This window comes from Advenella sp. EE-W14 (assembly GCF_012923605.1).
In the GTDB taxonomy this organism is placed as follows: domain Bacteria; phylum Pseudomonadota; class Gammaproteobacteria; order Burkholderiales; family Burkholderiaceae_B; genus Advenella; species Advenella alkanexedens.
Genome location: NZ_JAAVNG010000017.1, coordinates 1 through 81,137, shown reverse-complemented (window position 1 = coordinate 81,137; position 81,137 = coordinate 1). Strand labels below are relative to the sequence as shown.

General features: G+C 50.3%; 78 protein-coding genes, 1 tRNA gene and 3 pseudogenes. 48 read left to right on the top strand and 34 right to left on the bottom strand.

Going from position 1 to position 81,137, the window contains the following annotated elements; genetic code table 11:
• The 11 genes and pseudogenes from HCX92_RS14510 to serA all read left to right on the top strand — a co-directional run.
• Positions 1–80, top strand: a pseudogene (locus tag HCX92_RS14510) (elongation factor Tu); the annotation flags it as partial.
• A 74-nt stretch (positions 81–154) separates the two neighbouring features.
• A tRNA-Trp gene (locus tag HCX92_RS14505) sits at positions 155–230 on the top strand.
• 39 nt (positions 231–269) lie between these two features.
• On the top strand, positions 270–650 hold the full coding sequence (secE, locus tag HCX92_RS14500; RefSeq protein WP_169295675.1) for a preprotein translocase subunit SecE: 381 nt from the start codon (positions 270–272) through the stop codon (positions 648–650).
• A 10-nt stretch (positions 651–660) separates the two neighbouring features.
• Complete coding sequence (nusG, locus tag HCX92_RS14495) at positions 661–1,194, top strand: transcription termination/antitermination protein NusG (protein ID WP_169295674.1); 534 nt, start codon at positions 661–663, stop codon at positions 1,192–1,194.
• Between the two features lie 57 nt (positions 1,195–1,251).
• Positions 1,252–1,686 (top strand): 50S ribosomal protein L11, encoded by a 435-nt coding sequence (gene rplK, locus HCX92_RS14490; RefSeq protein ID WP_014752666.1) that lies wholly within the window; start codon positions 1,252–1,254, stop codon positions 1,684–1,686.
• The gene (gene rplA, locus HCX92_RS14485; protein WP_169295673.1) at positions 1,686–2,381 is read left to right on the top strand and encodes a 50S ribosomal protein L1; all 696 of its coding nucleotides are present in this window, start codon (positions 1,686–1,688) and stop codon (positions 2,379–2,381) included. Before rplK ends, rplA begins: the two co-directional genes overlap by 1 nt.
• Positions 2,382–2,610: 229 nt before the next feature.
• Entirely contained in the window at positions 2,611–3,135 is a 525-nt protein-coding gene (gene rplJ / locus HCX92_RS14480) for a 50S ribosomal protein L10 (RefSeq protein WP_169295672.1), read from the top strand.
• Positions 3,136–3,215: 80 nt separating this feature from the next.
• Positions 3,216–3,599 carry a 50S ribosomal protein L7/L12 gene (gene rplL / locus HCX92_RS14475; RefSeq protein ID WP_169295671.1) on the top strand — a complete coding sequence of 128 codons (384 nt, stop codon included), beginning with the start codon at positions 3,216–3,218 and terminating at the stop codon, positions 3,597–3,599.
• Between the two features lie 183 nt (positions 3,600–3,782).
• Entirely contained in the window at positions 3,783–7,898 is a 4,116-nt protein-coding gene (rpoB, locus tag HCX92_RS14470; RefSeq protein ID WP_169295670.1) for a DNA-directed RNA polymerase subunit beta, read from the top strand.
• A complete protein-coding gene (gene rpoC / locus HCX92_RS14465) occupies positions 7,895–12,151 on the top strand; it encodes a DNA-directed RNA polymerase subunit beta' (protein WP_169295669.1) in 4,257 nt (1,418 codons plus the stop codon). The genes rpoB and rpoC overlap by 4 nt, the downstream gene beginning before the upstream one ends.
• 146 nt (positions 12,152–12,297) lie before the next feature.
• Positions 12,298–13,527 (top strand): phosphoglycerate dehydrogenase, encoded by a 1,230-nt coding sequence (gene serA / locus HCX92_RS14460; protein WP_169295668.1) that lies wholly within the window; start codon positions 12,298–12,300, stop codon positions 13,525–13,527.
• Between the two features lie 127 nt (positions 13,528–13,654).
• Here the strand turns inward: serA and HCX92_RS14455 are convergent, their stop codons facing one another.
• A complete protein-coding gene (locus HCX92_RS14455; protein WP_169295667.1) occupies positions 13,655–14,788 on the bottom strand; it encodes a PQQ-dependent sugar dehydrogenase in 1,134 nt (377 codons plus the stop codon).
• A gap of 114 nt (positions 14,789–14,902) precedes the next feature.
• Between HCX92_RS14455 and HCX92_RS14450 the strand changes: the two genes are divergently transcribed.
• From HCX92_RS14450 to HCX92_RS14440, 3 genes are all read left to right on the top strand, one after another.
• Complete coding sequence (locus HCX92_RS14450) at positions 14,903–15,460, top strand: hypothetical protein (protein ID WP_169295666.1); 558 nt, start codon at positions 14,903–14,905, stop codon at positions 15,458–15,460.
• Between the two features lie 192 nt (positions 15,461–15,652).
• Positions 15,653–15,871, top strand: a complete 219-nt coding sequence (locus HCX92_RS14445; RefSeq protein WP_169295665.1) for a hypothetical protein — start codon at positions 15,653–15,655, stop codon at positions 15,869–15,871.
• A gap of 77 nt (positions 15,872–15,948) precedes the next feature.
• A complete protein-coding gene (locus HCX92_RS14440; protein WP_169295664.1) occupies positions 15,949–17,337 on the top strand; it encodes an amidase in 1,389 nt (462 codons plus the stop codon).
• A 45-nt stretch (positions 17,338–17,382) separates the two neighbouring features.
• Here HCX92_RS14440 and HCX92_RS14435 read toward each other — a convergent pair whose 3' ends face one another.
• On the bottom strand, positions 17,383–18,168 hold the full coding sequence (locus tag HCX92_RS14435; RefSeq protein WP_169295663.1) for an enoyl-CoA hydratase: 786 nt from the start codon (positions 18,166–18,168) through the stop codon (positions 17,383–17,385).
• 127 nt (positions 18,169–18,295) lie between these two features.
• Between HCX92_RS14435 and HCX92_RS14430 the strand changes: the two genes are divergently transcribed.
• Positions 18,296–19,504 carry an ion channel gene (locus HCX92_RS14430; protein WP_169295662.1) on the top strand — a complete coding sequence of 403 codons (1,209 nt, stop codon included), beginning with the start codon at positions 18,296–18,298 and terminating at the stop codon, positions 19,502–19,504.
• Between the two features lie 114 nt (positions 19,505–19,618).
• Here HCX92_RS14430 and HCX92_RS14425 read toward each other — a convergent pair whose 3' ends face one another.
• Complete coding sequence (locus HCX92_RS14425) at positions 19,619–20,038, bottom strand: Lrp/AsnC family transcriptional regulator (RefSeq protein ID WP_169295681.1); 420 nt, start codon at positions 20,036–20,038, stop codon at positions 19,619–19,621.
• 143 nt (positions 20,039–20,181) lie between these two features.
• On the opposite strand from HCX92_RS14425, the gene HCX92_RS14420 reads away from it, so the two are divergent.
• Complete coding sequence (locus HCX92_RS14420) at positions 20,182–21,276, top strand: ornithine cyclodeaminase (RefSeq protein ID WP_169295661.1); 1,095 nt, start codon at positions 20,182–20,184, stop codon at positions 21,274–21,276.
• A 43-nt stretch (positions 21,277–21,319) separates the two neighbouring features.
• On the opposite strand, the gene hcaD is transcribed toward HCX92_RS14420, so the two are convergent.
• The 6 genes from hcaD to hcaE form a co-directional block, all read right to left on the bottom strand.
• Positions 21,320–22,552, bottom strand: coding sequence for a 3-phenylpropionate/cinnamic acid dioxygenase ferredoxin--NAD(+) reductase subunit (gene hcaD, locus HCX92_RS14415; protein WP_169295660.1), 1,233 nt, complete (start codon positions 22,550–22,552; stop codon positions 21,320–21,322).
• A gap of 20 nt (positions 22,553–22,572) precedes the next feature.
• Entirely contained in the window at positions 22,573–23,511 is a 939-nt protein-coding gene (locus HCX92_RS14410; RefSeq protein ID WP_169295659.1) for a 3-carboxyethylcatechol 2,3-dioxygenase, read from the bottom strand.
• 67 nt (positions 23,512–23,578) lie between these two features.
• On the bottom strand, positions 23,579–24,391 hold the full coding sequence (hcaB, locus tag HCX92_RS14405) for a 3-phenylpropionate-dihydrodiol/cinnamic acid-dihydrodiol dehydrogenase (protein WP_169295658.1): 813 nt from the start codon (positions 24,389–24,391) through the stop codon (positions 23,579–23,581).
• On the bottom strand, positions 24,388–24,711 hold the full coding sequence (gene hcaC / locus HCX92_RS14400; RefSeq protein WP_169295657.1) for a 3-phenylpropionate/cinnamic acid dioxygenase ferredoxin subunit: 324 nt from the start codon (positions 24,709–24,711) through the stop codon (positions 24,388–24,390). Before hcaC ends, hcaB begins: the two co-directional genes overlap by 4 nt.
• A gap of 2 nt (positions 24,712–24,713) precedes the next feature.
• Positions 24,714–25,247 carry a 3-phenylpropionate/cinnamic acid dioxygenase subunit beta gene (hcaF, locus tag HCX92_RS14395; protein WP_169295656.1) on the bottom strand — a complete coding sequence of 178 codons (534 nt, stop codon included), beginning with the start codon at positions 25,245–25,247 and terminating at the stop codon, positions 24,714–24,716.
• Positions 25,247–26,620 (bottom strand): 3-phenylpropionate/cinnamic acid dioxygenase subunit alpha, encoded by a 1,374-nt coding sequence (gene hcaE, locus HCX92_RS14390; RefSeq protein ID WP_169295655.1) that lies wholly within the window; start codon positions 26,618–26,620, stop codon positions 25,247–25,249. The genes hcaF and hcaE overlap by 1 nt, the downstream gene beginning before the upstream one ends.
• A 136-nt stretch (positions 26,621–26,756) precedes the next feature.
• Between hcaE and HCX92_RS14385 the strand changes: the two genes are divergently transcribed.
• The 6 genes from HCX92_RS14385 (at position 26,757) to HCX92_RS14360 (ending at position 31,768) form a co-directional block, all read left to right on the top strand.
• Positions 26,757–27,656 carry a LysR substrate-binding domain-containing protein gene (locus tag HCX92_RS14385; protein ID WP_169295654.1) on the top strand — a complete coding sequence of 300 codons (900 nt, stop codon included), beginning with the start codon at positions 26,757–26,759 and terminating at the stop codon, positions 27,654–27,656.
• 121 nt (positions 27,657–27,777) lie between these two features.
• Complete coding sequence (locus HCX92_RS14380; RefSeq protein WP_211182414.1) at positions 27,778–28,695, top strand: alpha/beta fold hydrolase; 918 nt, start codon at positions 27,778–27,780, stop codon at positions 28,693–28,695.
• A gap of 15 nt (positions 28,696–28,710) precedes the next feature.
• Complete coding sequence (locus HCX92_RS14375; protein WP_169295653.1) at positions 28,711–29,499, top strand: 2-keto-4-pentenoate hydratase; 789 nt, start codon at positions 28,711–28,713, stop codon at positions 29,497–29,499.
• Positions 29,500–29,524: 25 nt separating this feature from the next.
• The gene (locus HCX92_RS14370; protein ID WP_169295652.1) at positions 29,525–30,424 is read left to right on the top strand and encodes an acetaldehyde dehydrogenase (acetylating); all 900 of its coding nucleotides are present in this window, start codon (positions 29,525–29,527) and stop codon (positions 30,422–30,424) included.
• Between the two features lie 17 nt (positions 30,425–30,441).
• Complete coding sequence (gene dmpG / locus HCX92_RS14365; protein ID WP_169295651.1) at positions 30,442–31,464, top strand: 4-hydroxy-2-oxovalerate aldolase; 1,023 nt, start codon at positions 30,442–30,444, stop codon at positions 31,462–31,464.
• Between the two features lie 175 nt (positions 31,465–31,639).
• Positions 31,640–31,768, top strand: coding sequence for a helix-turn-helix domain-containing protein (locus HCX92_RS14360; RefSeq protein ID WP_329610620.1), 129 nt, complete (start codon positions 31,640–31,642; stop codon positions 31,766–31,768).
• Between the two features lie 35 nt (positions 31,769–31,803).
• Here HCX92_RS14360 and HCX92_RS14355 read toward each other — a convergent pair whose 3' ends face one another.
• Genes HCX92_RS14355 through HCX92_RS14340 form a run of 4 tightly spaced genes read right to left on the bottom strand, consistent with a single transcriptional unit; the run spans position 31,804 to position 35,672 of the window.
• A complete protein-coding gene (locus HCX92_RS14355; RefSeq protein WP_169295650.1) occupies positions 31,804–32,556 on the bottom strand; it encodes an SDR family NAD(P)-dependent oxidoreductase in 753 nt (250 codons plus the stop codon).
• Between the two features lie 12 nt (positions 32,557–32,568).
• A complete protein-coding gene (locus tag HCX92_RS14350; RefSeq protein ID WP_169295649.1) occupies positions 32,569–33,495 on the bottom strand; it encodes a 3-keto-5-aminohexanoate cleavage protein in 927 nt (308 codons plus the stop codon).
• Positions 33,496–33,522: 27 nt separating this feature from the next.
• Positions 33,523–34,452: a 3-hydroxyacyl-CoA dehydrogenase gene (locus HCX92_RS14345; RefSeq protein ID WP_169295648.1), complete on the bottom strand. Its 930-nt coding sequence runs from the start codon at positions 34,450–34,452 to the stop codon at positions 33,523–33,525.
• Positions 34,453–34,463: 11 nt separating this feature from the next.
• A complete protein-coding gene (locus HCX92_RS14340) occupies positions 34,464–35,672 on the bottom strand; it encodes an ABC transporter substrate-binding protein (RefSeq protein ID WP_169295647.1) in 1,209 nt (402 codons plus the stop codon).
• A gap of 142 nt (positions 35,673–35,814) precedes the next feature.
• On the opposite strand from HCX92_RS14340, the gene HCX92_RS14335 reads away from it, so the two are divergent.
• Positions 35,815–36,489, top strand: a complete 675-nt coding sequence (locus tag HCX92_RS14335) for a GntR family transcriptional regulator (protein ID WP_248290078.1) — start codon at positions 35,815–35,817, stop codon at positions 36,487–36,489.
• On the opposite strand, the gene HCX92_RS14330 is transcribed toward HCX92_RS14335, so the two are convergent.
• Positions 36,486–37,256 (bottom strand): SDR family oxidoreductase, encoded by a 771-nt coding sequence (locus HCX92_RS14330; protein ID WP_169295645.1) that lies wholly within the window; start codon positions 37,254–37,256, stop codon positions 36,486–36,488. The two genes, HCX92_RS14335 and HCX92_RS14330, sit on opposite strands and share 4 nt — an antisense overlap.
• Positions 37,257–37,400: 144 nt before the next feature.
• On the opposite strand from HCX92_RS14330, the gene rocF reads away from it, so the two are divergent.
• The 3 genes from rocF to HCX92_RS14315 are packed head-to-tail and all read left to right on the top strand — an operon-like array spanning position 37,401 to position 39,412.
• Entirely contained in the window at positions 37,401–38,336 is a 936-nt protein-coding gene (gene rocF / locus HCX92_RS14325) for an arginase (protein ID WP_287812187.1), read from the top strand.
• Positions 38,337–38,348: 12 nt separating this feature from the next.
• Positions 38,349–38,789 carry a multidrug/biocide efflux PACE transporter gene (locus HCX92_RS14320; RefSeq protein WP_302891426.1) on the top strand — a complete coding sequence of 147 codons (441 nt, stop codon included), beginning with the start codon at positions 38,349–38,351 and terminating at the stop codon, positions 38,787–38,789.
• 2 nt (positions 38,790–38,791) lie between these two features.
• Positions 38,792–39,412: an NAD(P)H-hydrate epimerase gene (locus tag HCX92_RS14315; protein ID WP_169295644.1), complete on the top strand. Its 621-nt coding sequence runs from the start codon at positions 38,792–38,794 to the stop codon at positions 39,410–39,412.
• A 56-nt stretch (positions 39,413–39,468) separates the two neighbouring features.
• On the opposite strand, the gene HCX92_RS14310 is transcribed toward HCX92_RS14315, so the two are convergent.
• Complete coding sequence (locus HCX92_RS14310) at positions 39,469–40,038, bottom strand: DNA-3-methyladenine glycosylase I (RefSeq protein ID WP_169295643.1); 570 nt, start codon at positions 40,036–40,038, stop codon at positions 39,469–39,471.
• A gap of 123 nt (positions 40,039–40,161) precedes the next feature.
• Here HCX92_RS14310 and HCX92_RS14305 point away from each other — a divergent pair, with 123 nt between their 5' ends.
• Entirely contained in the window at positions 40,162–41,076 is a 915-nt protein-coding gene (locus HCX92_RS14305; protein WP_371808430.1) for a DMT family transporter, read from the top strand.
• A 304-nt stretch (positions 41,077–41,380) separates the two neighbouring features.
• Here the strand turns inward: HCX92_RS14305 and HCX92_RS14810 are convergent.
• The 7 genes and pseudogenes from HCX92_RS14810 to HCX92_RS14270 form a co-directional block, all read right to left on the bottom strand.
• Positions 41,381–41,519, bottom strand: a pseudogene (locus HCX92_RS14810) (LysR family transcriptional regulator); the annotation flags it as partial.
• Positions 41,520–41,533: 14 nt separating this feature from the next.
• Positions 41,534–42,805, bottom strand: coding sequence for a serine hydroxymethyltransferase (gene glyA / locus HCX92_RS14295; protein ID WP_169295641.1), 1,272 nt, complete (start codon positions 42,803–42,805; stop codon positions 41,534–41,536).
• A 23-nt stretch (positions 42,806–42,828) separates the two neighbouring features.
• Positions 42,829–43,686, bottom strand: coding sequence for a tryptophan synthase subunit alpha (trpA, locus tag HCX92_RS14290; RefSeq protein WP_169295640.1), 858 nt, complete (start codon positions 43,684–43,686; stop codon positions 42,829–42,831).
• On the bottom strand, positions 43,683–44,918 hold the full coding sequence (gene trpB / locus HCX92_RS14285; RefSeq protein ID WP_169295639.1) for a tryptophan synthase subunit beta: 1,236 nt from the start codon (positions 44,916–44,918) through the stop codon (positions 43,683–43,685). The genes trpA and trpB overlap by 4 nt, the downstream gene beginning before the upstream one ends.
• Before the next feature lie 65 nt (positions 44,919–44,983).
• A pseudogene (locus tag HCX92_RS14280) lies at positions 44,984–45,565 on the bottom strand (aminotransferase class III-fold pyridoxal phosphate-dependent enzyme); the annotation flags it as partial.
• A 2-nt stretch (positions 45,566–45,567) separates the two neighbouring features.
• Positions 45,568–46,377: a YggS family pyridoxal phosphate-dependent enzyme gene (locus HCX92_RS14275; RefSeq protein WP_169295638.1), complete on the bottom strand. Its 810-nt coding sequence runs from the start codon at positions 46,375–46,377 to the stop codon at positions 45,568–45,570.
• Positions 46,377–47,618, bottom strand: a complete 1,242-nt coding sequence (locus HCX92_RS14270) for a benzoate/H(+) symporter BenE family transporter (protein WP_169295637.1) — start codon at positions 47,616–47,618, stop codon at positions 46,377–46,379. Before HCX92_RS14270 ends, HCX92_RS14275 begins: the two co-directional genes overlap by 1 nt.
• A gap of 110 nt (positions 47,619–47,728) precedes the next feature.
• On the opposite strand from HCX92_RS14270, the gene HCX92_RS14265 reads away from it, so the two are divergent.
• Complete coding sequence (locus tag HCX92_RS14265; protein WP_169295636.1) at positions 47,729–49,225, top strand: PLP-dependent aminotransferase family protein; 1,497 nt, start codon at positions 47,729–47,731, stop codon at positions 49,223–49,225.
• Positions 49,226–49,301: 76 nt separating this feature from the next.
• Here HCX92_RS14265 and HCX92_RS14260 read toward each other — a convergent pair whose 3' ends face one another.
• The 3 genes from HCX92_RS14260 to HCX92_RS14250 all read right to left on the bottom strand — a co-directional run bounded on the left by HCX92_RS14260 (position 49,302) and on the right by HCX92_RS14250 (position 50,668).
• On the bottom strand, positions 49,302–49,760 hold the full coding sequence (locus HCX92_RS14260) for a hypothetical protein (RefSeq protein ID WP_248290077.1): 459 nt from the start codon (positions 49,758–49,760) through the stop codon (positions 49,302–49,304).
• Positions 49,761–50,016: 256 nt separating this feature from the next.
• Positions 50,017–50,337, bottom strand: a complete 321-nt coding sequence (locus HCX92_RS14255) for a DsbA family protein (RefSeq protein ID WP_248290076.1) — start codon at positions 50,335–50,337, stop codon at positions 50,017–50,019.
• Positions 50,303–50,668 (bottom strand): hypothetical protein, encoded by a 366-nt coding sequence (locus HCX92_RS14250; RefSeq protein ID WP_169295634.1) that lies wholly within the window; start codon positions 50,666–50,668, stop codon positions 50,303–50,305. Before HCX92_RS14250 ends, HCX92_RS14255 begins: the two co-directional genes overlap by 35 nt.
• A 200-nt stretch (positions 50,669–50,868) precedes the next feature.
• Here HCX92_RS14250 and HCX92_RS14245 point away from each other — a divergent pair, with 200 nt between their 5' ends.
• The 4 genes from HCX92_RS14245 to HCX92_RS14230 are packed head-to-tail and all read left to right on the top strand — an operon-like array spanning position 50,869 to position 53,833.
• A complete protein-coding gene (locus HCX92_RS14245) occupies positions 50,869–51,462 on the top strand; it encodes a uracil-DNA glycosylase family protein (protein ID WP_169295633.1) in 594 nt (197 codons plus the stop codon).
• A gap of 46 nt (positions 51,463–51,508) precedes the next feature.
• Positions 51,509–52,885 carry a lyase family protein gene (locus tag HCX92_RS14240; protein ID WP_169295632.1) on the top strand — a complete coding sequence of 459 codons (1,377 nt, stop codon included), beginning with the start codon at positions 51,509–51,511 and terminating at the stop codon, positions 52,883–52,885.
• Positions 52,886–52,890: 5 nt separating this feature from the next.
• Positions 52,891–53,121, top strand: a complete 231-nt coding sequence (locus tag HCX92_RS14235; RefSeq protein WP_169295631.1) for a DUF1289 domain-containing protein — start codon at positions 52,891–52,893, stop codon at positions 53,119–53,121.
• Positions 53,122–53,167: 46 nt separating this feature from the next.
• Positions 53,168–53,833, top strand: a complete 666-nt coding sequence (locus HCX92_RS14230; protein WP_169295630.1) for a thermonuclease family protein — start codon at positions 53,168–53,170, stop codon at positions 53,831–53,833.
• An 18-nt stretch (positions 53,834–53,851) separates the two neighbouring features.
• Here HCX92_RS14230 and HCX92_RS14225 read toward each other — a convergent pair whose 3' ends face one another.
• Entirely contained in the window at positions 53,852–55,213 is a 1,362-nt protein-coding gene (locus tag HCX92_RS14225; protein ID WP_169295629.1) for a Fic family protein, read from the bottom strand.
• 401 nt (positions 55,214–55,614) lie between these two features.
• Between HCX92_RS14225 and HCX92_RS14220 the strand changes: the two genes are divergently transcribed.
• Genes HCX92_RS14220 through HCX92_RS14205 form a run of 4 tightly spaced genes read left to right on the top strand, consistent with a single transcriptional unit; the run spans position 55,615 to position 59,383 of the window.
• The gene (locus HCX92_RS14220) at positions 55,615–56,520 is read left to right on the top strand and encodes a TauD/TfdA family dioxygenase (protein ID WP_169295628.1); all 906 of its coding nucleotides are present in this window, start codon (positions 55,615–55,617) and stop codon (positions 56,518–56,520) included.
• Between the two features lie 43 nt (positions 56,521–56,563).
• Complete coding sequence (locus HCX92_RS14215) at positions 56,564–57,580, top strand: ABC transporter substrate-binding protein (protein ID WP_169295627.1); 1,017 nt, start codon at positions 56,564–56,566, stop codon at positions 57,578–57,580.
• 5 nt (positions 57,581–57,585) lie between these two features.
• Positions 57,586–58,464: an ABC transporter ATP-binding protein gene (locus HCX92_RS14210; RefSeq protein WP_169295626.1), complete on the top strand. Its 879-nt coding sequence runs from the start codon at positions 57,586–57,588 to the stop codon at positions 58,462–58,464.
• A 4-nt stretch (positions 58,465–58,468) separates the two neighbouring features.
• The gene (locus tag HCX92_RS14205) at positions 58,469–59,383 is read left to right on the top strand and encodes an ABC transporter permease (protein WP_169295625.1); all 915 of its coding nucleotides are present in this window, start codon (positions 58,469–58,471) and stop codon (positions 59,381–59,383) included.
• Between the two features lie 41 nt (positions 59,384–59,424).
• Here the strand turns inward: HCX92_RS14205 and HCX92_RS14200 are convergent, their stop codons facing one another.
• Both HCX92_RS14200 and HCX92_RS14195 read right to left on the bottom strand, forming a co-directional pair.
• Positions 59,425–59,796: a type II toxin-antitoxin system HigA family antitoxin gene (locus HCX92_RS14200; RefSeq protein WP_169295624.1), complete on the bottom strand. Its 372-nt coding sequence runs from the start codon at positions 59,794–59,796 to the stop codon at positions 59,425–59,427.
• A gap of 4 nt (positions 59,797–59,800) precedes the next feature.
• Positions 59,801–60,103, bottom strand: a complete 303-nt coding sequence (locus HCX92_RS14195; protein WP_169295623.1) for a type II toxin-antitoxin system HigB family toxin — start codon at positions 60,101–60,103, stop codon at positions 59,801–59,803.
• Between the two features lie 283 nt (positions 60,104–60,386).
• On the opposite strand from HCX92_RS14195, the gene HCX92_RS14190 reads away from it, so the two are divergent.
• The 4 genes from HCX92_RS14190 to HCX92_RS14175 are packed head-to-tail and all read left to right on the top strand — an operon-like array spanning position 60,387 to position 64,859.
• Positions 60,387–61,505 (top strand): porin, encoded by a 1,119-nt coding sequence (locus tag HCX92_RS14190; RefSeq protein WP_169295622.1) that lies wholly within the window; start codon positions 60,387–60,389, stop codon positions 61,503–61,505.
• A complete protein-coding gene (locus HCX92_RS14185) occupies positions 61,505–62,212 on the top strand; it encodes an ABC transporter ATP-binding protein (RefSeq protein WP_169295621.1) in 708 nt (235 codons plus the stop codon). The genes HCX92_RS14190 and HCX92_RS14185 overlap by 1 nt, the downstream gene beginning before the upstream one ends.
• Before the next feature lies 1 nt (position 62,213).
• Positions 62,214–63,200: an ABC transporter substrate-binding protein gene (locus HCX92_RS14180; RefSeq protein WP_169295620.1), complete on the top strand. Its 987-nt coding sequence runs from the start codon at positions 62,214–62,216 to the stop codon at positions 63,198–63,200.
• Positions 63,201–63,206: 6 nt separating this feature from the next.
• Complete coding sequence (locus HCX92_RS14175; RefSeq protein ID WP_169295619.1) at positions 63,207–64,859, top strand: iron ABC transporter permease; 1,653 nt, start codon at positions 63,207–63,209, stop codon at positions 64,857–64,859.
• A gap of 178 nt (positions 64,860–65,037) precedes the next feature.
• Here HCX92_RS14175 and HCX92_RS14170 read toward each other — a convergent pair whose 3' ends face one another.
• From HCX92_RS14170 to HCX92_RS14160, 3 genes are all read right to left on the bottom strand, one after another.
• Complete coding sequence (locus tag HCX92_RS14170) at positions 65,038–65,694, bottom strand: peroxiredoxin (RefSeq protein WP_169295618.1); 657 nt, start codon at positions 65,692–65,694, stop codon at positions 65,038–65,040.
• Positions 65,695–66,176: 482 nt separating this feature from the next.
• Positions 66,177–67,526: an MmgE/PrpD family protein gene (locus tag HCX92_RS14165; protein WP_169295617.1), complete on the bottom strand. Its 1,350-nt coding sequence runs from the start codon at positions 67,524–67,526 to the stop codon at positions 66,177–66,179.
• Positions 67,527–67,600: 74 nt separating this feature from the next.
• The gene (locus tag HCX92_RS14160; protein ID WP_169295616.1) at positions 67,601–68,761 is read right to left on the bottom strand and encodes an acyl-CoA dehydrogenase family protein; all 1,161 of its coding nucleotides are present in this window, start codon (positions 68,759–68,761) and stop codon (positions 67,601–67,603) included.
• A gap of 134 nt (positions 68,762–68,895) precedes the next feature.
• On the opposite strand from HCX92_RS14160, the gene HCX92_RS14155 reads away from it, so the two are divergent.
• From HCX92_RS14155 to HCX92_RS14140, 4 genes are all read left to right on the top strand, one after another.
• Positions 68,896–69,840 carry a LysR substrate-binding domain-containing protein gene (locus HCX92_RS14155; protein ID WP_169295615.1) on the top strand — a complete coding sequence of 315 codons (945 nt, stop codon included), beginning with the start codon at positions 68,896–68,898 and terminating at the stop codon, positions 69,838–69,840.
• Between the two features lie 119 nt (positions 69,841–69,959).
• The gene (locus HCX92_RS14150; RefSeq protein ID WP_211182412.1) at positions 69,960–70,799 is read left to right on the top strand and encodes a MaoC family dehydratase N-terminal domain-containing protein; all 840 of its coding nucleotides are present in this window, start codon (positions 69,960–69,962) and stop codon (positions 70,797–70,799) included.
• A gap of 17 nt (positions 70,800–70,816) precedes the next feature.
• Positions 70,817–72,010, top strand: coding sequence for a CaiB/BaiF CoA-transferase family protein (locus HCX92_RS14145; RefSeq protein ID WP_169295614.1), 1,194 nt, complete (start codon positions 70,817–70,819; stop codon positions 72,008–72,010).
• Positions 72,010–72,831, top strand: a complete 822-nt coding sequence (locus tag HCX92_RS14140; protein ID WP_169295613.1) for a CoA ester lyase — start codon at positions 72,010–72,012, stop codon at positions 72,829–72,831. The genes HCX92_RS14145 and HCX92_RS14140 overlap by 1 nt, the downstream gene beginning before the upstream one ends.
• Here HCX92_RS14140 and HCX92_RS14135 read toward each other — a convergent pair.
• Genes HCX92_RS14135 through HCX92_RS14125 form a run of 3 tightly spaced genes read right to left on the bottom strand, consistent with a single transcriptional unit; the run spans position 72,794 to position 77,001 of the window.
• Entirely contained in the window at positions 72,794–75,112 is a 2,319-nt protein-coding gene (locus HCX92_RS14135; protein ID WP_169295612.1) for a CHASE2 domain-containing protein, read from the bottom strand. The two genes, HCX92_RS14140 and HCX92_RS14135, sit on opposite strands and share 38 nt — an antisense overlap.
• Positions 75,113–75,138: 26 nt before the next feature.
• Positions 75,139–76,239 carry a FecR domain-containing protein gene (locus HCX92_RS14130; protein ID WP_169295611.1) on the bottom strand — a complete coding sequence of 367 codons (1,101 nt, stop codon included), beginning with the start codon at positions 76,237–76,239 and terminating at the stop codon, positions 75,139–75,141.
• Positions 76,240–76,281: 42 nt separating this feature from the next.
• Entirely contained in the window at positions 76,282–77,001 is a 720-nt protein-coding gene (locus HCX92_RS14125) for a response regulator transcription factor (RefSeq protein ID WP_169295610.1), read from the bottom strand.
• Between the two features lie 634 nt (positions 77,002–77,635).
• Here HCX92_RS14125 and rpsL point away from each other — a divergent pair.
• The 4 genes from rpsL to HCX92_RS14105 form a co-directional block, all read left to right on the top strand.
• On the top strand, positions 77,636–78,013 hold the full coding sequence (gene rpsL / locus HCX92_RS14120; protein ID WP_169295609.1) for a 30S ribosomal protein S12: 378 nt from the start codon (positions 77,636–77,638) through the stop codon (positions 78,011–78,013).
• 155 nt (positions 78,014–78,168) lie between these two features.
• Positions 78,169–78,639, top strand: coding sequence for a 30S ribosomal protein S7 (rpsG, locus tag HCX92_RS14115; RefSeq protein WP_169295608.1), 471 nt, complete (start codon positions 78,169–78,171; stop codon positions 78,637–78,639).
• Between the two features lie 15 nt (positions 78,640–78,654).
• Positions 78,655–80,760, top strand: a complete 2,106-nt coding sequence (gene fusA, locus HCX92_RS14110) for an elongation factor G (RefSeq protein ID WP_169295607.1) — start codon at positions 78,655–78,657, stop codon at positions 80,758–80,760.
• 87 nt (positions 80,761–80,847) lie between these two features.
• A partial coding sequence (locus HCX92_RS14105; protein WP_248289956.1) for a GTP-binding protein occupies positions 80,848–81,137 on the top strand: 290 nt, incomplete at its 3' end.

Sequence of the window (81,137 nt, the reverse complement as noted above, 5' to 3'; positions counted from 1 at the left end):
TGGAAGAAGGTCTGCGTTTCGCGATCCGTGAAGGCGGCCGTACTGTTGGCGCCGGTGTTGTTGCTAAAATCGCTGCTTAACAGTTAATATGGCAGTATGGGTAGTACGGTGTACTACCCAGATTTCCGTGAGTCATTACGGAAATTAAAACATTAGGGGTATAGCTCAATTGGCAGAGCGTCGGTCTCCAAAACCGAAGGTTGTAGGTTCGATTCCTACTGCCCCTGCCACCTTATTATGGCGCCGCGAAAAAAAGGCTGCTCAAGCAAATGTCAAACAGTAGTGTAGAAACCATCACCCAACCTGCAGATAAAGCCAAAATTGTTATGGCAATAATTGTTGTTGCTGCGGGTATATTTGCGTATTCGTTTTTCAGTGATTTAAATGCGTATGCGCGAGTCGGTATTTTTGTTGGCAGCTTGGTCATTGCGGCTCTGCTGGTATGGTTCAGTGAGCCTGGCAAGCGCATCATCAGTTTTGCCACCGGCTCTTACAATGAATTAAAACGCGTAATATGGCCAACCAGAAAAGAAACCATTCAAATGACGGGTATTGTATTTGCCTTCGTCAGTGTCATGGCTCTTTTCCTGTGGATTGTAGATAAGGTTTTAGGTTGGCTTATCTATGGCGTGGTATTAGGCTGGAACTAAGGACAAGCAAATGAGTAAACGTTGGTACGTTGTGCATGTCTATTCTGGCATGGAAAAAAGTGTTCACAAAGCTTTGCTCGAAAGAATCGAGCGTGCTGGCTTGCAAACTTCATTTGGTCGCATTTTGGTACCCTCAGAAGAGGTCATTGAAGTCAAGGGCGGTCAAAAATCCATCACAGAACGTCGTATTTTCCCGGGTTATGTCCTGGTTGAAATGGATCTTACCGATGAGACATGGCATCTTGTAAAAAATACAAACCGTGTTACCGGGTTTTTGGGTGGATCAGGCAATAGGCCAACCCCTATTTCCGAAAAAGAAGTTGAGAAGATCCTGTCTCAAATTGAAGAGGGTGGTGAAAAACCCCGTCCGAAAATATTGTTCGAAGTTGGTGAGACACTGCGCGTTAAAGAAGGTCCTTTTGCCGACTTTAACGGTAATGTTGAAGAAGTCAACTACGAGAAAAGTAAAGTGCGTGTCAGTGTTACGATTTTTGGTCGTGCCACTCCCGTGGAACTGGATTTCAGTCAGGTCGAAAAGGTCTGATTTTATTAACCCGGGGAGCAATGTTTTTATTGCGCTATTACCCGTTAGGAGCTAAAAATGGCGAAAAAAATCGTCGGCTTCATCAAGCTGCAAGTGCCAGCTGGTAAAGCTAATCCATCACCTCCGATTGGTCCTGCATTGGGTCAACGTGGTCTGAATATTATGGAATTCTGCAAAGCGTTCAATGCCAAAACACAAGGCATGGAACCTGGCTTGCCAATTCCAGTGGTGATTACTGCTTTTGCAGACAAATCATTCACTTTCATCATGAAAACCCCACCAGCTACCATTCTGATCAAGAAAGCAGCTGGTATCCAGAAAGGTTCAGCACGTCCGCATACCGACAAAGTTGGTACATTGACACGTGCACAGGCTGAAGAAATTGCCAAAACCAAAGAGCCAGATCTGACTGCTGCGGATTTGGACGCAGCTGTTCGCACGATCGCTGGTAGCGCACGTAGCATGGGTATCACAGTTGAGGGTGTAAACTAATGGCTAAGTTATCTAAACGCGCTGCAGCAATTGCAGAAAAAATTGATCGCACCAAACTGTATCCTGTTACAGAAGCCCTGACCCTGGTCAAGGAAACTGCAACTGCCAAATTCGATGAGTCCATCGACGTGGCTGTTCAACTGGGTATTGATCCCAAGAAATCAGACCAGTTGGTTCGTGGTTCAGTTGTATTGCCTGCGGGTACCGGTAAAACCGTACGTGTAGCAGTATTCGCACAAGGTGAAAAAGCTGAAGCCGCTAAAGAAGCAGGTGCTGATATCGTGGGTATGGAAGATCTGGCTGACCAGATCAAGTCTGGTCAATTTGACTTCGATATCGTGATTGCCTCACCCGATACAATGCGTATTGTTGGTGCTCTGGGTCAGATCTTGGGTCCTCGTGGCCTGATGCCAAACCCTAAAGTAGGTACTGTAACCCCTGACGTGGCCACTGCTGTTAAAAACGCAAAAGCCGGTCAGATCCAGTATCGTACTGACAAGGCTGGTATCATTCATGCAACAATTGGCCGTGCTTCTTTTGGTACAGAACAATTGCAGGAAAACCTGGCAGCCCTGATTGATGCTTTGAACAAAGCACGTCCTGCTAGCTCTAAAGGTGTTTACCTGCGTAAAGTGGCTGTGTCATCCACAATGGGTGGCGGAGCCAAGGTCGAGATTGCCTCTTTGGCAGTCTGATTATAAAGAACTTTGGGCTGTGTCTGGTCGTGCACCAGACACTGCTGTCAAAGACCGTTGGAGTCGGATAAGCGGTTTATATCTGACTTAATCCCGGGAAGTTTCCGGATCCAACGTAGACGGCGTCCCATGGAAGAATTCTATTCAGAGCTCTACCAGAGGTACGCCGCATATGGTTGACGCAATTGGGAACCGTTCCCACCGCGTCTTTAGATGGAGTGTTCAAACCGTGAGTCTCAATCGTAATGAGAAAGCGGCAGTAATTGAAGAAGTATCGGCACAGGTTGCCAATGCTCAATCTATTATTGTTGCTGAGTACCGTGGTATTGACGTCGCTTCTGTCACCGTATTGCGCAAAACTGCACGTGAATCTGGTGTGTATCTGCGTGTTCTTAAAAACACGCTTGTACGTCGCTCAATTGCCGGCACGCCTTTTGAAGGTTTGACCGATAAATTGACAGGTCCCCTGATCTATGCGGTCAGTGCTGATCCTGTAGCGGCTGCAAAAGTACTCTCTACATTCGCCAAAACCAATGACAAAATCGTTCTGAAAGTTGGCTCATTGCCAAACAATCTTTTAGACGAAAATGGCATTAAAGCATTGGCAACAATGCCTTCTCGTGAAGAGTTGCTGGCGAAACTGTTGGGTACCATGCAAGCACCTGTTGCACAATTTGTGCGTACGCTTAATGAAGTTCCAACCAAGTTCGTTCGTGGCCTTGCTGCCGTGCGCGATCAAAAAGAAGCGGCATAAGGCAAGCTTCATTGGATCTTTTTTAAAGACTAAGCGATACAAAACCCTGGCATTAAATTTATTTATTTGGAGTTCTTAAAATGGCTTTAAGCAAAGCAGAAATTCTGGACGCAATCGCTAGCATGACAGTGCTGGAATTGTCCGAACTGATCACAGAAATGGAAGAGAAATTTGGCGTTTCTGCAGCAGCAGCTGCAGTAGCTGTAGCAGCACCTGCTGCTGGTGGCGACGCTGGTGCAGCAGCAGCTGAGCAAACTGAATTTACAGTTTTCCTGGCTGAAGCAGGCGCACAAAAAGTTAACGTTATTAAAGCAGTTCGCGAACTGACAGGTCTGGGCCTGAAAGAAGCAAAAGAACTGGTTGACGGTGCTCCTAAAGCTGTTAAAGAAGGCTTGTCTAAAGCTGAAGCTGAAGAAGCCCAGAAAAAGCTTCAAGAAGCTGGCGCTAAAGTCGAACTTAAGTAATCTTTACTTAATGTTACCCGGAGTGGCTTTTGCTACCTCCGGGTTTTTGCGCTTTCAGGAAAGACGTGCTTTATTGCATTAAAATTAGTGCTACATTAATAAAAAGCCGTTTTTCGTGGAGTCGTAAAACCCTAACGGTTATGGAGTCCCATAGTCCGTGCAACCTCTCGAGTCGGAGTGCTCATGCCTTACTCGTACACAGAAAGAAAGCGTATCCGTAAAAGCTTCGCAAAACGTGAAGACGTTCAGGATGTTCCCTACTTACTAGCAACGCAATTACATTCTTACCGTACATTCTTACAATCTGACGCTCGTTCGTCGGCACGCAAAGACGAAGGTCTGCAAGCTGCGTTCAATTCAATATTTCCTATTATCAGCCATAACGGCATGGCTCGTCTAGAGTTTGTTAGTTATGTGTTGGGCGAACCCGTATTTGATGTTAAAGAATGTCAACTGCGTGGTTTGACCTATGCTTCACCCCTGCGTGCCAAAGTACGCTTGGTGCTTCTTGACCGCGAAGTAAGCAAACCAACTATTAAAGAAGTGAAGGAACAGGAAGTCTATATGGGTGAAATTCCCCTGATGACTGACACCGGTTCTTTCGTGATCAATGGTACAGAACGTGTCATTGTTTCACAGTTACACCGTTCTCCAGGCGTTTTCTTTGAACATGACCGTGGTAAAACCCACAGTTCAGGCAAATTGCTGTTTTCAGCCCGTGTGATTCCTTACCGCGGTTCTTGGCTAGACTTCGAATTCGATCCAAAAGATATTCTGTTTTTCCGCATCGACCGCCGTCGTAAAATGCCGGTTACCATTCTGCTCAAAGCCATCGGCATGCAGCCTGAAACCATCCTGGCGCATTTCTTCGATTTCGATCATTATGAATTGAAATCAACCGGTGCTGTCATGGAATTCGTTCCTGAGCGCTGGAAAGGCGAAGTCCTTGGGTTTGACTTGAAAGATAAAGACGGTAACGTCATTGTTGAAAAAGACAAGCGCATTAATACCCGTCATTTGCGTGATTTGGCTGCTGCCAAAATCGAGCGTATTTCCGTACCGGAAGATTTCCTGATTGGCGAAGTGTTGGCAAAAAACATCATTAGTGAAGAAACCGGTGAAATCATTGCTCATGCCAATGATGAAATCACCGAGACTTTGCTTGAGAAAATGCGTGATGCCAATATTCGTGAATTCCAGACTATCTACACGAACGAGCTGGATCGCGGGTCCTATATTTCACAAACGCTGCGTACTGACGATACCGTTGACCAGAATGCTGCGCGTATCGCTATTTACCGCATGATGCGTCCAGGCGAGCCTCCAACTGAAGAAGCTGTCGAGGCCCTGTTCCAGCGTCTGTTTTATAGCGAAGACACCTACGATCTGTCACGCGTTGGTCGTATGAAAGTGAACCGTCGCCTTGGTCGTGGTGATGAAATTACCGGCCCAATGACGCTTACCGATGAAGATATTCTTGAAACCATCAAGGTATTGGTTGCGCTGCGTAACGGCCAGGGTGTGATTGATGATATCGATCACCTGGGTAACCGCCGTGTCCGTTGTGTTGGTGAATTGGCCGAAAACCAGTTCCGTGCCGGTCTGGTTCGTGTTGAACGCGCCGTGAAAGAGCGTCTGGGTCAGGCTGAAGCCGATAACCTGATGCCGCATGACCTGATCAACTCCAAGCCTATTTCTGCCGCTATCAAGGAATTCTTCGGTTCAAGCCAGCTTTCCCAGTTTATGGACCAAACCAACCCATTGTCAGAAATTACGCACAAACGCCGTGTTTCTGCACTTGGCCCTGGCGGTCTGACCCGTGAACGTGCCGGCTTTGAAGTTCGTGACGTACACCCGACTCACTATGGTCGGGTATGTCCCATTGAGACTCCTGAGGGTCCAAACATTGGTTTGATCAACTCCATGGCGTTGTATGCACGCCTGAATGAGTATGGTTTCCTTGAAACCCCTTACCGCAAAATCATCGATGGAAAAGTCAGTGATCAAATTGATTACCTGTCAGCCATTGAAGAAAGCCGTTATGTGATTGCCCAGGCTAACGCCGAGCTTAATGAGGATGGCAGTTTTGCCGGTGATCTGATTGCTTGTCGTGAAGCCGGTGAGACCATGTTGACAGCACCTGAAAATGTGCATTACATGGACGTTGCGCCGTCACAGATCGTATCGGTTGCCGCTTCCCTGATTCCATTCCTTGAGCATGATGACGCGAACCGGGCCCTGATGGGTGCCAACATGCAACGTCAGGCCGTTCCTTGTTTGCGTCCGGAAAAACCACTGGTTGGTACCGGTATCGAACGTACCGTTGCGGTTGACTCCGGTACAACCGTACAGGCCAGACGTGGTGGTATTGTTGATCACGTTGATGCCGAGCGTGTGGTTATTCGTGTTAATGACGAAGAAAACCAGGCGGGTGAAGTAGGTGTGGATATCTACAACATGATCAAATACACCCGTTCCAACCAGAACACCAATATCAACCAGCGTCCTGTTGTAAAACGCGGTGATATCGTTGCCCGTGGTGACGTTCTGGCTGACGGTGCTTCTACCGACTTGGGTGAACTGGCACTGGGTCAGAACATGTTGATCGCTTTCATGCCATGGAACGGTTATAACTACGAGGACTCGATCCTTATTTCTGAAAAAGTGGTTGCGGATGATCGCTATACCTCAATTCATATTGAAGAATTGACCGTTGTTGCCCGTGACACCAAACTGGGTAACGAAGAAATCACCCGGGATATCAGTAACCTACCTGAAGCACAGTTAAACCGTCTTGACGAATCCGGCATTGTTTACATTGGTGCCGAAGTGCGTGCCGATGACGTGCTGGTTGGCAAGGTGACACCAAAAGGTGAAACCCAGCTGACACCGGAAGAAAAACTGCTGCGTGCGATTTTTGGTGAAAAAGCATCTGACGTTAAAGACACGTCCCTGCGCGTGCCATCTGGCATGGTGGGCACCGTTATTGACGTTCAGGTATTTACCCGTGAAGGCGTACAGCGTGACAAGCGTGCCGAATCCATCATTAATGATGAACTCAGCCGCTATCGCCAGGATCTGAATGACCAGTTGCGAATTGTTGAAAACGATACGTTTGACCGTATCCGCAAATTGCTGATTGGAAAAACCGTTAATGGTGGCCCTAATCGTCTGCCTAAAGGCACGGCCATTACCGCCGAATACCTTGAGGGTGTTGACCGCTGGCAGTGGTTTGACATCCGTCTTGCCGATGAAGACCATGCGGTTGCCCTGGAACAGATCAAAGAATCTGTTGAGCAGAAACGTCATGAGTTTGACCTGGCCTTCGAGGAAAAACGCAAGAAACTGACACAGGGTGATGAATTGCCACCGGGTGTCCTGAAAATGATCAAGGTTTACCTGGCTGTTAAGCGTCGCCTGCAACCTGGCGATAAGATGGCCGGTCGTCACGGTAACAAGGGTGTGGTATCCCGTATTACTCCGGTTGAGGATATGCCACACATGGCTGACGGTACCCCTGCCGATATCGTGTTGAACCCTCTGGGCGTTCCTTCACGGATGAACGTGGGACAGGTTCTTGAAGTTCACCTGGGTTGGGCTGCCAAAGGTATTGGTCATCGTATTGCCGACATGCTTCGTGATGAGCGCGAAGTTCAGGTTGCGCAATTGCGTGAGTTCCTGAATACCGTTTACAACACAACCGGCAGCAAAGCTCACCTTGAAGAACTGACTGATGAGCAGATCATCGAGATGGCCCATAATCTGAAAAATGGCGTTCCTTTGGCAACACCGGTATTTGACGGTGCCACCGAAGAAGAAATCGACACCATGTTGAAGATTGCTTATCCTGAAGAGATTAAAGAACAGCTGCAACTGACAGACTCACGGACTCAGGCTTATCTGTTCGATGGCCGTACCGGAGATCGTTTCGAGCGTCCTGTCACGATTGGGTATATGCACTATTTGAAACTGCATCACCTGGTTGACGATAAGATGCATGCCCGTTCTACGGGTCCTTACTCACTGGTTACCCAGCAGCCGTTGGGCGGTAAAGCCCAGTTTGGTGGCCAGCGCTTTGGTGAGATGGAAGTTTGGGCGCTTGAGGCATATGGTGCTTCATACACCTTGCAGGAAATGCTGACGGTCAAGTCGGATGACATTACCGGCCGTACCAAAGTGTATGAAAATATCGTCAAAGGCGATCATGTAATTGATGCAGGTATGCCAGAATCGTTTAACGTGTTGGTCAAGGAAATTCGATCACTGTCACTCGATATGGATTTGGAGCGTAAAGAATGAAGGGATTACTAGGTTTATTCAAACAAATCTCGCAAGATGAACAATTTGATGTCATCAAGATCGGGATTGCTTCTCCAGAAAAAATCCGTTCGTGGTCTTATGGTGAAGTGCGCAAACCCGAAACCATCAACTATCGTACGTTCAAACCCGAACGTGATGGTTTGTTTTGTGCCAAAATTTTTGGCCCAATCAAAGATTATGAATGTCTTTGCGGCAAATACAAACGTCTGAAACACCGTGGTGTCATTTGTGAAAAATGCGGTGTTGAAGTTACTGTTACCAAGGTTCGTCGCGAACGTATGGGTCATATTGAACTGGCCAGCCCGGTTGCGCATATCTGGTTCCTGAAGAGTTTGCCATCCCGTTTGGGTATGGTGCTTGACATGACCTTGCGCGATATCGAGCGGGTTCTGTACTTCGAGGCATGGTGCGTGATCGAGCCAGGCATGACACCGCTAAAACGCGGTCAGATCATGTCTGACGATGACTTCCTGGCCAAAACGGAAGAGTACGGTGATGATTTCACCGCCCTGATGGGTGCTGAAGCGATTCGTGAACTGCTGCGCACGATTGATATCGATCGTGAAGCAGAAGCCTTGCGTGCCGAACTGAAAGCCACCTCTTCCGATGCCAAGATCAAGAAAATCTCCAAGCGCCTGAAGGTGATTGAGGGCTTCCAGAAATCAGGTATCAAGCCCGACTGGATGATCCTGGAAGTGCTGCCTGTGTTGCCACCGGATTTGCGTCCGTTGGTACCGCTGGATGGTGGCCGCTTTGCCACTTCAGACCTGAACGATCTGTATCGCCGTGTTATTAACCGTAATAACCGTCTGAAACGCCTGATCGAACTGAAAGCACCCGATATCATTCTGCGTAATGAAAAACGGATGTTGCAGGAAGCGGTAGACTCGCTGCTGGATAACGGCCGTCGCGGTAAAGCCATGACGGGTGCCAATAAACGTCAGCTCAAATCCTTGTCAGACATGATCAAGGGTAAAAGTGGTCGCTTCCGTCAGAACCTGTTGGGTAAACGTGTTGACTACTCTGGCCGTTCGGTGATTGTGGTCGGTCCGCAACTGCTTTTGCATCAATGCGGTCTGCCTAAATTAATGGCGCTTGAACTGTTCAAACCGTTCATTTTCAACCGTCTTGAAACCATGGGTCTGGCGACCACCATCAAGGCAGCCAAGAAACTGGTTGAAGCCCAGGAACCTGTGGTATGGGATATTCTTGAGGAAGTCATTCGCCAGCATCCGGTAATGCTTAACCGTGCGCCAACGCTGCACCGTTTGGGTATTCAGGCTTTTGAACCGGTCCTGATCGAAGGTAAGGCGATTCAGCTGCACCCACTGGTTTGTGCCGCTTTTAACGCTGACTTTGACGGTGACCAGATGGCGGTACACGTACCATTGTCACTGGAGGCACAGCTGGAAGCACGTACATTGATGCTGGCTTCCAACAACGTGTTGTTCCCTGCCAGTGGCGAGCCTTCCATTGTTCCTTCACAGGATATCGTGCTGGGCTTGTACTACACAACCCGTGAGCGTATCAATGGCAAGGGTGAAGGTCTGTTCTTTGCCGACCTGGCCGAAGTGCATCGTGCCTATGGCAACGGTGTGGTTGAACTGCAATCACGCATTACCGTACGTCTGAATGAATATGTCAAAGACGAAAATGATGAATGGCAACCTGTGCTGCGCCGTTTTGAAACAACGGTTGGCCGTGCCATGTTGTCTGAAATTTTGCCTAAAGGCCTGCCGTTCTCAGTACTGAACCGGGCGCTGAAGAAAAAAGAACTTTCACGTTTGATTAACCAGTCTTTCCGTCGTTGCGGCTTGCGTGATACCGTTATTTTTGCTGACAAGTTAATGCAGAATGGTTTCCGTCTGGCTACCCGGGCAGGTATTTCCATTGCCATGGGCGATATGGTTATTCCAACCAACAAGGAAGAAATCCTTGCCCAGGCCAGTGGCGAAGTCAAGGAAATTGACAAGCAGTATTCATCAGGTCTGGTCACTGCCCAGGAACGTTACAACAACGTGGTTGATATTTGGGGTAAGGCCGGCGATAAAATCGGTAAGGCCATGATGGAACAACTGGCAACCGAACCTGTCGTGGATCGTTTTGGTGAAACCGTTCGTCAGGAATCGTTCAACTCCATCTATATGATGGCGGACTCCGGTGCCCGGGGTTCTGCAGCACAGATTCGTCAGTTGGCCGGTATGCGTGGTCTGATGGCCAAGCCTGACGGTTCAATTATTGAAACCCCAATTACCGCGAACTTCCGTGAAGGTCTGAACGTTCTTCAGTACTTTATTTCAACCCACGGTGCCCGTAAAGGTCTGGCCGATACCGCGCTGAAAACGGCGAACTCGGGTTACCTGACACGCCGTCTCGTTGACGTGACCCAGGACCTGGTGATTACCGAAACCGATTGCGGTACCACCCAGGGTTATGTGATGAAAGCGTTGCTGGAAGGCGGTGAGGTTATCGAACCGTTGCGCGATCGTATTCTGGGTCGTGTAACCGCGGTGGATATCGTTAATCCCGATACCCAGGAAACCGTGATTACCGCCGGTACCATGCTTGATGAAGATATCGTTGAGCTGATCGACAAACTGGGCGTGGACGAAGTCAAGATCCGCACACCGCTGACATGTGAAACACGTCATGGATTGTGTGCCCACTGTTATGGTCGTGACCTGGGTCGTGGTTATCTGGTTAACACCGGTGAAGCCGTGGGGGTTATTGCCGCCCAGTCAATTGGTGAACCAGGTACCCAGCTGACGATGCGTACCTTCCACATTGGTGGTGCAGCCTCTCGTGCAGCCATGGCCTCTGCGGTTGAAACCAAATCAGCCGGTACGGTTGGCTTTACCAGCTCCATGCGTTATGTCACCAATGCCAAGAACGAACGCATTGCCATTTCCCGTTCAGGTGAAATTGTTATTTTTGATGACAACAATCGTGAACGTGAACGCCACAAAATTCCATATGGCGCCACCATCATGGTGGGCGATAATGAAGTGGTCAAGGCTGGTGCACGCCTGGCAACATGGGATCCTCTGACCCGTCCGATTGTTTCCGAATACACCGGAACTGTCCGCTTCGAGAATATTGAAGAGGGTGTAACCGTTGCCAAACAGGTTGATGAGATCACTGGCCTGTCCACACTGGTTGTGATTACACCGAAGACGCGTGGTGGCAAGATCATGATGCGTCCGCAAATCAAGCTTCTGAATGAAACAGGTGACGAAGTCAAGATTGCCGGTACCGACCATTCCGTGAATATTTCATTCCCGGTGGGTGCCTTGATCACGGTTCGTGATGGACAGCAGGTTGCAGTGGGTGAGGTTCTGGCGCGTATTCCGCAGGAATCACAGAAAACCCGCGATATTACCGGGGGTCTGCCACGTGTGGCCGAACTGTTTGAAGCCCGTTCACCCAAAGATGCCGGTATTCTGGCTGATGTGACCGGAACCGTTTCTTTTGGTAAGGACACCAAGGGTAAACAGCGTCTGGTATTGACCGACATTGACGGTATTGCCCATGAATTCCTGATTCCCAAAGAGAAACAGGTCATGGTTCACGACGGTCAGGTGGTAAACCAGGGCGAGCTGATTGTTGACGGCCCAGCCGATCCGCACGATATCCTGCGTCTGAAAGGGATCGAGCAACTGGCCACCTATGTGGTTAACGAGGTTCAGGACGTTTACCGTTTGCAAGGCGTGAAAATTAACGACAAGCACATTGAAGTGATTGTTCGTCAGATGCTGCGTCGCGTAAACATTGTTGACGCGGGTGATACATCATTCATCCCGGGTGAGCAGGTTGAGCGTTCAGAACTGCTGAATGAAAACGATCGCATGATTGCCGAAAACAAAATTCCGGCCACTTATGAGAACGTTCTGTTGGGTATCACGAAAGCTTCGCTTTCTACCGATTCCTTCATTTCAGCGGCTTCGTTCCAGGAAACAACCCGTGTTCTTACCGAAGCAGCCATCATGGGCAAACGTGATGAACTGCGCGGCCTGAAAGAAAACGTGATCGTTGGACGCCTGATTCCTGCCGGTACCGGTCTTGCCTATCACCATGCACGTAAAGCGAAAGAAGAAGCGGAACGCGCAGAACGGATGGCAGCCCGTGCCCAGGAAAATCCTTTCGAAGAACCGACTTCAGCACCGGTTTCCCTGGAAAGTATTTTCGCACCGTTCAACAATACATCTTTGGATGAACCCCCTGCAGCAGAATAACAACTGCTGTAGTTTAAGCTGATAAATCGCCTGATCTTACGGTCAGGCGATTTTTTTTATGGATTTCGGGATTATCAATGGGAGAATACCCGAGTAAAATACTATACAATGGTCAGACGAATTGTTATTTTCTTATGGAAAGTGGTATGGAAAAGTTCTCATTAGACAAAAGCAAAATCAAATTCCTGTTACTGGAAGGTGTTCACCAGAACGCGATTGATGTTTTGCATGCTTCCGGCTATACACAAATTGATTATCAGAAAAAAGCACTGGATAGCGATCAATTGAAGGAAGCCATTGCGGATGCACATTTTGTGGGTATCCGTTCCCGCACCCAATTGACGGAAGACATTTTTGCGGCTGCCAAGAAACTGATTGCAGTGGGATGTTTTTGTATTGGTACCAACCAGGTAGACCTGGATGCCGCCAAGAAACGGGGTATCCCCGTGTTTAACGCGCCTTTTTCCAATACCCGTTCCGTGGCCGAATTGGTACTGGCTGAAATGATCTTGCTGATGCGCCGGATCCCGGCCGCCAATGCCGAGGTGCACCGTGGCCAGTGGCAAAAGTCGGCGGTTGGCAGCCATGAAGTTCGGGGCAAGAAACTGGGTATTATTGGTTATGGCCATATTGGTTCACAGCTAAGCGTGCTGGCCGAAGCCCTGGGCATGGAAATTTATTATTACGATATTGAAGCCAAGCTGCCACTGGGTAACGCCAAACCTGTTAAAACCCTGACCGAATTACTCAATATGAGTGATATTGTGACGCTGCATGTGCCCGAAAATGCCTCGACCAAAAACCTGATGAGTGCCGAAAGGATTGCCCAGATGAAGAAAGGGGCCCATCTGATTAATGCCTCACGCGGTACGGTGGTGGATATTGATGCCCTGGCTGAGGCACTGGAAGAAGAACGTCTTGCAGGTGCGGCGATTGACGTCTTCCCGGTAGAGCCCAAGTCCAACAATGAAGAATTTGTTTCACCCTTGCGCAAATTCGACAACGTGATACTGACGCCCCATATTGGTGGTTCAACCAGCGAAGCGCAGGAAAATATCGGGATTGAGGTGGCCAGCAAACTGGTTAAATATTCAGATAACGGTTCTACCCTTTCTGCAGTTAACTTCCCCGAAGTGTCTTTGCCGGAAAACAAAAATGCCCGCCGTTTCCTGCATATTCACGCCAACCGTCCAGGGGTGTTGACAGCGATTAACAAACTCTTCATGAAAGATGGGGTGAACATTGTAGGCCAGTACCTGCAGACCGATCCTGAAATTGGTTATGTGGTACTGGATGTGGAAAATGTGGATGCTGACAAGGCTATTGCCAAGCTCAAGGAAATCGAGGGAACTATTAAAACCCGGGTCCTTTATTGATTCGTGGCTATGATTGTCTTGTTGTAATTAATGAAAACTGCCTGTATAACAGGCAGTTTTCATGATGGGGTGTGTGGTGGGTATAAAAACTCGCGTTTGCAAGGGACAAGGCCTGGATATGGCCCTCTTATGGGGAAATTTTCAGGAGTGCTCCCCTGTTTGAATCAGTCAATACATAAACATAATCATCAGGGCCAACACGAACATCCCGAATCCGCTCATTGCGATCTTCCAGCAAATTTTCTTCTGCGGTAATTTTGTTCCCGTCCACAACTAAACGGATTAACCGCTGGCCAACCAAAGCGCCAATAAAAAGAGAGTGTTTCCATTCAGGAAACCGGTTACTGTCATAAAATGCCATGCCGCTGATGGCGGGGGAGACTTTCCAGTAATAAACGGGCTGTTCCATACCCTGGGCATGGGTGCCTGCCGCTTCAGGAATCGGTGTGCCAGAGTAGTTGATTCCATGGGTAATGACCGGCCAGCCGTAGTTTTTGCCAGGTTCGGGAATGTTGATTTCATCACCGCCGCGTGGGCCATGTTCGTGAGTCCATAATTGGCGAGTCCAGGGATTAAGGGCAGCGCCTTGCTGGTTACGATGCCCGTATGACCAGATTTCAGGGCGAACACCGGGCACATTGAAGAAGGGGTTGTCCTTGGGAATGCGTCCATCGGGAAGCAGGCGCACGATTTTTCCCTGTAATTTATCCAGTTCCTGGGCAGTATGGCGCTGGTTGTTTTCACCAAGGGCGATGAACAGATAGCCATTATCGTCAAACACCAGTCTTGAGCCAAAATGAATGCCGGTGGAAAGCCTGGGTTCCTGACGGAAAATCACCTGGAAGTTTTCCAGTTTTTTCATGTCTTCGGAAAGTCGGCCATAGCCTACGCTGGTGCCAGCCTTGCCGGTATTGTCTTCTTCTGCAAATGAAAGATACACATGCCGCGATGTGGCAAAGTCGGGAGCCAGGGTGACATCCAGTAAACCACCCTGACCTCTGTTAAAAATTTTGGGTACACCACTGACAGGGGCTGAAAGACCGGATTGGGCCGTCCACAGGCGCAGTCTACCAGGTCTTTCAGTAATGAGAATACCCTGGTTGTTGGGTAAAAAAGCCATTCCCCAGGGATATTCCAGGCGATTTTCAAGCTCTTGTATCGAAACCTTGGACGAGGAGGGGTGTTGGGCCAGAGCAGGGCAGGCCAGAAATGTGCTTGCAAGGCAGAGGGCCAGGCCAGTTTTTTTGAGTAAATGTAACATAATGCCTCCTTGACGATCCATAAAAATAATACATCAAAATTATTATGGGTCTGTGCTACAGTTAGGCTGTCACGTTTTGTATTATTTTCAAAGGGGGATGTTATGAGAAAATCAATGCTTGCAGTCTGCCTGGCGGGGGTTTTGACAACCGTGGGTAATGTGTCTCATGCCGATGAAGTGGAAGAGGCCATTAAGGAAGCGCTGGCTGCTTATGAGCAGAAAGATTATGTCATGGCCAAACAGTCATTGGGTATGGCAACGCAATTGATCAATCAGCTTAATGCAAAAACATTGGCTGAACTGTTGCCAGAGCCATTGGCGGGCTGGGAGGCCCAGGCCGTTTCTGATGAATCACAGGGAGGAGCCATGTTTGGGGGGGGTATAGCCGTATCCCGCAGTTACTCCAGGGAAGGCAAGAAGCTTAAAATCTCGATTATGGGTGATTCTCCCATGCTGTCACAAATGATGGGGATATTTCAAAACCCGATGATTGCCGGTTCCATGGGGAAAATGACCCGCATTGGTAAACAAATGGCCATGGAAGGCAAAGATGGTCAACTGACAATGGTGGTGGCCAACCGTTTCATGGTGACCATTGACGGTTCTGCCAGCATGGACGACAAGAAAGAATATGCCAAGGCGATTGATCTGGAGAAATTGAAAGACATGTAAGTTTTCCAGGAATAGTTGAATTCGGAACGATCCGTTTTGAGTTAAATGAGTACATGGCAGATGCTTCAATTTGGGGCATCTGCCATTTTTTGTGCGCTGCGCAAGCCATTTCGGTGCGATATAGGTAAAAACACTTAGGCACGGTTCTTGCTTAATATTTTATGAGTTTATTAACTGACATGGAAGTGCATCATGAGTAGCGTATCAGGCAGATCGGATTTGAAAATGAACAGGCGGATATTGGCAGGCGTGCTTGCTGTCAGCTTTGCGTTGCCAATCCCTGGCGTCAGTGCTGGCAGTGGATTGAATATTACCGGAGCAACGGATATTCAGTCACCTTTCGGGAGGACCTTGGTAAAGAAGGGCCTTGCCTCGGTAAAGGACTCGCTGGAAATAGCCCGTTATGCGTGAAATGCCTTTGCCGGGGACGCTTCAGGAACCGGCCTATTTAATAAGCCGGAACCATTACCTGAAGAAGGAGTATGAAAATGGATAATTATGCATTCTGTTCAATCATCGAATTGGCGGCTCACCTTGAGTTGAAAAATATTTCAGCAGAAGCTTTGACACGGATTTTTTTGAGCAGGATAGACAAACACAATAAGTCGTTTAATGCTTATATCAACGTTTTTCCGGAGCAAGCCCTTGAACAGGCGAGAGAGTCGGATGCGCGTCGCAAGGCAGGGGCATCATTGGGCTGGCTGGATGGTATCCCCATGGGTATCAAGGATCTTTGTGAGATAGAAGGATCTATTACAACCGGGGGCTCAAAGGAATGGATAAACCGTATCAGCACTGAAACGGCTGAGGTTATTGAAAAACTGCGGGCACATGGTGTTGTAATCCTGGGGAAAACACATACCGTTGAATGGGCTTTCGGTGGTTGGGGAACCAATGCATTGCTGGGTACGCCACGTAATCCCTGGGATCGTTGGCAGCATCGCATTCCGGGGGGCTCGTCCAGCGGTTCTGCCGTTGCCGTGGCTGCCGGATTGGCGGCTGCTGCCATTGGCACCGATACGGGTGGCTCTGTACGTATTCCGGCTGCCTTGAATAGTGTGACTGGCTTGAAGACAACGGTGGGACGCATTGCCACCCAAGGTGTTTTGCCATTATCGCATTCCCTGGACAGTGTGGGTGTCTTTACGCGTTGTGCTGACGATGCCGCTATTGTTTTTGATGCCATGATGAATGCACCTGCACAGTCGCGTTTGCAGGAAAATTATCGGATTCATGGCCTTGAAGGCGCTGATCTGGGTGGAAAGGTGATTTGTGTTCTACCTGATGAGCAGTATGAAACGCAAGTCCAGCGCAGTGTACGGTTGGGTGTGCGAGATATGGTCCGTATGGCGGAAATGGCGGGGGCGAAATTGGTACGCAAAGCCTTGCCGTTTAGCATGGAAACCGCCATGAATAATTGTGGCAGGCTGATTGCCGCCGAGGGATGGCGTGTGCATAAGAAGCATATTGCCGACCCGGAAAAACAAATTGATCCCAATGTCCGTCAGCGTGTTCTGGCCGGCCAGAACATTGATGACAGGAATTATGCGGAATTATTGGCGCAACATGCGGCCATGAAAACGATATGGCAGGAATGGATGGACGGGGTCGATGCCTTGCTGATTCCTGCCACACCCTTTACGGCATTACCGTTAAACCAGGTCGATGAAAACAGTACATCAATCGGTTTCTTTACCCGGTTTGTGAATTGGACCGGTGCATGTGCCTTGTCCATCCAGGCCGGGTTTGATCCGCAGAATTTGCCCGTTGGTGCGCAGCTCGTGGGCAAGGCCAATCACGAATATACGCTGTTGCAGATTGCCAGCGTAATACAGCGCATGACGGCCTGGCATGCTTATCATCCGATGGTGGGGTGAAGGCGCACGGTATAGCAGGTCGACGGGTGTCCTGGATAGGTCATTTCAGTCTTTCCAGATCGCCACCCGTTTTTCCAGAAACGCATCAATCCCTTCCATCGCGTCTTCTTCCATCATGTTGCGCGCCATGACATCGGCCGCATAATCATAAGCATCGGCAAGCGCCATTTGTTTCTGCTTATAGAACATGTGTTTGCCGTAGCGAATGGCGGTTGGGCTTTTGCTTAAAATATCAGCCAGTAATGCCGCAACCCGCTCATCAAGCTGTGCTTCCGGTACGGCATCATTCACCAGTCCCCAATCCCGTGCCGTGGCGGCGTCGATGAAACGGGCGGTGACCAGCATTTCAAAGGCCCTTTTGGAAGATATATTCCGGCTTAAGGCCACAGCAGGTGTGGAGCAGAAAAGGCCGACATTAATACCCGAAACCGCAAATTTGGCCGAATCGGTGCAGATGGCCAGATCGCAGGCAGCGACCAGCTGACATCCTGCTGCCGTGGCAATGCCGTGAACTTTGGCAATGACCGGCACTGGCAGGGACTGAATACCCTGCATGACTTTGCCGCATTTGGCAAACAGGTAACGGTAATAGGTCAGAGAGGGCTGGCTGCGCATTTCCTTTAGGTCATGTCCTGCGCAAAAGGCTTTGCCGGTGGATTCAATAATCACGCAACGCAGGGAGTGATCTTGCTGGAGTATTTCAAATTGATCCAGCAAAGCTTGCAGCATGGCTTCTGAAAGTGCATTGAACTGGGCAGGACGGTTCAGACGCAGGGTTACAACCCCTTGGTTGTAAATGGTTTCCAGAATGGACGTGGTATTGGTATTCATATTGCCTCCTCATTGATATTATTGGATGATGTTATATATATTACAGGATCGTGGCGCCTCAGGAAGTATGCCCAGGACTGGGGTGCCTGCTTTAACGGCTTGGTACAATAAATGCATGGCATGTGCCATGATCAAAATACTGGCAGACAACCAGCGCTTATGGATTCTTATGAACGCAACAAAATATATTGGCTCGTTTTTCCAATCAATTTTAAATTTACGAGTTTTATTATCACTGCTGAGTATGATTAATGGGCTTTGGTTGACGTTGCCGGTTTTATATAAATATTCCCATCACTTTGGCAAGGATACCGGTGAGTTTGTACATTGGATGCAAACCTTGGGATTCTTTCATTTACTTGAACTGCCCCGTTTTGCATTAGGTACTTGCCTGGTTTTATTTGGTTTTTTCCTGTTTAAAGGAGCCCGGCTAGCCTGGTTTTTTAGTGTTATTGCCTTGGTCTTATTGCTTGTTCTGGATATAACACTGGGTAGTGCTTATTTGATTCATGGTGCTTATTCTTCAGTTTTATTGGTTCTGCTAATACATTTTTGGAAACATTTTCCGAATCAGAGCATCAGCAACACAGCAGGAGTGGCTGTTTTCAGTATTGCCATCCTTAATGTGTATTCAGTATTGGGTTCTTTATATCTGGGTTCACACTTCAATCCAAAAATTACCGATGTTTTTCAGGCATTTTATTTTTCCATGGTAAGCATGGCAACGGTGGGCTATGGAGATATCGTTCCGGTAACGATAGAATCACGTCTTTTTACGGTTAGTGTCGTTTTTTTTGGTATTACTATTTTTACCACTTCAGTGGTGTACTTGGCAGGTATTGCGGCAACTGATACACGCAAAATCGTGCATAAAAGGTTGTTAAAAATGAAAGATCATTATGTTATTGTTGGCGCTTCCCAATTGGCGGTTTTTGTTTATAACGGCTTGAAAAAACGGGGTTTGCAGACTGTTATTGTATGCGATGAAAAAAACCGGGATTTATTCCCTGCAGATGCGATTGTGGTTTCAGGAGAAGTTGCCGAGATCGCGACCCTGGACAAGGCTTCTGTAAAAGATGCGTATTGTGTGATGGCATTGGAAAAGAGCGATGTGGAAAATACCTATATTTTATTGGCGGTGAAAGAAATTGCGGGTGATAAAGTTAAAACAATTACCATGATTAATGAAGAACGTAATCGCCGGAAATTGCAACTTTTGCACGTTGATTATATATTTTCATTGCCTGAAATGGGCAGTGAGGTTTTAATGAAGTATTTAAGCGGTGAGACCATTGACAATAATACGATTGCTGATTTGCTCATAAATCATAGTTAACTTTAATATCGTTAATATAAAGTAAAGCAATAAACAACGGTTGAACTGGCCACGATGGGGGCGACCTTGGTATCGGGTGGCATTAATCCATTAATTAAAACCAAGGTACCGTGATTATTTATAACTCTTCAAATGAATGCTGGTTTCTGAGTTATTGATATGTTTTATCAGCCTGATCCGCTCCAGTGCCTGCCCCAGTTCATCCAGGGTTTGCGCCTGCAGTTCGGCCAGCAAGTCCCAGCGGCCATTGGTGTCATGCAGGGCAACCACGCAGGGTTCACCCAGCAAGCTGGCCACTGCCTGCCGGGTGGCGTTGCCTTCAATGGCAATACTCATCCAGGCGGTAATGGGCCGGTTCTGGCTGGTGGGGCGCAGCTGCACCGAATAACCGGTAATCACGCCTTCATCTTCCAGTTTCAGCATGCGGTTGCGTACCGTGCCGCGTGAGACCTGCAGTTTCTGGGCCAGATCGGCCACGGTATAGCGGGCATTCTGGCGTAAAAGGGCAATCAGAGCCTGGTCGATCGTATCCATCATTGTCATTCCGGTAATGTGTTCTGTCATTATGATAGAAAATTGCTCAAATGTATGCAAAATGCGGACTGCCAATTGATGGCGTCATGCCTCAGACTATAGCTAACAGCTTGAATGATAAATATAAATACAGGAGGCTTCGCATGAATCACTTATTACAGAATCAGTTAATGACCGAATTGATCCGTCCACAGGATATTGCTGCCATTGTCCAGAAAAAAGGCATGAAAGCCTGCCTTGAAGGGGTTGCAAGCTATATTCTGACGGATTATTTGCGTTGGGATGAATTTGATAAATCCAAACGGGTCGCCAAATATGTGGAAGATGGCGTGATGGAGCTGATGCCGATTGCCGATAAAAAGCATTATGCGTTTAAATATGTGAATTGCCATCCGCATAATCCGGTCAAGGGTTTGTCTACCGTGATTGCATTTGGTGCTCTGGTGGATGTGGCCACAGGCATGCCAATGGCCATTTCAGAGCTGACCCTGACAACGGCTTTCCGGACAGCGGCCACATCTGCTTTGGTGGCCAAATACCTGGCCCGCAAAAACAGCCGTACCATGGCCTTGATTGGCAATGGCTCCCAGGCAGAATTCCAGGCCCTGGCCTTTCATTACCTGCTGGGTATTGAAGAAATCCATTTGTATGATAAAGATCCCAAGGCTTCTGAGAAACTGGCGGGTAATCTGGCTCATACCGGCATGAAGTTTGTGATTGCCAGCGATGTGGCCAGTGCAGTCAAGGGGATGGATATCATCACCACGGTCACGGCCGAATACGCCAAAGCGCATATTATTACCCCGGATATGATAGAGCCGGGCATGCATATTAATGCCGTGGGGGGTGACTCACCCGGTAAAACGGAATTACATCCCGAGATTCTGTCAATGGGACCGGTCTTTGTTGAGTTTGAGGAGCAGACCAGGATCGAAGGTGAGTTGCAGAATGTAGCGGCAGATTTTCCGGTGGTGCATTTATGGGAAGTGTTTGGTCAAACAAAGCCGGGCCGCAGTGATCATAAGCAGGTTACCCTGTTTGATTCGGTCGGATTTGCCCTGGAGGATTATTCTGCCATGCTGTTCATGCGTGACGCGGCAAAAGAACTGGGCTTTATGCAGTCGATTTCACTGGTGCCCGAGCTGGCCGATCCGAAAGACCTGTTTTCTTATTTGGGGGTAGGGCCTGCCATTCCGGTTTTGACGGATAAGGTCAAAGATGCGGCCGTGACAGGTTAAACGTTAATGCTTGGGTGCTACCCTTTTAACGACAAGGAAGCGATTAAACCGTAACAGAATTACTTAATTGACGTAAATTCGTTTCCTTGTTTTCAAGGGTTGCCTTGCAAAAAGGATGTTGCAGGGCGATCATTTTTTTCAGATTACGCATTTCCCTGCCTTGGTTGACCGTAATGGCACCCACCAGAATATCTTGCGAGAAGCCGAAAAGAATAAATCCTTCGGGAGCGTTCATGTCACCGCGACAAATCCATTGGTCTGCGTTCATTTGACCGCAAAGCTGGATATTTAACCCGCATTGGTCGGTCCAGAACCAAGGAGCTGAAAACTCGGGGGGATTTTGTGCCAGAATGGCTTTGGCGACTGTGATGGCCTGGTTTTGGGCATTTTCCCATGTTTCAGTGCGGGTAAATGTTTGTGTTTGACCTTGCCAGCATGCAGTGACGTCTCCGGCTGCGTAAATATCCGGGTCGGAGGTTTGTCCGTGACTGTTGATCACAATGCCATTGTTAACCCGGATGCCGGCCTGGATGGCTAGATTGACATTGGGTTCAACGCCAATCCCGTAAACAATGGCATCTGCCTGCAGGCAAGTGCCGTTTTCCAGAGTCAGGGTAAAACTGTTGTCCTGGTTCCGGCTGGCAGTGCGCAAACCGGTATTCATATGGAATTGAACACCGTTTTTTTGATGCCGTTCAAACAGGAACTGACTGAGAATGGGGGGAACGCTTCTGCGCATGACACGGTTTCCAGTATCCACCAGATTGACCTGGCAACCCAGGTCAATGGCCGTGGATGCCAGCTCCAGGCCGATCACACCACCGCCAATAATGGCAATGCGCTTTCCTGGCGATAGGGAAAGCCTGAGCATATCGGCATCATCAATGGTTCTGAGTGTATGAACCTTCTCCCCAAGCTCATCAAGCATGGAAATATGTTTAACACTTGCGCCAGTTGTTATTACCAGCTTGAAATAGTCCAGCTTTTCACCATTGGCTAACAAAATCTGACGGGTTTGTGTATTGATGCTGGTGACTTTTTCATTGTTTCTGACTTCGATTTGTTTTTCAGCATAAAAGTCAGCACTGAAAATCTGGCAATTGGTTGTATCGGGTGTTAACAGCCTTTCTTTTGAAAGAGGGGGCCTTTCATAGGGCAAATGAGGTTCGTCTCCTACCAGGATGATGCGACCTGTGAAACCATCCTGGCGTAATTGTATCGCCACGGTTGCACCTGCCTGGCCAGCTCCAATGATGATAATAGTTTCTTTATTCATTGAATTTTTCCAGGATTAATTTAAATGGGTTGTGCTTTCATCATGCCCATGCCGGCAATCCATTCCTTGATGGGGTAATAATAGACAATCTCGGCATCGTAAGGACCAAATTCAGACAGGGCCGCGAATGCGGACATCCAGGCACGGACTTCCTGTCCACCTTTACCACCATCCCGCTGGATTTCTTCATTGGTGTAGGCGGCAATGCGCTTGAAATCGGCCTTTTTGAATTGCTCCATCAAGGCCATGTCCCATTCAGGGTTCAGGGGAATGGAGGGGCCTTCACCTTTGGCCAGTGCCTGACCAGTGGCAATAACATTGGCCTGGCGCTTGTTCCTGGCTTCAGGGGTGGGGTTGCGCCCTGCTATCAGGAACTCTTCAACTTCTGGGGGAACCGCACCCATTTGAGGAGTTGGAGGATCATGTGACAAGCCACCGGACCCGATAATTAAAATACGTTGATCGGATTTGGATAAATGTTTTCCAACGGCTTTGCCAAGATCAACAGCACGTTTGCAGCTTGGCAGGGGTTTTGCCGCACCGTTAACAAAGATCGGGATAACAGGGTATTTGGTAAGGCTATTGCACAGAAGCATCAGGGGTTGGGTAAAGCCATGGTCTGCCTGCATGCGATAGGAATAGGCCACATCAATGCCCTGATCCAGCACGTCCCGGGTTAGAGCCAGCGCCTTGTCTTCAGGAATGTTAAGCGGACCCTTGCCAATATCCCAGTCACCGGCGGCCGATGCACGAATGCCAATATTGAAAGCTGGCATTAAATCATAGAAAAAACCGTTGAAATGATCGGGAGCGAAAACGACGATCAGATCCGGATTGTATGCATCGACCTCGGCCGCAAGTTTGGCAAAAGCGGCACGTGCTTCCTTTTCGATCTTGTCACCCGGTGAACAATGGTCCATCATTGGCGTGTGTGCCACACATATTAATTTTACGGTCATAAGGTATGTCCTTGAATGGCCATTTTAATAATAGCCATTCTTTAATTATTATTAAAACTTGAACTGTTTACAGGTTCATGCCACCGGCAGTATTACGGATGCCTCTGATGCCCAGGCCGGCATCGGCATTAATCATGACACCGCTTAATGTACGGTTGTTTTCACGGGATGCCAATAAAACAAAAGGCCCGGTGAATTCACTTGCATCGGGGAAAAACTGCAGTGGCAAAATGCTGGCAATGGCTTCGGGTGTGCGTGAATCCATGATTCGCAACTGGTCTTGTCCCAGAGAAGCAGGACCGCGCAAATCACTGGCCATGCCACATGGGCCAACGCCATTGACCCGTACTTTGGGCGCCAGTTCAAAAGCCAGCTGACGTATTAGTCCAACAGCGGCATGTTTGCTGGATGTGTACAAGGGGCCTCCACCTTCGGGGTAGAAGGAGGAATTGGATAGACTGAAAATAATCGAACCTTCTGATTTGATCAGTTCCTGGCTGGCTGCTTTGGCACCCAGCAGATAGCCTTTTACATTAATTGAAAAAAGTTCATCGAAGCCGGTATCCAGCTGTTCGGCTGACAGGCTCATCAGGCTGGCGCCATGATCCCAAACGGCAGCATTGCCAATAAAACAATCCAGTTTTCCAAATTTCTTGACGGTTTCCTGAACGGCAAGCTGGTTGTCTTCGTAATTGGCCACGTCTCCTTGCACCACAACGATGTCATTGCCGTAACGTTCTTTCAGTAACTCGACTTTTGACGCGGAGCGTTGCAAGACACCGATATTGGCACCTTCATTCAGGAAGCGTTCCACCAGGGCCAGGCCCAGGCCCGATCCGCCACCGGTAATCAGAACCGTTTGGTCTTGTAACCAGCTCATTGTTGCTGCTCCTTAAGAAGGACATAGATGGAATCATTTTCAACCACAACCGGATGGGTGGCGATAGGATCGGTTGCCGGCAGGCATAAAGGCTTGCCGGTTTTGACGCAAAACAGGGCGGAATGCAGGGGGCATTCCACCGTGCCATCCTCTTCAATATAGCCTTCGGACATGGACGCGTTGCCATGACTGCATTTGTCATTCATGGCATGAAATGAGCCGCCAATATTAAATACGGCGATCGCTTCGGGCTGGCAGTCCACCTTGATAGCTTCACCTTCGGGCAAGTCATTTTTTGAGCAAACAAAAATCTTTTCCATGACTAGAACAGTATGCTTAGGTTATGAGAGGTAATAACAACCTGGTCCAGGATAATTTCCCGATGGGCAATTTCCCAACCCATTTCATTGTTTCCGGTTCGACGAAGACGATCTTTGCGCATGCCGACATAGAAGGTTTCATCTTTTTCTTTTTGTGAACGATAAAGCAGGTAGTTCACACGAATATCGTATTCATCTTCCTGTTCAGTGGGAGATATTTGGATATTGTTGACGAAGTGACGGGTACGGGAAGGAGGTTCTTCGGCCCAGGCCATACCAGTTTCAAGTCGGGCGATCCGTTTCTCAAGCTGGAATTTGCTATCGTTGAAAATCCAGGTGGTAGGCGGTTGTACACAGCGGCGGCGATCCCTGGTTTGGGCGTTTACTGCCGTGCGCATGGTGTAGTGGATATCTTCTGCGATCAGGGTGAGCCAATCACGGAATTGCCAGTCATCCAGCTTTTGAGCCTCATAAAACAGGAATTGGCTGATTTCATGATGTAATTCCATGGAAACGGGCGTGATAACTTGTGTCATTATGCGACCTCCTTGCTGTTCTCAACCAAGGTGTTCTGATAAGCATCGGTTTTGGCTTTGGCTTCCTGCCAGGTTTTACTGCTTAATAAATTTGCCCAATGCTGATAGAAGCCACGAGCGGCCGTTTCCGAGAAAATGTAGTTGGTGATACCAGGGACGCCATCATCACGGATTTTTTCATTGCCCATACCCATTTCCATGCACAGTTGACTGTTGCGTGCACGGTAGCCACGCAGGATTTTCTGGATTTCAACCCAGTTTTCAGAGTCATCCTGTTCCAGAAAACCGGCAGGACCGAATGCACGGGTAGCGCTGCGTTCAAAGGCGGCTTTGACTTCTTCAGGAGCATTTTTATCGGTAATACAGAATGCCCAGACTTCAACCTGGTTGGGGCCACGGGGATGCCAGACACGCAGCGTGGCAGTACCGTTTAACCATGACAGGGTGGGGAACAGGGTGTTGTGACCCGCCAGGCGAAGTGCCCGGATTTCGCCAAGGCGTTCAAGGGCTTCGGGATAAGTTTCGCGATAATAATCGGATACTTCACCATCGACCCAAACGTTGGCATCAGGTTTTTCGGTAAAGAAAAAACCGCTACCGTGACCATCCTGTCCAAATTGCAGGGCGTCTTTTGCCGTTTCCCATACAGGGCGGGCTGTTTGGCCCGAGCCCAGTGCTTTTTGCTCGTCTTCGGGTTTAGCACCAAGCACTTGTACCGCTGAGGCATGGGAGAACAGGGCATGGTACTGGTCACTGGCGAATTGTTCGGCTGCAAATTTCCAGTTGCAATCAATGGTCCATTTATGAATGCCACCAACAATTTCGGTGCCGCCTTCACGACGGTCGAGAACACCGTCAAGATACCAGGCCATGTCACCCATATACTCCTCAAGGCTGACTGCATTTTCGTCCCAGGTGCCGAAGATGAGGCCTTTATAAGAGGCAACTTTAGTGACTTCTTGCAGGCCCCATTTAGATTTGCATAGACCTTGCGGGTAGGCACGGGGTTCAAGCGGAACCTCGATCAGTTCTCCGTTGGTGGCATAAGACCAGCCATGATAGGGACAGGTGAACGCCTTGGTATTGCCTGAGTCGGCATAGCTGACCCGCATGGAACGGTGACGGCATTGATTTAAGAATGCTTTCACGGTACCATCTTTTTGACGGACAACAACAATGGGGTCTTCACCCATGTAAGTATTGAAAAAATCCCCTGCTTTTGGAATTTGGCTTTCATGCGCAAGAAACAGCCAGCAGCGCCCGAAAATTCTTTCTAGTTCAAGTTCATATATTTCAGGGTCAGTATAAATTGAAGGAGTCACTTGCCCATTCTTGGAATCTATTAAAGCTTGAATGTCTATGGTTTTATTCATTAACTAAGCCTCCAGTAGTCGTATTTAAGATCATTCTTTTGTGTGGTAACAACCGATATGATCGTTGCAGTTGTAACAACTGTGAAATACTTTTTTTATTTGAATTAATATTTAAAAAAGATTACTGGAGGGTGACTTGGAACTTAGACACATACGATATTTCATTGCTGTTGCGGAAGAATTGAATTTCACCAGAGCAGCTGAAAAGCTGTTTACTGCCCAGCCCTCATTGAGTCAGCAGATTCGTGATTTAGAGAGTGAAATAGGCGTCAAACTGTTTAGCAGAACGAAACGGAAAGTAGAACTGACCAAAGCGGGAGAGGTCTTTCTCAAGGAGGCTCGGCTGGTATTGCAGCAGGCTAACCTTGCCATTCAGGTAACCCGTGATTCGGTCAGGAAATCCAACAGAAAAATAACAATGGGGTTCGTGCCTTCGGCTGAGGTGAAAATTTTCCCGAAAATTATGCCTTTTATCAGGGAGAAAATGCCTTCCCTGAATATTGAATTGAAAAGTCTTAATACAATTGAGCAGGAAAAGGCATTACTGAAGGGGAATCTGGATGTTGCTTTTTTGAGACAAACAGTGGAGGGATTTAAAAATAATCTTATTTATCAGGAAGAGTTGATATTGGTGATGTCAGTTGAACATCCCCTGGCCCTGGAAAATGAAATCCCCGTAAACTTGCTGCAGGATCAAAATATTATTGTTACCGATCCTAATTTTTCGGGGGCGCTTGGCATATTGACCAATCAATACCTTAAAGAAAACAATGTCAAATATAAAAAAATCCAGAATGCATCCAATATACTGTTTACCCTGAATCTGGTTTCTATGGGAATGGGCGTTGCCATATTGCCAGATTATGTTATTTCGCTACTGAATCCTTCAATTTGTTTCAAGAGAATGGTGAATCCAACCCCGCCAACAATCAATTTATACATGTCATGGCATGATCATTGTGCGATGGAAGAGTTTCAGTATTTTCTGTCTTTGATGGAACAGAATTTCAATATTTCGTGTTGCGGTAATGAATAAAAAAAATTGAATTAGATTTTTATCCTATCAATAACTACAAAATAAATATTGGATTAAATCAATGTTTTTTAACATGCTTAATGCTTAAGGTATTGTTAATCACATATTGGAGATAGAGTAAGTGAGTCGTTCATCCAGCACTTTGGAAAATAATCATAAGAATAATGCCCAGCCCGAACTGCGTTCTTTATGGTCTGCCGTTGCGGATGGCAGTGTCCGTTTGCATTATATCGACGTAAAAGGGGTAAAAACCCGTGTCCTGGAAGCCGGTGAGGGGCCCGAAACATTATTTTTACTGCATGGTATTTCAGGTCACTTGGAAGCTTATATGCGTAATATTCTGCCGCACGCAAAGCATTTTCGCGTGCTGGCCATTGATATGCTGGGACACGGTTTTACCGACAAGCCCAAATCCAATTATGAGGTCATCGATTATGTAGAACATCTGCGTGATTTGATGGATGTATTGGGACTGGAAAAAATTCATCTTTCCGGTGAATCATTGGGCGGATGGGTCAGTGCCCGTTTTGCGGCCAAATACCCCGAACGGGTTAAGCGTCTGGTGCTTAATACCTGCGGTGGCATGATTGCAGACCCCAAAGTGATGGAACGTTTACGTACCCTTAGTCTGAACGCGGTCAGAAACCCAGACCGGGAAGCAACCCGTAAACGCCTTGAATTCCTGATGGCGGATCCTTCAATTGTTACCGAAGATCTGGTTGAAGCCAGATATGCCACCTATCGTTCTCCGGGCATGCTTGAAGCCATTGAAAGCATCATGTGCCTGCAGGATATGGACGTACGCCTGCGCAACCTGCTGACCCCCGAAGAACTGGCCAAAATCGAAGCCGAAACATTGGTGCTTTGGACCAGCCATGATCCTACCGCTGCAGTCAGCGTGGGTGAAAAACTGCATTCGCTGGTATCCAACAGCCGTTTGATTGTGATGGAAAACTGCGGTCATTGGCCACAATATGAAGACCCGGAAACGTTCAATGCACTACATATTGATTTCCTGTTAAATGGTCACAAAGACTAAGGAAACACATTAATTATGAGTGATCAATTGCTAAGTATAGAAAGTGCCGCCGCGCTTTTGCGGGTGGCACAGCAATCGGGCAAACCGCTAGCACCCATTAAAGACCGTCTTGTGCAGGCCGATATACAAACGGCTTATGCCATTCAAGAGCAAAATACGCAATATGCATTGAGCCAGGGCCGCCGTTTGGTGGGCCGGAAAATCGGACTGACTTCGCCCGTTGTACAGGCACAGTTGGGGGTGGATCAACCCGATTTTGGTATGCTGTTTGCAGATATGGCGGTTGGAGAAAATATCCCCGTACAGTTGTCCGGTCTTATCCAGCCCAAGGTTGAAGCCGAAATCGCACTGGTGATTGGTAAAGACCTGAACCATGAACGCCATACGTATGCGGATATTATCGGTGCAACCGAATATGCGCTGGCGGCCATTGAAATTGTAGATAGCCGTATTGCTGACTGGAAAATCAGTATTACGGATACTGTGGCGGATAATGCGTCCAGTGCCCTGTTTGTATTGGGTAGTCAGCCCGTTTTGCTTAAAGATTTTTCCCTGACTGAATGCGACATGTCCATGATGCACAATAACGCGCAGGTATCGGTCGGAAAAGGGGCTGCTTGCTTGGGAAATCCATTGAATGCGGCTGTCTGGCTGGCGGATGTCATGGTGCAATGCGGGCGTCCCTTGACGGCTGGCAGCATTATTCTGACGGGTGCACTGGGGCCAATGGTGGCCGTGTCATCGGCTGGCACTTACAGCGTTAGCATTGATGGGCTGGGTACGGTTACCACCGTGTTTGAATAATAAATTGCTTTTCTTGAATAATACGATGAATAAAATTAAATGTGCAATTATCGGCCCGGGTAATATTGGAACCGATTTACTTTATAAATTGCAACGCAGTGAGTTTCTGGAGCCGGTCTGGATGGTGGGTATTGATCCTGATTCTGCCGGTTTGTCCCGTGCCCGTGAGCTTGGCCTGAAAACCTCTTCCGAAGGGGTGGATGGTCTGTTGCCGCATGTCAAAGAAGACAATATCCAGATTGCCTTTGATGCCACTTCCGCTTATGTACATGCGGAAAACAGCCGCAAGCTTAACGAATTGGGTGTCCTGATGGTTGACCTGACACCCGCGGCAATTGGGCCCTTTTGTGTGCCGCCGGTTAACTTGGATGATTGCCTGAAGCAGGGGGCCATGAATGTGAATATGGTCACTTGTGGTGGCCAGGCCACGATTCCCATGATTGCAGCGGTTTCCCGGGTGCAAGAACTTGAATACGGGGAAATCATTGCAACGGTATCCAGTCGTTCAGTGGGGCCCGGTACGCGTAAAAATATTGATGAATTCACCAGAACCACGGCAAGTGCGGTTGAAAAAGTGGGCAAGGCCAAAAAAGGCAAAGCCATTATCATTATCAACCCGGCCGAACCACCATTAATGATGCGTGATACGGTGCATTGTCTGGTGGTTGGAGAACCCGACCGTGAAGCCATTACGGCTTCCGTACAGGAAATGATCCGGGAAGTACAAAAATATGTACCGGGTTATAAGCTGGTTAACGGGCCGGTTTTTGATGGCAATCGGGTATCCATGTTTATGGAAGTGGAAGGCCTGGGTGATTTCCTGCCAAAGTATGCCGGAAACCTGGACATCATGACCGCTGCCGCAACCCGGACTGCTGAAATGTTTGCAGAAAATGTACTGGCAAATACGGCTGTGGCGCAATAATAAAGGATTAAATAAAAATGGTCGACATGAAAAAAATCAAGATTCACGACATGACGCTGCGTGACGGGATGCACCCCAAGCGGCATCAGATGTCTTTAGAACAGATGAAATCCATTGCCTGTGCGCTTGATGAAGCGGGTGTTCCCCTTATTGAAGTCACTCACGGTGATGGTTTGGGGGGCAGCTCTGTCAATTATGGTTTTCCGGCCCATAGCGATGAAGAATATCTGTCAACCGTTATCCCCTTAATGAAACAGGCAAAAATTTCAGCCTTGCTGTTACCCGGCATTGGTACGGTTGATGATTTGAAAATGGCATGTGAAAAAGGGGTCTCAACCATTCGCGTGGCCACGCATTGTACCGAGGCGGATGTCTCTGAACAACATATTGGCTTTGCCCGAAAAATGGGCTTGGATACGGTAGGGTTTCTCATGATGGCCCATATGGCCACGCCTGAAAAACTGCTGGAACAGGCCAGGCTCATGGAATCTTATGGAGCCAACTGTATTTATGCAACGGACTCGGCTGGCTATATGTTGCCGGAAGATGTTACTGCCCGGGTTACCGCGTTAAGGGATGGTTTAAGGCCGGAAACAGAATTGGGTTTTCATGGCCACCATAATATGGCCATGGGGGTCGCCAACTCGGTGGCAGCCATCAAGGCCGGTGCCACACGGATTGATGCCGCTTCGGCCGGTTTGGGTGCCGGGGCTGGCAATACACCACTTGAGGTTTTGGTTGCAGTATTGAACCGGATGGAAATTCCTACGGGTATTGACCTGTTTAAGGCACAGGATGTGGCCGAGGATTTGGTCACGCCTATTATGGATCAACCCATTCGTGTGGACCGGGATGCGCTTACGCTGGGTTATGCGGGTGTTTATTCCTCTTTTCTGCTGTTTGCCAAACGGGCAGAGCAGAAATACGGTGTTTCTGCCCGGGATATTCTGGTTGAACTTGGACGCAGGGGTACGGTTGGCGGTCAGGAAGACATGATTGAGGATTTGGCCCTGACCATGGCAAATAACAGGATGAAATAAAAAAATGGTGTCGGGTTCTTTTTGAGCTCAAGCGTCACACCATTGTCTCTTTGGTAAAATGGAATGACACCCCAAGCCCGGAACGATATCCGGGTTTGGGGTGTTTTTTATGGTGGCTTTTGCCAAACGTAAAGGATAGCGAGGGCGGTGTAGCCGTCCTTGTCTTTAGGTTTCAGTGTGGGGTTTGCTGCTGCTCGACTACAAGTACGAATTGATGCCCGACGACCAGCAGGAGCGGCAAATACGCTGCTTCGCTGGCTCGTGCTGGTTCGTCTACAACAAGGCGCTGGTGTTGCTCCTTTAGGGAGGGGATGATGTCAATCTGTGATGGTGCAACGCTTAAAGCGCCGATGACAGCCCTCCATCAATGGCCAGCGTTTGTCCGGTAATAAAATCGGCTTCACGCGAGGCAAAGAAACAAACGGCAGCGGCTACATTTTCGGGGTTTCCCCATTTTTGTTGGGGAACCCGTTGGTGTAGCCATGACGTGAATTCAGTATCCTGTTTCAGTTTTTCCGTAAATTCGGTGGCAATATAACCGGGGGCGATGGCATTAATGGTAACACCGGCGTTACCCAGTTCAACCGACCATTGCTTGACCATGGCATGCAAGCCTGCCTTGGCAATGGAGTAGGCGGTGACATCCTTGCGTCCTGAGAGGGCGGTGATTGAACCGGTGAAAATAATGCGGCCATGGCCGTTTTCAACCATATGGCGGGCAAGGTGGCGCCCCATGGCCCATTGTGAGGTTAAATTGACCTGAATGATTTCTTCAAATTTCTCCAGGGGATAGTCCAGCAGATTTTGACGGTGCTGGCTGGCGGCATTGCCCAGGAAAATATCAATTTTATGGGTCTCCAGAATTTTTTCCAGATGAGCGACTGCTTCGTGTGGGTTGCTGATATCAAAGGGAGCGGCAATGGTTTCTATCCCCGCTTGTTCCAGTACCTGTTTGGCCTGTTGCAGGTTTTCTGGATTACGGGCATTGATAATGACCTTTGCGCCTTGTAACCCCAGTGCTTTTGCTGCTGCAAAACCAATGCCACGGGATGCTCCGGTAATGAAGGCCGTTTGGCCGGTAAGTTTAAACATAATCATCATGCCTTAGAAGTTAACATTATCGGCACCCTTTAATTGCAATATCTGGCGTGCTTCAGCTGGGGTGGCAATTTCAAGGTTCAGGGCTTCCAGAATAGTTCTGATCTGTTTGACTTGGTCAGCATTGGATTGGGCCAGCTTTTTAGGGGCAATCCATAGGGAATCTTCCAGCCCGACACGTACATTGGAACCCATGGCGGCACCAATGGTGGCTAATGGTATCTGGTTGCGACCAGCGCCTAGAATAGACCATTGGTAATTATTACCAAACAGTCGGTCAGCCGTACGGCGCATATGCATCAGATCTTCGGGATTGGGCCCGATACCACCCAGTAAACCAAACACTGATTGAATAAACGGCGGTGTTTTGACCAGTCCGCGATCCATAAAATGAGCCAGGTTATACAGATGGCTGATGTCATAGCATTCAAACTCAAAACGGGTGCCGTTTTCATTGCCGATACGTAAAATGGTTTCAATATCATTAAATGTATTCTTGAAGACCAGATCACGGCTGTTTTCCAGATGCTGACGTTCCCATTCGTGTTTGAATTCGGTAAAACGGTTCAGCATGGTGTACAGGCCGAAATTCATGGAGCCCATATTGAGTGAGGCCAATTCCGGTTTGAAGGTGGTAGCGGGTAGCATGCGTTCTTCAACCGTCATGTGTGGGCTGCCACCTGTTGTAATATTAATGATTGCATTGGTTTTTTCTTTGATCTGCGATAGAAATGGACGGAAATAATCCGGGTCCTGAGTGGGCTTGCCGTTTTCGGGATCACGTGCATGTAGGTGAAGAATGGCGGCACCGGCATCGGCAGCAGCAATGGCAGCGTTGGCAATTTCATCTGCGGTAACCGGTAGATGTTCAGACATGCTGGGGGTGTGAATGGCACCTGTAACTGCGCAGGTAATAATGACTTTTGACGACATTTTGAGAAATCCTGATTTGAATATAAATTAAAGAGACTGTTTTTGTTTGTGCTTTAATAAGGCCATTAATTGCTTATCACGCCATAAACGGCGTTGTAGCAATTGCTCGTTTGGCAGTTGTTCCCTGCGGCTGTTTTCCAGTTTTGTGATCAGGGATTCCGACCAGCTTTCGGTAGAGGTCTGTTCTTTTGATATAGACTGGAAAAGAGGGCCGTAGCGTTCCGAATACTCTTTTATGCCATTTGGAGCGTTAAGGTCGATGGTCTCAAAGGGGCCCATGAAAGCCCAGCGCAAGCCCAGTCCGTCTTTGATCGTTACATCAAGGTCTTCAACAGAGACATAACCCAGTTCAACCAGCCGATAAGCTTCACGCAGCAGGGCACCTTGCAGACGATTCAGAATAAAACCTTCCAGTTCTTTATGGATGACAACGGGTTTTTGCTTAACCTGATTCATGATCTGTCGGGTTTTGGCGATGGTCTGTTCAGAAGTCCATGGCGCACCGCAAATTTCCACGGCAGGAATCAGGTAGGGCGGATTGACTGGGTGAGCAACCAGACAACGATGGCGTCCGTTCAGGTCTTGGGTAAATTCAGACGCCGGAATACTGGATGTGGAGCTGGCCAGGATCGTTCCGGGTGGTGCCAGGGCATCCATTTCTTTATAAATGGCCCGCTTCACATCACGGTTTTCGGGAAGATTTTCCTGAACGTACTCGGCGTCTTCCAGTGCCTCATCCAGATGCTGTACCACACGCATGTTTTGCAAAATAGCAGCCGGTTCGGATACCAGCCCATTTTGTTGCAGATCTTCCAGTTGCAGGGCAATGAGTTCAAGCGCTTTCTGAGCTGCCTGATAATTACCATCCCACAGGATGGTTTGGCATCCTGCCCGCGCAAAAACAATGGCCCATGCCTGGCCAATCAGGCCGGTTCCGATAATGGCTGTTTTGATCATTGTTGTTTCGCCTATGCAGATTTTAGTTTGCAGGTAGACATGCTTTCAGGGCCAAAGGCTTCTTCACCGGGAATGGTGCTGATGATATTGAAATAATCCCACGGTTCTTTGGAGTCGGCAGGTGTCTTGACTTCGTGAAGAAACATGTCGTGTACCATCAGGCCATTTTCCCTGACTTTACCGTTTTTAATATACATGTCGGAAATCGGTGTGGATTTGAACCAGCCCATGATGGTGGCGCCATCATCAGTACCCGTCTGGTTGACGGCTTTCAGGTAGTTGGAAACGGCAGAGTAGTTGCCTGCCTGGTTGAAGGTAGGCATGGTTTTTTGTTTTTCATGGAATTTCTTGGACCATGTACGTGAAGCGTCGTCCTGATTCCAGTACCAGGGAGAGGTGCGGTACATACCTTGGGTGGCATCCAGCCCCAGAGCATGAACATCACTGATATATACCTGTAAACCGGCGATACGCATGGAAGAGGTGACGCCAAAATCATGTGCCGCCTTGATGGAACCGATAAAATCATTGCCCGCATTGGCCAAGCCCAGAATTTTGGCCCCTGATGTTTGTGCCTGCAGCATATAGGAAGAAAAATCGGCAGTATTTAAAGGGACCAGCACGTTACCCATTGACTTTCCACCGGAGGTGTTGACAACATCCGAGGCTGTTTTTTGCAGTGCATGTCCGAAGGCATAGTCTGACGTAATAAAGAACCAATCTTTGCCCCCTTGTTTCAGTACGGCGGAAGAAACACCGTAGGCAGTGGCTTGCGTGTTATAGGCATAATGAATGGTGTATGGTGTGCAATGTTCGCTGGTAATGGAGGTTGCGCCAGCACCTACTGAAATGACCGGCACTTTTTTCTCTGCAGCGACACCCATCATGGCAATCGTGGTGGCGGAGTTGGTACCGCCAATAATGACATCCACTTTGTTCTGGTCAATCCATTCCCGGGCTTTGGACGCAGCGATATCGGCCCTGTTCTGGTGGTCAGCGGTTAGTAATTCAATGGGTTTTCCATTAATATTACCACCCGCCTCTTCAATGGCCATTTTGATGGCTAGCACTCCACCGGGTCCGTCCGTATCGGCATAAACGCCTGACATATCGGTAATAAAACCAATGCGGATGGCATCATTGGAAATGCCATTGGCGTGTGCAACCGTCGTGCAAAGGATACTTGATGCCAGTACGAACGGTAGTGTTACTATTTTCATGCCTGCTCCTCGGTTATGATGAACCATTGAAATGAATTTCGAACATTTTTAAAACATAACGACACTATACAACTGTGATCACAGTTTTTATTTTAGTATTTACCCTGATATGGCTTCTGATATGACAACATCGCGCAAAACTTTGAGTACAGATATTCTCAATCGGATTAAGGAAATGCTCTGGACGGGTCTATTAATGCCCGGTGAGCATTTATCTTTGAGAACGACGGCAGAAAGTCTGGGCGTCAGTGTTATGCCTGTCAGGCAGGCGATTGCCCAATTGGTGGCCGATTATGCGCTGGAAGTGGCACCCAACAAATCGGTCAGGGTTCCTTTGCTGAGTCAGGAGGTTTTTGCCGAAATTACTAAAATCCGTTTACAGTTGGAAGGGATGGCGGTAGAGGCGGCGGCACAACATGCGGATGAAAACCTGATTCGGAAAATTACGCGAATTAATGACCAGCTGGCCAAGGAGATGGCGTCATCGGGCCAGAATAAATCGGCCTTGGTCCTGTTGAATCAGAAATTTCATTTCGTGATTTATGAAGCCGCGCAGATGCCGGTACTGCTGAAATTGATAGAAAGCCTGTGGTTACGGATAGGGCCAGTGCTAAATTACGACTTGCGCCAGGGTTCACAAAGGACCACTGATAAAATAGCCGTGATCCATCACGAGAATCTGATCAAGGCCTTGAGGGCACACGATGGCAAAGCTGCCATAGCAGCCTTGCATGGAGATATTTTGAGCAGCTTTGAGTATATTTCCAAAGAAAAACCATCACTTTTTCAACCAGAACAAATCAATATCAACGTCTAGAAGAGTTTTTCGGTATGACCATCCACAGCCAGGGCTTGTCCTGAAATATGCATACTCAGGTCACTGGCCAGAAACAGGGCCTGATGGGCGATATCCTGTGCGGTCACCATACAGTGCATGGAAGATTGTCCTTTATACAGGTTCTCAATTTCTTCATGGGGCTTGTTCAGCATGCGGGCTTTCTCACTGATGACATGTTGAATTCGTGGGCCATCAACGGCACCCGGACAAATGGCATTGACCCGAATATTTTCCGGGCCCAGCTCAATGGCGAGGGATCGTGTCAAGCCGATAACGGCCCATTTAGAGGCGGAATAGGGAGAGCGGCCGGCAAAGCCGAGCCTGCCAGCGGCAGAAGAGAGATTGATAATAGCGGCATTTTTTTCCTTGCGTAGCAGGGGAAGGGCATACTTGATGCAGAGGAACTGCCCGGTAAGATTGATATTAAGGGTGTTATCCCATTCTTCACGGGTGATCTGCTCAACGGGTTTGGTAGGCCCGGCAATACCTGCGTTATTGACCAGGATGTCCAGGCCGCCGAGTGTTTTTTCGGCAGCCGCCATCATGTTTCTGATGTCTTCTTCTTTGGAAATATCAGACTGACTGCTGTAAATGTCGGGATGGTTTTGTTGTAAACGGCTTAAGGCTTCTGGATCGATATCCGTCACATAAACATTGGCGCCTCTTTGCTTGAAAGTCGTTGCAATCGCAAGACCAATGCCATTGGCGCCTGCCGTGACCAGTACTTTTTTTCCGTTCAGCTTCATTCATGTCTCCGAATTATATTTATTTTGATAACACATCTGTGATCACAGATATGTTATCAAAATAAATGCGGGTGTGCCAATTGATTTTTGCCAGCCCCTGCGCGATGTGAGAAAATAGGCCAACGGATTCTTAAGGAAGATGAAGTGGTGGATATTCAAAATAAACGGCTTAGCCTGATTGGCGTACCGACCGATGTGGGTGCCGGCCATCGTGGTTCCAGCATGGGCCCGGAAGCCTTGCGGGTGGCGGGCATTACCCAGTCCCTTGAGAAACTGGGACTTGAGGTGCGCGATTGTGGCAATATTCACGGTCCGGCCAATCCCTGGCAGTCACCCGTCAATGGTTACCGCCATCTTGAGCAGGTTGTAGCCTGGAACCGGCTGGCCCATGATGCCATTTACGCCCAACTGCAGGAAGGCCGTTTGCCGGTCATGCTGGGGGGCGATCATTGCCTGGGTGTGGGCTCCATCAGTGCCGTGGCCCGCTATTGCCGGGAACAGCAAAAGCGGCTGCGGGTATTGTGGCTGGATGCCCATACCGATTTCAACACTGCCGAGCTGTCGCCCACGGGCAATATCCACGGTATGCCGGTGGCTTGCCTGTTCGGTTATGGCCCCGAGGCGCTCGTCAATATGTCGGGCACCAGGCCTGCGCTTAATGCGGACATGATCCGCCAGATTGGCATCCGCAGTGTTGATGCCGGTGAAAAGCATTTCATCCATGAAGCGGGCATAGAGGTTTTCGATATGCGTCATATCGATGAAACCGGCATGCGTCAGACTATGCAAGAGGCCTTGTATGGCCTGGACCAGGATACGCATTTACATGTCAGTTTTGATGTGGACTTTCTTGACCCGGATATCGCACCGGGTGTGGGAACAACGGTAAGGGGTGGACCCAATTACCGTGAGGCCCAGTTATGCATGGAAATGATTGCCGATACAGGAATGATGGCCTCTTTGGATATTGTTGAACTGAATCCGGCCCTGGATGTGCGCAATTTAACGGCGGAAATTGCGTTGGATATGGTGGAAAGCCTGTTTGGGCAAAGTACACTGGTACGTCGTAACGTTAAATAAGAGATTTTTGCTGTGCAATTGGAAAAAGACAAATCGGTGCTTGAACGGTTTTTGCATGCTTTCTGTTTTGAGGTGCTGGCCATTGGCATTAGCGCACCTTTGGCAGCTTGGCTTTCAGGCGAGTCCATGGTTGACATGGGGGTGGTTACCGTTGTGATTGCGGTAATGGCCCTGTTGTGGAATATGGTTTACAACATCTTCTTTGATCGCCTTTTGAAGAAATTTGGCTGGGTAAAGAACACCTTCATGCGCTGCATGCATGCGGCCGGATTCGAGTTTGGCCTGCTGGTGATGGCCATACCCTTTATTGCCTGGTGGCTGGATATGGGTCTTGTTGAAGCGCTTATTCTGGATGTTGGGCTGGTGATGTTTTACCTGCCTTATACCTATGTGTATAACCTGATTTATGACCGCTTGCGTGCCCGTTACTGGGGGCGTTTGGCGGCGGCCTGAAAATGAAAATCTATACCTCTGCACAAATGCGTGAACGGGAGCAGGCAGCCGTGGATGCCGGTACCAGTTTTGAGCAATTAATGGAAAATGCCGGAACCGCGGCGGCCAGTGATATTTTGCAGCGCTTTCCGCTACCTGGGCGTTGTCTTGTGGTGTGTGGCAAGGGTAATAACGGGGGCGATGGCCTGGTCATTGCCCGTTGCCTGCACGAGCAGGGCTGGCAGGTGGATATCGTGTTCCTGCTTGGGGAGCAATTATCTGAATTGGCTGAGCTGAATCGCCAGCGCTTGCCGCAATCCGAGCGTTTGCAAATCATGGCCCTGCAGCAGGTTTCGCAGCAAAAATCTTATGATTTATTGCTTGATGGCGTTTTCGGAACCGGCTTTTCAGGGGCTTTGCCCGATAAAGTGGGGCAATGCATGAAGGCACTGAACCAAATGTCAGGTACCCGGATTGCCCTGGACATGCCCACGGGCCTGAATTGTGATACCGGGCAGGCTGCTGAAAACACCTTTATGGCCGATATTACCTATACCTTTGCCGCTTACAAACCCGCGCACTTACAGGCGCAGGCCCAGACCTATTGCGGTCAAATTGTTTGCCTGGATATCGGGATTGATTAAAAACAAGGAGTGTTGCCTGGTGTGATGCTCCCTAATTCCTGCTTATTCATTATTGGCTATTCGGGAAGTATCTTAACTGTGTTGTCCAGCCAGGCCGGTTTGCTGTCCAGTACCCGTTGGTAAACGGGGCAATCAGCATCATGGGCACCGGGCAAATAACCGGTACTCATCAGGAACTCATTCACAATTTCTCCACCAGTAAACTTGAAGGTTTTTTTAAACAGGCGGGTCCATTCTTCTTTTGATAAAGGGTGATAATGATTCAGCCACGCCTGGAACGAACCGAATTCTTTCTGCAGTGCCAGCACGGTGCGGGCATTTTCAATGGCAGCATTGATTTTTAAACGGTTGCGAATAATGCCGGCATCATTGAGCAGGCGTTGCCGGTCTGTTTCCTGATAGGCCGCTATTTTTTCTATGCTGAAACCGTCGTAGGCTTGCCGGAAATTGTCCTGCTTCACCAAAATGGTATTCCAGCTAAGTCCTGCCTGGTTGATTTCCAGAATCAGCCTGCCAAACAGCTCATTGTCATCGTCCAGCGGGAAGCCGTACTGGGTGTCATGGTAAGCGCGGTGAACCGAGGGTTGATGTACGGGTAAACCGGCAACATATTCGCAATAGCTCATGGGGCTCCTGAAGGTGGATTGGACAGGTTGGCAACAGGGACGGTTGTCAGGCAGGATTCTGCTATGATGAGCGCTTGTTTTCTCCCTGTCCCCGTGCGGATTTTTTATTGTAAGTCATCCACAATGAATATGAATACCCAGCCTGCTTCAAAATCTTTTGGTAAGCCAGAACTTGCGTTGATGTTGGTGACTGTGTTCTGGGGGGCCACGTTCCTTATCGTACAGCTGGCGGTGACGGTAAGTGAGCCTTTCTTTTTTGTGGGTTTGCGTTTTGGCTGTGCCACCCTGGCTATTGCCGCCTGCAGCCTGGGGGCGCTCAAGGGGCTGACGCGACAGGAATTGTGGGCTGGCCTGTTAATCGGGATTTGTATTTTCCTGGGTTACAGTTCGCAAACCGTTGGCCTGCAAACCATACCCAGCAGCAAGTCCGCTTTTATCACGGCTTTATATGTGCCGCTGGTGCCCTTGCTGCAATGGGTTTTTCTTAAAAGAAAACCGTCTGTCATGAATTGGGCAGGGGTTCTGCTTGCCTTTATCGGGTTGGCCCTGCTGGCCGGGCCGGAGGGAACCCGTGGCGGGGTAGGCTGGGGGGAAATGATTACCGCTTTTGGAGCGCTTGCCATTGCGGTGGAAATTATCCTGATCAGCCGTTTTGCCGGCAAAATCAATCTGTTCAGGGTGACGGTGGTTCAGCTGGCGGTGACCTCGCTGGTTTCCTTTGGCGTATCTGCCGGGGTGGGTGAAGCGGTACCCGATTTTTCCTGGTTGCTGTTTTCATGTGTCCTATTACTGGGCGTGGCCAGTGCGGTAATCCAGGTCACCATGAACTGGGCGCAAAAGCATGTGTCGGCCACCCGGGCCACCCTGATTTATGCCGGAGAGCCGGTTTGGGCCGGCATTATTGGTCGTCTTTACGGTGAGCGCCTGCCGGCACTGGCACTAGTGGGGGCGGTGTTGATTGTACTGGCGGTTATTATTAGTGAAATCAGGTTGAAATGGCTGGGCAAGGAAAAAGAGCAGCTTAAACGGGAGCCTTAAAATTCATCTTGTTACGCTTTTCTGTCGTAGTCGTTGGCAGTATTCCGTCGATGTCATACCCGTCGCGTTCGGAAAGCGGTTCTGGAACAGTTCGGCATAAACCCAATGCGTTGTGACCCTTCGCTTGTCCAGTAAACCTGTTTCTCCTAACAAAAAAGCACCAGCGCAGACCGAAGCCCAGCATGACCTCGTTCGCGTGATGGTGCTTGAGCCAGTCGGTCCAAAAAGCAGCGGCTTCCATACTGATTGGTTCGCTCAAGGTAGGCGGCAATTTGCGAGGCACCCGCCAGTCTCAGGGCGAAACCTGCGGACACCAGCTCCTCCTCAAGTTCCTTGATAGCTCGCGACAGCGGCGATTGCTCCATGCGCAAATGCTCGACAGCGCGGGCGAAGTGAAGTTCTTCAGCCACGGGCAGAAAACAACGCAGATGCCGCAGTTCCATGTGTCAGGTGGCCGCTATTGGTATACAGGATGACGACGGCACAAGTTCACCACTTGTTTCTGCACTGTTCCACGAACCGTCGTCATCGCACTGCTACCCGCTTCCAGCGCATCCAGCACGTCGCACAGCCAACCCGCCAGTTGCTCGCACTCAGCCACGCCGAAGCCGCGTGTAGTCACGGCAGGCGTACCGATGCGCAGCCCCGACGTGACGAATGGCGAGCGTGGATCGTTGGGTACCGAGTTCTTGTTCGCGGTTATATAAGCTTCGCTCAGCGCGGCGTCCGCATCCTTACCTGTGTACGGCTTCGCAGACAAGTCGATGAGCATCAGGTGATTGTCCGTACCACCTGAGACAATCTTGTAGCCGCGCTGCTGAAGCACTGCGGCCATTGCACGGGCATTGGCTACCACCTGCTGCTGGTAGGTCTTGAACTCAGGACGCAACGCTTCCTTGAAGGCTACTGCTTTAGCGGCAATGACGTGCATCAGCGGGCCGCCCTGGATGCCGGGGAATACGGCGGAATTGAGCTTTTTATAGAAATCTTCATCCTGTCCCTTAGCCAGAATAATGCCGCCGCGCGGGCCGCGCAGGGTTTTGTGCGTAGTGCTGGTCACTACATGGGCGTGTGGCAATGGGTCTGGGTATTCGCCTGCCGCTACTAGGCCAGCGACATGCGCCATGTCCACCCAGAAGATGGCCCCCACTTTGTCGGCAACGGCACGCATGCGCTCCCAATCCTTGTAGCGGGAATAGGCCGAAAAGCCACCGATCAGCATCTTCGGTCGGGTTTCCAGCGCAATGCGTTCCATTTCATCGTAGTCGATCAGGCCCGTCTCAGAGTCGAGTCCATAAGGCACAATCTTGTAGTGTTTGCCGGAGAAGTTGGACGGATTGCCATGGGTCAGGTGCCCACCTTGTGCCAGGTTCATGCCCATCACTGTATCGCCGGGATTGGTCAGCGCCAGGAATACCGCTGCATTGGCCTGGGCACCAGCATGGGGCTGGACGTTAGCGTAATCGCAGTTGAATAGTGTCTTGACCCGTTCAATGGCCAAGCGCTCGGCCACATCCACATGCTCGCAACCGCTGTAGTAGCGCTTGCCTGGATAGCCCTCGGCGTACTTGTTGGTGAATACAGAATTCTGGATGGCCATCACCAGCGGGCTGGCGTAGTTCTCGGAAGCGATCAGTTCGACGTGATCTTCCTGGCGGCATTCTTCGTGCTGGACGGCTTCCGCCAGTTCGGGGTCGAAATCGGTTAGGGTCAGTGAGGTGTCATACATAGATTGGTCCTTTGCTCTGGAATTTAGGTTGTGGGATGTTCGGGTGTGAAGGCGTGATCCGGCTTGGGTGCGTCCAGATCCAGTTGATGGCGTACGTCGCGGATCAAGTCGCTGGCCGCCGCCAGCGCCGCGGCAGCTGGTTTGTCGGCTAGGCTCTCGATGAGCCAGGAGCCAATCACGACGGCATCGGTCACCTGGGCGACATCCCTTGCCATGCAGGCATCGCGGATGCCGAACCCAATACCAACGGGAATACGCACATGGCGGCGGATGCGTGCCAGCGTGTCGCGTACCTGGGTCATATCAAGTGTTGTGGCACCGGTGATGCCCTTGATCGAGACGCAATAGACGTAGCCGCTGGCGTGGTCGGTGACTTGTTGAATACGCCGTTCGGTGGAGGTCGGTGCCAACAAGAAAATCAGGTCGATACCGTGGTGGCGTAGTTGCGCCGCCAGATTGCCGGAGACTTCGGGCGGGTAACCAAGCACCAGAACGCCATCTACACCCGCACTGGCTGCGTCCTCGGCGAAGGCACCCGACTGGCGCAACAGGTCGTAACGCTCAATGGGGTTGGCATAACCCATCAACACCACTGGCGTGTCCGTGTCCGACTTACGAAATCCTCGCACCTGATCAAGCACCTGCGGCAAGCCGATGCCTTGGCGCAGGGCGTGCTCGCTGGCGGCCTGGATGGTCGGACCATCGGCCGACGGATCGGAAAATGGCACGCCCAGCTCGATGATGTCAGCGCCAGCTTCGACCATAACGTGCATCAGCGCCGGAGTGATGTCCACACCTGGGTAGCCAGCAGTGATATAAGGGATCAGCGCCTTGCGGCCCTGTCGTTGCAGATGCAGGAACGTTGTATTAAGTCGGCTCATAGCTGATCCCCCATGACATCCGTCTGAGCCATCACAGTCTCCATGTCCTTGTCTCCTCGGCCAGACAGGTTGACCAGAATGGCCTGTTCCCTGGGTAACGTAGCCGCAAGCTTGATCGCGTAGGCGACGGCGTGACAGGCCTCAAGTACGGGGATAATGCCCTCCACGCGGCTGAGATGATGGAAAGCATGCAGCGCCTCGTCGTCGGTGGCACCGACGTATTCGGCGCGGCCAGTTTCATGCAGCCAAGCGTGCTCAGGCCCGACACCGGGATAGTCCAGCCCGGCGCTGATGCTGTGAGTTTCCTGTATTTGACCCTTATCATCTTGGAGGATGAGCGAACGGTTGCCGTGCAATACTCCAGGGCTGCCGCGTTGGATTGACGCTGCATGCTGGCCGGTATCCAGCCCCAGCCCAGCCGCCTCGACGCCGATTAGGCGTACCGCCTCGTGTTCGATGTACGGATGGAAAATGCCGATGGCGTTACTGCCGCCACCGACGCAAGCGATGACGGCATCAGGGTGCTGTTTTGTTATACCCAAACGTTTGAACAACACGGGTATCTGAACTAGGCATTCCTTGTCGATTACGGTCTGGAAGTTCCGCACCATTGTCGGGTACGGGTGCATACCGGCTACCGAGCCAATCAGATAGAAGGTGTGATCGACGTTCGTGATCCAATCGCGGATCGCGTCGTTCATGGCGTCCTTCAGTGTGCGCGAGCCGGAAGTAACCGGCATCACCGTCGCACCCAGCAGCGCCATACGCTGGACATTGGGATGCTGCCGCTGAATGTCCTCACTGCCCATATAAATCACGCATTCCAGGCCGTAGCGGGCGCAGATCGTCGCGGTGGCAACGCCATGCTGGCCGGCACCGGTCTCGGCGATGATGCGCCGCTTGCTCATACGTCTGGCCAGCATCGCCTGGCCGATTACGTTATTGATCTTGTGAGCACCGGTGTGGTTAAGGTCTTCACGCTTGAGGAAGATGTGTGCGCCACCCGTTTTCTCGCTGAGACGCCGGGCGTAGTACACCGGAGAGGGACGGCCAACGTAATCAGCCAGCTCTTCCTTGAACTCGGCAATGAAAGCAGGATCGTCGTGATAGCGCTGGTAGGCAGCTTGCAGTTCCTCAACAGCCCGCGATAGTGTTTCGCTGATGAAGCTTCCGCCAAAGCGACCAAAGAAGCCTTCAGCGTCAGGCTGATTGTATTTGGTTTTCTGCGTCATATCACCGGTTCCGTCTGTGCTGCCGTCTCAGCCGTTACTGCATTGTTTGCCACGCTCGGCGATAGCAAGTGAGCGATACGCGCCACGATGTCGTCGATCTGCATCTCATCGCAAACCAGCGGATTGCCGCCGAAGGTCGAGCCATGCTGTCCGGGAGAGAACAAGTCAGCCGCCGTACCACGCGCCATACGAGCACCAATGGGAAAACCATTGCCCAAGGCCTTCGCCAGGGTCATCACGTCCGGTGTGATACCCGCGTGCTGGTGTCCGAACCAAGCGCCGGTGCGACCCATTCCGGCCTGAATTTCGTCGAGCATTAGCAGCCAGCCATGTTGGTCGCAAAGCATACGAAGTTCGCGCAGGTAGTCGGTGTTCGCAACCCGAACTCCACCTTCACCCTGTACCGGCTCGATCAGTACGGCCACAATGTCGGACTCCTCGGCTGCCACCTGGCGCACCGCCTCAAAGCCTTGTTGCTTACTGGGATTTCCGCTGGCGGAAAGCGTCGCGATGGTGCGGCCATGAAAACTATTCTCCATTACTAGAATTTTCGGCTCCGCTACCTGATTGCGGTGACCGTGAAGTCTCGCCAGCTTAAGGGCGGTTTCGTTGGCCTCTGCGCCCGAATTGCAGAAAAAAGCTTCTTCGGTCATAGCAGTCCCCCTGGTGTTTCACCCGGCCAGTAGTGGTTGTCTGGCAAGGCGCGGGCACCGAAGATGGCCTGTCCGATGCGCACCACGGTGGAACCTTCCTCAATAGCGATCTCGAAATCGCCAGACATGCCCATTGATAACTCATTCAGGTCGATGTCGGTGGGCGCACTCTGCCGCAGCCGATCACGTAAGGTGCGCAGCAGCACGAAACACTGGCGCACCCGCTCGGCCTCGCCGGAGAACAGCGCAAGCGTCATCAGACCGCGCACACGCAACGCCGAGAACGCAGGCAGCGCCTGGATGAAACCCTGCACTTCCTCGGGAGCCAAACCGTATTTGCTAGCTTCACCGGAAGTGTTGACCTGCACGAACACATCTAGCGAGCGTCCTTCGACTTGCAGTCGGCGATCCAGTGCCTCGGCCACGCGTAGGCTGTCCAGTGCCTGGAATTCGGAGGCGAAGCGCGCCACCAGCTTGGCCTTGTTGGTTTGCAGGTGGCCAATGACCGACCAGTGCAAGTCGGTCAAGTCTTGCATGGCCTCCCACTTGCGATAGGCTTCCTGTACCTTGTTTTCGCCCAGCATTCGGCAGCCAGCCACATGAGCCATACGCAGACTGGTTTCGGGCTTGGTTTTGCTGACGGGCAACAAGCGCACCGCTGCCGGATCACGGCCAACACGACGGCAAGCCGTCTCGATACGCGCTTGCACTCCCGACAGGTTTCGCCGGAAGTCTTCAACAGTAACGGCTTCTGGATACCGACCGTGTTGGTCGTGATGAGTCTGCGTGTGGGAAGGTACTGGCATTAGTTCACCTCTTTATGGGCAGGTGTTGAAGTCATGACTGACTTTGGTTCTCGTTGTGGCAACTGGCCATTAAGCATCGCATAAGCGACCAAGCCGATCACCAAGCCCCAGAACGCGCCACCAATACCCAGCAGGGTGATGTTGGCGGCGGCTGCAAGGAATGTAATCAGCGACGCTTCGCGAGCCTTGGCATCAGCCATGGCGCTGGCAAGGCTACTGCCGATGGTGCCCAGCAAGGCCAAGCCCGCCAGCGTAGTAATAAAGGTTGCTGGGAAAGCCATAAATACAGCAGCCAGCGTCACCCCGAACACACCGACCAGGATGTAGAACACGCCAGCAGCAATACCGGCGATCCAACGCTTGTCCGGGTTTTCGTGCGCTTCCCGACCGGTACAGATAGCAGCCGTGATGGCGGCGATATTGAAGGCGTGTGAACCAAAAGGTGCCATCAGCAGGGAGCCGAGGCCGGTGACCGTCACGATAGGGTTCGCGCTGCTTCTGAATCCGTCGTTGCGCAGCACCAGCATGCCTGGCATGTATTGCCCGGTCAGGGTGATTAGGAACAGTGGTAACGCCACGCTCAGCAAAGCGTTTAGCGAAAACTCAGGCATGGTAAAAACAGGTGAGGCCAGCTTTAAGGTCAGCCCCGATAGATCGACGCGATCCTGAATAAGCAGGAACGCCAGTCCCAACACCAGAATACCCACCACCGCATAGCGTGCGGTGAAACGCTTAAGCACTACATAGGCGACGATTAAGAGTCCCGCGAGCAATGGGTCTATGCTCATGCCGCTGAAAGCCCCGATACCGAACTGGAGCAAGATGCCTGCCAGCAGCCCAGCCGCCACGCCAGGGGGAATCAGGCGGATAACGCGCTCGAACCAGCTCGACAGCCCGAGCATCACAAAGGCTGCGGCTGAGATCAGGTAGGCACCGACTGCCTCTGCGTAAGGCGTAGTCGCCAGTGCTGTGACGAGAAAGGCCGCCGCTGGTGTGGACCAGGCCGTGATGATCGGTTCGCGGGAAATCCAGCTCAAAATGATCCCTGTCAAGCCCACGCCGATGGAAATTGACCACACCCATGACGCCGTCAGTTCTGGGCTGAGACCAGCCACCTTAGCGGCCTGGAATATCAAGATAAACGTACCGCCGTAGTTGACGATGACCGATATCAGACCGGCTACAACGGGATGGGTAAGATCACTCCAACGAACGGATGAAGATGAGGGGACGGATGGCATAGTCTGACAGTGGTTCCTAAAAAAATTTAACGGATAGAGTTGATAAACGCATTTATAGCCTTAAAATGGATGGATGTTCCCTACCATTTTTTTGAAGTGATACAGACCAATTGTTCAAACATGCCCAACTAGAGTCCGTCAAAGCCTGGATCAGCGATCCTATGCAGAGCGCTTTACCGCTGTATGCGCGCATACAGCGTGGCATCCGACAACTGATCCTTGATGGCACGCTTGGCGTCGGTAAGCCGTTGCCCGCCTCGCGTGTTCTGGCGAAATCGCTGGACGTTTCCCGCGATACGGTCGAGTCGGCCTATAGCCAGTTGCATGCGGAAGGCTTCATTGAGCGGCGTGTTGGCAGCGGCAGCTTTGTATCGGAGCGGGCAAAACGTCTCCCAAGGCGTAGTGCGATGCGGCGTACGGGAACGCGCAATGAAACGCTGGCCCTCAGCCAACGCGGTGGCACTATGTTCCAGGGGGGCGGCCTCCGCGACTTTCTGGCTCCACGTCCATTCGCTCCAGGCGTACCGGAGACGCGCAACTTTCCCCTCCAGATTTGGGAACGTCTGGAGCGGCAGGTGTTTAAGGAATATGGGACTCAGGTTTTGACACACAGCGATCCGCAAGGGCTCGAACCATTGCGGCGCGCCATTGCGGATTACGTCAGTCTTGAACGCGGGGCGCATGCCACACCCGAGCGGGTACTGGTGCTGACCAGTTCGCAACAAGCTATGACGTTATGCGCCAACGTGCTGCTCGATCCTGGCGACAGAATTTTTATTGAAGACCCGGTATATCAAGGAGCGCGCAAAGCGTTCGACGCTGCTGGTCTGGAGTGCGTGCCCGTGCCACTCGATGCTAATGGGATGCAGGTGGAGCATCTGAATCATGCGGCGAAGACCTTCAGTGATTCAGTCAAGGCAGTGTTCCTGACGCCGTCGCACCAGTTCCCAACGGGGGCAACATTGGCGCTGGATCGGCGTCTGGCTGTCATTGAATGGGCTCGGCAATATCAGAGCTGGATCATCGAAGACGACTACGATAGCGAGTTTCATTACGCAGGCAAACCCACCGCCTGCGTGCAGGGATTAGATTCGCATGAGCGGACGATCTACATCGGCACCTTCACCAAATCACTCTTCCCCGGCCTACGCATTGGCTACATGGTGCTACCGTCGCCGCTGGTAGCACCCATGATCGTAGCCCGCACTCTGCTGGACGGACACAGCGCGCCTATTCCGCAGCTTACACTGGCGCGTTTCATTGAAGGCGGCCACTTCGGTGCGCATGTGCGCATCATGCGTGCTGTTTATGCCGAACGGCGCGACGTGCTGGCGCGGCTGGTGCGCCAGCATCTGGCCGAATTCGTGGAACCACGAGTGCCCGCCGGAGGTATGCAGATGCCCTGCGTGTTCATCCGGGACATCCCCGAAAACGAGGCAGTGGATTCTGCGCGTCGGGCTGGAATCGACTTATTGGGGCTGACGTCGCTCCATGCGTCGAGTCGGCATAAGTCTGGCTTTCTCATGGGGTTCGCCGCCTACGCTCCCCATGAAATGGAAATCGCCGTCAAGAAGCTGGCGAACGTTCTGCGCGCACTGTGTCGCTGATCGCTATGAATTATGGCTAACGGGGATCATGCATGAAGCCGTCGTCCAACGGGTTGCTGGCCCAAGTATCCACTGCTCATCTGGTCAGCCATCTGTATATCATGGCGGTGCCCGCCCCGTTGCCGTTGCTGCCCAGTACGATGCAGGTCGGCTTTGTCGAATTGGGTATTGCCATTGGCTTGTTCAACATCGTGTCGGCCTTATCCAGAGAGGCAAACAATTTGACTATTTGGTCGTCTGTGATAAGGTGGGTCGAGCCTTTTTCTGGGTACTTGGGCACATGGCGACAAGGGTTTGAATCGTCAGGGCGGTATCCCCATAATTCTGCCAGGTTGAACATTTTTCGCAGGCAGGACAGGATGCGATTCGCCTGTAGAGGGGATCTCTTCATGCGTTTCATCAATGCGGTAATATCGTGGCGTGTAACTTCATGCGCCTTCTTGATACCGAAGGCCGGTACGATGAAGGTGTCGATTTGATATTGATATGATTTCTGCGTGCTGGGTTTGTTATGTACTTTGGAGTGGTCTTCCATGAACTGCGAGCAGAGTTTCTTGACAGTGGGGGTGCTTTGTGGGCTTCAGCTTGATCTTTGCCGTTGGAGCTCCAGAAAGCCCCAATTCCAGGAGTCAGCTAGGAGCCAGACGAAAGAGAACCGGGGTAGTTTGCGTAGTGCACCAGCATATGATTCAAGATGTAGAGCCCAAGGAAAACCTGCCACAGCTGGCTGTATCCAAGTTGGGAGGGTGACCGGAGCAGAATATATCTTCTGGCTTAAATACAGCTGGCTGTTATGCTGGCGGTGTTTCAAACTTGTTTTGTATGAGTTCTCTGAACATTTCGGGCTGGCCGTAGTAGCGGGTATGATCCAGTTTTTCCAGCTTATCGCCTTTTTGCAGTACGAATGCCGGAAAACCGTTGGCACCGGCATGATGCATAAGCCTTAAGGTGTCATCAATATGGCTTTGGACTGGGCCGGACAGCACTTCTTCATAACTCATGGCAAATTCATGGCGGTCCAGCCCGATGGCTTCGGCAATATCGGCCAGTACGTCCGCCTGGACAATATGTTTCCCGTCACGGTAATGCGCATGCTGAATGGCCTTGAGCATGAAAGGCGCATGGTTTTTCTGCAATTTTTCCGCGGCCAGGATGGCGGCAATGGGGGGGCAGGGAATCAAAAATGGTTTGCGGGTTATCCAGCAGCCCCTTAAGGTAGGCATCACCAAAAATTTGCCCCGTCATTTGGCTGATACGGGCATCGGATTGCCGGATCATGTCGCGCTTGCCAGCAGGAATGTGCATGCGCTGAAACAGGCCACCGGCATGCAACTCAAGTTCATACAGGCCACTGCCTGATGCAATGGCGGTTTCCAGCAGGCTTTCTGCCGCATAACACCAGCCGCACAGCGGGTCGTAAATATAATGAAGTTTGGTTTGCATGGATCTCTCCTGGGCATCTGCCTGTGTGACTGTTTATGGTAGTGTATCACTGGGTTTGCAGCGCTGTTCGCCCGGGCTTTAACGTTGGGCAAGATGCGTACAAGATGCAATCTAAAGGAAATAAAACCATAATTCCAGTACAGTCATAGTCTTATTGAAAAATATGCATTTTTGCATAGAAAAACCTGAAGATGTAAGCCATGACGCAGCCAGAACTTTTACCAGAAACACACCCTTTGCCTGCCTTTGCACCCGAAAACGCCCGTTTGTTAATGCTGGGCAGTTTTCCGCCGGGCCGGCATCGCTGGAAGATGGATTTTTACTATCCTAATTTGAATAATGATATGTGGCGTATCATGGGTTTATGCTTTTTCAACGAACGCGATTATTTCCTGACGCCCCAAAAAAACGGTTATGAAGAAGACAAAATTCGCCAGTTTCTGCAGGAAAAGGGGATTGCCATCAGTGATACCGCGAAGCAGGTAATACGCCTGAAAGAAAATGCTTCAGATAAACATCTGCAAATTGTGCAAACCATGGATATCGCGGCCTTGCTGGAACGCTTGCCGCACTGCCATGCCATTGTGACCACGGGGCAGAAAGCGAGCGATACCTTGCTTTCCATTCTGCCCGGTATTCCTGCCGCGCCTGCCGTTGGCGGGTTTGTTGAGTTTTTGTGGCAGACACGGAAAATGCGTTTTTACCGAATGCCGTCCTCATCGCGGGCCTATCCTAAACCCTTGGCGGAAAAGGCCGGGGTGTATTTGGGGATGTTCAATGAAATTGGCTTGTAACGCGTATAATTATAAGCATCTGCCTGAAATAATTAAGGAATCTGAAATGACAATTCGCATTGAACGGGACAGCATGGGTGAACTTGAAGTGCCAGAAGAGGCGCTTTATGGGGCACAAACGCAACGGGCCATTAACAATTTCCCGGTGAGCGGGCAACGTTTGCCGAAAGCGTTTATTGCTGCCTTGCTAACCGCCAAGGCGGCCGCGGCCAAGGCTAACGCTAAATTGGGCCATATACCCGAGCCAATGGGAAAGGCGATTGTGACGGCAGCCAATGAACTGCTGGCCAGTGACAATTTCATGGTGCATTTTCCCATTGATGTCTACCAGACCGGTTCAGGCACCAGCACCAATATGAATGCTAACGAGGTATTGGCAACGCTGGCAACACAAATCTATGAAAGCAAAGTCAGCCCCAACGATCATATCAATTTCGGGCAAAGCAGTAATGACATCATCCCCAGTAGCATTCATATCAGTGCGGCCATAGAGCTGGATAAAAAACTATTGCCTTCGCTTGCCCACTTGGCCAAGACCATTCGTGAGAAAGCCGCAACGGTAGACCAGTATGTAAAAACCGGCCGTACCCATTTAATGGATGCCATGCCGGTGCGCCTGAGCCAAAGCCTGACAGGCTGGGCGGTGCAAATTGAACAGAATATCAGCCAGTTGAAAGCCACCCGGCCATTGCTGCGCAGTCTGGCACAGGGTGGTACGGCAGTGGGTACAGGTATTAATGCCGATCCGGCTTTTGCCGCCGAGTTTGCCCGTCAATTAAGTGAAATAACCGGACTTACCTTTACACCGGCAGAAAGCTTTTTTACCCATATCGGTTCACAGGATATTGCCGTTTCACTGTCAGGGCAGTTAAAAACAACTGCGGTATCCATCATGAAAATTGCCAATGACCTGCGCTGGATGAACTCCGGGCCACTGGCCGGTTTGGGTGAGATCGAGCTGGAAGCCTTGCAGCCGGGTTCTTCCATCATGCCGGGCAAGGTGAATCCGGTAATTCCTGAAGCGGCAGCCATGGTGGCGGCCCAGGTGATTGGTAATGACGCAGCCATTACCATTGGCGGTCAGGCTGGCAATTTTGAATTGAACGTGATGCTGCCCATGATTGCCAACAATCTGCTCAACAGCATTGAAATTCTGGCCAATATTACCGTCTTGCTGGCAGATAAAAGCATTAAAACGTTCAAGGTGAATGAGGCCCGTCTGGAAGAAGCCCTGGCCCGTAACCCGATTCTGGTAACGGCGCTGAACCCGGTTATTGGCTATTTGAAAGCGGCTGAAATTGCCAAACAGGCTTATAAGGAAGGTCGCCCGATTGTGGATGTGGCGGCAGAGCAAACCGATATCCCGCGGGATGAGCTGCTACGCCTGCTTGACCCGATGACATTGACACAGGGTGGTTTGTAATTAATATGGAACAACTGGAGTTCTTTGAAATTCCCAGCCCTTGCATTGGTGTGTGTGAAGCCAATGCAAGGGGGTACTGTAAAGGCTGTTTTCGCAGCCGTGAAGAGCGTTTTAACTGGCAGACCTATTCCGACCCGCAAAAACGTGAGGTGATCCGTTTGTGCCAGATGCGCAAACAGCGAGCCGTGCTGGCGCTGCTGGAGGCCAGAAAGAAAACGGAGCCCAGCGGGAATTAATTGTGGTATAAGTGGTGGCCCTTTAGCTGGAAAATAGTAGCAACAGATGAAAAAAAGTTTGATTGTATTCGCGCTTGTATTGAATACATTGGCAGGGCAGGCACAGGCCTCACAACTGAAAGGCAAGGTGGTTAGTATTGCCGATGGCGATACCCTTACCATTCTGCAAAATGATAAAACCCAAAAACGCATCCGCCTGGGTGAGATTGATGCGCCGGAAAGTAAACAGGCTTTCGGGCAGCGCTCAAAAGAATCTTTAATCCAGATATGCGGTGGCCAGAATGCCGTGGTACAGGTGCAGGATATCGACCGTTATGGCCGTGTCGTGGGCCGGGTGAACTGTAATGGCGTGGATGCCAATGTTGAGCAGCTGCGCCGTGGTATGGCCTGGGTGTATGACAGTTATGCCAAGGATAAAAGCCTGTATGACGTGCAAAGCCAGGCCAAAAAGGCGCGCAAGGGCTTGTGGTCCGATGCCAATCCGGTTGCGCCATGGCTTTGGCGCAAGGGGCAGACAACCGCGCGGGCTGCCAGCCAGACAGGCCCTAAAGTGGGAAACGGTGACGTGCGGGGTAACAAAAACTCCAAGGTTTACCATTTATCCAACTGCCCGGGCTATACCGCGATGAGCCCTAAAAATGTGCAGCCTTTTAAAACCGAAAAAGAAGCCCGGGCAGCCGGTTTTCGCAAGGCGGGTAATTGCCCTAAATAACTATGCCTTCTGTGCTTGTTAATGCCCGTGGACCGTCTTCCAGGCTGTGTATTCGGAAGGTCGTAAACCGTAGCGCGCCAGCACGCCCTCATGCATCCTGCGGAGCTCTTCGACCGCCAGTGCCTGGACACTTGCCTGTTCATCTTCAGGCACATGTTTTGCCACGGCTTGGTGAATGCAGGAGAGTGGTTCAAGTTCTGGATGTGTGATGACTTCGCGGATGGTCTGCTTGATTAAATCACGCCAGGCCAAACGAAGAGGGTCGGGTTCCGCCAGGTCTTGTTTGATCGCCAGATATTCCTGTGTAGAGCGTTCGTAGGCCCAAACGTAAAGGTCACGCAGCAGTTCCACGCGGGTCATTTCGTATACGCCGAGGGTGGCCCGGCTGTACGCTTGCTCAGGCACATCCAGAAAAGTCAGCGGACAAAGGTTTGCGTGAAACAGCGGCAAATTCGCGGCTAACCGTGAGGTGCGTTTGTTGATGTCGGCAAAGGGTTGCAGGTAGGGTAAATGCACCATCATGAAAAAGGATTGCTCAAACGGGTCTTTAATCTGATTGGCTTTGCCCAGAAGCTCTTCCAGCATATCTTCGATCTGTTGTGGTATCGATAGCGGACGATAAACGCTTTTGCCGATATCGACAGCATGTTGGCGAATTCGTCCTTCATTAGCAGGATTGGGCAGCAAGTTTTCTGCCAAAGCACTGTGCAAATTCATTAACGTGTAGTGGTTGAGCCTTGCGCTGTCGATGTTGTCCACGAGAAGTTCAATCGCCGTCTTATGATTCAGGATCATTTGCGTCTCAATGGCAGCCTTGCCCCGTGCGGCCTTGCCATGTTCAATGAGTTCGCGTGTGTCAAGTCGGGAGTAAGTATTGCCTTCCAGATGGCTTGAGGCCCATGACAAGTCGATCAGTAATCTATTGAGAATGGCGCGGCTGTAGGTGCCCGCTGGTTTGTCAGCGTCAGTGGTTCTGCCCATTTTTTGTAATTGGCGACGTAGCGGCTCAGACAAATACCAGGTTTCATTCGGGCGGTAAGCGTCCAGAAAATCCCGCTGATATCCTACCGGTTTGCGTGCTTCCTCAGGCTGATCAATATAGGCAAGGATGTCCTGGCTGTCGGCAGACAGGGGAATAAAAGGCGGGAAGCGATCTGTTTTAGTGATTAGTACACTGTTGTCAGCCTGGGTATCAGCATAGAAATAGCGACGGGCCCGACTTTTACCTGTTGCAGTGATTTGGCCGCTATCGATCAGCTTTGCGATCAAACGCTGTGCTGTTCGCCTGGCAATATCAGGGTGTATGGTCAGCAGTTCGGCCAGCGACAATCCGTTCGGGGATACCCGGATGCTGTTCAGTAAATCTGTTGTGGATGACATAGTGTTGTGGCGCCATTCTGGATTTATATGGCGCAATTATGGCGCAATTTATTAAATTGCGCCAGATTTAAACAGGAAAATGGCGCAGTTTGTGATGATCTGCGCCATTTTAGGGTGGAAGATGAGGTTTCTAATGCTGCAGTGATCAAGTAATTTAAGACACTGCAAGAGGTTTTTTACGGTAGTATGTAAAACTGGGAAAGAAGCCAGGACAGCCGGTTTTCGCAAGGCGGGTAATTGCCCTGAATAATTTAAGTTTAATATATTAAATAAAAATAATTATTTAATTACAGTAAAACATAAGCTAATACCAAAATATCTAAATGACTTTCTTGTATTTTGTCTGCCAGTAAACCTTATTTATAGTTGTAAACATATCTTAATAAATATGGGTTTTTATCATGGCAGCTTCTTTACAAACCATTCACGACCTGACCAATTTTACAACCGAACAATCATTCAAGATAAATTCATTGCCTGTCCTGGGGGCTGAAATTGTAAATATTGATCTTGGCAGGGTATTGAATGAAAATGATTTTTTACGGATAAAACAGGCTTTGTTGTCGCATCATGTATTGGTTTTCCGTGACCAGGACATTACGCCAGAGCAGCATATTGAATTCAGCCGTTTGTTTGGTCCTTTGCAAATTCATGTTCTGAAGCAGTTCCAGTTGCCAGGATATCCTGAAGTCTTAACTATTTCAAATATAAAAGAAAATGATAAGCCGATTGGTCTGGGTGATGCCGGGGCGTTCTGGCACTCGGATTTATCGTACAAGGAAATTCCCAGCCTGGGCTCATTGTTGTATGCGCGTCAATTACCGGCTGAAGGGGGCGATACGCACTTTGCCGATATGCATCTGGCCTGGCAAACCTTGCCGACACACCTGAAAAATGCGATTGAAGGCAAACAGGCTGAGCACACTTATATCAAGAAATATGCCGAGTTGCAGGCCCGCTCGCCATGGCGGCCCAATCTTACGCAAGCACAGCTTGAAGAAGTTAAACCAGTCGTGCATCCGGTGGTGACCCGTCATCCTGAGACAGGTTTGAATACGCTTTTTGTGAATGAAAACTTCACCTCACGCATTATTGGTCTGCCACAGGATGAAAGTGATGACTTGCTGGCGCAGTTGTTTGCGCATAGCGTCAAGCCCGAGAATGTTTATATCCATCAATGGCAGGATAACGATCTGGTGTTCTGGGATAACCGTTCCGTGATTCACCTGGCGGCAGGTACACCTGACCATTTACCACGAAAACTGTACCGCACCACGGTTGAAGGGACCCGGCCAGTAGCCGCCTGAATGAAGAAATAATAATTCAATATTAAAATTTAAGGATGGGAATATGTTTTTGAAAAATTCAAAAAAACGGTTGTTGGCTTCAATCCTGACGCTGTTCAGCATCACGTCTTTTGCCCCGGCTCATGCCGAAGGCCAGATCCGTATTGCCGAACAGCATGGCATTATTTATTTGTTGTTGCATGTGGCACAAGACCAGAAGCTGATTGAAAAGCATGGCAAGGAACAGGGTCTGGAAATCAGGCCGGAATGGGTCAAGCTGTCCGGTGGCGCTGCCATCAATGATGCCTTGCTGTCGAATTCGATTGATATTGCCGGTGCCGGTGTTGCCCCTTTGCTAACCATTTGGGATAAAACCAAAGGCAAACACAATGTACGTGGTGTGGCTTCTTTGGGGAATTATCCCTATAAGCTGATTAGCACCAATCCCAATGTGAAAACGATTGCCGATTTCACGGAAAAAGACCGTATTGCCTTGCCCAATGCCGGTGTCTCGGTGCAGTCACGCATTTTGCAGCTGGCTTCTGCCAAGCTGTGGGGCGAAGAAAACTATAAAAAGCTGGACAGGCTGTCGGTCACTGTTCCGCATCCCGAGGCAACAGCTGCCATTCTGAAAGAGGGTACGGAAATCAACGCACACTTTGCGACCCCACCTTTCCAGGACCAGGAGCTGGCCGGTAACCCCAATGCCCATGTGGTGCTGGAGGCGTATGATGTACTGGGTGGGCCTTCCACTGCAACCGTTTTGTATGCCACAGAAAAGTACCGTGCGGAAAACCCCAAAACCTATCAGGTTTTTATTGCCGCGCTGGATGAAGCCGCCCAATATATTAAAAACAATCCTGAAGGTGCGGCAGACGCTTATCTGAGAGTCAATAAGAGCAATATAGACCGTGATCAATTGCTCGCAATTATCAAGAGTCCTGACATTGAGGTCAAATTGACACCACAAAATACGTTTACCCTGGCTGATTTCATGCATCGTGTCGGTGCCATCAAGAACAAGCCCGCCTCGGCCAAGGATTATTTCTTTGACGATGCACACAACGCGTCGGGGAGCTGAGCATAATGAGTCACGGTCTTAGCCTGGCCTTTCAGGCACGAACGGATTTTGTGGATAACGGCTTATTGGCAGCAGTGGCTGACGGTGTTGAGGTGAGCCCGAAACTACCATCATGGCCTACGGTGGAACCCCTGCTGGCTGTCAAGAATGTTCATCTGGAATATGCAACCGACAAAAGCATTGTGCGCGCCACCCATGATGTGAGTTTCAATGTGTATGGCGCTGACCGCTTTATTTTGCTGGGTCCTTCAGGTTGTGGAAAATCCAGTTTGCTGAAATCGGTCGCGGGGTTTTTACCGCCCCGTTCCGGCTCGATTGAACTGGACGGCCAGGTGGTTCGCAAGGCAGGTCCTGACCGGGTCGTGGTGTTTCAGGAGTTTGACCAGCTGGCACCATGGAAGACCGTCAAGCAAAATGTCATGTTTGCCCTGCAGGCTTCCCGTACCCTGGGGAAAAAAGAAGCGTCTGAGCGGGCTGAGCATTATTTGCACAAAGTGGGGCTAAGCCGCTTTTTCAATGCTTATCCGCATACCTTGTCGGGCGGCATGAAGCAGCGTGTGTCCATTGCCCGCGCGATGGCCATGGAGCCCAAAATCCTGCTGATGGACGAGCCTTTTGCCGCACTGGATGCCCTGACCCGTCGCAAAATGCAAGAGGAGTTGCTGGCCTTGTGGGAAGACACCAAATTTACCCTGATGTTTGTGACGCATTCAATTGAGGAGGCCTTGGTATTGGGTAACCGTATCCTGTTGCTGTCACCGCATCCAGGCAGGGTCAAGGCGGAAATCAACAGCCATCAGTTTTCCCTGGATAGTGCGGGCAGTCGTGAGTTCCAGGCAACTGCCCAGCGCATCCATCATTTATTATTCAACGAACAGGCATAGTTTTATGAGTACCTTATCCCATGCCGTCAATGGCGTTATTCCGGGTGAACATCCTGTTCGTCCCGAATATGAGATTGATCTTAAACCCTTTAATCATGAAGTAAGTGATCATATTGCGCTGGAGAAAAAACTGTCTTTGGCACAAAGGCTGTGGCGTATTGATGGCATCCGTAAAACCTGCATTCTTCTGGTGCTTGCGCTGGTTTGGGAAGTGGCTGCCCGTGTTACCGATAATGATTTGCTGTTACCGACGTTTTTACAAACGTTTGATGCTTTTGTAGCAGGAATTGCCAACGGGGAATTGCTTGACCGAGTCAGTGTCTCGCTAGGGGTGCTATTGCAGGGTTATGCCCTTGGGATTGTGCTGGCCTTTGTGCTAACCACTGTAGCCGTTTCAACCCAGCTGGGGCGCGATATCCTGTCCACCTTTACCGCCATGTTCAACCCCTTGCCGGCGATTGCCCTGTTACCTTTGGCCTTGATGTGGTTTGGCCTGGGTAATGGCAGCCTGATTTTTGTGTTGGTGCATTCCGTGTTGTGGCCGCTGGCCCTGAATACGTTTTCGGGTTTTCAGGGGGTGCCTGCCACCTTGCGCATGGCCGGGCGCAATTATGGCTTGAGTGGCATTGGCTATGTGGTGCATATCCTTATTCCTGCTGCCTTGCCTTCCATTTTGTCGGGCCTGAAAGTAGGCTGGGCCTTTGCCTGGCGTACCCTGATTGCGGCCGAACTGGTGTTTGGGGCATCTTCAGGGGAAGGGGGGCTGGGCTGGTATATCTTCCAGAACCGTAATGAACTGAATACCGATAAGGTCTTTGCCGGTCTGGCGATGGTGATTATTCTGGGCCTGCTGGTGGAAGGGCTGGTTTTTAAAACTTTGGAACGGGTCACTATCCGGCGCTGGGGGATTCAGCATTGAAATATTTCACAAGCCCAAAATCCTGATTTGCGAATCAATTTCTATGAGCGAGGCATAGGTTTTATCAGGCTTTCTGCCGGGATGCCGAACATGTTATGCAGCTTCCAGATCATTGGTAACGTCAGTGCGCGTTTACCATTCAGTACTTCATAAACACGATTTTTTCTTCCAATGGCAGGAGCCAGGTCTGCAGCAGTCAGGCCTGATTGTTCCATGCGGAACTTGATTGCATCAATAGGGTTAGGCAGGTCTATGGGGAAGTGCTTCGCTTCATAGGCTTCTATCAGGGTAATCATGACTTCAAATGCGTCACCTTGAGGCGAACCTGGTTCGGGCTCATTATCGAATAGTACGGATACTTCCTTGAGTGCCGCACGGTATTCGCTATCGGTATGAATGGGACGAATTTTCATTTGCTTACTCCATGTCAACTGTGTTGGCATCAATGGCATCGTATTGCTTATGTGTGCCTATAAATTTGATGTAAATAGCGCCAAATTGGTATGCAATAGCGGTTATTAGTCGGTAATCGTTACCTTTGATATTAAAAACAACCCTGCGATTTTTAAGAATGCTCGCATTACGAAACTGTTTTTTTATATCAGCGGGACTAGTCCAATTGGCTTGTTTGGCTTCATCAAGCCACGCTAATAAGGATTGTTCTGCATCAGGGTGCTGCTCCCAGAACGCTTTTAGATAACTGATGGCAATGATTTTCATTTTTTTTAATTTTAGTCCCAAATTGGGACTTACGCAAGGGTAAGTATTAAATTAATTTACCGGGGTTATAAGAAGTGAACTGACCCTGTGAATAGTAACCTTTGGGCTGGTGGGTTGCCAGGAAATAGGGGTAGTATTATCCTGGTAATAGTGTTTCGTCTCAAAGGCATCAATAAATGCTGTCCTCTTCTCAAATTTGACCCCCTGTCAATGTCACGCTTTTGTCATGCGTGCTGACTATACTGACGGCTCAGATTAAATCCCAAAGAGGACAACTTTTATCATGCATTTTTCTTTTCCCAAAGTGGGCAAGGGGCTTTCTTGCGCCCTGTTACTTCTGGCCCCCGCAATTTCCCAAGCACAAACTTCGTCTAACGTTCAGCTGTACGGTATTCTTGATACCGGCATGCAGTACCTGAGCAATGACCCCGGTGATAGCAGAAAATTCCGCCTTAGCTCTGGCAACCTGAGTGGTTCACGCTGGGGGATTAAAGGCAGTGAAAACCTGGGTGACAGACTCAAGGCCGTTTTTGTACTTGAATCAGGCTTCGATATGACTAACGGCAAATCGCTACAGGGCGGTCGCTTGTTCGGTCGCCAGGCTTACGTTGGCCTGGCCGATAAAGAGTGGGGGCAGGTTTCATTAGGCCGACACAATACGCTGATGATCGACTGGATGAGCAAATACAATCCGTTCGGCAATGCCAATTTTTCGGGCAAGCGTGCTGATCCTGCTTTCTCCGACCGTATGGACAACTCCATAAAATATGTTGGCAAATTTGGCAACATTAATGTTGGGGCCTACTACAGCACGGGTTGGAACAACGAGCAATCTTTGACCGATCGAAAGCTGGGTCGCATGTTTGGCCTGGGTTTGCGCTATGCCAACGGCCCGCTGGATGCAGCGGTGCTTTACCATCGCAAGCATGCCAATGCACCCAAAGCGGGGGCTAACAGCAGCAACCGTGAAGACCGTATCGTTGCAGGCGCTTCATACAAATTTGACAATGTCAGTGTATACGGCGGTTATCGCTGGTTGAAACAACGCCTGACGCATCAAGACCTGCGCAGTGATATGTATTGGGCAGGCGTGCAGTACCGTCCCAGTAAGCCCGTCCGTCTTTCGCTGGCTGTTTATCATGTTAATGGTACCGTTTGCGACAACCTGAACAACGCCATGTGCCCCGCCCTGCAAGGGGCTGGCAAAGACCAGAAGCCCACCCTGTTTGTACTGGGCGGAGAATACGACCTGTCCAAACGCACAACGCTGTATGCGCTAGGTGCTTACGCTATCAATAAGCACGGCTCTTCGCTGAGCGTTGCAGGGGGTAACTATGGCGCCAACGTTAAACCTGGCCATAACCAGTTCGGCCTGCAACTTGGCATGCGCCATCGCTTCTGATGAAGACCTCAGGCAAACAGGGCACGACCCTGACTCTACGTGGCCTGCGTCATGCGTTTAGCGACCGGGTTGTACTGGATGATGTGGACCTGACCGTACCAGCGGGCACGATTACCGCCTTGTTGGGACCGTCGGGCTGTGGCAAAAGCACCTTGCTTAAAGCGGTAGCCGGACTGCTGCACCCGCAATCAGGCATCATTCAGTTTGATGACCAGGTCATGTGTAACGGAACTCACTTTGAACCACCTGAGAACCGGGGTTTGGGCATGGTATTCCAGGACTATGCCCTATGGCCGCACATGACCGTTCAGGATAACGTGAGTTTTCCGTTGCGAATGCGTCGCGTGGTTCGCGCAGAGCGGGAGCGCAAAGTGCGCGATGCCCTGGCCATGGTTGGACTGGATGAGCATGCCGGGCGCAGGCCCGCACAGCTTTCCGGCGGCCAACAACAACGCGTCGCCTTGGCACGTGCCATTGTGGCACAACCGCGTGTGTTGTTGTTCGACGAACCTCTGTCCAACCTGGATCGCAACCTTCGCGAAGTACTGTGCCGGGAAATCGGCACATTGCTGGAGAAACTGGGTATTACCGCTATTTATGTTACCCATGACCACGAAGAGGCTTTGGCTCTCGCCCATCAGATTGCTCATATGGAGCTGGGTCGCATTACCCGGCTCTCTCTTGCACCATTTAAGGATACCCAATAAAATGTTTACTTCTATCAAAACCAAGCACATTGTTTCCAGCTGCATTTTCATGGCCATTTCGTTATTCGCGTCTACTTCTCAAGCCCAACAATCTTTAACTGTTTATACGGCCGGTCCCGGCGCCCTGATCAAAAATCTTGCCTCTGGCTTTGAAAGTGAAACAGGTATCAAGGTCAATGTATTCCAAGCCACCACCGGAAAAGTAATGGCCCGGCTTGAAGCTGAAGCGGCAAACCCGCGTGTTGACCTGCTGATTTCAGCCTCCTGGGATACGGCTGTAAACATGGAGCAACGGGGCTTACTGGCACCGCATCACAGTAAAAACGCCGTGCATGTACCAGAGCAGTTCAAGGCAAACAACTACATTGCGCAGGGTATTACCGCCCTGGGCATTGTCTGGAACAGCAATAGTGGCACGCCCGAGCCCAAAGATTGGGTTGACCTGCTTGCACCTGCTTACCGCGACAAGGTGACGATGCCCGATCCGTCCCTGTCGGGGGCTACCCTTGACTTGCTTTTGGGGCTGCAACAAGCCGACCCAAAAGGTGCTTGGGCATTGCTTGAACAGTTACGCAATAACGGTATGGTGGTTTCCGGGCCTAACGCCCAGGCGTTGACGCCCGTACTGCAAGGTGCCAAAGCCGCCGTGTTTGGCGGTGTAGATTACGTTACTTATAACAGTATCGCTCAAGGCGAGAGCGTCAAGGTGATTTTTCCAACCAGCGGAACCGTGATTGCCCCACGCCCCATGATGGTGTTCAAGTCCTCAAAGCGGCAAGATGAAGCGCGTCAATTTATTGATTATGTGTTGTCTGAAGCCGGCCAGAAAACGGTTGCCGATGCATGGCTCATGCCCGCCCGTAGCGATGTTGGCGCCCGTCGTCCCTTGTTCAAAGACTTGAATGTCCTTCCGTCTGAGCAGGCAGAGACCGGTACTGAACGTAGCGACACGCTACAACGCTTCAATACACTCATCGATCGCCACTAATCTCCCATGAGATCTGCTTCCGTCATCGCTTTTATTACGCTGGCGGCGCTGGGGGTGCTCGTCGTTTTGCCGATGGGTTTCGTCGTGCTGCAAGCCATCTTCCCCAACCTGGGTGCCGGTTCCTGGCAGCACCCGTTTGGGGCCGTTTCCTCAACTTTCTCTGATCCGGCAACGCTGACATTGCTTGGAAACACAATGGGTACCGGCATAGGGGTAGCGCTTGTGGCTGCCTGCCTGGGCATTCCATTGGGTGCCTTGCGGGCTCAATTCAGGCTCCCTGTTCCGGCATTGTGGGACCTGCTTTTTCTGATCCCTTTCTTGTTGCCACCTTATATTGCCGCTCTTTCCTGGATTTTGGCCTTGCAGCCTAACGGCTATATGCAGCAATTGTTTGGCTTCAATCTGGGCGGACTGCTGTTTTCGCAAACCGGCATGATCCTGATCATGGGGCTCAGTGCCTTTCCGATTGTTTACTTTGCCGTTTCGCGCAGTATGATGGCTGCCGGTACACGTCTGACCGAGGCTGCCCGTGTTTGCGGTGCTTCACCCTGGAACGCCTTCCGGTTGGTTACATTACCTTTGGCGCTCCCGGCCATAGCGGCTAGTCTGCTGTTGGCATTTACGCTGGCCATCGAAGAGTACGGTGTACCGGCAGCCCTGGGTTCGCAAGCGGGCGTTGGCATGTTGACCACTGCTATTGAGCGACGCTTGGCCGACTGGCCGATCGACCCGCCAGGGGCGGCATTGCTGTCGCTGGTGCTTGTATGCCTGGCCATGACCGCTTACTGGGCGCAACGCGCCATAGTGGCGGGGCGCGATTATGAAACAACCACGGGCAAGGCAGCTGCCGGTAATCAGGCAAGTCTGGGCGTTTGGTATGTGCCCGTGTGCCTGTTATTCGGCTTTACGGCTTTGGTCGCTGTTGGCCTGCCACTGGCTTCCATGCTGGCTGCCTCTTTATCGCGTACCGTTTCTGGTGGTTTGGCGCTGCCTAATTTGTCGGTCGCTAATTTCTCAACGATCTTTATGGTTGGCAATGAAGCCATCCAGGCGTTAGGCACCAGTTTGTCTTTGGCAGCCGGCACCGCTTTGCTGGCCGGTTCAGTGGGTTTCCTGGCGGCCTGGTCAGTTACCAAGGGGCGTGTGCCTGGTGCTGCCCTGATTGATGCCGCTTCGCTACTGCCGGCTGCGCTTCCGGGCGTGGTGGTGGGGGTCGGTTTGATTCTGGCCTGGAACCAGTCGTTCTGGCCTGCTACACCATACGGGACCTGGCTAATTCTGCTGCTGTCATATAGTTGTTTGCTGTTGCCTTACCCTGTCCGCTATGTAGGCGCAGCATTCCGGCAAATTAGCGACAGCCTTGAAGCGGCGGCTCGTGTACACGGTGCTTCGCTGGCCAGAACACTTTGGCATATTTCTTTACCCTTGTCCTTGCCCAGTTTAATTGCAGCCATGCTGATGGTCTTTGCGGTGGCTTCGCGTGAGCTGGTCACCTCGTTGTTGCTGGCCCCAGCGGGCGTGCAAACCATCTCTATTTTTATCTGGCGACAATTTGAACAGGGTTCTATTGGCCAGGGCATGGCCATGGCGACCATTGCCATTTTAGTCAGTTTGAGTTTGATGCTGGCCGGCCTTTCTTTGCAGCGTCGGGCGGTTTGAAGTGTGGAACGCGAAGCCTGTCGGCAGTCGCTCTTGGACGGTTTCGAGTAATGGCATTAAGTTTTGTTTGCTTCTTGATCAAAAAAGACTGAGCCCGAAAAACACGGATTCAGTCCTTGTTAATAGCCAATTAACAGGCTTGATCATCAAGCCTGTTTAAAGCAATAACGGCAAACAATTATTTGGCAGGGGCCTTGGCAAAGCGCAGGTAAGGCAGTTTAATGTCGAGTTCGCCAAATTTTTCTTTGGCCTGTTCATCGTTAAGGCTTAAGGCCACAATGACGTCTTCGCCAGGTTGCCAGTCGGCGGGTGTGGCCACAGGCACACCATCGGTTGCCTGAATGGCATCCAGGGCACGTAAAATCTCGGCAAAGTTACGGCCGACAGACATGGGGTAAGCCAGGGTCAGGCGGATTTTTTTGTCTGGGCCAATAATGAAGACGGTACGTACGGTGGCGCTGTCGGCGGGAGTGCGGCCATCGGGCAGGTAGGCATCGGCAGGCAGCATATTGTATAGCTTGGCTACTTGCAGGGACGTGTCGTCAATAATGGGGAAATCGGCCGGTGAACCGCAAAATGCCTCAATATCACGTTTCCATTTCTGGTGCTCATCAACGTTATCAACAGAAACGCCGATTACCTTGGTGTTGCGTTTGGTGAATTCACCGGCCAAACGGGCGACTGCACCGAATTCGGTGGTGCAAACAGGGGTAAAGTCTTTGGGGTGTGAAAATATAATGGCGTAGCTGTCACCAATCCAGTCGTGGAAAGTCAATTCGCCAGCTGTCGTGTTGGCGGTGAAGTTGGGTGCAATATCATTGATACGAAGTGACATGTTGAATCCTTGGTAAGTTAACAGGAGGATCGGTGTTGATCCTGGTAGGGCCTGTCAGTGACTGAACCTGGTACAGGCTGGGTTTGCATATAACGATGACTATATGCTTACTGTATGCATTCCCACGCGAGAGCGTGGGAACGAGCAATCACCGCATAGGCAGGACTGATACTATAGATATTACAGTAGATAAACGCTTATTTTATATAAATAAATATTATATAAAAATAATATATTGATACAAGATATCGTGTAGTAAAAAAAATCCCTGCTGTTACGCAGGGACAAAGTCTACTCCACTAGAGATCGTTCAAATTCACATTTTTTAGCAAGCCTTAAACCGGCACTACCTGTTCCCAACGCTCCTGCGTGGGAATGCATATGGTACCCACCCTTAAACCGGCGCTTTTACTCGTTACTCGTTTACTCGTTCCCACGCTCTTGCGTGGGAATGCATACTTTTTATTGTTATCGCACCACTCCTAAACCAGTGCTTCTATCACTTCCTTGTTCTGCAAGTCCCACACATAATCAATCAGATGCCTGATGGTTTCTGTAGAGGCCGCGTTTTCATATTGGCCCAGGCGCATGACCTTGTCTTCAATTTCAGGGCGGCTCAGCGTGTTGCCCGGATCGCCCTTGGGTTCGTCCACACGGCCCTTGAACACGCGGCCATCATTGGTGGTAACTGTAACCTTGCCAATCCAGCGGTTGGGGTAAGCAGTATCCACTTCTTCATCCAGTTCCATCGTGACTTTTTCACGGAAAGCACCCACCTGTTCGTCGTGCAGGGCTGCGTCAAATTCAGCCAGGCCCGCAAAATTCTGGATGGCAATCAGGGCCAGTACGGTACCCATGGAGAATTTGGACTGGTGAACGGTTTCAGGCTTGACCACCGCGCCCAGCACGTCAATCGCACCCTGGTGCACGTGGGTGACCACGCTGGCAATATCACTGGCAGACAGATTGTTGTCTTTCATGACCACTTGCAGGGCATCAGCGGCTGGATGCGTATGGCGGCAGGAAGCGTGGTATTTGAACGAGGTTTCGGGCAAGGCCCAGCGGGTACCCAGGCCGTCAACCAGCTTGCGTGGGTCGGCATCGGTAGACATGCCGGCACCCATACCCTGGGCGCCTTCCAGAATCTGTTTGGCACCGGTGAAACCGTCTTTGGCCAGGTAGGCGGCAATCAGGCCATTGGCGGCCGCTTTGGCGGTGTGCAACTGTTTGGAGTCGGCAGCAGTGCGCAGGAATTCCCACAAACCGGCCGCCTGGGTGCCGGCCGAACCAATGGCATCCAGCATTTGTTCAGGATTCAGTTTCAGCAAACGGCCCACGGTCACGGCAGCGGCAATGGTACCAGCCGTGCCGGTGGTATGGAAAATCCTGTAGTGTGAACGGCCCAGGAATTCACCAACGCGAATACCCACTTCATAACCGGCCACGCAGGCGGTTAGCAGTTCTTTGCCGGAGGCGCCAATTTCCTGGGCCACCGCCAGTGCGGGTGGGAATACCACTGCGGCGGGATGGAATACCGAACCGTTATGCACGTCGTCCTGCTCTACCATATGGGCAGCGGCAGCGTTGACCAGAGAGGCAAACAGGGCAGTGGTGTTGCGGACATTGCCCAGCACCTGGCTTTTACCGGTGGTGGGGCCTTGCAGCTTGGCAAAAGCGTCAATGGTTTTTACCGGGCGGGCGGTAGAGCCGGCCAGGATTGAACCAAGGGTGTCCAGCAGCAGGTCTTCGCAGCGGGCGATGACAGGGGCGGGTATATCACTGAATTGCAAGTTGGCGGCAAACGTAGCCAGCTGTTCACTTTGAGTAGTCATGATCGCAATAAAATTCAATAATGGAGTGAAGAAACGGGCGACCCGAAAGCCGCCCGGTTTTTATAGTGGCCAGATTAGAATGAGCGTGGCAGGCCCAGTACGTGTTCGGCCACAAACGAGTAGATCAGGTTGGTGGAAATAGGCGCTACCTGATACAAACGTGTCTCACGGAATTTACGTTCTACGTCGTACTCATTGGCAAAGCCGAAACCACCGTGGAATTGCAGGCAGGCGTTGGCGGCTTCCCATGAGGCTTCAGAGGCCAGCAATTTGGCCATGTTGGCCTGGGTACCACAAGCCTGGTGAGCGTCAAAGCGGCGAGCAGCTTCGTAACGCATCAGGCTGGCAGCCTCAATATTGATGAAGGCCTTGGCAATCGGGAACTGCACGCCCTGGTTCTGGCCAATCGGGCGACCGAACACGACGCGTTCTTTCACGTAAGCGCTGACCTTGTCGATGAACCAGTAACCGTCACCAATACATTCGGCGGCAATCAGGGTGCGTTCTGCGTTCAGGCCATCCAGGATGTATTTGAAGCCTTTGCCTTCTTCACCAATCAGGTTTTCTTCAGGAATTTCCAGATTGTCAAAGAACAATTCGTTGGTTTCATGGTTGACCATGTTGGGAATCGGGCGGACGGTCATGCCGTTTTTCATGGCTTCGGCAATGTCAACGATGAAGATTGACATGCCTTCGGATTTTTTGGTGACCTGTTCGATCGGCGTGGTGCGCGCCAGCAGAATCATCAGGTCGGAATGCTGGATACGGGAGATCCAGACTTTCTGGCCATTAACCACATAGCGGCCGTCTTTTTTGACAGCGGTTGTCTTGATTTTGGTGGTGTCGGTGCCGGTGGTGGGCTCGGTAACCGCCATGGATTGCAGGCGCAATTCACCGGTGGCGATTTTGGGCAGGTATTTCTGTTTCTGGGCCAGGGAACCATGGCGCAGTACCGTGCCCATATTATACATTTGTCCGTGGCAGGCACCTGAATTGCCCCCGTTGCGGTTGATTTCCTCCATAATAACGGAGGCCTCGGTAAGACTCAGGCCTGAACCACCGTATTCCTGGGGAATCAATGCGGCCAGCCAGCCTGCCTCGGTCAAGGCATTGACGAATTCCTCAGGATAGGCGCGTTCTTCATCGACTTTCCTGAAGTATTCAGCAGGGAATTGTGAGCATAGGTCACGGATGGCATCGCGAATATCCTGATAAGCATCGGCTTGGTGTTGCATAGTAGATCTTTCCTAGATAACGGGTAATAACGGTAAATGGATATATTCAATGATGTAAATGTGCCTGAGTTCCGAGGCTTTGACTATTGATGTTTTATTAAGTATGGCTTTGCAAATTATTAAGGAGCTGAAAAATGGCAATGCATTTTGACCTGACAGATATGCAGTTGATGGTTAATATCAGTGAGGTTAATAGCCTGACAAAGGGGGCGGAGCGTTCTTTTCTGTCATTGCCGGCCGCCAGTAACCGGATCAAGAATCTGGAAAACAGTCTGGGTACCGCATTGCTTTACCGGAATAGCCAGGGGGTTACGCTAACGCCTTCTGGTGAGGCTTTCGTGCGTCATGCACATATTGTCTTACGCCAGCTCGAACACCTGCGGGGCGATATCAGTGAGTTTGCCCAAGGGATCAAGGGCAAGGTAAGGGTGTATGCCAATACCACGGCCATGAATGAGTTCATGCCGGCCATTCTGGGTAAATACCTGGCCCGTCATCCTGATGTTAGTATCGAATTGCGCGAGCGGCTAAGTTACCGGATCGTCCAGGCGGTGGCCGAAGGCACGGCCGATGTGGGGGTGGTGGCTGGCGTGGAGCCTTCTGAAAACACGGTGGCCGATGGCCTGACCTTTATGCCTTACCGTTCCGATAATCTGGTTCTGGTGACGCATCAGAACCATCCGCTGGCTAAGGTTGATCGGATCGCTTTTGCCGATACCCTGTCATACGACTATGTCGGTTTGTCGGAGTGGAGTGCCATTCATGCGTTTTTGCGCAATGCTGCCGATATGCTGGGTGTGCCCTTGAAGTTCCGGGTGGAGGTGGGTGGCTTCGAAGCGGTCTGCCGGATGGTGGCGGCGCAGGTGGGGATTGGTGTGATTCCCGAAACTGCAGCGTTTCGTTACGCGGTGACCATGCCGGTCAAAATCATTCATTTAACCGATGCCTGGGCTTTTCGCCAATTGCATGTTTGTGTGCGCAATCTTGACAAACTGCCGCCCTTTGCCCAGGATCTGGTGCAGCTGATGCGCGAAGACGTTGAGCAGGAAGAGAAAAAGACAGATCAAGTCACCGGTTAGTTGTTAGCGGCCTTATCTTTCTGAAAAGCCCCCTTTTCGGTTTTAAGAATTCACATTTGCCTGTTTCTGGGGCATGCTTGATGATTACTGATATTTAAAAGTGTAATTGTGAGACTGAAATGAGTAATGAACAGAATGGTGTGAATTTGAATGATTGGCTGGGCCGTCAGGAAAGTTATGGCGAGTTTATCAACCCGGCCCATGTCAAGAAAATTGCCCTTAGCCTGAATGCGCCGGTTCCCGAAAATGGCCAGCCTTTGCCACATTTATGGCAGTGGGCGCTGTTCGTGGACCCATTACCCTTGGATGAACTGGGCACTGACGGGCATCCGCAACGGGGTGGTTTTTTGCCGCCTGCTGACAATCGCAACCGTATGTGGGCCGGTGGCCGGGTTCAATTCATCAAGCCACTGGTGGTGGGTCAGGACGCAACCCGGACGTCCACGATTACGGCAATTAAAGAAAAAAGCGGTTCAACCGGCAAGCTGTTGTTTGTCACAGTCAAGCACGACTACACCCAGAACAATGAATTATGCATTTCCGAAGAGCAGGATATCGTTTACCGCGAGCCCAGCCCTCCAAAACTGTCAGGCACGCCTGAAGCCGAAGCGGCCCAGTGGTCCAGCGAGATCGTGCCGACCAGCACCATGCTGTTCAGGTATTCGGCGGTTACTTTCAATGGCCATCGTATTCATTATGACTACCCCTATGTGACCGAGGTTGAGGGGTATCCCGGTCTGGTGGTGCATGGTCCCTTGATTGCCACCTGTGTGTTACGGGCATTTACCGATGCCAACCCGGATAAAACAGTGACCGGTTTTTCTTATCGTGGTGCACGTCCATTGATCAGTCCCTTGCCGTTCAGGGTCGAAGGGACGATTAAAGAAGAGGGCAAGGCAGCGGTATGGGCCCAGCAGGATGGCTCGGTTGCCCAGCTTGGCGAAGTGCTTTTCAAATAAATAAAATTATTTAAGGAATGAATCAAATGAGTGTTAGACCGCTTGAAGGTATCACCGTATTAAGTCTTGAGCACGCCATTGCGGCACCGTTCTGTTCACGTCAGCTGGCGGATCTGGGCGCACGCGTAATTAAGGTGGAGCGTCCGGGTGTGGGAGACTTTGCCCGTAATTATGATGAGCGCGTTAAGGGCATGGCGTCTCATTTTGTCTGGACCAACCGTTCCAAGGAAAGTCTGACGCTGGATCTTAAAAATGAGGCGGCTGGTGATGTGTTGGAAAAACTGTTGCCTCAGGTGGATGTGCTGGTGCAAAACCTGGCTCCAGGTGCGGCTGCCCGTTTGGGTTTGTCGTTTGAGGCCCTGCATGAAAAATATCCCCGATTGATTGTGTGTGATATTTCCGGCTATGGTGAGGGTGGCCCTTATGAGAAGAAAAAAGCCTATGACCTGTTGATTCAAAGCGAAAGCGGTTTTGTATCGGTCACGGGCAGCAAGGATGAGATGGCCAAGGCGGGTTGCTCCATTGCCGATATTGCCGCTGGCATGTACGCCTATAGCAATATTCTGTCCGCGCTATTGTTGCGTGAAAAAACCGGCAAGGGCAGCCGTATTGATGTTTCCATGCTGGAAAGTATGGTCGAGTGGATGAATTTTCCGCTGTACTATTCGTTTGAAGGCCAGGAGCCTCCGGTGCGAGCAGGGGCGGCGCATGCCGTGATTTATCCTTATGGTCCTTTCCCGACCGGGGGCGGCCAGACTATTATGCTGGGTTTGCAAAATGAACGCGAATGGAAAGTGTTTTGCGAGCAGGTTCTGGGTAAACCTGAACTGGCTGCTGATGAACGTTTTGCCAACAATACCTTGCGTACTGCCAATCGTGAGGCCTTGAAGCAGATTATTGTTGACACCTTTGCCGGTATGAGCAAAGATCAGGTGATCGAATTGCTGGAAACGGCCAAGATTGCCAACGCCTCTGTGAACGACATGAAAGGGGTGTGGGAGCATGAACAATTGAAATCACGCAATCGCTGGCGTGAAATGGACAGTCCGGTGGGCAAGCTGCCAACGCTGTTGCCACCGGGCGTGAATAATGCTTACGAATATCGTATTGATGCGGTGCCGGGCCTGGGTGAGCATTCTGAAAAAATCCTGCGGGAGCTGGGTTATGACGAGCAAACCATTGCGGGTTGGCGTGAACAGGGAGTGGTGTGATGAGTTTGTCAAGATCAGCATTGTTTGTCCCCGCAACGCGGGTTGATCGTATCCCCAAGGCGCTACAAAGTGGTGCCGATTGTGTGATTGTCGACCTGGAAGATGCCGTTGAGGTTAATGCCAAAGACAGCGCCCGGGCAGATCTTGAGGAATTTGCCAAGGCCAACCCCGAAGCCCGTTTTCTGGTTCGGGTCAATGATGCCAAGGCACCTTGGTTTGATGCGGATATTGCCATGTGCGGACGCCTTGGCAATGTAACCGGTGTCATGCTGCCCAAGGCGGAAAGCTCACGCCAGATTGAGTTGGCGGCCCGAGCCGATAAGCCTGTTTATCCCATTGTTGAAAGTGCTGTTGGGATTGCCAATCTTGCCGAATTATGCCGTACACCCGGTGTGGCAAGGGTGTCATTTGGCGCACTTGACCTGGCATTGGACCTGAATATGGATGACGATTCGCCAGGGGCTCGCGCCTTGCTCGATCATGTACGTTGTCAGATTTCCATTCAAAGCCGTGCGGCAGGTATTTTGCCTCCGCTGGATGGTGTGTTTCCGGATATTGCCAATACCCAGGGTCTGGCCAAAGCGGTTGCGTTTGCCAAGGGCATGGGTTACGCTGGTGTGTTGTGCATTCATCCCTCCCAGATTGCCGTTATTCATGAGGTATTTGAACCGACTGAGGAAGAAAAGGCCTGGGCCACGCGCGTGCTGGAGATGGCCAATGAAACCGGCCTTGCCGCCTTCAAGTTGGACGGCAAGATGGTGGATATGCCCGTGATTGAGAAGGCTAAACAGATTCTTCGTATTCGTCCGGTGGCAAATTAATAATAAAAGTTGTTCCATGGCCAGGCTCACTTTCAACCTGAATCTGGCCATTATGACGCGTTATGACGGTTTTGACGAAAGACAGTCCCAGTCCCACGCCGTTGACCTGACTGTCCGGGCCAGATACACGAAAAAAAGAATTGAAAATCGTGGCTTGGTTTTTTTCGGAAATCCCAATACCCTGATCCTTGATCCTGACCTGCCAATAGGCGTCCTGACGATGGATGGAACAATGGATGGTGGTGTTATCGGGGCTGTATTTGAAGGCGTTATCAATTAAATTGACGAAGCAGCGTGATAAAAGGACATGATCTCCTTGGGTAAAGGCAAGTTCATTACCAAAGTCGCTGGTGATATTGATATGGCGTTTTTGGCTGATTCCCCAGTATTCACTGATGATATGTTCCAGCAATTCTGTCAGGTTGACGGGTACCAGGTTCAGTTCCATCGATTCAGCACGTGTCAATTGCAGGAAGTCATCAACCAGTTTCAGGGTTCGACTGGAAAGATTGTTGATACGTTGATAAAACTCTTCATCAGGTAACGCGGTTTGGGGATTTCTTTGCAGCTCAATGAGTGCCTGGATGGCACTTTGTGGGGCACGCATGTCATGCGAAAGAAAACGCAGTGTTTCTTCCCGCTTGCGTTCGGCCTGACGGATGGGTGTAATGTTATTCAGACTCAGAATATAGCCGATATGCTCACCGCTGCCAGAGTAGGTGTTGACATATTTCAGCAGCAGGTTCTGTTCAATGCAGTCTTTGATTTCGACACCGTTTTTCCTGAGTTCATCGAGCAGGCCGGTTTGCCGCTCTTCGGGGGTATTGATTTTGTTGATGACCGCCATAATTTCAGCCCGCTGTTCATTGTCTGAGACAACGGGTATCAGAAACTGTGCCAAGGTCTGGTTTTTTTCGGGTGTAGGGCTCCCCACTTTTTGCATATAGTTTTTGGTGGTATCGGTCGTGAATTGCAGTTTATGATCCAGGTTGAATACGGCGATGGCATCAGGCATGCGGTTGATGCCATCCATAATGAATTGCCGCAAACTGCGAACCTGCTCCATGATTTCCCTGAACTCGGCAAGCCGGTCATTGAGGGATCGGCCGTAATTGACTTGCTGCCAGTTTTTGATTTCTGTTTTAAACAGGGGTTCTTTTTCGTTAAGCTCGGCAATTTCGCGGCGCATCTGATAAAGCGCCATTTCCTGGGTACGCCAGCTCCAGAGCGGATATAACAGCAAGATGCCCAGCATGGCAGGCAAGGGGCTATGCCAGATGCCCCATTGAAACATGAGGAGACCATGAAGCAGGATAATGAGGATCGCTGTCAGGATGCTCAGCAGTAGAATGGTTCTGGGGGACGAGTTTTTGAGAAAGACACATAAAACCAGCATTGGCAACAGGCCAAGCAGCAGGTCAATGAGCGGACTGGTTTCTTTAATCCAGGTTTGCTCAAGGCTTGCCTGCAAGCTGTTGGCCAGTATTTCCACACCCGCCATGTTCAGGCTTTTTGATGAGGTAGGCGTGGGAAACTGATCTCCCAGTCCGCTGCCCCAGACACCAATAAGGACGTATTTATCCTTGAAAAAGCTGGCGGGAATGCGCTGATTCAGGACATCGCTATAAGGCAGCATCTGAAAATGACCGGGAGCACCGGCAAACGGAATGGCCGTTTCGCGGTTACCGGTTTGTTGCAGGGTCTGTTTAACCAGTTCATGTTCTCCGCCCGCATTTAACATGGCAAGGCTCAGATGGTAGGCCGGGCTGCCGTCATTTTGCACTTTTTGCAGGGGGACGCGTCGCACCAGCCCATCAGGATCAATCTTGATGTTGATAAAGCCCAGTCCCTGGGCGGCTTGCACGAATTCAGGCTCAGGGTTATTGGGCAGGTTACCGGCTTCAGTGAAATAGTTGGCCAGGATGACGCGGCCATGATTACGGATGGCGTTGGCAAATATTGCATTTTCCTGCTCATAGCCGGCTTGCGTGCCCATAAAGCTGATATCGAACGCAACGGCCTTGCTTTGCTGCAGGCGAGCAAGAAGATCGGCATGGACCGAGCGTCGCCAGGGCCAGACGCCGATTTCCGCAATGCTTTTGTCATCAATGGCCACAATGACAATGTCTTCGGAAGCGGGTTTGTCCTGGGTTAGCTGGATGGCGATATCGTAAATGCGGGCGTCAAGCAGCGGGAAACTTTTAAAAACGGAAAGAAAAGCAGTGATCATCAGAATGAGAAGGCTGACAACCAGCCATTCGAGACCATAACGCTTTTTCATGTGTTTCATTTTTAATGAGTCGGCTGCTAGTAGTGTGTCTGGATCAGGGGACCGGACTGTGTGCCAATTGATACACCGGTTTCTGTCATGATACTTGTGGCAGTAATGGTGAACGGCTGGACGGCATCAGCACCGGCAAGCTGGTTGCTGTCAATGGAGCGGACTGAAACATAATAAGTGCCTTTGCCTGGCCCGGTAACGCGGGCTTCAGGTTTTTTAACGGTTTCGGTGAACAGGACATCGTAGCCGGAAATGTCATTGGATACGCGTACCAGGTAGGATGTTGCGCCAGTAACCGGCTGGATGGCTACCTTGAATTCGAAGGGACTGGATTGCTTCAGCTGGATCTCCGGTGGTGGCAATAACTCAATGATATCACCGGCTTGGCCTTTGGGAGTAGCGGTAATGCCCTGATTGGCATTGAGATGCACGGACTGGTCACGGGATGCGGCCGCAATGAAGGCCGCTTTACCGTTCAACAGTTCGCTTGACGAGCCTGCCTGTTGGGAAGCCTCTGCCCGAACCACGGTGCCCCGTACCCCTGTAATACTGACGGGGGTGCGAATTTCAAAACGGCCTACCCCGGTCTTTTTGGGGGAGGCATGGGCAGCCAGCTTTCCGGTTTCAATATTGAAGATAGCGTCGATCAGGCCAGTGCCACGGAATTTTCGTAAGCGTTTCACGAGCACCGTACTGTCAGGGGGGATTTGTACCTTGCTTTCATCGGAAAGTACCAGGGTGATATTGCTTTGTGTGCCGGTGATAATGGTGTCTGCCTCGGCAATGACACGATTTTTGTCTATAGGCTGATTATTGACCAGCACATTGCCGGTCAGATACAGGACTTTTGCCTGGTCGGGCTCTTCATCAATCAGTGAGAAGGGGATCTTGAGTGTCATGCCGATAGGCACTTTCCGGGTATTGGCAATACGATTGCTTTTCTGGATGGCTTTCCAGTTGGACTGTTTGCTTGTAAAGGTTTCAGACAGTGAGGAAAGGGTTTCTCCGGGTTTGATCTGATACAGAAAATGGTCTTCATGGGCACCGCCAGGCTGTGCATGGATATCAAGTGTTAGCAAACAGGCAATATTTAACAGCAGGAGGCGTAAGAAAGTGTTGATTCTCATGGGGGTGTTGGGTCATTCAGACTGATGGAGGTGTTTTGTCATTCAGACCGTGGTTACTGGTGTATCGTCTGTATGGTGATTGAATAATTCCATCCGGTAACCCAGAGCATAGGATGAAACGATGCGAACACCATTTTCCGGATTGATGTGCAGTTTCTGGCGAATGTTTGACAGATGTGTATCGAGGGTGCGTGAGGTGGCCGGTATTTCCCGGTTCCAGATGGCGGCACTGATGGTATCCCGTGAGAAAAGCCGCCCGATATTGCTGAAAAACAGGTAGGCAAGGTCAAACTCTTTGGGTGCCAGCTGGACAGGCTCTCCATGCAGGGTGATTTCGCGCTTTTGCTGATTTAACTGATAGGGTCCCTGTTTGATGATGTTTGAGGTGTTTCCTGCGTTATTCCTGCGCAGCAGTGCCTTGATACGGGCAATCAGTTCGGGCGCCTTGAAGGGTTTGACAAGATAATCATCGGCACCGGCATTCAGTCCGGTAACCAGATCGTGATCCTGGTTACGGTTGGTCAGGAATATCACAGGCAGCTGGTTGTCCAGGTTGGCACGTATCCATATGACAATGTCTTTGCCGGAAATATCGGGCAATTCCCAATCTATCAACAATAAATCAAGTTTTTCCGATTTTTTCAGGGCAACCAGTAAATCCTTGCCTGTTGCAAAATGTTTGCTGTTGAATCCGGCTTCAGCTAAGGTGTGTACTATGTATTGTGCCTGGACCGGGTCGTCTTCTAATGAGGCAATGATCATTGAATGTAAATCTCTTATAAAATATTAACGCGGTATAAATTACTCGCAATAATGCTTATGAATTTATATGACTTGTTTCAATGTAAATAAAATGTAAATAAGTGACTGATTTTTAATGATTGGTTTTGCCTGGACTAAGATAACAGGAAAAGAATTGGTAATTCATTTAACAAAATATCGTTAACAATCTTTGACATTTTACAGTTGATTTTGCAAAATTGCGCTTTCAGTTGATATTGTAAAATTGCACTTTTTTATCAAAAGCACAATAAGTTTTGTTCTTCTTGACTTTTTTTTGTTAAATGTGGTATTGTGATGGGCTGATTGGTGTAAGCCCGTTTTGTTTTGGGTTTTAACCGGTTGGTAAGTGGTTGATTGTTAGGTTGATTTTTTCAATTTAACAAGGCCATGGTCAGTTTATCGCTCTTTGTGGTTGCTTATCTGCAGATTGTCAAAATTTGCGGGCAAGTTGGCTATTCGGGTGATATAACAACAAATCCTAGCTTAGAATAGCCTTGATCTGCAATCACGCATGTCAATCTTTCTAAGGCCTGGCGTACATTAAAGTCAGTACGTTAAACAGACGATATATAAATCCAGTACATTTTTGTACATTAATAGGACAAGCAAGGTCATGCCTACCATTAGTCAACTCGTGCGCAAGGCGCGTGAAACTAGCCGCGTGAACAGTAAGAGCCCAGCGCTTGAAAACTGTCCACAACGCCGTGGTGTTTGTACCCGTGTTTACACAACAACACCTAAAAAACCAAACTCAGCTATGCGTAAAGTAGCTAAAGTTCGCTTAACCAACGGTTTCGAAGTTATTTCGTACATCGGTGGTGAAGGCCACAACCTGCAAGAGCACTCTGTCGTGCTGGTGCGCGGCGGTCGTGTAAAAGACTTGCCAGGTGTGCGTTATCACATTGTTCGCGGTTCCCTTGACTTGCAAGGCGTTAAAGATCGCAAACAGTCTCGTTCCAAATACGGTGCCAAGCGTCCTAAGAAAGCTTAAGCTGGTTTGAATCAATGCTTCCTGCCAAAAGGTGGTAAGCGTGCAGCCGCAGCTGCGAGAGAAAAAATTTACTGCGGTATGTAAGGGGCTGAGTTCTCAATAGCCAGCCACGGCCACGAAAGTGGTTCAACTGAAACAGTCACAAAGGAAGTAAGATGCCTCGTCGTCGCGAAGTTCCCAAACGTGAGATCCTGCCAGATCCAAAATTCGGTAGTGTAGATCTCGCCAAATTCATGAACGTTGTTATGCTTTCAGGCAAGAAAGCAGTTGCAGAGCGTATTGTTTACGGTGCGCTTGACCAGGTTCAGGCCAAAACAGGCAAAGAACCCATTGAGGTTTTCAACCTGGCCATCAACAACATTAAACCTATTGTCGAAGTTAAAAGCCGTCGCGTGGGCGGAGCCAACTATCAGGTTCCCGTCGAAGTGCGTCCGGTTCGCCGTTTGGCGCTTGCCATGCGCTGGTTGCGCGAGGCTGCCAAAAAACGTGGTGAAAAATCCATGGATTTGCGTTTGGCCGGTGAATTGATGGATGCTGCAGAAGGTCGCGGCGCTGCAATGAAAAAACGTGAAGACACTCACAGAATGGCAGAGGCCAACAAAGCCTTCTCCCATTTCCGCTGGTAATTTAAGGACACTACAATGGCCCGCAAAACCCCCATCGAACGTTACCGTAATATCGGTATTTCCGCTCACATTGATGCTGGTAAAACAACGACTACAGAGCGTATTCTGTTTTATACCGGTGTGAACCATAAAATTGGTGAAACCCACGAGGGTACCGCCACCATGGACTGGATGGAACAGGAGCAGGAACGCGGTATTACCATTACGTCTGCTGCTACAACAGCGTTCTGGCGTGGCATGGCCGGCAACTATCCAGAGCACCGCATTAACATTATTGACACCCCCGGACACGTTGACTTTACCATCGAGGTAGAGCGTTCAATGCGCGTCCTTGACGGTGCATGCATGGTTTATTGCGCTGTGGGTGGTGTGCAGCCACAGTCTGAAACCGTATGGCGTCAGGCAAACAAATACGGTGTCCCCCGTTTGGCTTTCGTCAACAAGATGGACCGTACCGGTGCAAACTTTTTCAAAGTGTACGATCAACTGAAAACCCGTCTGCGTGCGCATCCAGTACCTGTCGTTATCCCGATTGGTGCCGAAGACCAGTTCAAAGGTGTGGTTGATCTGATCAAGATGAAAGCGATCATCTGGGACGAAGCCAGCCATGGTACCAAATTCGATTACATTGATATTCCTGCCGAGCTGGTGGATCAGGCCAATGAATGGCGTGAAAAACTGGTTGAAACAGCCGCTGAAGCCTCTGAAGAGCTCATGAACAAGTACCTTGAAGAAGGTGAACTGAGCGAAGCAGACATCATCAAGGCGATTCGTACCCGTACCATTGCCTGCGAAATCCAGCCAATGCTGTGCGGTACCGCCTTTAAAAACAAAGGCGTTCAGCGCATGCTTGATGCTGTGGTTGATTTCCTGCCATCTCCCGTTGATATTCCTCCTGTCCAGGGTGAAGATGATGAAGGCAATGTCATCTATCGTAAAGCTGATGACAAAGAGAAATTCTCTGCACTGGCTTTCAAACTGATGACAGACCCGTTTGTTGGTCAATTGACTTTCGTTCGTGTGTATTCAGGTATTCTGAATTCAGGTGAAACCGTCTTTAACTCGGTTAAAGGCAAAAAAGAACGTGTTGGTCGTATTCTGCAAATGCATGCGAACAACCGTGAAGAAATCAAGGAAGTTCTGGCAGGTGACATCGCTGCTGTAGTGGGTCTGAAAGACGTAACTACCGGTGAAACCCTGTGTGATGTGGGTGATCACATCGTTCTTGAACGCATGGTGTTCCCAGAGCCTGTTATTTCTCAGGCCGTCGAGCCAAAAACCAAAGCCGACCAGGAAAAAATGGGTATCGCCCTTTCCCGTCTGGCTCAGGAAGATCCTTCATTCCGCGTTCGCAGTGATGAAGAATCAGGCCAAACCATTATTTCAGGTATGGGCGAGCTCCACCTTGAAGTTCTGGTTGACCGCATGAAGCGTGAGTTCAACGTTGAGGCCAACGTTGGTAAACCACAGGTTGCCTACCGTGAAACCATTCGCAAGGTTTGCGAAGAGGTTGAAGGCAAGTTCGTCAAGCAGTCAGGTGGTCGCGGTCAATATGGTCACGTTGTTCTGAAACTTGAGCCGCTGGAACCCGGTGGCGCAGGCTATGAATTCGTTGATGCCATTAAGGGCGGTGTGGTTCCACGTGAATTCATTCCAGCCGTAGATAAAGGTATTCAGGAAACCCTGAGTGCTGGTGTGGTTGCCGGTTACCCCGTTGTTGACGTTAAAGTAACCCTGTTCTTCGGTTCATACCACGACGTTGACTCTAACGAGAACGCGTTCCGTATGGCTGGTTCAATGGCTTTCAAGGAAGGTATGCGCAAGGCACAGCCCGTGCTGCTCGAGCCTATGATGGCAGTTGAAGTGGAAACACCTGAAGACTATGCTGGTACCGTGATGGGTGATTTGTCATCACGTCGTGGTATGGTTCAGGGTATGGACGATATTCCTGGTGGCGGTAAAGTCATCAAGGCAGAAGTTCCTTTGGCCGAGATGTTTGGTTATGCAACCAACCTGCGTTCCCTGACACAAGGTCGCGCAACCTATACAATGGAATTCAAGCAATACGCTGAAGCTCCTAAAAACGTGGCTGATGAAGTTATCAGCGCACGTTCCAAGTAGTAATTTAATTTAAGCGTCCGGCTCTTAACAATTTATGGGGCCGGACAATTTAATCTCATTCAAATATAGTTTATTGGATAATAGATCATGGCAAAAGGTAAGTTTGAACGTACCAAACCGCACGTAAACGTAGGTACGATCGGTCACGTGGATCACGGTAAAACAACATTGACAGCAGCGATTTGTACTGTTCTGTCAAAAGAGTTCGGCGGTGAAGCGAAAGACTACTCACAAATTGACGCAGCTCCCGAAGAAAAAGCTCGCGGTATTACCATCAACACTTCACACGTTGAGTACGAAACTGCAGAGCGCCACTACGCACACGTTGACTGCCCAGGACACGCTGACTATGTTAAAAACATGATCACCGGTGCTGC

Coding starts and splice junctions, on each gene's coding strand:
- hcaD (WP_169295660.1), bottom strand. CDS start 22,552: ATGAATAAAGAAACTATTATCATCATTGGAGCTGGCCAGGCAGGTGCA.
- secE (WP_169295675.1), top strand. CDS start 270: ATGTCAAACAGTAGTGTAGAAACCATCACCCAACCTGCAGATAAAGCC.
- nusG (WP_169295674.1), top strand. CDS start 661: ATGAGTAAACGTTGGTACGTTGTGCATGTCTATTCTGGCATGGAAAAA.
- hcaF (WP_169295656.1), bottom strand. CDS start 25,247: ATGACACAAGTTATCACGCCCGTTTCCATGGAATTACATCATGAAATC.
- HCX92_RS14195 (WP_169295623.1), bottom strand. CDS start 60,103: ATGAAAATCATTGCCATCAGTTATCTAAAAGCGTTCTGGGAGCAGCAC.
- hcaC (WP_169295657.1), bottom strand. CDS start 24,711: ATGGAAAAGATTTTTGTTTGCTCAAAAAATGACTTGCCCGAAGGTGAA.
- rpsL (WP_169295609.1), top strand. CDS start 77,636: ATGCCTACCATTAGTCAACTCGTGCGCAAGGCGCGTGAAACTAGCCGC.
- HCX92_RS14130 (WP_169295611.1), bottom strand. CDS start 76,239: ATGAGAATCAACACTTTCTTACGCCTCCTGCTGTTAAATATTGCCTGT.
- hcaB (WP_169295658.1), bottom strand. CDS start 24,391: ATGAGCTGGTTACAAGACCAAACGGTTCTGATTACCGGTGGCGGATCG.
- HCX92_RS14370 (WP_169295652.1), top strand. CDS start 29,525: ATGAATAAAATTAAATGTGCAATTATCGGCCCGGGTAATATTGGAACC.
- serA (WP_169295668.1), top strand. CDS start 12,298: ATGGAAAAGTTCTCATTAGACAAAAGCAAAATCAAATTCCTGTTACTG.
- HCX92_RS14430 (WP_169295662.1), top strand. CDS start 18,296: ATGATCAAAATACTGGCAGACAACCAGCGCTTATGGATTCTTATGAAC.
- rplK (WP_014752666.1), top strand. CDS start 1,252: ATGGCGAAAAAAATCGTCGGCTTCATCAAGCTGCAAGTGCCAGCTGGT.
- HCX92_RS14125 (WP_169295610.1), bottom strand. CDS start 77,001: ATGATCATTGCCTCATTAGAAGACGACCCGGTCCAGGCACAATACATA.
- HCX92_RS14340 (WP_169295647.1), bottom strand. CDS start 35,672: ATGAAAATAGTAACACTACCGTTCGTACTGGCATCAAGTATCCTTTGC.
- HCX92_RS14250 (WP_169295634.1), bottom strand. CDS start 50,668: ATGCAAACCAAACTTCATTATATTTACGACCCGCTGTGCGGCTGGTGT.
- HCX92_RS14170 (WP_169295618.1), bottom strand. CDS start 65,694: ATGTCACTTCGTATCAATGATATTGCACCCAACTTCACCGCCAACACG.
- HCX92_RS14240 (WP_169295632.1), top strand. CDS start 51,509: ATGACAATTCGCATTGAACGGGACAGCATGGGTGAACTTGAAGTGCCA.
- HCX92_RS14140 (WP_169295613.1), top strand. CDS start 72,010: ATGAGTTTGTCAAGATCAGCATTGTTTGTCCCCGCAACGCGGGTTGAT.
- trpB (WP_169295639.1), bottom strand. CDS start 44,918: ATGACGCAGAAAACCAAATACAATCAGCCTGACGCTGAAGGCTTCTTT.
- HCX92_RS14255 (WP_248290076.1), bottom strand. CDS start 50,337: ATGCTCAAGGCCATTCAGCATGCGCATTACCGTGACGGGAAACATATT.
- HCX92_RS14205 (WP_169295625.1), top strand. CDS start 58,469: ATGAGTACCTTATCCCATGCCGTCAATGGCGTTATTCCGGGTGAACAT.
- rpoC (WP_169295669.1), top strand. CDS start 7,895: ATGAAGGGATTACTAGGTTTATTCAAACAAATCTCGCAAGATGAACAA.
- HCX92_RS14450 (WP_169295666.1), top strand. CDS start 14,903: ATGCTTGCAGTCTGCCTGGCGGGGGTTTTGACAACCGTGGGTAATGTG.
- HCX92_RS14135 (WP_169295612.1), bottom strand. CDS start 75,112: ATGAAAAAGCGTTATGGTCTCGAATGGCTGGTTGTCAGCCTTCTCATT.
- HCX92_RS14200 (WP_169295624.1), bottom strand. CDS start 59,796: ATGAAAATTCGTCCCATTCATACCGATAGCGAATACCGTGCGGCACTC.
- HCX92_RS14270 (WP_169295637.1), bottom strand. CDS start 47,618: ATGCCATCCGTCCCCTCATCTTCATCCGTTCGTTGGAGTGATCTTACC.
- rplA (WP_169295673.1), top strand. CDS start 1,686: ATGGCTAAGTTATCTAAACGCGCTGCAGCAATTGCAGAAAAAATTGAT.
- rplL (WP_169295671.1), top strand. CDS start 3,216: ATGGCTTTAAGCAAAGCAGAAATTCTGGACGCAATCGCTAGCATGACA.
- rpoB (WP_169295670.1), top strand. CDS start 3,783: ATGCCTTACTCGTACACAGAAAGAAAGCGTATCCGTAAAAGCTTCGCA.
- HCX92_RS14420 (WP_169295661.1), top strand. CDS start 20,182: ATGAATCACTTATTACAGAATCAGTTAATGACCGAATTGATCCGTCCA.
- HCX92_RS14180 (WP_169295620.1), top strand. CDS start 62,214: ATGTTTACTTCTATCAAAACCAAGCACATTGTTTCCAGCTGCATTTTC.
- HCX92_RS14375 (WP_169295653.1), top strand. CDS start 28,711: ATGAGTGATCAATTGCTAAGTATAGAAAGTGCCGCCGCGCTTTTGCGG.
- HCX92_RS14145 (WP_169295614.1), top strand. CDS start 70,817: ATGAATCAAATGAGTGTTAGACCGCTTGAAGGTATCACCGTATTAAGT.
- HCX92_RS14245 (WP_169295633.1), top strand. CDS start 50,869: ATGACGCAGCCAGAACTTTTACCAGAAACACACCCTTTGCCTGCCTTT.
- HCX92_RS14155 (WP_169295615.1), top strand. CDS start 68,896: ATGGCAATGCATTTTGACCTGACAGATATGCAGTTGATGGTTAATATC.
- HCX92_RS14160 (WP_169295616.1), bottom strand. CDS start 68,761: ATGCAACACCAAGCCGATGCTTATCAGGATATTCGCGATGCCATCCGT.
- HCX92_RS14355 (WP_169295650.1), bottom strand. CDS start 32,556: ATGTTTAAACTTACCGGCCAAACGGCCTTCATTACCGGAGCATCCCGT.
- HCX92_RS14315 (WP_169295644.1), top strand. CDS start 38,792: ATGAAAATCTATACCTCTGCACAAATGCGTGAACGGGAGCAGGCAGCC.
- HCX92_RS14260 (WP_248290077.1), bottom strand. CDS start 49,760: ATGGAAGACCACTCCAAAGTACATAACAAACCCAGCACGCAGAAATCA.
- HCX92_RS14215 (WP_169295627.1), top strand. CDS start 56,564: ATGTTTTTGAAAAATTCAAAAAAACGGTTGTTGGCTTCAATCCTGACG.
- HCX92_RS14210 (WP_169295626.1), top strand. CDS start 57,586: ATGAGTCACGGTCTTAGCCTGGCCTTTCAGGCACGAACGGATTTTGTG.
- HCX92_RS14425 (WP_169295681.1), bottom strand. CDS start 20,038: ATGGATACGATCGACCAGGCTCTGATTGCCCTTTTACGCCAGAATGCC.
- dmpG (WP_169295651.1), top strand. CDS start 30,442: ATGGTCGACATGAAAAAAATCAAGATTCACGACATGACGCTGCGTGAC.
- HCX92_RS14455 (WP_169295667.1), bottom strand. CDS start 14,788: ATGTTACATTTACTCAAAAAAACTGGCCTGGCCCTCTGCCTTGCAAGC.
- HCX92_RS14440 (WP_169295664.1), top strand. CDS start 15,949: ATGGATAATTATGCATTCTGTTCAATCATCGAATTGGCGGCTCACCTT.
- HCX92_RS14225 (WP_169295629.1), bottom strand. CDS start 55,213: ATGTCATCCACAACAGATTTACTGAACAGCATCCGGGTATCCCCGAAC.
- HCX92_RS14345 (WP_169295648.1), bottom strand. CDS start 34,452: ATGATCAAAACAGCCATTATCGGAACCGGCCTGATTGGCCAGGCATGG.
- HCX92_RS14410 (WP_169295659.1), bottom strand. CDS start 23,511: ATGACCGTAAAATTAATATGTGTGGCACACACGCCAATGATGGACCAT.
- HCX92_RS14235 (WP_169295631.1), top strand. CDS start 52,891: ATGGAACAACTGGAGTTCTTTGAAATTCCCAGCCCTTGCATTGGTGTG.
- HCX92_RS14435 (WP_169295663.1), bottom strand. CDS start 18,168: ATGAATACCAATACCACGTCCATTCTGGAAACCATTTACAACCAAGGG.
- HCX92_RS14350 (WP_169295649.1), bottom strand. CDS start 33,495: ATGTCGTCAAAAGTCATTATTACCTGCGCAGTTACAGGTGCCATTCAC.
- HCX92_RS14310 (WP_169295643.1), bottom strand. CDS start 40,038: ATGAGCTATTGCGAATATGTTGCCGGTTTACCCGTACATCAACCCTCG.
- trpA (WP_169295640.1), bottom strand. CDS start 43,686: ATGAGCCGACTTAATACAACGTTCCTGCATCTGCAACGACAGGGCCGC.
- HCX92_RS14275 (WP_169295638.1), bottom strand. CDS start 46,377: ATGCCAGTACCTTCCCACACGCAGACTCATCACGACCAACACGGTCGG.
- HCX92_RS14330 (WP_169295645.1), bottom strand. CDS start 37,256: ATGAAGCTGAACGGAAAAAAAGTACTGGTCACGGCAGGCGCCAATGGC.
- HCX92_RS14220 (WP_169295628.1), top strand. CDS start 55,615: ATGGCAGCTTCTTTACAAACCATTCACGACCTGACCAATTTTACAACC.
- glyA (WP_169295641.1), bottom strand. CDS start 42,805: ATGTATGACACCTCACTGACCCTAACCGATTTCGACCCCGAACTGGCG.
- HCX92_RS14190 (WP_169295622.1), top strand. CDS start 60,387: ATGCATTTTTCTTTTCCCAAAGTGGGCAAGGGGCTTTCTTGCGCCCTG.
- HCX92_RS14305 (WP_371808430.1), top strand. CDS start 40,162: ATGAATATGAATACCCAGCCTGCTTCAAAATCTTTTGGTAAGCCAGAA.
- fusA (WP_169295607.1), top strand. CDS start 78,655: ATGGCCCGCAAAACCCCCATCGAACGTTACCGTAATATCGGTATTTCC.
- hcaE (WP_169295655.1), bottom strand. CDS start 26,620: ATGAATAAAACCATAGACATTCAAGCTTTAATAGATTCCAAGAATGGG.
- HCX92_RS14230 (WP_169295630.1), top strand. CDS start 53,168: ATGAAAAAAAGTTTGATTGTATTCGCGCTTGTATTGAATACATTGGCA.
- HCX92_RS14165 (WP_169295617.1), bottom strand. CDS start 67,526: ATGACTACTCAAAGTGAACAGCTGGCTACGTTTGCCGCCAACTTGCAA.
- HCX92_RS14445 (WP_169295665.1), top strand. CDS start 15,653: ATGAGTAGCGTATCAGGCAGATCGGATTTGAAAATGAACAGGCGGATA.
- HCX92_RS14185 (WP_169295621.1), top strand. CDS start 61,505: ATGAAGACCTCAGGCAAACAGGGCACGACCCTGACTCTACGTGGCCTG.
- rpsG (WP_169295608.1), top strand. CDS start 78,169: ATGCCTCGTCGTCGCGAAGTTCCCAAACGTGAGATCCTGCCAGATCCA.
- HCX92_RS14175 (WP_169295619.1), top strand. CDS start 63,207: ATGAGATCTGCTTCCGTCATCGCTTTTATTACGCTGGCGGCGCTGGGG.
- HCX92_RS14150 (WP_211182412.1), top strand. CDS start 69,960: ATGAGTAATGAACAGAATGGTGTGAATTTGAATGATTGGCTGGGCCGT.